Origin of the sequence: Streptomyces sp. NPDC005784 (assembly GCF_042871525.1) — a bacterium.
In the GTDB taxonomy this organism is placed as follows: domain Bacteria; phylum Actinomycetota; class Actinomycetes; order Streptomycetales; family Streptomycetaceae; genus Streptomyces.
In genome coordinates, this window is the sequence record NZ_JBIAIQ010000001.1 from 584,852 (window position 1) to 673,673 (window position 88,822).

Sequence of the window (88,822 nt, forward strand, 5' to 3'; positions counted from 1 at the left end):
GTCTGATCCCCACGCACCCACGAAGGGGCGCCCGCCGACTCGGTGGGCGCCCTTCCGCGTGTTCCGCGGTGCCGTGAAGGCCGTTCTGCCCGGTCCGTCGCGTTGCCAGTGGGGTGTGTCAGCCTTGATCCATGCAGAGCGACGAGTCCCTCGCAGCCAGTGCACGGAGAGCGTCGCCGCGGGATACGGACTGAGCCTGCTCTACGGCGGGTTCGACGGGTCGGCCGAGACCACGGCGGCCGTCGGACGCGAGTTCGTCTCGGCGCTCGGCGTGGCCGGGCCGTCCACACACTGGGACGGCTCCGCCGACACCACGATCCGCGTCACGGCGCTGACTTGGCACAAGCGCCTGGTCGGACAGGGGTCCACACCGTCGGCTTCACGCCAAGGAAGTGTCCGGCCCTCGCAAGGAGTCTGCTGCCGGGCTCCTGTTTCTGCTTCAATAGGGTCATGGCCAGCTTCCAGAAGTGCATCGCGACGGGTCGCCATGACCTCGAGCCCTTCTGGCCCTCTCGTCAGCACCACGACTTCGACCGGGTGTGTTGTCGCGCGATGAACGCGCCGGCCCTCTAAAGCCGTACACCCCCGGCCTTCGGCCAGCGCGCACGACGTACGTCCTCGACGGCCCCGACCACGAACTCGCGGTCGTCGACTCTCCTGACGAACTTCTCGCGCGAAAGAGCTGACCTCTCATGGCGACCACTCGTTCCTTCTCCTCCGTCGCGACGGCCCCCACCCCTTCGACCGCTCCGGGACGGCACCGACTGCGTGCCGTCGACCGGGACGAGGATTGGGGCCTCCCCCGCTCGAACGAAGCTGAGAGCTTGGGGACCGACGTCTCCGGCTTCCTGCCGCCGGGTGCCACCTGGCTGCCCGCTCCCCAGCACGCACTGCCTGTCCTGCCGGGGCAGCCGCCGATGATCGGCTACCTGGTCCTCGTACCGGCGGACCAGCAGCCCCCGTTCCCGCTCGCCGTGGCGGACCGGGCCCTGCCCCCGGCCGCCGACGAGGGCACCGCCGGCCACGGCGGCGCCCACCCGCTGGTGCGCATCGACACCGTGCAACGCACCGCCGAGGTCGACGGGCGGGTGCTGGACCTCACCTACCTGGAGTTCGAGCTGCTCGCGCATCTGGTCCGCCATCCGCACCGGGTGCACACCCGCGACCAGTTGGTCTCCACGGTGTGGGGCTACGGGCACGTCGGCGACGGACGGACCGTCGACGTCCATGTCGCCCGGCTGCGCCGAAAGCTCGGCACCCAGCACCGGCAGGCGATCCAGACGGTGCGCCGCGTGGGGTACAAGTACACTCCGCCGAGCGGCCGTTGACGCCTCCGATCGGACGTTCACACATCTCCTGACGGGAGTCCAGCCGCGTCCGGCCGGGTATCCGCCCTTCTCCGGCCGGGCGTTCGCTTACCTCCGGCCGGGCGTTCGCTTACCTACGGCCGGAGTTGATCCGTCCCACGAACCATCTCCGGCCGGGAGTCGACCCGCCCCGCGAATCTTCTGTCAGCAGATTCGCGTGCCACCGGGTGGGCAGGCCGTGCAGAGTCGTCCGTATGACTCGGAGACTTCTGATGCTGGGCGGTACGGAGTTCGTGGGGCGCGCCGTCGTGGAGGCGGCGCTCGACCGGGGATGGGAGGTCACCGTCTTCCACCGCGGACGGCACGAACCCCCGGCCGGGGTGCGGTCGTTGCTGGGTGACCGCACGGTGCCGGACGGGCTCGCGGCGCTCGCCGACGCCACGGGCACGTGGGATGCCGTCGTCGACACCTGGTCGGCGGCGCCGCGGGCCGTCCGGGACGCGGCCCGTCTGCTGGCCGGGCGGGTGTCCCGCCATGTGTATGTGTCGAGCTGCTCGGTGTACGCGTGGCCCCGGCCGGCCGGGTACACCGAGGACGCCCCGCTGGTGGAGGGGGCGTCGGCCGGCGCGGCCGCGACCGACTACTCCCGGGACAAGCGGGGCGGGGAGCTGGCCGCCGTCGAAGCCTTCGGCTCGGAGTGTTCGCTGCTCGTGCGGTCCGGGCTGATCCTCGGGCCGTACGAGAACATCGGGCGGCTGCCGTGGTGGCTGAACCGGATCGCGGCGGGCGGTCCGGTGCTCGCTCCCGGGCCGCGCGATCTGCCGCTCCAGTACGTCGACGTCCGCGATCTCGCGGAGTGGACGCTCGGGGCGGTGGAGGCAGAACTCGACGGGGCGTACAACCTGGCCGGCCCGCCGGGGCACAGCACGATGGGGGCGCTGCTCGACGCGTGCGCGGAGGCGACCGGGGCGCGGGCCGAGCTCCGCTGGACGGACCCCGAGGTCGTGCTCGGCGCCGGTATCGAGCCGTGGACGCAGTTGCCGGTGTGGGTGCCGCCCGGGAGCGAACTTCATGCCTCTATGTACTCGGGGGACGTCTCCCGGGCGGTGCGGACGGGCCTGCGGTGCCGGCCCGTCCAGGAGACCGTCGCCGACACCTGGAGCTGGCTCAGGTCGCTCGGCGGACCGGCACCCGTGCGCGCCGACCGGCCGACAGTGGGACTGGATCCCGCGGTGGAGGCGAAGGTCCTCGGAATCTGAGCTCCCGGGAATTCCGGGTCCCGGACGTTCCGGCTGGCGCTCCGGTGGCGTCGGCACACGCACCAGGGGATTTCGGTTCACTGACCGGCCCCGTCGGTCGGCGGACGTCCTCCTGTTGTCCGCCGACCGGGTCCGGATGCTTCCGGCGTACGGCTTCGAGATCGCCGCGACCGTCGGAAGCGCTCTCGAACTTGGCCGTTTCGTCGGCGAGTTGGAGCCGGACGTGAGAACAGGTCGACGTACAGCGACAGCGCATTCGGACCGGGCACTTACTGAATATCAGTCAAAAAAGCGTTCTCAAACCTGAATTGCGAGATCAACTCTCGTGAATTCGCGGGCTTCTGAGACCATTGTGCCCGAATTGGCCTCAGGAACCTCCAAGTTTTTTTCGAGACCCCTGAACACCTCACACACCTCCTGCGTATGGAATGGAGCCGCTTCACTCCTGTCGGGCGCCTCGCTGCCCCGCAAGGAAGTCAGAGGAGTTCCATGGGACGCAACATCAGAAAACGCCGTTCGCCGCTCGTCGTTCGCGCCGTTGCCGCGTCGGCAGCGCTCGCGATCGGTGGGGGTGGGCTGGTCTGGGCGAATTTCTACGCCTCGGCGCACGAGAGCAACAACTCGGCCCACAACACCACCAAGGCCGCCGCCGCGCAGGTGGCGACCATCACCTGTCCGGATGTCGGTCAGAAGCTGACCAGCGTTCCGAACCAGGCGCGGGGCGAGGTCGACGGAGAGCTGGCGACACTCGACCAGCAGATCACCGCCGCCTATCAGCGGCTCGCCACCACTCGTGACGCGCAGACGAGAGACGCGAGCTTCGTCCAGAACTCCATCCTCGGACCGCTGAAGAACAACCGGTCGGTGATCATCGACCGGATCAAGCTGGAGATCAACCGCGTCGGCGGGAAGGCTCCGGGCTGGCTCGACGGTCTCTCCAGCTGCACGGGACAGCCCGCTGACCAGACGAACGCCGGCGGGCAGAACAACGGCGGTGCGGCGGCCAGTCCGTCCGCGAGCGCCAGCGCGAGTGCCGGTGCGGGAGCCGGTGCGGGTGCCGGTGCGGGTGCCGGTGCGTCCGCGAGTGCCGGCGCCAGTGCCCCTGCCGGTGGTGCGCAGGCGGGCGGCGGGCAGGCCGGAAACGGTCCGGTCGCGGCCGACTTCGTGGACATCACGAAGGTCCAGCCGAACGTCGCGCGCAAGGCCCAGATCGGTGCGGCCGGTTCGTCCGGTGTGTTCACGACCTCCTGCGGTGTCAACGCGAACAAGAAGTTCAACACGGACAACGTGATCGTGGCGCCCGGTGTCACCAACGGTGCGCACCACCTGCACGACTACGTCGGCAACCAGTCGAACGACGCCTTCGCCACCAACGACACGTTCGCGGCGGCCCAGACGTCCTGCGCCAACCAGGGCGACAAGTCGACGTACTACTGGCCGGTCGTGCGTATCCAGAACGGTACGCAGGACTTCGACCAGAACAACCTGGGTGGCGGCAAGGAACTCAACGTCGGCCAGATCCAGCAGGTGCGGCAGGCGCAGATCAAGTTCGTCGGCAGTCCGACCGCCAAGGTCGTCGCGATGCCGAAGTTCCTGCGCGTCATCACCGGTGACGCGAAGACCACGACCAACGGTCTCGCCAACGCCAACGCCCACTGGAGCTGCACCGGCTTCGAGAACAAGGTGCAGCTCACGCAGCAGTACCCGATCTGCCCGCGCGGCAGCACCGTGGTCCGCACCTTCGCCTTCCAGAGCTGCTGGGACGGGGTGAACGCCGACAGCGCGAACCACCGTACGCACGTGGCCTTCGCCGACGCCCAGGGCAACTGCGCCAACGGGTTCAAGGCGATCCCGCAGCTGACGATGCGCCTCGTCTACGGTTTCCGGGCTCCGACCCTCACCAACGGGCAGATCAAGAACGCCTTCGCGGTGGATGGATTCCCGGAGCAGCTGCACAAGCCGGCCACCGACCACGACGACTTCATCAACGTCTTCGACGACGCCCTGATGACGAAGATGGTCACCTGCATCAACAACGGCCAGCGTTGTAGGTAGCCCCCATGAGGAAGCCGGTGGCGGGATCTTCCCGTCACCGGCTTTCTTTTGTGCCCTCATCGTGTGCTCTTGTGTCCTCACCTGCGTGGCCCGCGCGGTCGGTCCCGCGGCCCCTCTCGGTCAGCCGCTGTGTTCGTGACCGGCGTGCGAGGCGTGGGAGGCCCCTTCTTCGAGTGTTCCGCCGAGCCGGCCGCGCAGCGTCGTGACCATCTTCTGGTCCCCGACGGCGACCCACTTGGCACCCACGAGGTACGAACCGCCGTAGTCCTTGGCCCCGTTGAGCCACTCGCGCTGGCCGCGGTCGGTGGCGAAGGTCGCCAGGATGAACTTGCCGGTACTGATCTTGCAGACGCCCTGGCGGATCTCGTCCGCGTCGGTCTGGATGCTCGGCTTGCACTTCACCTCGGCCGCCAGGTCCTCCAGGCTGCCGGTCGCCGTGGGCGGGACGGTCTCCTTCGCCGCCGCACCCTTGCCGTCCGATCCGCCGCCGCAGCCGGTCAGTGCCAGCAGGACGGCCACGGCCGCCCCGGCCAGAAGCTTCTCGCGTGTCAACCTCATACGTTCCTCCGGTACCTGTCGGCGCTCACGCCGAGAAGAGCCCCGGCGAGGGCTCTGCCCTTCGATACGGCTCCGGGCCGCCCCGTGCTCAATCGGCCGTCGTCACGGGTGGGGAACCCGGTACCGCCGGAGGTACGGCTGTGCGAGGGTGGCACCCGTGAACGAAGACTGGGAAGAGCGTACGCAGGCCGCCTGGGCCGGCTTCGACGACTACGAGGAAGAGCGGGCGGCGGACTTCCGGGCGGTGATCGACACCCTGGTCGGCGAACTGCCCGCGGACAGCCCCCTCGGCCCCTTCGAGCGGGCCTGCGCCTGGGACTCGACGGGCCACTCCGACAAGGCCGTGCCCCTGTACCGGGAGGCGCTGGCGCGCGGTCTGAGCGGATACAAGGGCCGGCGCGCGAAGATCCAGCTCTCCAGTTCGCTGCGGAACATCGGACAGGCGGACGAGGGCGTCAAGCTCCTCACCCGCGAACTGGACGGACCTTCCGACGAGCTGGACGACGCGGTGCGGGCCTGTCTGGCGCTCTGTCTCGCCGACCTCGGCCGTGAACGCGAGGGCCTGGCCCTGGTGATCGGCGCCCTGGCCCCCCATCTGCCGCGCTACCAGCGGTCGATGGCGAACTACGCGCGCCTGCTCGTGAAGCCCGGGGAATCCGGGGGCTGAGCCCTGGGCGGGGCCGGTGACCATCCGCCGATTCGCTCGTTTTGCTGAACGTGCAGTCACAGGATGTAGCCCCGCGCCCCGCACCCTCCTCCGGAACTGTCGTCGACGTCGAACAGGCCGAGGCCGCGCTCGTCGAGCACTACCCGCGGCTGGTCCGGCTCGCCTATCTGATGCTTCCGCCGAGCCTCGGCCGCAATCGCAGGGTGCTGACCGCGCACGCCCTCACCCAGCGCGCGCTGCCGCGGGGCCGGGCGTCGGGCGACGCGTCGGTGATCCCGACCCAGCAGAGCGGCGGCGGCCGCGACGGCGACCCGGGCTACGCCTTCGTACGCCTCCAGGTGGTGCGTACGGCACTGGAGGCGGGACTGCCGCTGAAGCGGCGGGCGTGGCCCAAGCGGTCCCAGCTGCCGCCCCTCCTCCCCCACGTGTGGGGCCTGCGGCTCTTCCCGCGCTCGGGTGGCGCCGACGAACTCGCCCTGGACCAGCGGCTGTCCGCGCTCTCGGGCCCGGCCCGTGCCGCGTATGTGCTGCGTGGTCTGGAGAAACTGCCCGACGCGCATCTGCGCAAGGTGCTGGCGGCCGCGGGTGCCGAGAACCCGGCCGCGGCGCTGAAGGAGGCCGCGGGCGTCGAGGCCCGCGACGCCCTGCTCGACTCCCCCGAGTTCGACCCCTGTTCGCTGCACGCCCGGCCCACCGACCTGATGCGGCGCAGGCGGCACGTGAAGGCCGGGCTCGCCGCCACCGCCGCCGTGATCGTGTGCGGCGCGCTGGTCGGACTGCCCGGCGGCGGCTGGGGCCCGGACGGCGCCGCGGCCCCCTCGTACGCGCAGAACGCGGCCGCCGAGGCCGCCCTCGACCCGGCCCGGCTGGAGCGGGTGCCGGCCACGGCCTGGGAGTCCTCCGCGCGCACCGACTTCTCCGTGTGGCCCGCGCGCGGCAACCTCGTCAAGGACACCGCGCTGCTGCGTCGCGCGCTCGCCGTCTGGGCCCGGCCCGGCGAGTCCGTACAGGTCCGGGGGACGCCCGGCACGCAGTCCGGAGCCCCGCCCGGACCGCCCCAGCTGCTGTACGCGGGCGATGTCGACCAGGCCCACGTGGTGCTCCTCCACGACGGTCTGCGGATCGTGCGCTACGCCGAGCCGAGGGACGGCACGGGCGGCGCGGCCCTCGACTTCGCGCGGGTCGACGGGGCGAGCGGGGCCGAGGCGAGCGCGGTGGTGCTGGGCCGGACCGACGGCAACGTCCGCTATCTGACCGCCCCGTGGGTGACCAAGGCCGTCGAGCGCGACCTCCTGAAGCCCTCCGCCGGGGTGACGGACCTCACCCTGTCCGCGGACGGCGCCACCTCCCCGCTGGCGGGACCGCCGCAGACCGGCAAGTGCACGTCGTGGAACGTGCTCCAGATCAAGGACGGTTCGGGCACCCATCTGCTGACCGACCTCGGCGAGCTGATCCCGGCCCACCTCACCGCGGGTCGGCCCGCCGCACCCCAGGAGGCGGCGGGCGCTCAGAACCTGCGGAAGTGGGCGCCGCTCGCCTGCTCGCTGGCTTCCGTGCGCTCGCAGGGCGTGCGGTCCGTGAACGTCTGGCCGTACGCGCTGCAGCCGCTGCCCGACGGGAGCGGATCGGCGGCGTGGGTGTGCACACGGGCCGACACCTGGCGGGGCGACGGCACCCGGGTGCTGGCCCAGTTCCGCACCCCCGGCGGGGCGTACGGGGCCGTCGTCGCGAAGGCCGAGAACTCCCCGGCGTGCGGCTCCCGCGATCCGCACGTACTGGCGGGCGTCCTGTGGAAGTCGGGCACGGGAGCCTGGTACCTCCTCGCGGCCGGCAGCAAGGACACGGTGTCGGTCGACGCGACGGGCGGAGTGCGCGGGTCTGCGGCGGGGCCCCTGCTCACCGTACGGACGAAGCAGGGGGCACAGGCCGAGCTGAAGGGCACCCTGCCGGACGGCCGGGGGATCACCGGGCTGCGCTGAGTCCCGTCCACGCGTTGCCGACACGCATCACCCCCACGCATCGCCGACACGCATCGCCGACGATTCGATGCTGATGTGCGTTTCGCGGACGAAGGGTGAGCGAATCGTGCCGGACACGTGAACACCCTCGGCCGGACCGGCCCGTTCCGGGCCGGATCCGATCGGTAAGGTGTTCGCATGACAACCGGGGTACGCCGCAGGATGGGTGTCGAGGAGCGACGGCAGCAGCTGATCGGCGTCGCCCTCGACCTGTTCAGCCGACGCTCGCCCGACGAGGTCTCCATCGACGAGATAGCCTCGACGGCGGGCATCTCGCGACCGCTGGTGTACCACTATTTTCCGGGCAAACTCAGCCTGTACGAAGCGGCGTTGCAGCGCGCCGCCGACGATCTCGCGGGCCGGTTCGTGGAGTCCCCCGAGGGGCCGCTGGGGGCGCGGCTGCTGCGGGTGATGCGCCGGTTCTTCGACTTCGTGGACGACCACGGGCCCGGTTTCGCCGCGTTGATGCGGGGCGGCCCGGCCGTCGGCTCGTCGACCACCAACGCCCTCGTCGACGCCGTACGGCAGGCGGCGTATCTCCAGATCCTGTCGCATCTCGACGTCGAGAACCCGCCCGCCCGGCTGGAGCTGGTGATCCGCTCCTGGATCTCGCTCGTCGAGTCGACCGCGCTGATCTGGCTGGACGGGCGGCGGATTCCACGCGGTGAGCTGGAGGTGCAGCTCGTGCACGACTTCGCGGCCCTGGCGGCGGTGAGCGCCGCCTACGCCCCGGAGGTCGCCGAGCTGCTGCGCAGGCGTCTCAGGGACGAGCCGGGCGACGGACCGTTCACCGACCTCGTCGTCCGGCTGCTCGCGCTCGCCGCGCCGCCGGAGGCGTAGGAACGGTCGCGGGGTACCGCCCCGCGCGGATTGGACGCCCCGGACCCGGCCGGGAGCCTCGGGGCTACGCCTCCAACTCGGTGGAACTACGCCTCGAACTTACGGTACGACGGGTCGAGGTCGCGTACCTCGGCCGAGGCGTGCAGCTCCACCCCTTCGGCCTGCCGCACATGGGTCTTCAGCAGCTCCAGTACGGCCTCGGTCAGCTTCACCTTGACCGCCTCGGTCCGCCCGGCGAGCAGACCGAGGGTGACATGGACGACGGCGTGCCCGCCCGTGTCCGCGCCGACGACGGTGTCCTCGGTCCGGCGGAACTGCGTCTTGCACGCGCCGATCTTCGCGGCCGCCGTCTCGACCACCTCCGCGTGCAGGGCCAGGGCGAACCCCTGCCGGTCGAAGGCGTCTTCGAGCGGCGCGGAGTAGTCGACGATGATCTGCGGCATGAGCACTCCTGGTCCGGGGACAGTCGTGATCACCCTAGCCGCAGCGCCGGGGACCGGAACGACCCCGTGCCCGGCGCGCGGACGCCGGTGAGGGCGGCTCCGGATCCCGGCTCGAACTCCCGGTCTCCGGCTCCGCCCTCATCGAGCTAGCCCGCTGTCACGGTGTCCGGGTGAACACCGCCACCGTCCGGCCCGGGACGGCGAAGGTGCCCGTTCCCTCGGCGTAGGACGAGGACTTGACGACCGGGTCCGTGCCCGCCGCCTGCACCGGGTGCAGCGTGTATCCCGTCCCGGCCAGGGAGCCGACGGTCTGCTCCTGCTTGTCGGGGGTCGCGTTGAAGACGATCACGAGGTCGCCGAGGCGCACGGTGATCACCCCGGGGGTCTCGTCCTTCCCGGACAGCGGGAAGGAGAGCTTCGACTGCACCTGATCGGCCGTGGAGAGCGAGAAGACCTTCTCGGTCGAACGGATCCGCTGCAGGTCCTGGAAGGCGGCCGAAGTGCCGTCGATCTGGGCGCAGCCCACCTTGACGGAGGTCAACAGCGGGGTGGCGTAAGGCCACTTGGAGGCGTTGTCGGCGGCCGGCGGCAGCCCGCGCCCGAAGCCGTTGCCGTCCTGGCAGTTCCAGTGGACGGCGTTGAACCAGTCACCGCTGTCGAAGGAGTTGCGGTCCAGGGACTTGGAGCGCAGCAGGTCGGAGCCGGCCTGGGAGAGGGACGGACCCTGCGAGAGGGTGGCCGTCGCCATCGCCAGGACCTGCATCCGGGCCCGGTCGGCGGCGCTCGTCGTCGCGGGCAGCTTGTACGTCAGCGCGTCGTACAGCGACTCGTTGTCGTGCGCGTCGGCGTAGGCGAGCGCGTCGCCGGGCGCGGCCGCGTAGCCCGCGGGCTGGCCGTTGTAGTCGATCTCGGAGCCCTTGACCTCCTGGCCGGCGGAGTCGGTGAAGTGGAACGCGGACAGGTTGCCGGTCAGGCCGACCTTGATGAGGTCCTGGTAGTGCAGCAGGCGGGCCTTCTGCTCGGCCGGAGTGCCGTTCGCGGTCGAGGAGTTGGGGTCGGTGTAAAGGCCCGAGGCGAAGCCCTGGACGCCGGGGTCGGAGTCGAAGGGGCTGCCGCCGCGTACGGCGTCACGGGCGCGGTCGGAGAAGGTCGCGATCCCCGTCCCCGCCATGTTCTTCTGGGTGGCCTGGACGAACCGGGCGTCGTCGGCGACCTCGCCGAAGTTCCAGCCCTCGCCGTAGAGAATGATCTTCTTGCCGTCGACGCCGTCCTTCGCGGGGGTGAGCCCGTCGAGGGCCTTCCTGACCGCGAGGATGTTGGCCTTGGGCTGGTGTCCCATGAGGTCGAAGCGGAAGCCGTCGACCTTGTACTCCTTGGCCCACGTGACGATCGAGTCGACCACCAGCTTGCCCATCATGGCGTTCTCGGTCGCCGTGTTGGAGCAGCAGGTGGAGTTGGCGACGCTGCCGTCGGCGAGGAGCCGCTGGTAGTAGCCGGGGACGACCTTGTCGAGGACGCTGGTTTCGGCCTGGCCGCTCGCCGCGGTGTGGTTGTAGACGACGTCCATGACGACCCGCAGGCCGTCCTCGTTCAGGGACTTGACCATCCTGCGGAACTCGACCGTGCGGCCGGTGCCGTCCGGGTCGGTGGCGTAGGACCCCTCGGGGACCGTGTAGTGGTACGGGTCGTAGCCCCAGTTGTAGGCGTCCTTGGCGGCGGTCTTCGCCACGCACTCCTGCTGCTTCTGGGAGTCGGCGGCGTAGGAGGCGAGATCGCAGTCGGTGCTCTGCTGGTCGGCCTTCTTCTCGGGGATGGTGGCGATGTCGAACGCGGGCAGCAGGTGCACGTACGAGGTGCCGGACGCGGCCAGCTTCCTCAGGTGCTTCGAGCCGTCGCTGTTCTTGTCGGTGAAGGCGAGGTAGGTGCCCTTGTCCTTCGCGGGGACGGTCTTGTCCGCCACCGAGAAGTCCCGGATGTGCAGTTCCTGGATCTGCGCGTCGTTCAGGGGGACGGCCTTGGGCTTCTTGAGCGCCGACCAGCCGGACGGGGCGAGGGACTTGGCGTCGAGGTCGACGACCAGGCTGCGCTCCGAGTCGGTGGTCAGGGCCACCGAGTACGGGTCGGTCACCTTGTTGGTGACGATCTTGCGGACGGTCGGCGCCCACACCTTCACGACATAGCGGTAGGGCTTGCCCGTCCAGGACTTCTTGCCCGTGACGGACCAGACACCGGTGGCGTCGTCGCGCTTCATGGCGACGGTGGAGCCGGCGAGGTCGAGGCTCACGGACTGCGCCGTCGGGGCCCACACCGACAGGGTGGGAACGCCGTGGTGGAAGACCGGCCCGAGGTGCGCCTTCGCCGCGGGGTACAGGTCGTCGAGGACGCCGGCGATCTGCACGCCGGTCGCCGCCAGCACGGCGCCGTTCGCGGCCCGCTGCGAGGCGACGAGCTGGCCGCCGAGCGCCGAGCGCACCCGGTCGCGGTCACGCGGGTCGACGGACCAGGCGGTGTACGCCTTCAGGTACGGGAACTTCGCCTTCTGGGCGTCGGTGAGCGTGGTTTTGGACAGCCGCAGCCAGCGCTCGTCGTCGCTGGTCAGCCCACCGTCCTTGACGGCGATCGAGCCGTCGTGGGAGGAGAGGAGCTGGGTGGACACGGCGGCGTCGGAGCCGTTCCAGGCGACCGTGTTCCGGTCGATCCAGACCGCCTTGGAGGTGGTCAGGTCGAGCGCGGCCGCGCTGCCCGCGGGCTGCGGCAGCAGGTACTTCTCCTGGCCGTTCAGCAGCCACACCTCGTGGCCGTTGGCCGTGAGGTCCAGCGACTGGTCGGTGGGCAGGTCCTTGTCGTCGCCCTTGTGGAGGATGTAGCTGAGGCTGGTCGCGCCCTCGGCGAGCGGCACCTCGTAGACGGCGCCGTAGGCGTCGGTCCGTACCGGCTCCAGGGGCTTCGTCCAGTCCGTGGGCGTCGCGGCCCCGGTCCACACGTGCAGACCCCAGCCGGCGTAGTCGCCGTCGGCGCGGTGGTAGTGGATGACGGCCTTGGTCCTGTCCTGGGCGGGCAGGTCGGGCTGCTCGGTGAGGACGGTGTCCTTGCCCTGCTCGACCCAGACCTCGCCCGTCTTGGTGACGTCGATCGTGCGGTCGCTCGCGACGTCCTTGTTGCCGTCCTTGTCGATGACCAGGAAGCCCACGCTGGAGGCTCCGGGCTTCAGCTTCACGTAGGCGAAGGCGCCGTAGGCGTCCCGGCCGACGAAGTCGTGGCCGGCCGGCCAGGTGGTGGCCTCGCCGTCGGCGAGGTCGCCCCAGGCGTAGAGGCGCCAGTCGGTGTAGTCGCCGTCGGTTCGCTTGTAGTGGACGACCGCGTAGTCGCGCGAGGAGGCCGTCGGGACCTCCGCGGCGGGCGCGCTGCCGGTGGTGGACTCGGCCGTCGCGCTCGCCGTGTGTCCGGCCGAGTCGATGACGACGGCCTTGTAGCGCAGGGCGGTTCCGGCCGGTACGTCCTTGCCGATGGCCTGGGTGACCTTGTACGGGGCGTGGTCGGCGGAGCCGAGCGTGCGCCAGCTGCCGTTGCCGGTCTGGGCGGCGAAGACGACCCGGTCGAGCTGTCCGCCCTCGACGTCCGCCGACAGTTCGACGGTGCCGGTGGCGCCCGCGGCGGGGGCCTTCAGCGTGAGCGTCGGCTTGGCGGCGGGGGCGTCGAGCCGGCCCGCGGCCTTGAGGACGATCGCCGACCCGGCCGGGACGGTGACGGTGACCTTCTTGTCCGCGTCACTCTTCGCCGAGGCGGATGTTCCGTATACGGCGCGGAAGTCCATGTTCGCCGAGCCCGTCGCGAACGTGGCCGACTTCGCGTCGTCGGCGTTGTTCACGGCGACGACGTACTCGGTGCCGGTCTTCGCGTCCGTGCGGGAGAAGGCGTACACACCGGCGCCGTCCGCGGCGTACCGCTCCGTCTGGACTCCGTCGGTGAGGGCCGGGTTGTCCTTGCGCAGCTTGGAGAGAGCGCTGATCTCGTCGTAGAGCGGTGCGCTCGTGTCGTACGCGTCGCTCGCGTGCGTACGGTCGGTGCCGATCTCGTCGTCGTCGAGGTAGTCCGCGACCTTGGAGGCGAACATCGTCTGGCGGGCGTCCTTGTCACCGCCGGAGCCGGTGAAGCCCTGCTCGTCGCCGTAGTAGACGACGGGGTTGCCGCGGCTGAGGAACATCAGCTCGTTGGCCAGCTTGTCCTTCTTCAGCAGCTGGGCATCGGTCGCCTTGGGGTTGTCCTGGTTCAGGAAGTACCCGATGCGGCCCATGTCGTGGTTGCCGAGGAAGGTGACCTGCTCGTAGGCGTTGGCCTTGTCGGTCGTGTACTTGTAGTCGTCCGCGAACAGGGACGCCAGCTTCTGCGCGCTGCCGCCCTGCGAGGCGTACGAGCGGGCCGCGTCCTGGAAGGGGAAGTCGAGGGTGGCGTCGAGGCGGCCCTGGGTGACGTACGGCGAGGTGATCGACGTGTCGGCGGAGTAGACCTCGCCGAACATGAAGAAGTTCTTGCGCCCGTGCCTGGCCGCGTACGCGTCGAGGGCGGTCGCCCACTGCGTCCAGAACTCCATGTTCACGTGCTTCACGGTGTCGATCCGGAAGCCGTCGATACCGAAGTCCTCGACCCACTTCTCGTAGATCTTCTCCATACCGCTGACCACCTCGGGACGCTCGGTCCACAGGTCGTCGAGCCCGGAGAAGTCTCCGTACGTGGTGGACTCACCGGCGTAGGTGGAGTCGCCGCGGTTGGAGTACATCGTCGTGTCGTTGAGCCACGACGGGACCTTGGCGTTCTTCTTCGCGGCGGGAACCGTCGGCGTACGGGGGAAGGAGCCGGTGCCCACGGAGGGGAACGCGTGGCTGCCGTCGGCGTAGTCCGCGTCGTCGAACGGCTTCCCGTCCTTGGTGAGATACGGGAAGGCGCCCTTGGAGAGGTAGTTGTAGGACTGCTCCTTGTAGTCGACGACATCGGCCGTGTGGTTGGTGATGACGTCGAAGAAGACCTTCATGCCCTTGGCGTGGGCCTTGGAGATCAGGGTCGACAGGTCCTTGTTGGTGCCGAAGTGCGGGTCGACCTTGGTGAAGTCCGTGATCCAGTAGCCGTGGTAGCCGGCCGAGGCGTCCTTGCCGGTGCCCTGGACGGGCTGGTTCTTGAAGATCGGCGCCATCCAGATGGCGGTGGTGCCGAGGCCCTTGATGTAGTCGAGCCGCTTCGTCAGGCCCTTGAGGTCACCGCCCTGGTAGAAGCCCTTGTCGGTCGGGTCGTATCCGGTCGAAAGGCGGGAACCGGTCAGTCCGCCCTCGTCGTTGGACGTGTCGCCGTTGGCGAACCGGTCCGGCATCACGAAGTAGAACTGGTCACGGGTGGAGTCGTGTCGCGACGGCTCGGCGGCGAGCTTCGCGTCCGACGGCGGTGCGGGCGGGGTCTGGGCCCGCGCCACGAGGGGTTGCGCAAGCGATACGGCCAGTGCGGCGGCGAGGACGGCTGCGCGCAGCCTGGGGCGGCCGATGCGGCGCGCCGCCCCTCTCGGTATCAGGTCCACAGCTGTGAACTCCTAGCGATTACGGCGTACTCGGGTCCGACCCCGCGCAGCGTTTCGGCCACGATGCCGAACGCCCGCGTGACCGTATCGCTCACGCAAGGTTTACAGCAAGAGTCTTGCAACGTGCGGAAAGACTTTTCAGCAGCTGGACTTGCCCGCGTAGATGGCAAGCGCCGTGTTGGCGCCCAGCGTCGCTGTGAACTGGCCTGAACTGTTCACTGTGATGCTCGTGTTGTTCTGGACGTTGCAGTAGGTTCCCGCGGCGAGGGAGGTGCTGTACGTCCGGCTCAGCGAGGAGGTCTCGTGGTTGATGGCCACGAAGCCCTTGCTGCCGCGGCCGAAGGCGATGGCGTCACCGCCGTTGTCCCACCAGTTGCTGAGGGCCTGCCCGCGGGTGGTGTTGCGGAAGGCGACCATCGACTTGATCTCCGGCCAGGCGTGCTGGCACTTCCAGCCGTCCTGCCAACAGGCGTTGACGGTACCGCCGTTGGGCGGTCCGGCGTCCGCGTCGGACCACTCGTAGCCGGAGTTGATGTCGGGGGCGCCGTAGGGGTACGCGAGCATGAAGACGTTGGCGAGGGTGTAGTTCGCCCCGTCCTTGTAGTTGAGCGTCGAGCCGTTGCGCTCGGTGTCGTGGTTGTCGACGAAGACGGCCGCGACCGAGCTGCTCATGTAGCCCCAGCCCTCGCCGTAGTTCTTCAGATAGGCGAGGTTCTCGTTGTTGAAGACCCGCTTGAGGTCGTAGGCGTAGCGGAACTCCTGGACGTCACCGTTGCCGGTGTACTCGGTGGGCTGGACGGCTTCGCCCGAGCCGTAGATGACCTCCTGCTTCCAGTAGACGGACGGATTGCTCAGCCGGGACTTGATGTTGGCGAGGTCGGCCGCCGGGATGTGCTTGGCGGCGTCGATGCGGAACCCGTCGACGCCGTAGCCGAGCAGGGTGTTCATGTAGCCGGCGATGGCCGACCGGACGTACTCCTCGCCGGTGTCCAGGTCGGCGAGACCGACGAGTTCGCAGTTCTGGACGTTGGCGCGGTTGGTGTAGTCGCTGATGGTGGCCGTGCAGTCGTCCATGTCGGCGGACGAGTACAGGCCCGGGTAGTTGTACTTCGTGTACGAAGAGCCGCCCGTGCCGGTGCCGGATCCGGCCGACATGTGGTTGACGACCGTGTCCGTCACGACCTTCACACCGGCCGCGTGGCAGGTGGTGACCATGTTCTTGAAGGCGGTGGCGTCGCCGAGCCGGCCGGCGATCTTGTAGCTCACGGGCTGGTACGAGGTCCACCACTGCGAGCCCTGTATGTGCTCGGCGGGCGGGGACACCTGGACGTAGCCGTATCCGGCGGGGCCCAGCGTGTTGGTGCATTCCTTGGCGACCGAGTCGAATTTCCACTCGAACAGGACGGCGGTGACGTCCTTGGTGCCGGGCGGCGAGGCCGCCGCCGAACCGGGGGGAACGGTCACCGAGACCGCCAGGCCCGCCACGAGGGCGAACGAGGCGGCAAGCGTTTTCCTTGCCATGTGTGTGTACTCCTGCACTTCGTCGTGCGGGTGGGGGGATCGGAACGTACCGCTTGCAATCAAGTTTCAGCAAGATGTCGAAAGAACTTCCAACTCCCTTATTGACGCGCCCCCTTCGGCGGTCCCACGCTCCACACGGGTCAGCTCTCCGCGCCCCGCGGACGTGCCGACCGGATCCCGAGAGGAGCCGCACCCCCGATGGCCCTACGACGAAGAAGGGTTTCCCGGCTGCTGGTGACCGTCGCGCTGGCGCTCGGCGGACTGGCCGCGCTGCCCGCCCAGCAGTCAGCGGCGGCGACGGACACCGGTGTCGCCAACGGTGATGTGATCGCCAACCTGTGGGAGTGGAACTGGAAATCGGTCGCGTCCGAGTGCAGAGACGTCCTCGACCCGGCCGGCTACGGAGCCGTCCAGGTGGCCCCGCCCGCCGAGTCCCTGAAGCAGTCCAACTACTACTGGTGGGACGTCTATCAGCCCTACGCCTACAACCTGAACAGCCGCTTCGGCACCGCGGCGGGCTTCAAGGCCATGGTCGACACGTGTCACGCGGCCGGCATCAAGGTCTACACCGACGCGGTGATCAACCACACCGCCGCACAGACCGGCACCGGCTACAACGGCACGGTCGTCACCAACAAGTACGACACCCCGGACTACGACCCGGCCGACAGCGACGACTGCACCACCACGATCACCGACTGGACCAACCGCTACCAGGTCCAGCACTGCGAACTGCTCGGCCTGCCCGACCTGGACACCGCCGAGAGCAACGTCCGCTCGAAGATCACCGGTTTCCTCAACGCGCAGATCGACCTGGGCGTCGACGGCTTCCGGATCGACGCGGCCAAGCACATCGAGGCCGCCGACCTGAGCGCCATCGTCGCCGGACTGCACACCACGACCTCGGGCTCGGCGCCGTACATCACCCAGGAGGTCTATCCCGGCACCCCTCCTTCGACCGACGAGTACTACGGCACCGGTGACGTCCTCGACTTCACCTTCGCCTCGCAGATCAAGGCCCAGTTCCAGGGCGACATCGCCAACCTGTCGAGCTTCGGGAGCAGTTGGGGCCTCGCCGCCGAGGCGAACTCCAACACCTTCGTCACCAACCACGACACCGAGCGCAACGGCTACTCCCTCAGCTACAAGGACGGCGCCACCGCCGTGCTCGCCAACGTCTTCCAGCTGGCGCGCGGTTACGGCAGGCCGTCCGTCTACGCCGGCTGGACCTTCAGCCAGAGCGACCAGGCCCCGCCGAACTCGGGCGGCGGCTTCGTCACCGACACCGACTGCGCCTCCGGCTGGTACTGCCTGGACCGCGACACCGCGGTCTCCGGCATGATCGGCTGGCACAACGCGGCCGCCGGGTACTCCGTGGCCAACTGGCAGTCCCCCGCGTCCAATGTGATCGGCTTCGGCCGGGGCGGCGCCGGGTTCGTGGCCATCAACAACAGCTCGGGCGCCAACACGTACACGTACACGACCGGTCTCGCGGACGGCACCTATCCGAACGTGATCGACGGCGGTGCCACCTCGGTCACGGTCACCGGCGGCAAGGCCTCCCTGACCGTGCCCGCCAAGGGCGCCGTCGCGTTCTACGACCCGGCCTACGTCTGCACCGTCGACTGCGGTGGCGGCGGCACCGATCCGGGCACCGGCACGGTCACGGCGACCTTCGGCGAGTACGCGTCGACCAGCTCCGGAACGAACGTGTACGTGGTCGGTTCGGTGGCCGCGCTGGGCAGCTGGAACACGGCGAGCGCGGTGAAGCTGTCCTCGTCCGGCTATCCGGTCTGGAAGACGGACGTCTCGGTGCCGGCGAACAGCACGATCGCGTACAAGTACATCAAGAAGGACTCCTCGGGGAACGTCACCTGGGAGTCCAACGCCAACCGGACACTCACCACCGGCACGGCGGCCGTCGCGGCCGACAACTCCTGGAACGTGGCCGACGCCGACGCGACGGACCTGACCTTCGGAGTGACCGCGACCACCGTCTATGGCACCAATGTGTACGTCGTCGGATCGGTCCCGTCGCTCGGCTCCTGGAACACCGCCGACGCGATCCCGCTCTCCTCGGCGTCGTACCCGTACTGGGGCCGGCCGGTGATCGTGCCCAAGTCGACGTCGTTCACGTACAAGTACATCAAGAAGGACGCGTCGGGCACGGTGACCTGGGAGTCCGGGGACAACCGCGGCTACACCACCGGCTCGGGCGCCGGGTACGCCGTGAACGACACCTGGAAATAGCCGTCCTACGCGAGAGCGGTGCTCCGGCCGTCAGGTCCCGGAGCACCGCTCACGCACGGGTCGGGCCGACCATCGGGTGAGGAGTGCTCCGGTGGTCAGGACCGGAGCACCACTCACGCGTAGGCCGGGACGCCCGGCAGGCGAGCGGTGCTCCGGTGGTCAGGACCGCAGCACCGCTCACACGTGTGTCAGACCGCCCACCACACGGTCGTGTCGGCGGGCAGCTTCGCCTCGCCGTCCCGCGACAGGGTCACCTCGCCGCTGGCGACGAGCACCCGGCCGTACGCCGGGACGGTCACGGCCTCGCTGCCGGTGTTCGCCGTGCAGACGAACTCGCCGCGCTGGAAGGCGAGAACGCCCTCCGGTGCCGTCAGCCAGCTGACGGTGTCGCCCGCGCCGAGGTCGGCGCGCTCACGCCGGACCGCGAGCGCCTCGCGGTACAGCTCCAGGGTGGAGCCCTCCGCACCGGTCTGCGCCTCGACGCTCAGCTCGGCCCACTCGGCGGGCTGCGGCAGCCAGCTGCCCCCGTCGCCGAAGCCGTATGACGAGCCGGCGCGGGTCCACGGGATCGGCACCCGGCAGCCGTCGCGGAACCCGTCCTGTCCGGCGCCCCGGAAGTAGGCCGGGTCCTGGCGCACCTCGTCCGGCAGGTCGACGACGTCGGGCAGGCCGAGCTCCTCGCCCTGGTAGACGTAGGCCGAGCCGGGCAGGGCCAGCATCAGCAGGCTCGCCGCGCGGGCCCGGCGCAGACCGAGCGCCCGGTCACCCGCGGTGCGGATCTGGGTGCCGAGGCCGGGCTCGTTGGCGAACCGGGTGGCGTGCCGGGTCACGTCGTGGTTGGACAGCACCCAGGTGGAGGGGGCGCCGACCGGCCGCATCGCGTCGAGCGTGCGGTCGATCACCGAGCGCAGCTCGGCCGCGTCCCAGTGGGTGCCCAGGTACTGGAAGTTGAAGGCCTGGTGCAGCTCGTCGGGGCGCACGTAGTTCGCGGTGCGCTCGATCGTGGGCGTCCACGCCTCGGCGACGAAGATGCGCTCGCCGGAATACTCGTCGAGGATCGTGCGCCACTGCCGGTAGATGTCGTGCACGCCGTCCTGGTCGAAGAACGGCATGACATCGTTGCCCAGCAGTTTCAGCTGGTCGTGGTCGCCGAGGTCCGGCAGGCCCTCCGCCTTGACCATGCCGTGCGCGACGTCGATACGGAACCCGTCGACGCCCATGTCCAGCCAGAACCGCAGGATCGAGCGGAACTCGTCGCCCACGGCCGGGTGTTCCCAGTTGAAGTCGGGCTGCTCGGGCGCGAAGAGGTGCAGGTACCACTCGCCGGCGGTGCCGTCCGGCTCGGTGACGCGGGTCCAGGCCGGGCCGCCGAAGATGGACTCCCAGTCGTTGGGCGGCAGTTCGCCGTTCTCGCCCTTGCCCGGCTTGAAGTGGTAGCGGTCGCGCAGTGAGGAGCCGGGGCCCTCGCGCAGCGCGCGCTTGAACCACTCGTGCTGGTCCGAGGAGTGGTTGGGCACCAGGTCGACGATGATCCGCAGGCCGAGACCGTGGGCGTCACGGATCAGGGCGTCGGCGTCCAGCAGGTTGCCGAACATGGGGTCGACGGCCCGGTAGTCCGCCACGTCGTAGCCGGCGTCGGCCTGCGGCGAGGCGTAGAAGGGGCTGAGCCACACGGCGTCCACGCCGAGGTCGCGCAGGTACGGGAGTCGGGAACGTACGCCCTCCAGGTCACCCATGCCGTCGCCGTTGCTGTCGGCGAAGCTGCGCGGATAGACCTGGTAGATCACCGCGTCGCGCCACCAGTCGCGATGCGCGGCGACGGTGGCGAGAACGGAGTTCGGGGCCTGGTCGGCGGAGTGCTGGCTCATGGCGTCCTTGATGCGATGAGGGTCCCCGTGTCCGAGTGCGGTCGGGCGTGGGGAGGAATTCGGCTGTGGGGGCAGACCCCTGCTCACGCGAGGCCGGGAGCACGGGGCGAGAGGCTTCGGGGCGAGAGGTGTCGGGGTAAGAGGATGAGGCGGCCGCGGTACCGGCGGGGTCGGATGGGCACCGCGGCCGCCACCCGCGCGCGTGGAGCGCGCGGGAGTCTTCGGGCGTTCTGGGGGCGTCTTCGCGGATCAGCCCTTCGTGCCGCCCGCGGTGAGTCCGGTCACCAGGTTCTTCTGCACCAGGTAGAAGAAGAGGGACACGGGTATCGCGACCAGCACGGCCGTCGCGGCCGCCAGGTTGCGCTGCGCGTCGTGCTCGCTGACGAAGGTCTGGAGTCCGACGGCGAAGGTGTACTTCGAGTCGTTCAGCATGAACGTCGAGGCGAAGGCGACCTCACCGAACGCGGTGATGAAGTTGTAGAACGCAGCCACCGCGAGGCCCGGCTTGGCGAGCGGCAGGATCAGCCGGAAGAAGGTGCCGAAGGGGCTCAGCCCGTCGACGCGTCCGGCCTCGTCGATCTCGAACGGAATGGTGTCGAAGTAACCCTTGAGCAGCCAGGCGCTGTAGGGCACCGCCGTCGAGCAGTAGACGATGATCAGGCCGAGGTAGGAGTCGATGAGCTGCAGGTCCGAGAGGATCTGGTACATCGGCACGATCAGCACGGCGATCGGGAACATCTGGGTGACCAGCAGGACCCACATGAACTTCTTGTAGCCGGGGAAGCGCATGCGCGAGACGGCGTAGCCGGTGGTGGCCGCGATCATCACGCCGATGACCGTGGTGCCGAGGGACACGATGAGCGAACTCTTCATCCACTCGAAGAAGTTCGTGTGCTGGAGCACGAACGAGTAGTTGCTGAACGTCATCGTGTTCCAGATGCGTCCGGGGTGCAGATAGTCGTCCTGGTCCGGGCCGAGGGACAGGAAGACGAGCCAGGCGATCGGGAACAGCGCGGCCAGGCTCGCGACGATCAGGATGCCGTGGGAGACGAGCTTGCCGGCGAGGCTGCGCTCACCGCGCCTGCGCGCCGGACGCGGCGCCTCCTCGTGCACGGAAGCCTGGTCGGCCGGAGGCGTCTGAAGTGTGGTGGTGCTCATGGAGACTCCTGCCTCAGATCGCGAGCTGCTGGTCATTGCGGTTCAGCCAGCGGCGGTAGAAGGAGGTGAAGACGATCAGGATGGCCAGCAGCAGCATGCCGTAGGCCGCCGACTGCGCGAAGTCGCGCGGCTGCTGTCCGAAGCCGAGGTAGTAGGCCCAGGTGACGAGGATCTGCGCGTCCGGCGCGGTGTTGCCGAACAGGATGAAGATCACGGCGAACTGGTTGAAGGTCCAGATGATGCCGAGGAGCACGACGGTGGAGCTGACCGACCGCAGACCCGGCAGGGTCACGAAGCGGAACTGCTGCCAGGCGTTCGCGCCGTCCATCTCGGCGGCCTCGTACAGCGTGCCGTCGATGGACTGCAGTCCGCCGAGCAGCGAGACCATCATGAACGGCACACCGCACCAGGTGTTGACCATGATCGCGGAGAAGCGCTGCCAGAAGGTGTCCTCCAGCCACGCCGGCGACGGCAGGTGCACGGCGTGGAGCATGGAGTTGATGATGCCGCCGTCGGCGAGCATGAAGCGCCAGCCGAAGACGGTGACGAAGGTCGGCACGGCCCACGGCAGCACCAGGATCAGCCGGTAGAAGGTACGGCCGCGCAGCTTCTGGTTGAGCAGCAGCGCGAGACCCAGGCCGATGCAGTAGTGCAGGGCGACACACAGGACGGTCCAGGCGATGGTCCAGATGAAGTGCGACCAGAAGCGGTCGTACGACGTCGGACCCCACAGGATGTCCTTGTAGTTGTCCAGGCCGATGAACTTGTAGGTGGCGTCGATGTGGTTGACGCCGATCGTGCGGGCCGAGTTGAGGCTGTTGGCGTCCGTGAACGTCAGGTAGAGGCCCCGTACCAGGGGATAGAGCACCAATCCGCCGAGTACGACGACGACCGGGGCGATCATCGCGTACGCATACCAGTACTTCTGGTACGAGTGCTTGAGACGCTGCATCCGGCCGGGACGCGGTGCTCGGTCACCGCGGCGCTTGCCGGTCGCACGGTCGATGGCGACTGTCATGGTTCGACACCTTCTGCAAGATCAGGAGTTGGGCGCACACAGCCGGTGGCCGCCGGTTCCGTTCCCCCTGTCGGGGGTCCCCCCGGCCCGACCGAGGTCGGGCCGGGGAAGGATCCGGCGGCCACACGGGCTCACTTGCTGAAGTCCGGCACCAGCTTGGCGATCGCCAGCTCGACGTTGCTCAGACCCTTGTCCAGGGACTCCTTGCCACCAGCGATCTTGGGCAGCTCGGTGTCCAGCGGGCCCCACAGGGAGCTGTACTCGGGCAGCGCCGGGCGCGGCTGGGCGGCGGAGAGGACCGTGCCGTAGCCGGCGATGCCCGGGTCGGCCTTGACGGCGTCGGTGTAGGCGTCGTCGCGCGTCGGCAGCGTGGAGTTCTTCAGCGCGATGGCGGCCTGAGACTTAGCCGACGTCATGAAGTTGACGAACTTCAGCGAGGCCGCCTGGTGGGCCTTGTCCGAGCCGGCGTAGACCGAGAGGTTGTGGCCGCCGGTCGGGGCGCCCGCCTTGCCGGTGGAGCCGGCCGGGACGGTGGCGATACCGAGGTTCGACTTGTCGGAGAACGCCGAACCCTTGTAGAAGTTCGTGATCTCCCAGGGACCCTGGACGATCGCGGCGACCTTGCCGTTGACGAACGCGTCCTGGATGTGGGCGTAGGCGTCGGCGGTGGTGTCCGCCTTGTGCAGGCCCTTGCCGGAGAACAGGCCCAGCCAGGTGCCGTACGCCTTCTTCGCGGCGGCCGAGTTGACCGTGATCTTCTTGGCGGCGGCGTCGACGGTGTCGGTGCCCTCGCCGTAGAGGAAGTTCATCGCGTAGTAGGCCTGGGTGGAGCCCCAGTAGCCGTCGACGCCGGTCTTGGCCTTGAGGGTGGCCGCGTCCTTCTTGAGGTCACTCCACGTCTTGGGCGCCTCGGTGATGCCGGCCTTCTTGAACAGCGCCTTGTTGTAGACGAGCGCAAGGGTGTCGGTGACCAGCGGCACGCCGTAGGTCTTGCCGTCGAACTTGGCCTGCTCGATCAGGTTGGGCTTGAACTTGGCCTGGTCAGCGAGGGCGGCGGTGCCGTCCAGCGGCAGGAAGTAGCCCTTCTTGGCGAAGGCGGGGGTCCAGCCGACCTCGGAGCGCAGGATGTCCGGGGCGCCGGAGGCACCGGCGGCCGTGTCGAACTTGTTCTGCGCCTGGTCGAAGGGCACGTTGACGTACTTGACCTTGATGTTCTTGTTGGCGGCCTCGAACTCCTTGGCCAAGGCCTGGTACGTCGGCGCCTCATTGGTGGCGTTGGACGTGTCCCACCACGTGATGGTGACCGGCCCGCTGGCCTTGTCGCTGCTGTCACTGCCGCTACCGCTGCCGCCGCAGGCCGTCGCCGCGAGGGCGAAAGACGCCACCAGCGCACTGGCCGCTATGCCACGCCGCATGAGTTCTCCTTGAGGGTGAAAGCCCGAGTAGGTGGGGAATCGGTCCCGCCCGATCCCCTCGCCGACTTGCCGACTGCGCCGTTGCGTCCGCTGGGCGACGTGAACGTAACAGCGTTGTAAGCAGCGCGAAAGACCTTGCAGCAAAAAAGTGCAAGAACTGCCGACAGTTACGGGCCCGTGACCTCGTGGCGACCGTCCCGAAACCCTGCTACCAGGCCGATCAGCACACATCCGGGCCTCTGTGCAAGACTCTGCAAGCTCTTGCCACGGGTGTCGCATACGGGGATTATCAGCCCGTCAGCGCCTTGCAGGAGCCACCCCTTTCCGCGCGGCGCACGCACGGGACACCGAGCCGACCAGAACACGAGGGAGCGCGATGACGCAGCAGCCCGGAGCGGGCCGATCAACCGCCCGCACACGGCGTCTGGTTGGTGGGCAGGGTGAGATGCGACCGGTACAGTCCAATCCTGTGACCACACGGCTTGCCGACATCGCAGCCCAGGCGGGGGTCAGTGAGGCGACTGTCAGTCGCGTCCTGAACGGGAAGCCGGGCGTCGCCGCGACCACCCGCCAGTCCGTCCTGGCCGCGCTCGACGTACTGGGCTACGAACGCCCGGTGCGCCTGCGGCAGCGCAGCGAGGGCCTGGTGGGCCTCATAACCCCCGAGCTGGAGAACCCGATATTCCCTGCCCTCGCGCAGGTCATCGGGCAGGCCCTGACGCGCCAGGGCTACACCCCCGTCCTCGCGACCCAGACTCCGGGCGGCTCCACCGAGGACGAGCTGACCGAGATGCTGGTCGACCGCGGGGTCGCCGGCATCATCTTCGTCTCTGGTCTGCACGCCGACACCTCGGCCGACATGCAGCGGTACGAGCAACTGCGGGGCCGGGGTGTCCCGTTCGTCCTGGTCGACGGCTTTTCGCCGAAGGTGCAGGCACCGTTCATCTCGCCGGACGACCGCGCGGCGATGGCCCTCGCGGTCACCCACCTTGCCTCGCTCGGGCACACCAACATCGGGCTCGCCCTCGGCCCCAAGCGGTTCGTGCCGGTGCAGCGCAAGATCGAGGGCTTCGTCCGCACGATGCAGGAGCAGCTGGGCCTGATCCCCGCCGACGTCGAGGAGCGGCTGGTCCAGCACTCTCTGTATACGCTGGAGGGCGGCCAGGCCGCCGCGAGCGCGCTCATGGACCGTGGCTGCACGGCGATCGTCTGCGCCAGCGACATGATGGCGCTCGGCGCGATACGGGCAGCGCGTCAGCGCGGCCTGGAGGTCCCCAAGGACATCTCGGTCGTGGGATTCGACGATTCGCCGCTGATCGCCTTCACCGACCCGCCGCTCACGACGGTCCGCAAGCCGGTGCCCGCGATGGGGCAGGCCGCGGTGCGCACGCTGCTGGAGGAGATCGGCGGGACGCCCGCGCCGCACAGCGAATTCGTATTCATGCCGGAATTGGTGGTGCGCGGTTCGACCGCTTCTGCGCCCGGGGACCGGAATCGTCCCTGAGTAGGAGGGTAAGGGGGGCTCTCGGCCTCCCCAGGGCGTAGAACGTGCGGCCAGGAACCGACCGAGGGATGATCGGTGAGTTGAGGCTTTTCTGGCAGACTCTGTGCCTATGGGTGAAACACCGTGACGACACTGGAAGGCCGGGACCAGGCCACTCCACAACCCGTCGCGGAGGAGAAGGCGGGGAACAAAGTCCTGCGTCGAATGCGGGCCCCGCGTCGCCCCCGCCTCTGGTTCGAAGTCCTGATCATCGCCATGAGTTACTGGACGTATTCGCTGATCCGGAACGCCGTGCCGGAGCAGAGACGCGAAGCGCTGCGCAACGCGGACTGGATCTGGCGGTCGGAGCACCATCTCGGTCTCGCCGTCGAGGAGTCCGTCAACCACGCGGTGAACTCCGTCGGCTGGCTGATCATCGGGATGAACTACTACTACGCGACCCTGCACTTCGTGGTGACGCTGAGTGTTCTGGTCTGGCTGTACCGCTGTCATCCCGGCCGCTACGCGGCGGCCCGTCTCGCGCTCTTCGCCACCACGGCGGTGGCTCTCGTCGGCTACTACCTCTACCCGCTCGCGCCACCCCGCCTGATGACCGGCAGCACCTTCGTCGACACGGTCACGGTCCACGAGACCTGGGGCTCGATGGCCTCCGGCGACCTCAAGCACATGTCCAACCAGTACGCCGCGATGCCGTCGATGCACATCGGCTGGTCCCTGTGGTGCGGGCTGACCGTGTTCGCGCTGGCCTCGACCCCCTGGGCCCGCATCCTCGGCGTCCTCTACCCGGCGGCAACCCTCGTGGTCATCGTCGCCACCGCCAACCACTTCTGGCTGGACGCGGTGGGCGGCATGCTCTGCCTCGCCTTCGGCTTCCTGGTGGCCCGCCTGTGGTACGGAGCGCTGCCGTACGCGCTGCCGCAGTGGGTACCGGGGACGCGCGGGACACCGGTCCTGCCCGTGAAGGCCTGAACGACGCGACGTTCGAAGGTCTGAAGGACGCCCTGTTTCGTCACGTTCAGTGACCGTCAAGGCGTCCCACGGCACCTCGCAGGGACCCTTGCCGAGCCGGCCGACGGCACGCGCCCCGGCACGCACCCGGCGCACGCCCCGGCGCGCGGCTCAGGCGCCGTAGAACAGTTCGTCCACCACGGCCCGGGCCCGCCGGGTGGTGCGCCGGTAGTCGTCGAGCATGTCTCCGACGTGGCCCGGGTCGTACCCCAGATAACGGCCCACGGCGGCGAGCTCGCGCCCGTCCGAGGGGAAGGTGTCGCCGGCCCTGCCCCGTACGAGCATCACGGCGTTCCGCACCCGGGTGGCCAGCACCCACGCCTCGTCCAGCGTCGCCGCGTCCTCCGTGGACAGCAGCTCCGCCGCGCACGCGGCGGCCAGCGCCTCCCGGGTCCGGGTCGTCCGCAGGCCCGGCTCGACCCAGCCGTGCTGGAGCTGGATCAGCTGAACCGTCCACTCCACGTCGGAGAGACCGCCGCGCCCGAGCTTGGTGTGCAGGGTGGGGTCGGCGCCCCGCGGCATCCGCTCCGACTCCATCCGGGCCTTCAGCCGCCGGATCTCCCGTACGGCCTCCTCGCCCAGCCCCTCCGCCGGATACCGCAGAGGGTCGACCAGCTCGATGAACCGGCCTCCGAGGTCGGGGTCCCCCGCCACGACCTCGGCGCGCAGCAGCGCCTGCGACTCCCACACCAGCGACCAGCGCCGGTAGTACGCCTCGTACGACTTCAGCGTCCGTACCAGCGGCCCGGACTTCCCCTCGGGGCGCAGATCCGCGTCGATCAGCAGCGGCGGATCCGCGCTGGGGAGCTGCAGCAGCCGCCGCATCTCGGACACCACGGAGTTCGCCGCCCGCGCCGCCTCCTGATCGTCCACACCCTCCCGGGGCTCGTGAACAAAGAGCACGTCCGCGTCGGAGCCGTAGCCGAGCTCGTGGCCCCCGAAGCGGCCCATCCCGATCACCGCGAACCGTGTGGGCAGCGTGTCGCCCCAGCCGTCCCGGACCACGGCCCGCAGGGTTCCCGCGATCGTCGCCGCCGTCAGATCCGACACCGCCGCGCCGACGAGGTCGACCAGCGCCCCCTGGTCGGCGACGGCCGGTGTCTCCTCGGTTCCGTACGAGGCGACGATGTCGGTCGCGGCGGTACGGAACAGCTCCCGGCGCCGCACGCCGCGGGCGGCGGTCACGGCCTGTTCGCTGCCCTCGGCCCGCCGCACCGCGGCGAGGATCTCCTGCTCCAGGTGGGCACGGCCGCGCGGTTCGAGGCCGCCGCTCTCCCCGTCGCCGAGCAGCGCGACCGCCTCCGGCGCGCGCATCAGCAGGTCGGGGGCGAGCCGGCCCGCCGAGAGCACCCGCGCGAGGTTCTCGGCGGCGGCGCCCTCGTCCCTCAACAGCCGCAGATACCAAGGGGTCTTGCCGAGCGCGTCCGACACCTTCCGGAAGTTGAGCAGGCCTGCGTCGGGGTTGGCGGAGTCCGCGAACCACCCCAACAGCACCGGAAGCAGCGTCCGTTGGATGGCGGCCTTGCGGCTGACGCCGGACGCCAGTGCCTCCAGATGGCGCCGTGCGCCGGCCGGATCGGCGTACCCGAGCGCGACGAGCCGTTCCCGGGCCGCGTCCGGGCTCAACCGGGTCTCGCCCGGAGCCAGTTGGGCGACGGCGTCGAGCAGCGGCCGGTAGAAGAGCTTCTCGTGGAGCCGCCGCACCATGGACGCGTGCCGCTTCCACTCCCGGTTCAGCTCCTTGACCGGGTCGACGCGCAGCCCGAGCGACCGCCCGATCCGCCGCAGATCGGCCTCGTCCTCCGGCACCAGATGCGTGCGCCGCAGCCGGAAGAGCTGGATGCGGTGCTCCATCGACCGCAGGAAGCGGTAGGCGTCGTCGAGCTGCAGGGCGTCGGCGCGGCCCACGTACCCGCCCGCGGCGAGCGCCTTCAGGGCGTCCAGGGTCGTACCGCTGCGCAAGGACGTGTCGGTCCGGCCGTGCACCAACTGCAGGAGCTGTACGGCGAATTCGACGTCCCGGAGCCCTCCGGGACCGAGCTTCAGCTCCCGCTCGATCTCGGCGGCCGGAATGTTCTCCACGACCCGGCGCCGCATCTTCTGCACATCGGCGACGAAGTTCTCCCGCTCGGCGGCGTGCCACACCAGCGGAGCCAGGGTGGCGACGTACTCCTCGCCCAGCTCCAGGTCCCCGGCCACCGGGCGGGCCTTGAGCAGTGCCTGGAACTCCCAGGTCTTGGCCCACCGCTGGTAGTAGGCGAGATGACTGCTGAGCGTCCGCACCAGGGGGCCGTTGCGGCCCTCGGGGCGCAGGTTGGCGTCGACCGGCCAGATGCTGCCCTCGACGGTCGTCTCGGAGCAGATCCGCATCATGTGCGAGGCGAGCCGGGTGGCCGCCTGCACGGCCTTCCTCTCGTCGGCCCCTTCGACGCCCTCCCCCACGAAGATCACGTCGACGTCGGACACGTAGTTCAGCTCGTGTCCCCCGCACTTGCCCATCGCGACGACCGCGAGCCGGCACAGCGCGGCGTCGTCGGGCGCGGCGGCCTCGGCTATGGCGAGCGCGGCGCGCAGGGTCGCGGTGGCGAGGTCGGCGAGTTCGGCGGCGGTCTGGGCGAGGTCGGTGGTGCCGCACACGTCGCGCGCGGCTATGGAGAGCAGGCAGCGGCGGTAGGCGACGCGCAGCGAGACGGGGTCCGTCGCGTCCGCCAGCCCCCGTTCGAACTCCTGGACCCCGGGATGCAGGTCCCGCGCCTCGTAGGTGACGAGGGCCTGCCAGTCGTGCGGGTGCCGGGCGAGGTGGTCGCCGAGCGCGGCGGAGGCGCCGAGCACGCCGAGCAGCCGGTCCCGCAGCGGTTTGGCCGCGATCAGCGTATCGAGGAGCTCCCGCTGGGCGGGGTGCCCGTCCTGTGCCTCGACGATCCGGACGAGGCCGAGCAGGGCGAGGTCCGGGTCGGCCGTGGCGCCCAGCGCGTCCAGGAGGACCGGGTCGGACCGTATGGGTGCCAGCTCGGGCCCCTGCAGGAGCCGTTCGGCCGCCGACGGATCGGTGAAGCCGTGCCGCAGCAGCCGCGTGAAGGTACTGCTTCTGCGCCCCGGCGCCGTCATCCCGGCCTCCTGTCGATCGATGCCGTACACCCGGTCCGGTCCCGCACACCTGGGCCGATGGTCCGATCAAGGTCGTACGCGCCCGAGCCTAACCCGGGTCCGCCCGGTCGCGCCCCGTGCCGACGGCCGTGCGAGGCGGTACAAAGGACGGGGAGGCAGTAGTTCATCGGCTCTTCATCCCGCCGGTTGAGGGATGTGAGCGAGGGGAATGTTGGCGTGTGCATGCTCTGTCCGCACCGCCACCGTCGTCTTCCCCCCACCGGAGGTCTGAAGTGTCCGGCAGAAACGTGTACACCCGCAGTCGAGCCGTCGTGGCATCCGCCCTCGCCTTCACCGCGGCAGCGGTCGGGCTGTGGAGCGGGTTCGCCGGTTCGGCCCCCGCGCACGCCGCGGCCGCGGTCCCGACCCCGGACCACGTCGTGGTCGTGGTCTTCGAGAACCACGCGTACAGCCAGGTGATCGGCTCCTCCAGCGCCCCGTACATAAACTCGCTCAAGACCGGCGGGGCCAACCTCTCCCAGTCGTACGCCGAGACGCACCCGAGCCAGCCCAACTATTTCGCCCTGTTCTCCGGCGCCACCCAGGGCATCACGGACGACAGCTGCTACACGCCCGGCTTCTCCTCCGCCCCGAACCTCGCCTCCGAGCTGATCGCCGCGGGCAAGACCTGGGGCAGCTACAACGAGACGCTGCCCAGCCAGGGTTCGACGACGTGCAGCAGCGGGAACTACGCCCGCAAGCACAACCCCTGGTTCGGCTTCAGCAACGTACCGACGTCCAGCGCCAAGACGTTCGCCCAGTTCCCGACGGACTACACGACGCTTCCGCAGGTCTCCTTCGTCGTCCCGAACCTGTGCAGCGACATGCACGACTGCTCGGTGTCCACCGGTGACACCTGGCTGAACACCAACCTGAGCGCCTACGCCACCTGGGCCAAGACCCACAACAGCCTGCTCGTCGTCACCTTCGACGAGGACAACCGGCTCGCCGGCAACAAGATCCCGACGGTGCTGTACGGCCAGCAGGTGACCCCGGGGTCCTCGTCCTCGACCACCTACAACCACTACGACCTGCTGCGCACGCTGGAGGACATGCACGGCCTCACGCACGCCGGCAACGCGGCCTCCGCCAAGGACATCACGGGCATCTGGACGTCCTGACATGTACGTAGCGGACAGCCGCGCCGGTACACCGGAGACTCCGGCGGCGTCCGCGGAAAGCGCCGCCCGGCCACAAGCCGGGCGGCGCCTCGCCGCGGTCGCGCCCACGGTGCTGGCGCTCGGCACGGTCAGCCTGATCACCGACGTCTCCTCGGAGATGGTGACAGCGGTCCTGCCCCTGTACCTGGTGGCGGGCCTCGGCCTGTCCCCCCTCGGCTTCGGACTCCTCGACGGGATCTACAACGGCTTCTCGGCGCTGGTCCGCCTGGTCGGGGGACATCTCGCCGACCGGGGCGGCGGCCGTCACAAGTGGGTGGCGGGTGCCGGGTACGCCCTGTCGGCCGCCTGCAAACCGCTGCTCCTGGTGGCACAGACCCTGACCCCCATCGGCCTGGTCCTCGCCGCCGACCGCACCGGCAAGGGTCTGCGCACGGCCCCGCGCGACGCCCTGATCTCCCTGTCGAGCACCCCGGAGACCCGCGGCCGCGCCTTCGGCGTCCATCGCGCGATGGACACGGCGGGCGCCCTGCTGGGCCCGCTGGCCGCCTTTTTGATCCTCCGGGCGACCGTCGACGGCTACGACGCGGTGTTCATGGTGAGCTTCTGCGTCGCCGTCGTGGGCGTCCTGGTCCTGGTCCTGTTCGTGCCGGGTGGTCCGGCCGCGCGGGGCCCCCGGGGCCCCCGGGGCTCCCAGGGGCCGCGTACGACGGCCGAAGACGCCGACGTGCCCGCCGAGCCCGCCGAGCCCGTCGACCCCGCCGCGCCGCGCCCCACCCTGCGCGCCGCCCTCGCCCTCCTGCGCCGCCCCGGGCTGCGCGGTATCGCGCTCTGCGCACTCCTGCTCGGCCTCGCCACGGTCAGCGACTCATTCATGTTCCTGCTGCTCCAGCGCAGGCTCGGGGTGCCGGACCGCTGGTTCGCGCTGCTGCCCGTCGGCACGGCCGCCGCGTTCCTGCTGCTGGCCGTCCCGCTCGGCCGGCTCGCGGACCGGGCCGGCCGCTGGCGGGTGTTCCTGGCCGGCCACGGCGCGCTGCTCCTCGCGTACGCCCTGCTGCTCACGTCCTGGCACGGCACGGCTCTGCCGTTCGCCGTCCTGTTCCTGCACGGCGGCTTCTACGCGGCGACCGACGGCGTGCTCATGGCCGCGGCCTCGGACAGCGTGCCCAAGGAACTGCGGTCGTCCGGGCTCGCGCTGGTCCAGACGGGGCAGGCGCTCGCCCGGTTCGTCTGCTCGCTCGCCTTCGGCGCGGCCTGGACGGCGTGGGGCGACCGTACGGCACTCACGGCGTCGGCCGTGGCACTCGCCCTGTGCGCCCTCTTCTCGATGAGCCTGCGCCCCGTCCGCCGCACCCCCTCAGAAGGCCCCGCATGACACTGCGAACCCGCATCCTGGTCCTGGTCTGCGCCCTGGTCGTCCTGGCGGGCGTCGCGACGGCCTCCGTGCTGCACGCCTCGGCCCGCGCGGAGCGCCGGAACCAGGCCCAGCCGGGCGGCCCGCGGATCACCGCGGGGCCCGTCTCCCTGACCGACTCCCGGCGGCTGGTGTTCCGCAACATGGCGTGGGGCCCGCACCGCGACGAGCTGACGTCCGTCCCGGCGTCCGACCCGTCGGGCCCGCGCACGGCGTCCAGGGTCAAGTGCCTGCGCTTCTACGCCGCTTCCGGCACCGGGGTGTGCCTTCAGGCGGTGCACGGCACGGTCCAGGACACCTACCGGGCGGTGATCCTCGACGCCGGTCTGCGCGTGAGGGCCCGCTACGACGTGCCCGGCATCCCGTCCCGCGCCCGCGTCTCGCCGAGCGGACGGTACGCGGCCTGGACGGCGTTCGTCGGCGGCGACTCCTACGCGGGCACGAACTTCTCCACCCGGGCGGCGATCGTCGACACCCGCACGGGGAAGCTGACGTCGTCCCTGGAGGAGTACCGCGTGGTGAAGGACGGCAGGACCTACCACGCGGCCGACGTCAACTTCTGGGGCGTGACGTTCGCGGCCGACGACCGCACGTTCTACGCGACCATGGCCACGCACGGCACGACCCACCTGGTCCGCGGCGACCTGGTCACCCACGCCGTCACCACCCTGCGCACGAACGTCGAATGCCCGTCCCTCTCCCCCGACGGCACCCGTATCGCGTTCAAGAAACGCGTCAAGGGCCTTCCCAAGGACGCCCCTTGGCATCTGTACGTCCTCGATCTGCGCACCGGGCACGAGACCCCGCTCGCCGAACCCCGCAGCGTCGACGACCAGGTGGTCTGGCGCGACGACCACACCCTCGTCTACGCCCTCCCCGGCGACTACGGAGCCGACCTCTGGACCCTCCCGCCCGACGGCACGGGAAAGCCGCGGCGCGTCAGCACCGCGGCGGTGTCTCCCGCGTACGTGCGCTAGGGACGCGCCTCCCGGGACGGCCGGACCCCGCCCGTCGAGGTGCCGGCCGACGCGAAGCCGGTGCTGCCCGTGATGCCGGAGCCGTCGGTGACTGTCGCTGAACCCGTCGCCGGAACCTCGTCGTTGACCGATGTGCGTGCCGCGACGGCCCACGCGGAAGTCGTCGCGGCACGGGTCCGAACTGTGCTCCTGACCTCGGCATACCCGAGGTGACGATCAAGGCATCTTGCTCTATGCTGCGGCTTGCACATCCGGGGGGCGGCTGGTCGTCATGACGACCAGCACCGTGACACGTGCGCATCACCCACGCCATCTCAACTCGAGCTTCAGCATGCCGCCAGGCGTGCGCGACTGCTGCCCGAGGCTGCCCGCAAGGGACCGGATCGGCGCGTTTCCCCGGGTCCCACGGTCATCGGAAGGCAGAGAACGTCATGGCAGAACGTCAGTACCTCGGTCAGGGCTCCACCACCTCGGCGGAGAAGTTCTGGTACATCCTGGGTTGCATCTACTTCGGTGCGGCCTACATGCAGAAGGTCCCGGTCAAGAAGGCGCTGAGCGAGTACGGGCTGGTCGAGATGACCGGTGCCGAGAAGTTCTGGTACGTCATCCAGTGCATATTCTTCGGCGCCGGCTACTTCGCGAAGGTCACCATCAAGAAGGCGCTGTCCGAGGTGCCGAGCGTCGGCGGAGTCCCCACCGTCTGACGACACCAAGGCTGAACGCAGGCAGCGGGCCCGGACCACGACGAGTGGTCCGGGCCCGCTGCCCGTCCCGGACCGGCAGCGACGACCGGCCCGGAGGCGGCCCAGGGGCGGTGAGACGCGTCGGGGCCGACGGTCCGCGACCGTCGACCCCGTCCACCGGATCGAGCAGGAACCCTGCCCTGACCCGCCCTACAACACCGGCAGACTCTTCCGCAGCTCGAAGGCGGTGACCTCGGAGCGGTACTCCTCCCACTCCGCCTTCTTGTTGCGCAGGAACTTGTGCGACGCCGAACGGGCCTCGAACGATCCACGCTGCTATGGCGATGACCTGCGATTGAGCGGCCACCCACGGTCGTTGTTGGTCACTGTGGGCCGCCCTCCGACGGCCCACAGACGGCCCAGCCTTCAAGACGGATACGAGCAGACCGTCGACTACCGAACCACCGCCTTGTAAGGGCGGCCGTGCCCGGCAGAGGAGTTCCCCAGGTCGCTCCGGCTGTCGCGGCAGCCAAGATGAATGGTGCATCTCGACTGCGGCGAACCGTCGTTGACCGTGGCTGACCGCACGATGTGGCACGGCTGTGGCACGGAGACTGGTTCGTCTCGAAGTAACTCGGATCAGCGCTTGCCCTCGGGCCAGTGCGCCTTTCACATCCCGCGATGGTCCGCACTCGTCCGCGCTTTGCGCTGCTGCGATTCTGCATTGCCGACAGTTGAAATTCAGACGAGAAGCAGTCTTTGCTCGATCCGACCATTTGTCCGATAGACGCCTGTTGATTGTTGGGGGTTGATGATGCGATCGTCTTCATGAAGAAAATCATGACGCTCGCTGCCGCCGTCACATTCGGCGCTTCGCTCATGGCAGGGACATCCAGCGCTGCTCCGATGCCTGTAGTACCGCACCCGTGGGACCAGCGGGTCAAGTGTCAGACGGACGATCCGGAGGGCAGGCACATCGTCACCCGCTACGGCAACTCGGAGCTGGGCTGGTATCACTTCACGGGTCGTCACAACATCAAGAAGTGCTCCACCCTGTACGCGGCCCTGCACGGCCGAGTGGACCGGAACGATCACCACGGTCACCTTGAGTACGACGCTGTCGAGATCGAGACGGGGCCGAGGCCGAGGCAGGTGAAGATCACCGTTGTCGTGCAGTACACGCAGAAGACCCCGGACGGCCACTACAATGCCGGTCGCGGTCAGAAAATCGGCGTCATCACGGCGTACTGCCACAATCAGCGGGGAAACAAATGTCCGGCATGGGCCAGGCTGTGAACTCTCCTGAACCAGACATCGAGCAGGCGGCCACGTCCCGTCTACTCGATCTCGTTCGCTCCTTCATCACGATGCATGTGTCGTGGAAGCCGCTCTTCATCGGGGCGGTCATCACGGGTGACGACGGTATGCGCCTCTATTTCCGTTCACCTGAGCGGGATCGTACGTACGGTGTGGACGTGCTGATCAGCCATACAGGGCCCGGCCTGCTCGGTGCCATGGTTTCCCCCGCGTTCCTCGCAAACGAACATCTACATAAACCTTCCGACGATCCGCATTGCGATGTGATCGTGGACCTCACTGACTACTGACGGACGCATGCCGGTCCCGTATGCGGTTCAACGTCAACAACCCGGGGATGGAGTTTCGGCACCGAACCGATCGCACCATCAGGAACGGCCTGCTAGGTAACCCAAAAACCGCTAGTAGTCGATACGTGGTGTGGCGAGCGGGGGGGCTCCCATCCCGTCCGCCTTCAGCCCAGGCAGAGCCGAGCAGACGTGGTTCCTGGCGTCCAGGTCGTTCGTACAGTGGCGCGCTCCACGGCCAGATCAAGAAGATGAAGCGGCCTCCCCAAGACCCATCTGGCAGGTGTGGCTCAGCGGCCCCGAGCTGCCGAGAAAGATCAAGGCCCAGGCATCCGGATTCACACCGGCTGACCTGGGCCTTGTTCGTGCCCTGAGACTGGTGGGCGCGGACGGTTTCGAACCGCCGACATCCGCCTTGTAAGTTCGATGCAGGCTCGACAACACCTGCCGAAACCTGGATCTCGTGCCTGCACCCTGTCCAATCCGGACCGTGCGAACCCGTCACCGTCCGACGACGTTGATGTCAGCCGTGGATGTCAGCCACCGCCGATCAGGCGCGACTTCGGAGGCCGTTGCGACTTCCGGCGTGGCGCTGATCAGAGACGAACGATGCTCCTTCGCTCAGGTGCCAATCCACGAATATGCGGCAGCTTGGCCGGCCCGTGCGTTATCGCCTGAGCCGTCCCGGGCAGCCGCGGAGCCATTGGCGACGTCAAATGGAGACGTCAGAGGTAACTGACGCGCCGTTCCCGAGAAGGAGCTCGAGCAGAGCAGCGTCGTGGGGGCGTAGCCAGTAGGACTCGGTGCCGAGATCCACAGCTACGGTGTACCCCATTCGGGCCTGTGCGCCATTCTGCTGCTGGCGCTCCCGACGTGCGGCTACCGGGCCCTGAAGGTTAATCGGCTGGTCAGTACTGCCCTTCCCGCGCTTGCGCCAGGCCAGACAGACCTCGCCGTCCGAGGACTGGTGCAGGAGCACGTGGCCGAGGGTCTGACTGCCGTCGCGCAGGCCAAGCGAGAGCATGCCGAGACGCACTCCTTGCCGAAGCCTCGCGGCGTCGGCCTCGACCGTGCGGGAGGCTCCCAGCCCGAGGCGAGCGGTCAGTTTTGCGGCCCAGCCGCGGTACAGGGCGCAGGTCGCTTGCGCCCCCTTCGGGGCCATGAGGAAGGAAACCGGAAGTAGCGCCCAAATCAACGGCTGAAGAACAAAAAAGAAGATCACGAAGCCCAGCAGACCGAGTGGTGCCCCTCCCAACGTCAGGCCGCCGAAAAACAGGCCGAAGCCGACAGCAAACAGGATCAAGAGGTGTATTTGAGTACGGACGTTCACGGTTCCCACCAGTGTGCTTACTGTTCCAATTAGGCGAACCGGCAGGCTACCTGATGATCAGAACTCGTTGACCATGGAGAACGTAGTAGTTCTCAGGCCGGCCTCGGGCGGAGTGCGGACACACGTGAGGCGTGACCACAACGCCGGAGCCCTCAGCTTGGGAAGCTGCGGTACTCAAAGGCGTGTTCCGAGCGCTGACCTGGCCGAACGCCTGGCGTCTGGCTCCCACGGGCCCGGTTGCCTTCACCGTGAGTCCCCGCGGTTTCCCACTCCTTCTGGTGCGGTTGTGGTGCGCGGCGTCGCCAGCGGGTAGGTCTCGTCTCGGCATGACTGCGCGGGAACACTGGCTGAGTGGGTCAGAGACGCTGCTTGGCCGCGCGCACCAAGTGGCTGATGGCATCACGGGTGTGGTCTCTGCGCTCGTCGAGTTCGCTTCGGCTATCGGTCTTGTAGAGGCCCGTCATGGCAGTGAGTACGGCTTCCGCGGACTGGCTCAGAGCCTCGTCATCTGTGAGCATCTGAACCCGGAACAAGGCCTCTTGGGCGCTTGATCGGAGGTCGTACGCGCGTATTCGAACCTCGTCTGCATCCTCGGGCGGCGGCTGCTCGTGGATGCAGAACCACAGGTGCACCAGACATCGCCGGTAGTTGACCAGGGCGCCGGCGTAGGCCGAGTAGGCATCGAGCCGCTCCTGTCGGAGTCTCTCGCGGCGTGTGAACTCGTGGCCCTTCTCGACGGTGCGCCGCTGAAATGCAAGGGTGATCCCTGAGCCAAGCAAGGTGCCCAGGACGGCTATGGCGCTGGCGCTGATGGCTTCCACACCACAAGCTGATCACGTGTCGCCTACGGTGGGGGGCCGTTGGCCCAAGTCAGGCACTGCCAACACGCTTTCCAACTGTGGTGGCGGTCTTGGGCGCCTCGGACGGGGTCGTTCACCTGCGTTCATGGCCGGTCGGTCGCGGGAGCAGCGACGGGCTACGGTCTCGTCTGAACGGCCGTGAACGGCGCTGAATGAGACGGAAACTGAGACGGCGGGCGGGGCTGAGCTCGCTAGCATCGTTGCTGTTGAAGGGGGGAGCCATGGCGTTGGTTCGCAAGGGGTCACGACGGATCGTTGTCGACGGCACGGCCTACCGCTGGCGGCTGCGAGGCAGGCCGACTTACTTCCAAGGTCTGGCCTGGTCGCCGTGCACGTTCGCGGTCGAGCATGCGGCCACCCCAGGCACGACGCTCGTGGTCACCACCAACCAGCCGCATCCGAGCAACTGGATCGGTCGCGAAGCTGAGCCTGTACTGCCGTCCGGTGTTGTAGCGGCTATTAAGCTCGCCTGGCGTGAGGGTTGGGCTCCGACGGCTCCGGGCTCCGCGTTCCACCTCGACCAGTCCGCCGGCTTCACAGCCTCGTTCTGAGCGGAGAGCACCGCTTTAGGAGCCTGGTGGTCAGGGTCATCGAGGGTGTGCAGGTCAAGTCAGGTTTGAGGAGTCCCCAGCTCAGCAGGTCATGTCGACTGCGATGAACCGTCGTTGACCGTGGCTGACCGCCCGATGTGGCACGGCTGTGGCACGGGCGTGAACGACAACGGCCCGTGCGGCTTGCCCTCCGGGCCTAACTGCTCAAGATCCGAGACCGGCGGGCCATCCCGTACCGGGCTGTCCGTCCCGGCTGGCACACTGCCACCATGGACACCACGCCCGAGCAAATAAGCTCCCGGACAGCCGCCGCATGGACGGTCGCGCTCGCGGTCCTCGGAGGATTCACCGGCTTCGCCTGGGGCGGACCGTTCCTCTCCGTCACCTGCGGCCTTTCCGTGGGAGGCGGCGCCGCCGTGGGCACGGCCCTGTCCCGCCGTCGCATCGTCGCAACCATTCGGGAAGGCCAGGGGAAGGCCGCCGCGCTCGGGTACGCCGACGGCATCGCGGACATGATGGTGCTGGGGATATCCGCATACAGGGCCTCCGTCTTTCCGCTGTCCGGCCCCGACGCAGTAGACGCCGCCGAGCGCATGGCGCGCCGCAAGGCCGCCTACCAACTCACGGCCGCCGACGGGCTTCCCCATCACATTCGTGAGGCCGCGGCCGCCGCTCTCGGAGCGATTGACGAGGGGCGTGACCGCGACACCCAGTCCGCCATCGAGGACCTTATGAAGGCCGTCCAGGAGCAGAGCCGCGGCACCTGACTGAGGGGCCCTGCGCTTCTAGGACAACGGTGTTGAGTGTTCTCCTTATGCCGCTGCGCGCAACTCCTCGCGTAAGTGGCACGACGGCCCCAAACGACCTAAAACGACAGACGCCCAGATCGCCGCTTTCACACCGTCTGACCTGGGCCTTGTTCGTGTCCTGAGACTGGTGGGCGCCGACGGTTTCGAACCGCCGACATCCGCCTTGTAAGTTCGGTCCGTTTCTGTTCTGGCTGCTGCCGTCGCTTGATGCGGCGGTCGGACAGGGACGCTGGTGTACGTCCCTGTCCGGCGTCGTTGATGTCAGCCTTGGATGTCAGAAGCCTCCTGATCCGTAGTCCTACCGAGATCGGTCATTGAGACGGAGCGCGCACAACTCGGATGACTTCGAGCGCCGGGAGGCGTTAGCGTGCGCCGGTGATCAGCAGCGAGGGTGTACGTCTGGGTGCGGAGGCCGCACGTCGTCTGGCAGAGACGGGCCTCTACGAGTTCGAGCCGGGTCTGACAGGCGCTGAGTTCGAGCGCATCGAGCACCAGTACGGCTTCGAGTTCGCGGACGATCACCGAGCATTCCTTGCGGCTGGCCTTCCGATCAACGTCCCTCCCGAGGACGGGCAGACCTGGTCCAGGCCCTGGCCGGAGTGGCGCGGCGGCGATTTGGACAGCTTGCGCCGACAGCTCGCCTGGCCGGTCGAGGGTGTTCTGCTCTCCGTTGAACACAACGGGTTCTGGCATGAGAGCTGGGGTGAGCGTCCAGCCAACGGGACGGCAGCGCTGAAAGCGGCGCGGCGTCATCTGCTGGAAGTGCCGGTGCTGGTGCCCGTATACGCCCACCGGTACGTGCCCGCCGGTCGGGTGAGCTTCGGGCATCCGGTGCTCTCCATGTGGCAGACCGACATCATCTATTACGGGCTGGACCTGGTTGACTACATACACCAGGAGTTCGACGAGGCGCGGGGCGATGTCGATGAGAGCTGGGGCCCGCGAGCAACGGTTCCCTTCTGGCAGGACCTTCTCTGACCTGACTCCGCGGGGTACGCGAGCAGTTGCGGGAACCCTCAGCTTGGGAAGCTTGGGTTCTTTCCGGGCAGTTGTTGGGCTGACCTGCAGCGGAGCGCTTACGGCAGTCAACCGACCGACGACCTGGTCCCCGCCATTCCCCGTGGTTCCCCGCACGATCTGGCACGGTTCTGGTACGACCTCTTCGTCCCGAACTCTCGGCTGGTCGATCATTGAGGTCCGGAAGGCTGGCCAGTCGGCCGTTGAGGACCGCTGACAGTTGGCTGCGGTTGTGAAGGTAGCTGTACTTTGCTGCTGTGCTGCAACGGTTTCAGAGGGCCCTTGAGGCACCTGCTTCTCTGCTGGACAGAGGGACATCAAGGTCCCCACCTTCAGCAGAGGACCTCTGCTTGAGAAGCTGATCATGGCGGCGCCCAGTTCCTGATGCTGGACTGGAAGACCTTCCCCGCATGGTCGACAATAAGAAGACCAGTGCCGTGTTGCTATTGACGCTTTCAATGACAGGCAGGTCGACGCGTCATGGAAATTTGGACAGATCTGGGCTTCACTCAAAGCCCCTACAATACCAATTCCCTTCCCCCTACGGCAATCGGGGAAAGGCTACTGGTGGGGCGAGAAGGTCACGTACGTCGCCTTATTAATCGACTGTCTTCATCGTCAAGCCACGTGACGATCGAAGGCGAGGCTGGCGTTGGAAAGACTAGCTTGATGACAGTAGCAAGCTACCGAATGAAGAGGAATAGCGACAAAGCTCGCATTCCTATTATGCTTCCAGTCGATGAAAAGTTCCAGATCGCCACAAAAGGTGGCACGGATCTACTGGAGGCTAAAGTCTATCGAGCAATTGCGGAGTCATTTATTCGATATTACGATGACTTGCGGTCCTGGGGGTATCGCGCCCCGAAAGTGAAAGAGGTTGACAAGTGGATGAATTCACCTATCATAAAGTCGATCTCCGGGGGAATTAACCTCCCCGGCTTTGGCTTTTCTGGAGGGAGGGGTGAGTCTTCGAATGCTGCGTTCGCTGAATCCGGCCTGGCCAACACCGTTCGCACTTGGGTGAGGCAGTGCTTCGACCCACCTGGATGTGGATACTTCGTCTGCGTCTTGGATAACCTAGAACTTCTTATCAACTCGAATTCGGCGCGGCAGGTACTTGAGGAAATTCGGGATACGGTCTTCGCCGAGCCGGGCCTAAGGTGGATAATCTGCGGGGCCCAGGGCGTGGTGCGCACGGCGGTTGCATCCCCACGACTCCAAGGTCGTTTGTGTCAACCTATAAAAGTTGAACCTTTGTCCATGGATGACGCGATAAGAGCCCTTGAGGTCCGGATCGATGAGTTTTCATTGAGGGGATCGCCTCCAGTTGGGCCGATCGGTTTTCAGTACCTTTACGAGGTTCTGAGGTGCAATCTCAGAGATACTCTCCAGGCTTGCGAAGATTTCAGCTTCTGGCTGCACGACGAAGGAATAATCGATGCAGGAGACAGGGAGCATCTTGAGCTCTTGCAGTCTTGGCTGGCACAACTTTCGGACGAATACAGTGCAAAGGAAAGAGTTTCTTTGGCGAGTTGGGGACTCTTGGATGGCATGGCCGACAATGGCGGAAATTGCCAGTTCGAAGATTTCGCGCTATTCGGATTCGGGAGTCGCGACGAAATAAGGCGATATGCGAAAGAACTTGAGGTCAACAACCTGGCGCAGGTTTCGTCAGATGATACAAGCGCATTCATAGCCTCCGCGGGGTGGCTTGCCCGATTCTCAAGATCTGGGTATGGAACTCTTCACAGCTGAACGCGCAGAGGCAGGGGCGCTCCCACAAGTCTGGGCCGCTCAAAATTTCCCGCAGGCGAGCAATCCACTGGCAGCGTACTTGATCAAACAGGGTTGCTTCTTCTTGCCCTGGGTCTTGCCGGGGATCTTGGTGACCTGCTTCTCTCCAGCTCAGGGACGGTGGGCTCGTGCGCCTGGTCGTCATCGTTGGTCGTCATTGGCCGCTGTTGAGCAGCCTCGGACGGCCCAGAGACGGCCCGGCTTTGGCGCGCTCGCCTGACGGCCGGCACCCCCGATGAGCCCAAACCTGCAGCAGACCCGATAGCTCAGGTTTTGCTCAGAAAGGACGTGAAGGCCGGTGGTTCGCCAGGAGCGCTGACATGATCTCGACAGCTGCCTGCCGGACAGTGAGCGCAAGGTCATCATCCACACGTCGCATTGCGTCGACTGAGCTGTCTCGGAGAGCTGATATGTCTTGCCGAACCCGTGCGCTGATGGGCATCGCGTGCGCCGCGGTACTCCTGTCCGTCGCCGCGTGCACGACGGATCATTCGGACGCCGGGCAACCCACGCGGCCCCAAAGCTCCGCGACGCCAGCCCCGGCAACGGTCGGCACAGTGCCCGGCACCGCGCAGCCCTCCCGGCTGAAGCCGCCGGAGTTGGACTCTGGGGCATCACTCGCCGGCCGCCAGAAGGTGACCACAGGGAACGCCAGCATTCCCTACAGCAAGGGCAGGAAAGGTGGCGCTCTCACCATCGCGGCGAGCTGCCAGGGCGAGGGGAAGATCACGGTGGCGGTGCGGCCAGTGGACGTCTCCTTCCCCCTGGAGTGCAACGCTGAACAGGTCAGCACCGTCTCCAATGAGGTGGCCCTGTCCGGGGTGGAGCGCAGCGGAGTCGTGTCCGTCGAGGCGTCCTCAACCGTGCGTTGGTCGTTGACCGTAGGCCGTGGCGCACCAACAGAAGCAGACCCGCCGGGTGCTGGCTGAGTTTGGCCACCGTGCCTGTGAAGGTCGGCGGAGTCTCAATGGCTCAGGCAAGCCAACAGGTCGCGGCTGACGGGCCCGTGATGGCACTGACCCTCTAGATGCGAACTATGGGCGGGGCGGTCACTGAGGTCTGTCAGGCACGTCAGTCGGCTGCTTGGGCCTGGTGACGGTCGTTCGGAGGCGTGGAGGTTGCTGTACTTCGCTGCTGTACGGCACCCCTAGATGGTCCGCCTGGACGGGACAGCATCGACGACTGGCGCTTGCGCGATCATGGGCACATGGAATCGTGGACGATCAAACACTTCTCCCAGGCCAACCCGGAGGGAACCGGGCAGGATGACGTACCTGCGCTCCTCCGTAGAGTCGCAGACTCCATTGAAGACCTTGGCTTGGTCGAGGTTCAGGATCTCGTCATGCATACGGAGATCACCGCGGACGGCTATCGGCCAAGTCTTACGGTCTACTACCACGACGCCGAAGGCTGATGCGGGCTGCACACGGACGCTTTGCGCTTGGTCCGCTTCCTTATCAGGTCAATCACCGGGGACCGTCGACGTCGGTCAACCGCTCCTACCCCTCGGGAGATCGTGATCTGAGGTCCGACGTTGACCGCTGCTGTTCGCACTTGTTGGTGTCAGGCGCTGGTGTCAACCGCCGTACGCGGTCTTGACAAGTACGGCTATCTCGCCGATCACCGGTTTTCAGAATGGCGGGTCATCTGAGTAGCCGTCTTCGGGACCTGAGATCCGCGAGTCGGGTAGGGGGCCGGGCTCCACACCCCAGGTCACGAGGCACCGCTTAGCAAGGTATCGGTATCCCCGGTACTCGCTGGCGCTTAGCGTGCTGCGTACCAGCGGCACGAACTCTGGGATGTGTACGGCCAGCTCAGGCGCGACGAGAGTCATCGCGGCTGCGTGCACCGCAGCTTCCCGGATCAGAAGGTGCGCATCGAAAAGGTACGGTCGCGCCGCCTCGTAGATCAGCGGGAGGATGGCACGCACCGCGGCGACGTCATCCGGTTCTCCCGGGCCGTCTTCGTCGTAGGTCGCGTCGAAGGCGAGGTCACCTAGCCATTGCAGGAGCGCCGCGCGCATAGGCCGGCGGCGCTCCTCGTGGAAGTAAACCCCCAAGGTCATTGTTCGGGAGTGGCCGAGGACGGCGATAACGAAGCGAGCGGCCGGGGCGGTGGCGCCATAGATGCTGTTCCCGTGGGTAACGAGCTGGCCGAGGTCGCGTAGGGCGGTCCGCTGAACATCCTCGTCGTCATCCAGTAGCCCTGCCAGAACGACGGGGGTCGCCGGGGCTGTGTTAGGGCAACAGTGGTCGACGCTGCTCCAGTCCGTCTCCAGGAGGAGTGCCCAGGGATCGATTGCCTCGCTGCCGTCGTTGATTGTCACGGCCCAAGTGTCGCCTGCGTGCCTCCCTCCTTCACCCACCACTCACCCCAGCTCCCATCCCGTCTGCCGTCGGCCCACACACCGTGGAGCGGGCGTGGTTCATGGCGTCCAGGTGGAGCGCGCCACTGTACGAACGACCTGGACGCCATGGGCCGCGTCTGCTCGGCTCTGCCTGGGTCGATGGCAGACGGGATGGGAGCACCCCACGCACGCCACTGTCCGCCGGCACTCGCGAACGGCGCCCCCGCCATCTCGGAGCCTGAGCGCCCCCGCCGGAGGCTGTTCTGAGCGTGGCCGCTCGCTACGGTGATCGACTCATGACCCGGCGTCGGCCTCGTGGGCGCGCGTCGGCGCAGCGCGGGCAGAGCGGGCCGAAGGCAGGAGCGGCGCCCGCGGCGGAGCCGGGAGCGCGCCCGGCGGAGCGGAGCGCAGCCGGCTTGATGCAGCAGGGAAAGTAGGACCGCACTCGGACTGCAACGGCTTCCAAGAACGTCGCTGCGGCCGACGGGCCCCGAAGCCGGGTCCGCGATCCGCACACCCTCAACGTGCTCAGGGCGGGGTTCGCCAACGCCGATGTCAGCCGCTGATGTCAGCGGGAGCCCGGCCCACGGCCAGTAGGTGCGAACTGGCAGCAAGCAACTCCGGGTACGGCTCTGCCATGCGCGCCGCCTCCAGCGCGGAGGCAATCAACTCATCCGTGGGCCCCCCGCCCGGCTGTTGCTCGGTCGCTTTAACGAGCGACCATGCGGGCCCCTCGATCCCGAAGACCTGTACGTCCGTCAGCCCGGAAGCCACCAGCTCCGCCACAAGCTCTTCAGCGCGATGGAAGTAGGACAGGGTGAACCCTCGGACACCGTCATAGACGGACGTCTCAAGGATCTTGGAGACGGAGTCACGAATTCGTTCGGTGTGCAGGTGGGCGTATGTGACGTGCTCAAAGAGCGAGGCGTAACGGTTGATTGCAGCCGCCGCAACCAATCCGCCCGGCTTCACCACGCGGCGGGCTTCCGCCAGGGCCCTGCGCCGATCACCGGGGTCGGGCAGGTGGTACAGCGGCCCAAGGAGCTGCACCACGTCGAAACTGTCATCCGACTCACACAGATCGCGCGCGTCCCCCACGACCGCGGAGCACACGGCCGCTGCGCTCTCGACATGACGGGGCACGGGATCCACGAGCGTGACGTCGTAGCCGTCCTTCACAAGCCATTCAGCGTGAACCCCGGTTCCCCCTCCCACGTCGAGCACGCGCGCCGGCGCGGGGGGCAAGAAACGTCGGAGAAGCTCTTGAGTCCGGACCAACTCCATACGTCCGTCTGCCGAGCTACGCAGGCGGCTGTCCTCGTTCACTGTCTCGCCGTAGAACCGCATCACAGAGGGTGCCAATTCGAGATTCGACATGGTCGCAGTATCGTGTGTACCGGTGGACCAGTCCAGCATGCGGAGTAGAGGAAGCCATGGCCGTCCTGAAGTACGAAGAGATCGCCGAGTCTCTGCGCGCCCGCATCGCCGCTGGTGAGTTCGCCCCTGGTGCCACCATCCCATCCGGCCGCGACCTGGCCGAGCAGTGGGACGTGTCACGGGCCACCGCCATCAAGGCCGTGGACGTGCTGCGCAACGACGGCGTGGTGGTGGCCAAGCAGGGCACCGGTTTCGTCGTCACGGAGACGCCCGTGGCGCGCCCTGCCGGCGCCCGCCGCGCTGGGTCGGCGCGCATCTTGGGCGGGATGCCGTTCCTTCGCGTCGGTGCGCCCGACTGGGCGGAGCCTCCCGCCCGCGTCGCCGTCGCGCTTGGGATTGCCCCCGGAGTGCTGGCACTCCGACGCATCCGCGTCCTCCAGCTCCCGGACGGAACCCCGAATAGCTGCGTGGAGGCGTGGTTCCCTCCGGAGATCGCGGAGGCAGCGCCTCGCCTCGCCGACACTGCCCCCATCGCCGAGGGCACGACACGCTACGTCCGTCGGCAGACCGGGCGGTTCCCGGTCGAGGGAGTGGACATCACCACCGTGCGCCTCGCCACGAACGCGGAGGCGGACCGCCTGGGCGTAGCAGCCGCCACCCCGGTCGCCGTGCTGCTCCATACGGCACACGACGAGGAAGGTCGTCCGCTGGTCTGCGAGGAAGGTGTTACTCCCTCCTCGCTCTTCGAGCAGGTGGACACCTACGCCATGTAGGCACCCGCAAACCAAGCTGGACCGGTCCGCCGGTCCAGCTTTTTTGATGCCTCGTCACGTCGATTGACCTGCGCAGACTCCACCCATCGCCATCCAACTCCATTTTCATCGCTTGACTGGACCGGTCCACCGGTCCAGTCTGTTGATGCGGCGCCACTCCTCCTCAGTGAGGAGCGGCGCCGGATAGGGCGGCCACGCTGCAAGACCGCCCGCTAAGGCCAGGCAGAACAGGGTTTCGGCCCGTACTGGCGAGGTGGCCCGGTGACCGCGAGCAACGGCCGGAGTGTGGGGACGCAGGTCCCCCTTGCAGTGCTTCTCCCTCTTCCACGCAGACCTGATCTGCCCGACCAGCAGGAGTTTTGATGCGTCAACGAAAGCGTGGGGCGCCGCCGAGACGGACCGGCCGACAGACGCCAGTAGACGCTTCCCGGTCCTTGTTCTCCCTGGCTTCGCAGCGCTGACGCTGCGGCCGGCTGCCTCTCCCACCCGTCCGACCCACACCACGTGCGCTGGTCGTACGGACGGGAGCGCGGGCAGTCGCGAGAGCGCTTCACCCCCATCAGTCGAGAGGACTGACTGTTCATGGACCGCATGAAGAAGGCCGCTGCCGAGCACCGACGCATTGCCGCTGTCCAGCGTGAGCGCGGTCGTGACGCTGCGGCGGACCGGCACGAGGCCCGTGCGGACGCTCTGGAGTCCGGCCGGGTCACCGACCGCACCGACGACGTGATCGGCCTCTTCCGCGCGGCGTTCCGCCGCTGACCTCACAACCCACCATCCACAACGGCGCGCGGTCCCCGGGTGGCCCCCCGGGGACCGCTTCGGGCCGTACACCTTGCAGGGAGAACACGACCCAATGAACCCCATCGTCACTGTTCAGGAAGCTGTTACCGCATTCGCCGACTTCATGGAGCCGACGGACGCGGAGCTGGACGCGATCGAGCGGGAGATGCCCGTCATCACTGCGGAGATCGACCTGTTGGACGCGCAGATCATCACCCTTGACCGCACCCCGACGGAGCTGGACGCGCGGCGTATCCGCCGGGCCCACCGCCGGGTGCTGGCCGCCCGCCGCGACCTGGCCAACCGCACCGCCACCACCGGCACGGCGGGCGGTGCGGCGTGAAGGCCAAGACCGTTCTGCCCGCCGTGGCGATGACGGCGGTGTCCATGGTCCTCACCCTGGCTGTGGTCATGATGTGGCTCGGTGAGGCGATGCCGTGGCCCGTCGCGCTCGTCGTCGGTCTCGGGATCGACGGCGGGTGGCTGGCCACCCTCGCCTACGAACGCCGCCTCGCCGCGCAGGGTGACCACAACCGCGCCGTCACCGGCGTCGGCTGGTCCTTCGGACTCATCGCGGCCGGCGTCCTCGTAGCCCACGCGCTCACCGCCGAAGCATCCCCCGGCGCGTGGCTGGCCGTCGCGTGGCTGCCGATCGCGGCCAAGGCACTGTGGCTGGTGCACGGGCTGTGGGAGGCCACCGCGCTCACACCCAACGCCCTCGGAGTGATCCGAGGCATCCAGCAGGAAGCCCGCGACGAGGCGGCCGTGGCCCGCGCCCGACTGCGGGCCGAAGCGGTCACGGAGGAGACCCGGCTGACGGCCGTGACGCAGGCCGGTGCCCGCGTCGCCCGCGTCCAGGCCAGGACCGCACAGACCCTCTCCCGGGCCTGGTCGACGCTGGAAGCGGCGCGGGAGGGCGAGGACACCGGACGGGCGCTGAGCAGCGTGACGCACCGCGTCACACCCGACGTCACACCCCGGTGGCAACTGCCCGTCTGGGGACCCACCGACCCCGTAGCCGCGTTCACGCTGGCGCCCGCCCTCACCGACTCGGAGCTTGACGCGCTGGTCGACGAGATCCGGCACAGCGAGACGCCGGCCCTGTCCTACCGGGAGATGGCCGTACGGTTCCGCACCGCCGGCCACTCCGCCTCCGAGGTCCGCCTCCGCGCGGCGTGGAAGCGGGTCGCCTGATGTCGGCCGCGTGGGCCGACTGCTTCGACCCGACCGGCACCCGCTACGGCGTGCCCACCTACCCCTGGCGCCTCGCCCCCGATGGGCTCGCCACCCGTCGGCAGTTACGGGCGCAGGGCCTGCGCCCCGGGGGCCAGCCGATCGCCGCGCAGACGATGCGGGTCAACCGGCGTGCGGGCGGGGTGCGGGTCGCCTACCTGTACCGCCTCGACCTGGCCCTCCCGGTGCGGCCGATGACGTCGCGGAAGTGGGGCGCGCTCGCGCTGGCGATGCTCGCCCGCCGCACCTGCCCCAACTGCCGGATCACCTACGGCTACTGCATGCCCCGCTCGCTTGGCATGTGCGTGCTGTGCGCCTACCCCGCCGACCAGCGCACCGCCTGAACTCTCCACACCCACCCTGGAGTTCTCCTGTGACCAGCACCAACGCTGCTCCGATGCTCACGTATGCGTGGCACGCGTGGGTGAGCGTGCCCGGCGAGGGCCGCGCGTTCGCCCACGGCACCGTCACCGTCCCTGTCTCCTTCTGCTGGGACCACGTCACCCGCGAAGTCGCCGCCTGGCTCGGCTCGCAGGGCAGCACCGGCCGGCTCGCCGACATCCACCTCATCCTCGCCCCACACGCCGGACGAAGGGACTGACCATGTCCAAGCCCGACACCCGCCGCCTGGACCGCGCGATCCGCGAGACGAACCGCAAGCTCGACGCCGTCCGCCGCGGCGAACTGTGGCCGCTCACCAGCTCCGAGCGACGCGCGATGCTCGCCGCCCTCGCCGGCGGCTCCTATCGGGTCATGCGCGGCAAGAGCACCAGCCGCGCGGAGACCCGGATCGACTCCGTCTCCACCTCCGCCGAGACCCGGCTGATCGCGGAGATGACCGCGTTGCAGATCGAGCGGCAGCGCATCGTCACCGAAGCCGCCCGCGCCAAGGCCGCCAAGAAGTCCTCCGGCTGGTGGTGAGCGTGGCGCCGGCCAAGTCTCGTTGTCCCGCCGCTCACCCCGAAGACCCCACCCCCTGCGCCGGACCGGTCGCGGTGACCGTGCTCGACATCGAGGGCGCCGGGGCCAACGGGTGCGAGCACCACGGCGCCCGACTGCTCGCCTCCCTGGACGGCGGTCGCATCTACGCCCTGCCCGACGCCCCGGACGGCGCCGCCCTGCGCACCTTCACCGCCGCCGACAGCATCCGCCCCTTCTGCTGGCTCGACGGCCCGCGCACCGGCCCGTCCCAGCTCAGCCACGCCGAGTACCGCGCCCGCCACCACTGACCAGCGCAACCCCCGCCAGCGCCACCGCCGGGCGGGGGTCCCTCTCCCCTTTCGCTTTCACCCCGGACACGGGGCAGTCAGGAGTGTCTCCAACCATGAGCGACAACACCGTTCACCTGCACAAGAACACCGAACCGCCGACCGAACCCGGCGGCACCGTGACCACGCTGACCGTGGTCCCCGACCCGGCACCCACCGCACCCGTGCCGCTGTGGGTCCGCTCCGGACGTGCCGTCACGCACGTCGTCACGCACGAGACCACCAGGACCACGGCCCGCGCCGTCGCCCGACACACGCTGTACGTCGCCGGCGGCGCGCGGATCGCGGCGAAGCGGACGTGGGACGGACGGACCGCCTCCCGCTACGAGCGGATGTTCCGCGCGGCCGAAGCCGCCGGGAACCATGAGATGGCCTCGGAGTGGGAGGAGCGCGGGCAGCACTTCCGCGAGGCCCGCCACCGCCGCCGCATGGACCTGCTCCACTCACCCGTAGACGCCGCCAAGGGCGTCGCGGTCGGCGCCGGCATGGGCATCGGATCGCTGATCGCCCTCGGCATCGTGATGGCGATTGCGACGAAGGACGTCACGCACGTCGTCACGCCGTTGATGGCCACGGTCGAGTTCATCAACCTGCTGATCACCATCGTTCAGGTGGTGTGGGGGCCGGCCCTCGCGATCGGCCCGTTCCTGGCCCTGCTCGCCTTATGGGCCGTGGGCAGCAAGCAGCACGCCGCACCCGCATGGGCCCTGCCCGACAACGTCCGCAACAGCGAGGGCGAGCCCATCACCCCCTCAATCGTCGTCAAGGCACTGCGCGACCTCGGCGTGCCCGCGCTCCGCAACGCAATCAAGGACATGGGCGACGCCGGCGCGAGCATGCTCGGTCCGATCCGGATCGCCGGATGCGGCGTGGAAGTCGACGTCACCCTCCCCTCCGGAGTGGCGACCAACGAGGTACAGAACCGCCGGCGCAAGCTCGCGGAGAACCTGACCCGGCACGAACACGAGGTGTTCATCACCATCCCGGAAGCGGCCCGCACCGTCCGCCTGTGGATCGCGGACTCCGGAGCGCTCGACGAGCCGATCGGCCCGTCTCCGCTGGTCACGGACACCACGGTGACCGCGAACTACAAGACCGGGAAGGCCCCCTGGGGTCAGGATCTGCGCGGTGACGCGGCGGAGCTGAGTCTCTATCAGCGCCACCTCCTGATCACCGGTCGCTCGAACCAAGGTAAGACCGCCGCGCTGCGTGCGCTGGTGCTGTGGCTGGCGCTGGATCGGTCGGTCCAGTTCTGGATCGCCGACCTCAAGGGCGTGGGCGACTGGTCGATGTTCAACGGCATCGCCGACGTGCTGATCGAGGGCCCGTCCGATGGCCATGTGATCCAGGCGACCGAGATGGTCGAGGACGCGGTGCGCGAGATGAACCGCCGGATCGAGGAGCGTCTCGCCAACCCGAACGTGAAGTTCAGGCCCCTGATCGTCATCGTGGACGAAGCACAGAAGTCGTTCATGTGCCCCGCGGTCGACGACCAGCGGCGTCCCTACGGCGGGTCCAAGGCCACCTCCCGGTACTTCATGGGCACCCGCACCATCCACAACCAGGGCCGGGCAGTCGACGTACTGCTGTGGCAGGGCACCCAGGACCCGACCGATCAGAACCTGCCCAAGCTGGTCCGCGAGGGCGCCCACACCCGAGCGTCCCTCGTGCTGGGCTCCGAGTCGCAGGCCAAGATGGCGCTCGGGGACAAGGCGGTCGAGGACGGCGCCGCCCCGCACCTGCTGCGTCAGGGGCTGGACAAGGGAACGCTCGTGGTGGCCTCCGACGGCATCGACATGCCCAAGGGGCAGTCGTCCATCACGGTCCGCACCCACTTCATCGACGACGAACCCGCCGTCGAGATCGCCGACCGGGCCCGCGCCCTGCGGGACGGGGTCACCACCCTGCGCGCCATCGAGCGCGGCGAGGACCGCGACCCGCTCGCGGACATCTTCACCGTCCTCGGGGACGCGGAACGCTCGCACACCCAGAACATCCTCAAGCGGCTCGCGATCTTCGACGAGGACGCCTACGGCGACTGGTCGTTCATCGACCTCAAGCGCGTGCTGGAGGCCGCCGGGGTCGAGCCGTACAAATCGCACGGCCGCATGGTCGTCCGCCGCGACGACGTCGCCCGCGCCCTCGCCGACCGCGACACCGACGGTTCCGCTTCCGCCTCCAACTAGCGGGGAGGCGCACCCTCCCGGCCCGGGGAGGCGGGGAGAACTCCCCAACCCCCTCCCCGGACCCCTCCCCCACATTGATCAGCGAAAACACCGTTTCGGGGAGGCGGGGAGGACCCGCAGGCCAGACCCCGAAACCCCCTCCACAGCCCACATCCAAGGGTGTGCCCCCGCCTCCCCAACCGTGCACCGGAAGGGATTCCGCATGTACCCCGAACACCCCGGATACCTGCCCGCAGAACGGGCCGTAACCGTTCATCAACTTCAGCCGCTCACCTCCTACGACCCGGGCCCCTCGATGGCGCTGGACCCGTACGGCGAGCGTCAGCCCGTGGTGTGGGTGCCCGACGCGTACGGGCGCATGGTCCCCATGCCTAAGCACCTCGCACCCGCCCCGGTCCTCGCCCCCGAGCCGCGCGACCTCACCCCGCTCCCGCTCCTGGACCCCGTCGCCCAGCGCTTCATGGGCGCCGGCATCGGAGGCGGCGCCCTCGCGGCCGGCATCGGCTACGGCGTGGGCGAGGTCATCAGCGCTGCCGCCGGAATCAGCGGCGGAGCCCTCGTCTGGGTCGCCGTCATCGTCCTCGCCCTGCGCGCCCCGGCCCGCGCCATCAGCGGCGCCAAGGGCAGCACGGTCAACGTCCGCAAAGCAGTGATCAAGCGCAGCCATTTCCACGGCTGAACCCCCAGAGAGGAAACCCGTGTTCGAGATCCGCGTCATCTGCGACGCAGCCGACACCGACCCCGTCGTCGCCGCGCTGGACCGCACCTTCACCACCGGCACCGTGAGTGTCTACCCCACCCGAGACGGCGACCGGAACCGCCTCTACGCCAGGGCCGAGCACCAGCCCGACACCGCCTCCAGCGCCATGCCGTGGACCCACGTGCGCACGGTGGTCGCGTGGCTGGACGCCACCAACGGCACCAACGCACACGAGATCGGCATGCGCCTGCTCAAGGTCACCGAAGAGGCCGGAGAAGTCGCCCAGGCGTACATCGGCATGCAGGGCCAGAACCCTCGCAAGGGCTTCACCCACAGCCCCGGCGACGTCGCCACCGAACTGTGCGACGTGATCCTCGCCGCCATGGTCGCCCTGCACGAATTCGACGACAACCCCGCCGCCCTGCTCAACGCGATCTCCGCCCACCGCCACAACCGTCTCGCCGAACTGATCGAGAACGAGCCCAGCACCACCCGCCACTAGCTACGCCAAGGGCGGCCCCCGCCTCTCGCCAAAGAATCCGGGGCCGCCCTTGCCAACCAGTCCGCAACAGACCTGTTGGAGGCATCCAGCATGACCCATGACGCCCGATCCGCGCTGCTGCGCGCGGCGCTGAACGCCGCCGCGCGCGGCTGGCCCGTCATCCCCCTGCACCCGCGCGGCAAGGTCCCCGCCCTGCACGGCGAACGCCGCTGCCCGCGTACCGGCGACTGTGCCGAGGGACACCGCACGTTCGAGCAACGCGCCACCACCGACCCCGCCCGCATCGAACGCTGCTGGGCCACAGGCCCGTTCAACGTCGGCATCGCCACCGGACCCGCCGGCCTGCTGGTCGTCGACCTCGACACCCTCAAGCCCAAAGACAAAGCGGGCACGCCTGACGGCGCGGCGAACTTCCGTGCGCTCTGCGAGCGCGCCGGGCAGGCCCTGCCCGCCACCCGCCGCATCCGGACCCCCAGCGGCGGAGAGCACCTGTACTTCACCGCCCCGTCCGGTGTCCGCTTCACCAACACCACCGGGACGCTCATCCCCAAGGTCGACACCCGCGCCTGGGGCGGACAGGTCGTCGCCCCCGGCAGCCAGACATCACACGGCCCGTACACGCTCCTGGACGACTCACCCGTGACAGACCTGCCCGCATGGCTCCAAAAAGCCCTGACAGCCCCTCGACGGCGCGTCACGGCCCCGGTGCTGCCCATGCTCACCCGCGACACCAGCCGGTACGCGACCGCAGTCCTGCAACGCGAAGTAGCGGCCGTGGCCACCACCGCCGAGGGCGGACGCCAGGCCGAACTCCTGCGCGCCGTACGGGCGGTGGGCCGGTTCGTGGCCTGGGGCGATCTCGACCGCACCACCGTGGAAGCGGCTTTTACCTGCGGGGGCGAGTCCGCGGGACTGTCGCCGGCCGAGTGCCGCGCCACCATCCGCAAGGCCCTGGACTACTCCATCCGCACCGCCTGGCCCCGGGAGACGGCATGAGCGCCCCCCAACCCCGCCCCCCAGGTAAAAGCACCACACCCACCCCCAACCCACCCCGCCCCGCCGAACCCGCGCCGCCCCCGACGGCCATGGGCGAACCGAAGGACGTCGCCGAAGGCGTCCTCACTGCCGTTCGCCCTGACCCGCAACCGGGCAACGGCCGCTTCCCCGTCGCGTGGCTCACCATCTGCACGCCGCGCGACGCCATCCCGACCGCCACCTCGAAGTGCCTGTGCGGCAGGGACCGCAGCGCGGTCGGCAGATCTCGCGTCCTGGCCCTGGTCGCCGAGCACACCGGCCACCGCGAGGAATGCCCGCTCCACACTCCCCAGGAAGGGAGGACGGCCGCATGACGAACCACCCGGACGCCGACCCCCAGACCGAGGAACTGCCACCGCCCTCCCACCCCATGGCCGTTGGCCGCCGCCTGCTGCCCGACTGGCAGACCGAGGACGGACAACTCGTCTACCGGCGCTGGCGCGCGTCCTGGATGTGCTGGAACGGCGCCTCCTGGCGCGAGATCGACGAAGCCCAGATCCGCAAAGCCATGTACGAGCGCCTTGAGTACGCCCTCTACATCGGGCTCAGCAAGAAGGGCGAGCCGGAACCGCATCCGTGGGCACCAACGAAACCGAAGATCAGCAACCTGCTCGACGCCCTCGGATCCATCACCCTGCTGCCCACCGACCTCGACGCCCCCGCATGGCTCGACGGCGCAGGCGCGAGCGAGCAGGGCGACGGGCCGATCGTGGCGTGTGAGAACGGTCTGCTGCGCATCCGCGACCGCGCACTGCTGCCGCACAGCCCCGGATTCTTCAACCTCGTCTCCGTCCCCTTCACCTATGACCCCACCGCCGTCGCACCGACGTGGGAACACTTCCTGGCACAGCTCTGGCCCCACGACCCCGACGCCATCCACGCCGTACAGGAATGGTTCGGCTACGTCCTGTCCGGCCGCACCGACCAGCAGAAGATCCTGCTCATGGTCGGCCCCACCCGTTCCGGCAAGGGCACCATCGCCCGCGTCCTCAAAGAACTGGTCGGCAAGGAGAACCTTGCCGGGCCCACCCTCGCCGGACTCGGCACGAACTTCGGCCTGTCCACGCTCGTCGGCAAGCCCCTCGCGGTCATCTCGGACGCCCGGCTGTCCGGCAACGACAACAGCCAGGTCGTGGAACGACTCCTGACGATCTCCGGCGAGGACACGATCGACGTCGATCGCAAGTACCGCGCCGTATGGACCGGCAAGCTGCCCACCCGGCTGATGATCCTGTCCAACGAACTCCCGCAGTTCGGCGACTCCTCCGGGGTCATCGCCAAACGGTTCGTGCTGCTCAACATGACGGTCTCGTGGCTGGGCAAGGAAGACCCGACCCTCATGGACAAGCTCGTCGCGGAGATGCCCGGCATCCTCAACTGGGCACTGGAAGGCCTCGCCCGCCTCCAGCGAACGGGCCGGATCACCGAACCCAAGTCCAGCCGCGAAGCGGTCACCACCATGCAGGACACCGCCTCACCCACCAGCGCGTTCGTCCGCGAACGCTGCACCACCGGACCCACCTGCAGCGTGCCCGTAGACACGCTGTGGACGATCTGGCGCGAGTGGGCCGAGGACAACGGCGTCCGCCCCGGAACCAAGCAGGTGTTCGGCCGCAACCTGCTCTCCGTGATCCCCCAACTCAACCGCACACGCCCCCGCGACGCCTACGGGCAACAGGTGGCCATCTACAGCGGGATCACGCTCAATCAGCGCGAACCACATCTGCCTGAGTCGTGACTCATCGCGACTCAGGGACCCACCAACCCGGTCTGAGTCGCGATGAGTCGCGACTCAGAGCAATGTGATTCCAACTGTGGAGGACGTCTGTGAGCCCGCTCCCCCTCCCTTCGGAGACTGATCCCCGCGCCATCCTCCGGGGTGGCCTTCCGGACCGGTACCTCGAGCCCGAGGACATCGCCGTGATCTTCGGCGTGCCCTTGGAGACCGTCTACCAGTGGCGCAAGAAGCGCACCGGACCGCCCGGATTCCGCATCGGCAAGCACCTCCGATACGACCCCGCCGACGTCCGCGCCTACGTCACCGAACGCAAAACCGCCGACCAGGCCGCCGCCTGACACCACATCGCTTCACCAGGGAGGGCCACACCGTGGCCCTCCCTTCCCCATGCCCAGAAGGGAACGCCGTCGCATGGCAGGACACATCCAAGACCGCTGGTTCAAGACCGCGACCAACGCCGCGGGCAGGACCGTCCGTGTGAAGAGTGAACGCCACGGGTCCGGCCTCCGCTACCGCGCCCGATACATCGGCCCCGACGGAACCGAGAAGTCGAAGAGCTTCCTCGACGGGCAGAAGCGTCTCGCCGAGAAGTGGTTGACGAAGATCGAAGCCGACATGGACAGCGGCCGGTACATCGACCCGAACGCTGGCCGGACCACCTTCCGGCAGTACGCCGAGAGGTGGCTTGCGGCTCAGACCACGGAAATGACCACACGTGAGTCCGTAGACGTGCAGCTCCGCCGCCACGCCATTCCCTACATGGGATCGCGCCCCCTCGGTTCGTTCAAGCCCGAGCACATCCGCGATTGGCTGAGCGAGTTGGAGCGCGCCGTACCCGCGTCCTCGTACCGCCGCGTCATCTACGCGAGCGTTTCGGCCGTCTTCACCGCAGCAGTGGACGACGACCACCTGCACCGGAACCCGTGCAAAGCCAGCACGGTGCGTGCTCCGGCCCCTAACCAGCGCCGGGTGGCTCCGTGGACAGCGGAGCGTACGTTCGCCGTGCGTGCGGCTCTGCCATGGCGATATCGGGCAGCGGTCGACCTCGGCGCCGGCTGCGGCCTGCGCCAGGGGGAAATCTTCGGGCTCCCCGCGGACGAAATCCGCTTTGACACCGGCTGGCTGCACATCGGCTACCAGGTCAAGGTCGCCAGTGGAAAGCTCGTCTTCGCCCCGCCCAAGCGCGACAAGGAGCGGGACGTACCGCTACCGAACCGGGTTGCTCACACGCTCAAGGCCCACATGGACGCACATCCGCCGGTGGAGGTCACCCTGCCGTGGCTTCGTCCGGACGGTGACCCCATGACGAAGCGTCTGCTGTTCCTGCGCACCGACGGGAACGGCGCTGTCAGGCGCACGGACTTCAACGTCCGCTACTGGAAGCCCGCGCTCGTCGCCGCCGGCGTCATCCCCGCCCCCGAACCAGGTGACCGCTTCCAGGCGGCACGAGAGCACGGGATGCACGCGCTGAGGCACTTCTACGCGTCCGTGCTCCTGGACGCCGGCGAGAACGTTAAGGCGTTGAGTACCTACCTGGGGCACACGGACCCTGGCTTCACGCTCCGGGTCTACACGCACCTGCTGCCGAGCAGCGAAGGCCGCGCCCGGCGGGCTGTAGACAGCCTGTACGACGGCACCGTTTCCGGGGCGGACGGCCCACAGACGGCCCAGGGGCAGTGAGGACAGCCGCGGGGCCCTCGGTCATCGACCGAGGGCCCCGCGTACTGCGTCACGAAAAGTGCCGCTGACCTGCGCTTACAGCACCGGCAGACTCTTCCGCAGCTCGAAGGCGGTGACCTCGGAGCGGTACTCCTCCCACTCCGCCTTCTTGTTGCGCAGGAAGAAGTCGAAGACGTGCTCGCCGAGGGTCTCGGCGACGAGTTCGCTGCGCTGCATGAGGGCCAGCGCCTCGCCGAGGTTCTGCGGGAGGGGCTCGATGCCCATGGCCCGGCGCTCGGCGTCGGAGAGGGCCCAGACGTCGTCGTCGGCGCCCGGCGGGAGCTCGTAACCCTCCTCGATGCCCTTCAGGCCGGCGGCCAGGAGCAGCGCGTACGCGAGGTACGGGTTCGCGCCCGAGTCGATCGAGCGGACCTCGACCCGCGCCGAGCCGGTCTTGCCGGGCTTGTACATCGGCACGCGGACGAGGGCCGAGCGGTTGTTGTGGCCCCAGCAGATGTACGAGGGGGCCTCGCCGCCGGCGCCCGCGGTGCGCTCCGAGCCGCCCCAGATGCGCTTGTAGGAGTTGACCCACTGGTTGGTGACGGCGGAGATCTCCGCAGCGTGCTTCAGCAGGCCGGCGATGAAGGAGCGGCCGACCTTGGAGAGCTGGTACTCCGAGCCGGACTCGTAGAACGCGTTGCGGTCGCCCTCGAAGAGGGAGAGGTGCGTGTGCATACCGCTGCCCGGGTACTCCGAGAACGGCTTCGGCATGAAGGTGGCGTGGACACCCTGCTCCAGCGCGACCTGCTTCATGATCAGCCGGAAGGTCATGATGTTGTCGGCCGTGGAGAGCGCGTCGGCGTAGCGCAGGTCGATCTCCTGCTGGCCGGGGGCGCCCTCGTGGTGGCTGAACTCGACCGAGATGCCCATCGACTCCAGCATCGTGATGGCCTGGCGCCGGAAGTCCTGGCCGACGTTCTGCGGGGTGTGGTCGAAGTAGCCGGAGTTGTCGGCGGGGGTGGGCCGCGAGCCGTCCAGCGGACGGTCCTTCAGCAGGAAGAACTCGATCTCGGGGTGGGTGTAGAAGGTGAAGCCCAGGTCCGAGGTCCTGGCGAGGGCGCGCTTGAGGACATAGCGCGGGTCCGCGAAGGACGGGGAGCCGTCCGGCATGAGGATGTCGCAGAACATCCGGGCCGTACCGGGGGCCTCGGCGCGCCAGGGCAGCACCTGGAAGGTGGACGGGTCCGGCTTGGCGATCATGTCCGACTCGTACACGCGGGCGAAGCCCTCGATGGCCGAGCCGTCGAAGCCGATGCCCTCGTCGAAGGCCTGTTCCAGCTCTGCCGGGGCCACTGCCACCGACTTGAGGAAGCCGAGTACGTCCGTGAACCACAGACGTACGAACCGGATGTCACGCTCCTCCAGCGTCCGGAGCACGAACTCCTGCTGCTTGTCCATCTTCCGCTTCCACCCATCCTTGCTGGTCAGGCCGCCTGCTCCCACGCCTCGAAGACGATCGGCGCACCTGAGCATCCCACCACAACACCATTTCATGCGCGTTGCGGACCATGATCGGCCGGGCGACCTCGGTCTGAACGCCTCGCGTACGGCAGGTGTCCTGCTCTGCCGCACATACTGCCTGCTCACACGCGCACCCGTAAGAGCCGACCGGCACTCTCTCGCCCCACGAGCTTTAATTTGCATCTCAGATGCAAGTTTTATTAGTGTGCGGGGCAGATAGGGGCGCAACCCACCGTTCCCGCCCTGGCTTTGAGGAGTCCTGATGCTGTCCGAACAATCCGCCTCCACCGTGCGCGCGACCCTCCCCGTCGTCGGCGCCGCCATCGGTGAGATCACCGAGCGTTTCTACGCCGGACTGTTCACCGCCCACCCCGAGCTGCTCCGCGACCTGTTCAACCGCGGCAACCAGGCCGCCGGCACCCAGCGTCAGGCCCTGGCGGGGTCCATCGCCGCCTTCGCCACCCATCTGGTCGAGCACCCCGACGAGCGGCCCGACGCGATGCTGAGCCGCATCGCCCACAAGCACGCCTCCCTGGGCGTCGCGCCCGAGCAGTACAAGGTCGTGCACGAGCACCTCTTCGCCGCGATCGTCGAGGTTCTCGGCGACGCGGTCACCGCGGAGGTCGCCGCCGCCTGGGACGAGGTCTACTGGCTCATGGCGAACGCCCTGATCGCCATCGAGAAGCGCCTGTACGACGAGAACGCGGACGACGGCGCCCTGCACCCCTGGGTGGTCACCGAGCGCGTCGAGGAGACCGCCGACGTCGCCACCTTCCGGATCCGCCCGGCCGACGGCAGAGCCCTGCCGGACTTCCGTGCGGGCCAGTACGTCTCCGTCGGCGTCGAACTCCCGGACGGCGCCCGCCAGATACGTCAGTACAGCCTCTCCAGCGCGCCCGGTTCCCCGGTACGCCAGATCAGCGTCAAGCGGGTGCGCGCGGACGAGAACGCCGGCGTGACGAGCCCCGAGGGCGAGGTCTCCAACCATCTGCACACGCACGTCCGCGAGGGCAGCGTCCTCGAGGTCTCCGCGCCGTACGGCGACCTGGTCCTCGACGACGCGGACGCCCCCCTCGTCCTCGCCTCCGCGGGCATCGGCGTCACCCCGATGATCGCCATGCTGGAGCAGCTGGCGATCAACGGCCACAAGGCTCCCGTCACGGTGGTGCACGCCGACCGCTCCCCCGCCGAGCACGCGCTGCGCGCCGACCACGAGGCGTTCGCGGGCAAGCTCGCCGACGCGGAGACCCATTTCTGGTACGAGCGGCCCGAGCCGGGCCACCCCGCCGAGCGGACCGGTCTGGTCGACCTCTCCGGAGTGACCGTGCGGCCCGGCACGCACGCCTACCTGTGCGGTCCGCTTCCCTTCATGCGCGCGGTACGGACCCAGCTCCTGGAGAAGGGCGTGCCCGCCGGCGACATCCACTACGAGGTGTTCGGACCGGACCTCTGGCTGGCCCAGTCCTAGGGCCGTCGGCGGGACACGCGGCAGCCGCGGGGTCCGGCACGCACCGGGCCCCGCTCCCCCTCTCCGAACCGGCAGCGGTGCGCGCAGGCGTCGCACCCGATCGCCGACGCCTGCTGACAGCCGTGTGCGCACGGTCACGACGCGGACGTCAGCGGGACGGCAGCGCAACGTCAGCATGACGTGAGCGGCGGACCCAAGACTGATGCATGTCAGCAGTTCAGGGACGGCGCGCCACATGACCCGGCGTTCGCCGCACACCTTCGGGGGATCCATAGTGAGCACCATCCGTAACCGCGCCATGCTTCTCGCCGCCACATCCACGGCCCTGCTCGCCGTGGGCCTCACCGCCTGCGGGTCCGACGGATCCGGTACGAAGGCCTCGGGCCCGGAGACCGGCGGCACCGCGCAGGGCGCCTCTCCGACGGCATCCGCGGTGAACGCCAACAGCACGACCGGCACCACGGGCGGTTCGTCCACTTCGAAGAGCTCGACCGGCTCGGGTTCCGGCTCGGGCTCGAAGTCGGGCTCGGGCTCCGGAACCGCCAAGGGCGGCGGCGGTGGCAACGCGACCAGCGACAGCTACGCCTACAAGCACCCCTGCTCGGGCGGGCAGGTCTCGGTGAACATGACCACCAGGGACGGCGCGTCCAGCCGGCGCGTGATCGCCGTACGCAACAACGGCGCGAGCTCCTGCGGGCTGAGCTACTTCCCGGGGGTCTACCTCGACCAGGCGAGCGCGCAGGGCGGCAAGATCGTGAAGCCGCTGATCCCGAGCGGGCTCGGCGGGGCCCCCGCCTACCCGGTGTACGCCGGGCAGACCGCCTACGCCGTCATCGACCTCGACCCGAGTGGGGCGACCACGGGCACCGTCTCCGGCATCGACGAGCTGAACGTCCTGGCCGACGGCGACCACATGCCCAACGCCGACACGCACAACTTCCCGCTCGGCTCGGGCGCGCTCGTGCTGAAGCCGAAGCTGGGCCTGTACCGCACCACGATCGCGGACGCCGTCAGCTCCATGAAAGCCGCGGACACCCAGTCCTGACCGGAGGTGCCGCCCGCAGTCCTGACCGAGGTGCCGCACGCGCCGCGCAGTCCCGGCCGTGCCCGCGCGGCGCGGTCTCCGCGGCGGGCGCGGTGTCGGCGGAAACGGGGCCGGAGCCAGGGCGCGGAGGCGGAACCGAAGTCGGGCGCGGTGTCGGCGGAAACGGAGCCGGGCGCGGAGCCGAAACCGGAGCCGGGCGCGACGCGGAGCCGGGCGCGGAGCCGGAGCCGGGCGCGGAGCCGGAGCCGGGCGCGGAGCCGGAGCCGGGCGCGGCCCGACCCGGCCGCCCGGCCGGGACGGAGCGGGGCGTGGAGACCCGTCAGGACGCGGGCAGGGCGCGCCGGGCCGGCTGGGCCGCTAAGGCCTGCGGGTGATGCCGAGCAGCACGGGCCCCGTCGGATCGGCGACGACGTCGGCGATGGTCAGCGGGTCCAGAGAGGCGTAGAAGGCCTCCTGGGCCCGCCGCAGTGCGCCCCGCAGTCGGCACGCGGAGATGAGCGGGCACGGCGTGGCCCCCTCGCATTCGACGACGTCGCCCTCGCCCTCGAAGGAGCGCACGATCGCGCCGACGGACTCCCCGCGCCCCTTCTCGGTGAGTGTGAGACCGCCTCCCCTGCCGCGCCGGGCATCGAGCAGCCCGAGGTGCTGGAGTTCGGCGACGACCTTGGCGGCGTGCGTGTAGGGGACCCGCATGTCGTCCGCGACCTCGCGCGTGGTGGGCGTCGAGTCGCCGACGACGGCCAGTCGCATCAGGACGCGAAGGGCCAGGTCGGTGGATCGCAACAACCGCATACCCGACAGCGTAGGTAATGCGCATCTTCGGTTCAAATTTTCTGGCCGTCCCCTGTCGGACACCCTTCGGCCGACCGCCGTCCGAGTGCATTCCGCCCCCGTCCGCCACCCGCTTCTTCGGCCAATCCCGCGCCCTCCCTGCCGACGCCCCACCGTTCCCGATTACGATCGGCGAACCCGACCGTCCCATCCCGATGAAGGACTCACCATGGGTTCCGCCAAGAACACCAGCACCGGAACGCGCAAGGCACGCATCGAGGAGCTGCGCCGTGCCGAGCGCGCCCGTGAACGGCGCAACCGGATCCTCGTGATTGCCGCCAGTACGGTCGTCGTCGCAGGTCTCGTCGTCGGTGGTGTCGTGCTCCTCCGGTCGCAGTCGGACAACGGCAAGAAGGACACGGCGAGCGACTCGAAGGCGGCGTCGGGGCATTTCGTCACGGGCGCGGACGGGGTGAAGACCTGGAAGGGCACGCTGGCGCGCAACCACGTCGCGAAGACCGTGACGTACCCGATGGAGCCGCCGGTCGGCGGTGACCACAACCAGGTCTGGATGAACTGCAACGGCGACGTCTACACCAAGGCGGTCAACAACATGAACGCCGTGCACTCCCTGGAGCACGGCGCGGTCTGGGTGACGTACAACAGCAAGGCGTCCGCCGCCGATGTGAAAGCGCTCGCGACGAAGGTCAAGAAGACCCCGTACACGCTGATGAGCCCGGTCGAGGACCAGAAGGACCCGATCATGCTGAGCGCCTGGGGCAAGCAGCGCACGGTGACCGGCGCGAGCGACAAGAACGTCGACGCGTTCTTCGCGGAGTTCGTGCAGGGCAAGCAGACGCCCGAGCCCGGCGCGGCCTGCACCAACGGTCTGTCCCAGTGAGGCACGTCGGATGGATCGCGGGCGTCGCGGCGACCGTGCTCGTCGCGGCCGGGGCGATCACGTACGCGGTCGCCGACGGCGACCACTCCGGGACGCGGGCTCCCGCCGCGGACTCGGCGGACGCGGGCTTCGCCCGGGACATGGCGGTGCACCACCAGCAGGCCGTCGAGATGTCGTACATCGTGCGGGACCGCACCAAGGACGTGGAGGTACGGCGTCTCGCGTACGACATCGCGCAGACGCAGGCCAATCAGCGCGGCATGCTGCTCGGCTGGCTCGACCTGTGGGAGCTGCCGAAGGTGTCCTCGGACGCGCCGATGACCTGGATGGGCATGGGTGACATGGCGTCCGGCGAGGACGGCTCGCTGATGCCGGGTATGGCCACCGACACCGAGATGAAGCGGCTCGGCACGCTCAACGGGAAGCAGGCCGAGGTCTTCTTCCTCCAGCTGATGACCGACCACCACAAGGGCGGTATCCACATGGCCGAGGGCTGTGTCGCCAAGTGCACCGTCGGCGTGGAGAAACGGCTCGCGCAGGGCATGGTCGACGCCCAGCAGTCGGAGATCAAAATGATGGCGGACATGCTGAAGGAGCGGGGCGCGAAGGCACGCGACTAGGACAAGCCCGGAGCCTGAGACTGCGTCCACCCGGCGGAACGGGTGTGCGGAACGGGTGTGCGGAACGGGTCCGGGGCAGCGCCCCGGACCCGTTCACCCCCTCCGCCGCATGGTCAACTGCGCCAGTCCGTACCGCACTTCAGGGCGACGTCGGTCGGGACGAGACGTTCCATCGAGCCGGGCCGGCCGTGGGTGACGGCGAGCTGGGCCTTGTCCAGGTAGCCGATGAAGAGCTGGGTGTGGGCGGGCATCGCCGCCGGGTCGTAGATGAAGACGACGGTGCCGTCGGCGCGCTGCTCCCGCTCGACGACCTTGTCGACCCCCGGTCCCGAGCCGTGCCTGTCGACCTGTGTGTGGTCGTCCGGGCCCTTGCAGAACACCCCGGTCTTCACGAGGACGGGGAATCCCGCCTCGCGCAGCGCCTTCTGGAGTCCCGCCGGGTTCTTGAAGTACTGCTCCTTGGTCCAGGTCACCGCGACCGTGCCGTCCGACCGCTTGGCGACGGTGAACGCGACGGCCTCGGTGTTCCCGCCCGTGGGCGGCGCGGTGGACGGGTGGCCGTAACCCGGCGCGCCGAGCGCGAGGCCCGCGGCCGCGGTGACGCCCACGGCCGCGACGGCCACGCGCCGGCGCCGCCGCCTGACCGAGCGGCCCTCGGCCACGATCCGCTCGACGGGCACCGCCATGGTGATGTCGTCGAGGGAGCCCCTCAGCGCGTCCAGGACGTCCCTGTCGTCGTCGGTTCCGTTCATGATCCTGCCTCCGGTGTGTCGAGGGTGACGAGATGGCCGCGGAGTGTCCCGACGGCCCTTGCCAGATGGGCGGTTACGGTTCCGGGAGCGATCCCGAGCGTCTTGGCCGTGGTCGCCGTGTCGAGGTCGAGGAAGACCCGCAGGGCGACGACCTCCCGCTGCCTGCGCGGCAGTTCGCGCAGTACGGCCAGCAGCGCTGGGTCGAGTCCGGCGCCGCCGGACTCCGCGGCCGCGGTGTCCCGGCCGTCGTGGTCGCCGAGCGCGACCTCGTGCCGGCGCCGACGCCACCACGAGATACGGGTGTTGAGCGCCGTCCGGACGATCCACGCGCGGGGGGCGGGATGGCCGCGGACCCGGGGCCAGGCCGCCCAGGCCCTGGCGAACGCCTCGGCCACCAGGTCCTCGGCCAGCTGACGGTCGCCCACCGCGGCGAGGACCGCCCGCAGGCAGACGTCCCGCCCGCTCCGGTAGAACTCTTCGAACTCCAGCTGCTTCACACCCCCAACACGCCCCGGGGACTCGATCCGCTTACAGAAGCCGGGCACCTCTTTACGGGCCCCGAAACGGGATAGAGGGAAAACCCTCGACTATGGGCAAGGGCCCTCTTCAAACCATCCCAAATGATCGCCAATCGCGGCCACTTGGTCTTTCCTTGGCTTTTTCATTCCCCTGGCATGAACCGTTCACCGAAAGAGTGACCCCCATCTGTGATCCATTCCTCACGCTCTGGCAGGGCGTGAGGCTCTCGCGTGGATCACCGACCAACCACTACATGCGACGAACCGCATCGCAGGGGGTTCTATGAGATCCAACCGCGCCACCGCGCGCGCCGGAGTGAGCTTGGCGGCGACACTGCCTCTGCTCGCCGGTGCGCTGGCGCTCGGCATACCCGCGGCCCACGCCACGGACGGCCCGAGCCGGGACACTCTCGCGGGCACCAGGCCCGCGTGGGCGACCGCCACGGCGGACAAGGGAGCGGCGTCCGACAGCTCCCAGCTCTCGGCCCGGGTGTACCTCGCCGGACGGGACGCCAAGGGTCTGGCCGCGTACGCCAGGTCCGTGTCCGACCCGCACTCGGCTTCGTACGGGAAATACCTCAGCGCCAAGAAGGCGCAGGCACGTTTCGGCGCCACCAAGGCCCAGGTCACCGCGGTGACCAACTGGCTCAAGTCGGCGGGCCTGACGGTCACCGGAACGACGCAGCACTACGTCTCGGTGACCGGCGACGTCGCCGCCGCCGAGAAGGCGTTCGGTACCCAGCTGCACAACTACACCAAGGGCAAGAAGACTTACCGGGCGCCGTCGAAGACGGCTTCCGCGCCTGCTGCCCTGAACGGCGCCGTCCTGACCGTCACCGGCCTGGACAACGCTCCGCACAAGGCGACGCACGCCGATCAACTGCCGCCTCCGGACGCGGTGTTCAAGAACTCCGGGCCGTTCTCCTCGTACTACGGCTCGAACACCGCGAGCACCCTGCCGGACGCGTACGGGAAGAAGATCCCGTACGCGATCCAGGGGTACACCGGCAAGCAGCTGCGCGCGGCGTACGGAGCGGGCAAGCGCACCGGCAAGAACGTGCGCGTCGCCATCACCGACGCGTTCGCCTCGCCGACCATCGCCTTCGACGCGGCGACCTACGCCGGGAAGCACGGCGACGCCGCGTACACCAGCGGTCAGCTCCGTCAGGTGCTGCCCGACAAGTACACGAAGACCGAGGAGTGCGGGGCGGCCGGCTGGTACGGCGAGGAGACCCTCGACGTCGAAGCCGTGCACGCGGTCGCGCCGGGCGCGAGCATCACGTACGTGGGTGCCGCGTCCTGCTACGACGACGATCTGCTCGCCTCGCTCAACAAGATCGTCGACGGGCACCTGGCCGACATCGTCTCCAACTCGTGGGGCGACATCGAGGCCAACCAGACCCCGGACCTGGCCGCCGCCTACGACCAGACCTTCCAGTTCGGCGCGGTCGAGGGCATCGGCTTCTACTTCTCCTCCGGTGACAACGGTGACGAGGTCGCCAACACCGGTACGAAGCAGGTCGACACCCCGGCCAACTCGGCGTGGGTGACGGCGGTCGGCGGTACCTCGCTGGCGGTCGGCAAGGGCGACAAGTACCTGTGGGAGACCGGCTGGGGCACCGAGAAGGCCGCGCTGTCCACGGACGGCAAGAGCTGGACCGGGTTCCCGGGCGCGTTCACCTCGGGTGCGGGCGGTGGCACCAGCAAGACCGTGGCGGAGCCCTTCTACCAGAAGGGTGTCGTCCCGAACGCGCTGGCCAAGGCCAACAACGCCGCGGGTAACCGGGTCGTCCCGGACATCTCGGCGATCGCCGACCCCAACACCGGTTTCAAGGTCGGCCAGACGCAGACCTTCCCGGACGGGACCGAGCAGTACAGCGAGTACCGCATCGGCGGCACCTCGCTGGCCGCTCCGGTGATCGCGGCGGTCCAGGCGCTCGCCCAGGAGGCGCGCGGCGGCAAGGCGATCGGTTTCGCCAACCCGTCGATCTACTCCAAGTTCGGCTCGAAGGCGTACCACGACGTCACGGACAACCCCACGGGCTCCGGACTCGCCGTGGCGCGCGTCGACTTCGCGAACGGCTTCGACGCCGCGGACGGTCAGGTCGTCTCCGTCCGCAGCCTCGGCAAGGACAGCTCGCTGTCCGCCGTGAAGGGCTACGACGACGTCACCGGTGTGGGTTCCCCCGCCCCGGGCTACGTCGACTCGTTCAGCCGCCGCTGACCGGCGTTTGACGGACGATGCGCCCGCCTCTCCAGTGGAGGCGGGCGCATCGCGCGTTCTCCGCCGTGGGAGGTGCGCCGCCACACACCCCGCGCCACCCCATCGCGTCGCTCTGACGATTACACTGGCCGGGTGCCTCCTCTGAACTTCCGGTCGCTCTATCAGCACGGCTTCGCACGCGTCGCCGCCTGCACGGGCCACACCGTCATCGCGGACCCCTACGCCAACGCCGAGGCGGTCCTGCGCCAGGCGCGCCGGTGCGCGGGGGAGGGTGTCGCCGTCGCCGTCTTCCCGGAGATGGGGTTGTGCGGCTACTCGATCGAGGACCTGCTGCTCCAGGACGCGCTGCTCGACCAGGTCGAGGAGGCGCTCCGGACGGTGGTGACGGGGTCGGCGGAACTCCTGCCGGTCCTGGTCGTGGGCGCCCCGCTGCGCCACCGCAACCGGGTCTACAACTGCGCGGTCGTCGTACACCGCGGCCGGATCCTCGGTGTCGTACCCAAGTCGTACCCGCCGAACTACCGGGAGTTCTACGAACGCCGGCAGATCGCCGCGGGCGACGACGAGCGCGGCGGCACGATCCGGTTGGGCGGCGAGTCCGTGCCGTTCGGCGTGGACCTTTTGTTCGCCGCCGACGACGCCCCGGGCCTCGTGCTGCACACGGAGATCTGCGAGGACATGTGGGTGCCGGTGCCACCGAGCGCGGAGGCGGCCCTGGCGGGCGCCACCGTCCTCGCCAACCTCTCCGGCAGTCCGATCACCGTCGGCCGGGCCGAGGACCGCAAGCTGATGTGCCGTTCGGCGTCCTCACGCGGTATCGCCGCCTACGTCTACGCGGCGGCCGGGCTGGGCGAGTCGACCACCGACCTGTCCTGGGACGGCCAGACCATGATCTACGAGAACGGGACGCTGCTGGCCGAGTCCGACCGCTTCCCGCTCGACGACCAGTTCGCCGTGGCGGACGTCGACCTCGACCTGCTGCGGCAGGAGCGGAGCCGGACGGGCAGTTTCGACGACAACCGGCGCACCCACGCCGCCCGCACCGCCGATTTCCGGACCCTGTCGTTCCGACTCGACCCGCCGTCCGGTGACCTCGGTCTGCGGCGCCGCATCGAGCGCTTCCCGTTCGTGCCGGCGGACCCCGACCGGCTGGCCCAGGACTGTTACGAGGCCTACAACATCCAGGTCGCGGGGCTCCAGCAGCGGCTCGCGGCGATCGGTGGCCCGAAGGTGGTCATCGGGGTGTCCGGCGGTCTCGACTCCACGCACGCGCTGATCGTCGCCGCCCGCGCGATGGACCGGGCGGGCCGCCCGCGCAGCGACATCCTCGCCTTCACCCTGCCCGGCTTCGCGACCAGCGACCACACCAAGGGCAACGCGCACGAGTTGATGCGCTCCCTCGGCGTCACCGCGGCCGAGCTGGACATCACGCCGACCGCCCGGCTGATGCTGGACGAGATGGGCCACCCCTTCGCCTCCGGCGAGCCCGTGTACGACGTCACCTTCGAGAACGTGCAGGCCGGGCTGCGCACCGACTACCTGTTCCGGCTCGCCAACCAGCGTGGCGGCATCGTGCTCGGGACCGGTGACCTGTCGGAGCTGGCGCTCGGCTGGTCCACGTACGGCGTGGGCGACCAAATGAGTCACTACAACGTCAACTCGGGGGTGCCGAAGACGCTGATCCAGCATCTGATCCGCTGGGTCATCGGCAGCCACCAGTTCGGCGAGGACACCGACCGGACGCTCGCCGCGATCCTCGACACGGAGATCAGTCCGGAGCTCGTACCGGGCGAGGAGATGCAGTCCACCGAGTCGAAGATCGGCCCGTACGCCCTGCACGACTTCACCCTCTTCCACGTGCTGCGCTACGGCTTCAGGCCGTCGAAGATCGCTTTCCTGGCCTGGCACGCGTGGCACGACCCGGACGCGGGCGCCTGGCCGCCGGGCTTCCCCGAGGCCGAGCGGGTCGCGTACGACCTGCCGGAGATCCGGCGCTGGCTGGACGTGTTCTGCCGCCGCTTCTTCGGGTTCGCGCAGTTCAAGCGCTCGGCCATGCCGAACGGGCCGAAGGTCTCGGCCGGCGGTTCGCTCTCGCCGCGCGGCGACTGGCGCGCGCCGTCCGACAGTTCGGCCCGCGTCTGGCTGCGCGACCTGGCCCGCTTCGACCTCCCGGAGACCGAGGCCTGACCTCCCGCGGGGGACGGCCGGCATTCCCGGAGAGGCTGACTTCCCCGTGGACGGCCAACTTCCCCGGGAACGGTTGACCTCCCCGGGAACGGCCGACTTCCCCGTGGACGGCTGACTTCCCCGGGAACGGTTGACCCCTGGGGACGCCGGACTTCCCCGCAGACGCCGACTTCCCCCGGCACGGCTGCCCGTCCCCGGGCACATCCACGGCTGACCTTCCCCAGGAACGGCTGACCTTCCCCTGGAACGGCTGACCTCACGGGTGCGGCCCCTCGGCCGGTGCTACGTGCTACCGGCCGCGCGGGGTAAGCCGGTGCGGCAGCCCGGCCGGGCCACGGCGCCGCCCGGGGACACCGCCGTCGGGCGACGCCGTCACGCGTCCTCACCGGTGCGCGTGTTCCGCGGGCGCGGGCAGGTGGGTGGCGACGAGGCGGCCGGGTGCCCCCGCGACCGCCGCCGCGCGGCGGCGGTCGACCGAGTACGCCGCTCCGGCGACCGCCAGGCCGAGTACGGCGAGGGCGGCTCCGGCGAGCGCCGGGGAGGTGGCGCCGAAGCCCGCCGCCAGGGCGAGCCCGCCGATCCACGCGCCGCCCGCGTTGGCGAGGTTGAACGCGGCCTGGTTGGCGGAGGACGCGAGGGAGGGCGCGGCGGCGGCCTTCTCCATGACCATCAGCTGGAGGGGCGAGCCGGTGACGAAGGCGGCCGTGCCGAGCAGCACCACCGCCACCGCCGCGCTCCACTCCGTACGCATCAGCAAGGGGAAGGCGGCCAGCACGACCACCAGCGAGGCCAGCCCGCCGAACAGGGTGCGGCGCATCGCGTGGTCCGCGAGCCGGCCGCCGAGCAGGTTGCCCGCGGTCGCGCCGACGCCGAAGAGCGCCAGCAGCAGCGTGACGTCGCCCTCGGCGTAGCCGGCTGCGTCCGTGAGCATCGGCGTGATGTAGCTGTACGCGGAGAACAGGGCCCCGAAGCCCGCGACCGTCGTGCCGAGGGCGAGCCAGACGGGCAGCGGGCGCAGGGCGGCGAGTTCGCCGCGCAGCCCGCCGGCGGGGGTGTGCGCGGGGGTGTTCGGGATCAGCAGGAAGAGCGATGCGATGGCGGCCACGCCGATCACGCTCACCCCGAGGAAGGTGGCCCGCCAGCCCAGGTGCTGCCCCACGAGGGTGGCCGCCGGGACACCGGCGATGTTCGCGACGGTCAGGCCGAGGAACATCAGCGACACGGAGCGGGCCTTGCGCTCGGGGGCGACCAGGCCGGTGGCGACGACGGCGCCGACGCCGAAGAAGGCGCCGTGCGGCAGACCGCTCAGGAAGCGGGCGGCGAGCAGCCAGTTCTGGTCGGGGGCGAGGGCGGAGAGCGCATTGCCCGCGACGAAGAGGCCCATCAGGGCGATGAGTACCTTGCGGCGGGACATCCGGGCGGTGGCCGCGGCGAGCAGCGGGGCGCCGATGACGACGCCGAGCGCGTACGCGGAGACCAGGTGTCCCGCGGCCGGGATGGATATGTGCAGGTCGTCGGCGACGTCGGGCAGCAGGCCCATCATGGCGAACTCGGTGGTGCCGATGCCGAAGGCGCCCACGGCGAGGGCGAGCAGGGCCAGAGGCATGAGAGGCCTTTCGAAGGAGCGGGGACGAGCGGGGCTCCGTACGGGCGCGGGCGGCATGCGGGAACCCGCGCGGGCACGGAAGCGCCCGCGCACGGCGATGTGCGCGGGTCGCGGATCACGGGTCGAACCCATGTTAAGTTCAGCAGGTGAACAAAGTCTGCCGGGCCCAGTATTCCAGGAGATGAAGACGCGATTTCACGGGGTTAAGACTGCGCTTCCCCGGGGTCAAGACGCGTTTGCGTCCATCTTGACGCGGGCCGCGATCGGGAGGTGGTCGCTGCCGGTCGCGGGCAGGGTCCACGAGGTCACCGGCTCGATGCCCTTGACCATGATCTGGTCGATCCGGGCCATCGGGAACGACGCCGGCCAGCTGAACCCGAAGCCGTTGCCCACCGCGCCCTGCGTGGAACGCATCTGCGCGGTGACCGCGTTCAGCGCCCGGTCGTTCATCGTGCCGTTGAGGTCACCGAGCAGGACGACCTGCTTCAGGGGCTCGCCGGCGATCGCCTCGCCCAGCGCGTTCGCGCTCTTGTCGCGCTGCCGGGCGGTGAACCCGGCCTTCATCTTCACCCGCACCGAGGGCATGTGGGCCACGTACACCGCGACCCGGCCGGCCGGCGCCGCCACGGTCGCCCGCATGGCCCGCGTCCAGCCCAGCTTGATGTCCACCGGCCGGACGGCACTGAGCGGGTACTTGCTCCACAGCCCGACGGTGCCCTGCACCGAGTGGTACTTGTACGTCGGGGCGAGCGCCCTCTCGTACACGGGCACCGCCGAGGCCGTCAGCTCCTCCAGCGCGAGCACGTCGGCGCCGGAGGCGGCCACGTCACGGGCGGTGCCGGACGGGTCCGGGTTGTCGGCGTTGACGTTGTGGGTGGCGACGGTCAGATCGCCGCCGCCGCCGGTCTTGTCGGTGAGCAGTCCACCGAAGAGGTTCAGCCACACCACACCCGTCAGCAGCACGGCGATCAGGGCGCTGGCGGACTTCCGCACGAAGGCGAGGACCAGCAGGACCGGGATGAACACCCCGAGCCACGGCAGGAACGTCTCTGTGAGGCTTCCGAGGTTGCCGATCCGGTTCGGGATCCGCCCGTGCGTCAGCATCACCAGGGCGAGCAGCAGCGCGAGGGCGGCGAGGATCAGCCCGCGCCGCCAGATGCCGCGGTCACCGCGCCAGCCGTCGAGCAGGCGCCGAAGCCGGGATTCTCTGCGTTCCGGCCCCTGGCCGTCGCTGCCCGTCTCCGTCATATACGCCTGCGCCATACCGTCGCCTCACAAACTGCCGTGCGCACCGTCTGCCCCTCGACTACGACCCTAGGGGATGTCCGGTGTCGTTCTCGCCGTCCATGACGGCCGTACAGGCAAGGGGACGTTCAACTTCACGTCCGGAGTTCCGCATCCTGGCACGCGATGCGCCCTCTGTGACGAAACGCGCACATTCGCCCCGTCAGAAACAGGTCGTGTCACGGCCGGACGGGGCGCAGGCCCTCCAGAAGCGTATCGACGATCTGTTCGGCGAGGCCCTCGGGAAGTTCGGTGTCCGGGCGCATGACGGAGCGGACGAGCATCGGGCCGACGAACATGTCGTTGAGCAGCTCGACGTCGACGTCGTCGCGGAGTTCGCCGTTCTCCTGGCCGCGGCGCAGCACCTCGTAGCCCATTTGGCGTCTCGGGGCCATGACCGTGGCGTCGTACGCGGCCCACAGTCTGGGGCTGCTCTTCATCTGCGCGTAGACGTTGTGCAGGATCGCCGACGAGCGGCTGACCAGGCCGCGTCGGCGCAGCGACTCCAGCAGGACGACGAGGTCGTCGCGCATGGAGACGCCGGGGAGTTCGGGGTCCGCGGGCTCGGCGCCGCGCAGCACGTCGACGAAGAGTTCTTCCTTGCCGCTCCAGCGGCGGTAGATCGTCGCCTTGCCGACGCCGGCGGTGCGCGCGAGGCGCTCGATGGAGATGTCCGCGAGCGGGACCCCGTCCTCGAGGAGCTTCATCACGCCCTCGACGATGGCGCGCTCCGCCGCCTCGCTGCGGGGGCGTCCGCGGCCGGGGCACCCCTGCCTGTCTCGGCTGTCCGCGAGGCTCACGTCGAACTCCGTTCCCGTCGTTGACCAGGTGTCATTCTCCCCCGTTCACAGCGACGGCGGGCACCCGGTGAGGGGTGCCCACGGTCGCGTATGCCGATGTCAGTCCTGTCCGAGGTCGGCCGTCACCAACTCGGCCTCGTCCTTGCCCTCCTGCGGGGCCACCGGACGGCCCGGCAGGAACAGCGCGACGACCACCGCGCCTATGACCGCGACACCCGCGCCGCACAGGGCGGTGACGTGCATGGCGTGCAGGAACGCGTCGTTCGCCGGGGTGATGAGGGCCTTGCCCTGCGGGCCGAGCTTGGCGGCGACACCGAGGGTGGCCTCGATGGACTCGCCCGCGGTGTGCCGCAGCGGGGCCGGGACGAGGTCGAGCTTGCCCTCGATGCCGTTGCGGTAGGCGGTGGAGAGCACGGAACCGAGGACCGCGATACCGAGGGCACCGCCGACCTGACGGAAGGTGTTGCTCAGCGCGGAGGCGGAACCGGCCTTCTCGCGCGGCAGCGCCTGCATGATGACGACGCTCGTCGGGGTCATGATGTGCGCCATGCCGGTGCCCATCAGGAAGAAGATGACTTCGAGGATCCAGATCGGGGTGTCCGCCTCCAGCGTGGCGAACGCGGCCAGCGTCGCGGCGATGATCACCAGGCCCGCCGTGCAGGTGGCGCGGTTGCCGAAGCGGTCCACGACCAGCCGGGCGCGCGGGGCGAAGATGATCTGGGCCACGGCCAGCGGGAGCATCAACAGGCCGGTCTGCAGCGGCGAGTAGCCGCGCACGCTCTGGGTGTAGAAGACGGAGAAGAAGGTCACGCCCATCAGCGCGAAGAAGACCAGCGCGATGGCCGAGATCGCCGCCGAGAAGACCTTGTTCTTGAAGTAGGTGACGTCGATGGACGGGTGGTCGCTGCGCATCTCGAACACCACGAAGGCGATGAGGACGGCGAGACCGGCGCCGATGGTCGCGAGGACCTGCGGGTCGGTGAAGTCGGCGAGCTGGCCGCCCTTGATGATGCCGTAGACGAGCAGGACGAGGCCGATGATGGAGAGGACCACACCGACCGGGTCCAGGCGGCCCGGGTTCGGGTCACGGGAGTCGGGGACCAGCCAGATCATCAGGCCGATCGCGAGGATCACGATCGGCACGTTGATCAGGAAGACCGAGCCCCACCAGAAGTGGTCGAGCAGGATGCCGCCGGTGATCGGGCCGATCGCGATGGCGAGGCCGACGCCGCCGGCCCAGATGCCGATGGCCTTGGGCTGCTCGTCGCGCTCGAAGACGTTCATCAGGACGGCGAGGGTGGCGGGCATCACGAAGGCGGCGCCGAGGCCCATCAGCGCGCGGAACACGATGAGCTGGACCGGCGAGCCGGATTCGGCGGCCAGCGCGGACCCGATGCCGAAGACGGCGAGTCCGGCGAGCAGCACCTTCTTGCGGCCGAGCCGGTCACCGAGGAGGCCCGCGGTGAACAGGAGCCCGGCGAAGACGAGGGTGTAGGCGTTGATGGCCCACTCCAGCTCACCCTGGGTGGCGCCGAGCCCGGTGGGCGCCGGGGTCGAGATCGTCTTGATCGCGACGTTCAGGATGGAGTTGTCGAGTACCACGATCAGCAGGCTCAGCATGAGCGCGCCGAGGATCGCCCAGCGGCGCCGGTGCACCGCCTCGGGTACCCGGCGGTCGAGCGGAGGAGCGGAAGTTGTCATGGCGACCACCCTAAAGGTGATTCGATACGACACCGTCTCGTATCGGAAAGCCTTTACGCAGAACTTACGAAGGGACCTAGGTCTCCGGTAGGAGGCGCCCGGCTGGACGGGTCGGCCGAAGCCGGTGGGCGTGGTGTGAACGACATCGAGTCCGGTGGGCCCGGTCTAGCCGCGCGTAGCACGAGGTGCCACCATGGAGGTGATCCGGGGACGCCGTCAGGGTGCCTCGAGATGACAGAAGGAGCCGTTGCGATGACGCAGCTCTCTGCTGCCCAGAAGCAGCCTGCGGAGGGTGCCCTCAAGGCCACCGACAGCAGCAAGGCGCTGTACGGGGGCAAGATCACCCGCCGCATCACGGTGCGCGACATCACCGCCGCCAAGGAGCGCGGCGAGAAGTGGCCCATGCTCACGGCCTACGACGCGATGACCGCGTCCGTCTTCGACGAGGCCGGCATCCCGGTCATGCTCGTCGGCGACTCGGCGGGCAACTGCCACCTGGGGTACGAGACGACCGTCCCCGTCACCATGGACGAGATGACCATGCTGTCCGCCGCGGTCGTACGGGGCACCAGTCGCGCCCTGATCGTCGGCGACCTGCCCTTCGGGTCCTACCAGGAGGGTCCGGTGCAGGCCCTGCGCTCGGCGACCCGCCTGGTCAAGGAGGCCGGGGTGGGCGCGGTGAAGCTGGAGGGCGGCGAGCGCTCGCACCGTCAGATCGAGCTGCTGGTGGAGTCCGGCATCCCGGTGATGGCGCACATCGGCCTGACCCCGCAGTCCGTGAACGCCATGGGCTATCGCGTCCAGGGCCGGGGCGAGGAGGCCGCGCAGCAGCTGCTGCGGGACGCCAAGGCGGTCCAGGACGCGGGCGCCTTCGCCGTCGTCCTCGAACTGGTCCCGGCGGATCTCGCCGCCGAGGTCACGCGCACCCTGCACATCCCGACCGTCGGCATCGGCGCCGGCCCCGAGACCGACGCGCAGGTCCTGGTGTGGACCGACATGCTCGGCCTGACCGGCGGCAAGATGCCGAAGTTCGTCAAGCAGTACGCCGACCTCCGCCGCGTCATGGGCGACGCGGCGAAGGCGTTCGCCGAGGACGTGGTCGGCGGGACGTTCCCGCTGGAGGAGCACTCCGTCCACTAGGCGCCGCGTCCACCGAGGCCCCCGGGACCTCGGCGCCGTCGCGGCCACCAGGGCGTCGGCGCCATCGCGGCCCCTGAGCCACGACAACCCCGAACCACTGCGGCACCAGAGACAACCCGCCGATCTTCCCCCGTCGGCGGGTTGTCGCCTTTCCCCGCCCTTTCCGCGTCCCTTCCGCGTCCCTTCCGCATCCTTTCCGCGTCTTGTCGGCGCCCTGTCGGCCGACTGTCGGCGACCTATCGGTAGCGGTCGGGGCCTGTAGGCATCCTGTCGGTCGTTTGTCGGTGACGGCTGGCACCTTGATGGACATGACGCGAATCGACAACACGCCCCGACAAGCTGCGACCGGCCGCAGTGCCGTCACCGTACGGGGGCTGGTCAAGCACTACGGCGAGACCAAGGCACTGGACGGTGTCGACCTGGAAGTGCGCGAGGGCACCGTCCTTGGAGTACTGGGCCCCAACGGCGCCGGCAAGACCACCCTCGTCCGCTGCCTGTCCACCCTCATCACCCCCGACGCCGGACAGGCCACGGTCGCCGGTTACGACGTGCTGAAGCAGCCCCGGCAGCTGCGCCGGGTGATAGGCCTCACCGGCCAGTACGCCTCGGTCGACGAGAAGCTCCCCGGCTGGGAGAACCTCTACATGATCGGGCGGCTGCTCGACCTGCCCCGCAAGGACGCCCGTCGGCGCGCCGACGAGCTCCTGGAGCGCTTCTCCCTCACCGAGGCCGCCAAGCGCCCGGCGTCGACGTACTCCGGTGGTATGCGCCGCCGGCTCGACCTCGCCGCCTCGATGATCGGCAGCCCGACCGTGCTGTTCCTGGACGAGCCGACGACCGGCCTCGACCCGCGCACCCGCAACGAGGTGTGGCAGGAGGTCAAGCGCATGGTCGCCGACGGCGTCACCGTGCTGCTCACCACCCAGTACATGGAGGAGGCCGAGCAACTGGCCTCCGAGCTGACGGTCATCGACCGCGGCAAGGTCATCGCCAGCGGCCGGATCGACGAGCTGAAGGCACGCGTCGGCGGCCGGACGCTGCGGATCCGCCCGGTGGACCCGCTGCAACTGCGGCCGCTGGCCACCATGTTCGACGAGCTGGGGCTCACCGGCCTCGCCACCACGATCGTGGACAGCGAGACCGGCAGCGCGCTCGTCCCGATCCTCAGCGACGAGCAACTCACCGCCGTGGTCGGCGCGGTCACCGCGCGCGGCATCACGATCGCCTCCATCTCCACCGAACTGCCCAGTCTGGACGAGGTGTTCCTCTCCCTCACCGGCCACAAGGCCAGTGCCCCGCAGGACGCCACGCCCACCAACTCCCGCGAGGAGGTCGCCGTATGAGCGCCGCCACCGTCACCCCGCCCGACGTCGTCTCCGACGCGCCGATCCCGCTGCGCTCCCATCTGCGGCACACCGGCGCGCTGATCCGCCGCAACCTGCTGTGGATCCGCCAGGACCCGGAGTCGATGTTCGACGCCATCCTGTTCCCGGTCATCTTCACGCTGCTGTTCGTCTACGTCTTCGGCGGCTCCATCGGGCAGTCGCTCGGTGGCGGGCAGCAGGCGTACGTGCAGTACGTCGTGCCCGGCCTGATGGCCATGATGGGCATGAACATGGCCCAGGGAGTGGGCACCGGCTTCAACACCGACTTCAACTCCGGTGTCATGGACCGGTTCCGGTCCCTGCCGATCGGGCGCGGCTCGGTGCTGTTCGCCAAGATCGCGGTGGAAGTGATGCGGATGCTCATCGCGACCGCGGTCCTCATGGTCGTCGGCGTCCTGGTCGGCTTCGACATCACCAACTGGCCCGGCCTGTTCGCCTCCGTGGGTCTGTCGGCACTGTTCGGCTCGGCCCTGATGTGGGTGTTCCTCACCCTCGGCGTGATCATGAAGAGCGCGCAGTCCGTGCAGGCGATGGGCTTCCTGGTGCTGATGCCGCTCCAGTTCGGATCGTCGATCTTCGCGCCGACCAAGTCGATGCCGGGCTGGCTGCAGAACTTCACCGCGTACAACCCGCTCTCCGCCCTGGCGGACGCCGCGCGCGGGCTGATGGTGGGCGGCCCGGTCGCGCACGGCCTGTGGGTGACGCTGGGCTGGTCGTTCGCCCTGACCGTGGTGATGGCACCCGTCGCCATTCACAAGTTCCGTACCAAGAGCTGACGTTCGGCCCGGGTCCCACGCACCGGGACCATCGGGCGCCGGTTCGCGTCCGCGCCTCAGATGAGGGCGGCGGCCTCCTCCACGGAGAGGCCGCCGCCCTCCGCGTATGCCGCCTCGTACACCCCGTCGTCGAGCAGGGCCCGCACGCCCGTCTCGGCCCGTGCGCGCACCTCCACCTCCATGGGACCGGCGAAGTGGCCCGGCGGCAGCAGAGCGTCCGCGGCGCCCAGCAGCCGGGCCGCGTCCCGGGCCCGACGGCCGCCGTCCAGACCGCTGAGGGCGATGGCGGCCGTGGTCAGATGGGCGGAGGGCATGTGCGGCGCGATCATCCGCGACAGCCGGTCGGTTGACCGTTCCATCGCGAGGCGCGCCTTGTCCAGGGCACTTTCGCTGCGCCCGTCGATCGCGTCCAGCCAGGCTTCGATGCCGAGCATGAAGCCGTCGAAGAGGACGAAGGATCCGGCCCCGAAGTCCTCACGGAGCAGCCGTATCTGCTCGCGCGCCTCGGCGACCCGGCCACTGCGGCCGAGCCAGGTCGCGAGCAGGAGGTGGGCCGCCGGCAGGGCCTCGTTGTGGGCACCGTGTCCGTTCGCCAGGACATCGCGCATCATCCCCTCGCCGCGCTCGGGTTCCCCCAACTCCAGGTACATGCTGCCGAGCCGGACGTTGAGCACCGCCGTCTGGGCGCGCGCGCCCAGCCGCTCGGCGTACTTCGACGCCTCCGCGTAGTCCGCGGCGGCGGCCCGGTAGTCGCCCTTGCGTTCATGTGCCTCGCCGCGGGCGGAGAGCGACTCGGCGGCGCCCCACGCGTCACCGATACGCCCGAAGAGTTCCAGTGCCTCGTCGGCGTCCACGGTGGCGTCGCCCGCCATGTCGGCGCGGTTGGCGAGGATGTTGGCGCGCATCTGGAGGGCGGTGGCCAACTCCCAGTCGTAGCCGAGTTCGCGGCAGGTGCTGACCGTCTTGTTGATCACCTCGGTGAAGCGTTCCATCGTGCCGGTGAGCAGCACGGCGTAGAACCAGAGGTATCCGGGCGTACGGCAGGTCTGCGGCATGCCGGGCTCGTAGGTCGCGCCGATGGTGCGGAGCTTCTCCTGTGCCTCCGGGGTCTGCCAGGCTCCCATGTCCATGTCCATATAGGCGAGATGGACGAGGTGGACACCGCGCCGGGCCTCTTCGAGGACCTCCTCGCGCATCGGCGGCGGGAAGTCCGTGCAGCGCTCGTACAGCGGGGCGGCCGGGCGCACTGGCGGTGCGAAGGGGTCGGGGCCGAGGGCCATCACCTCATGGGACCAGTTGCGTGCGTCGACGCGCTGGTCGCGGATCTGCCAGTACCAGGCCAGCGAGAGCACCATGCACAGCGCCTCCTGCTCGTCGCGCTCGGTGACCGCGTGCCGCAGGGCGGTGCGCAGGTTCTCGTACTCGCGCTCGATGAGGTCGATCCCGGAACGCTGTTCGGGACCGCGCAGGAGGGGGTCGGTGGTGCGGGCGAGTTCGCGGTAGTACATGAGGTGGGCGCGCTCGGTGGCGCGGCGGGCGCCGGACTCGTCGAGGCGTTCCCCCGCGTACTCGGCGACGGTCTCCAGGAGCCGGTAGCGCATCTGCGTCTCCCCTTCGCCCGAAGGGGCCGCGACGACAAGGGACTTGTCGACGAGCGAGCCGAGGACGTCCAGCGCGGCCGGGCCGCAGACGGCCTCCGCGGCGGCGAGGTCGCAGCCGCCCGCGAAGACGGACAGCCGCCGCAGGGCGTCCCGTTCGGCCTCGTCGAGCAGGTCCCAGGACCAGTCGACGACGGCGCGCAGGGTCTGCTGCCGGGGCAGCACGGTGCGACTGCCCGAGGTGAGCAGCCGGAACCGGTCGTCGAGCCGGTCGGCGATCTGGCGCGGGGTGAGCATCCGCAGCCGGGCTGCGGCCAGTTCGATGGCGAGCGGAAGGCCGTCGAGGCGCCGGCAGATCTCCGCGGCGGCCTCATGGTCGTCCTCCACACGGAAGCCGGGCCGGGCGGCGGCTCCCCGGTCGGCGAGCAGCCGCAGCGCGACGGGCTCCGGAAGCGGATCCACCGGGCGCAGCAACTCCCCCGGTACGCCGAGGGGTTCACGGCTGGTGGCGAGCACGGTCAGTCCCGGACAGCGCTCCAGCAGTGCTTCGGCGAGGTGCGCGGCGGCGTCGACGACATGCTCGCAGTTGTCGAGGACGATCAGCATGCTGCGCTTGGCGCAGTGTTCGGCGAGCCGGGTGAGCGCGTCGTCGTGCCGGTCGGCCACGGCCCGCATCTCCTCGGCACCGGCTCCGCGCAGCACGGTCTCGCGGGCGCCGACGGCGGTCAGTACGGCCTCGGGCACGGCCTTCGGGTCGTCCACCGGGGCCAGTTCGGCCAGCCACACCCCGTCCCGCAGCGTGGGGGCCAGTGCCTCGGCCGCCTCCTGCGACAACCGCGTCTTGCCCGCCCCACCGGGCCCGAGCAGCGTCACGAGCCGGGCCCCCGCGAGATCGCCCCGGATGGCATCGATGTCCTTCTCCCGTCCCACGAAGGACGTGAGCCGGGCACGGAGGTTGCCGGGCGGCGGTGACGCGGGGCGGGTACGGGAGGCGGACGCCGCTCGCGGGGCGCGGGCGGCCTTGCCCTCGGCGGGGGCGGGGACGTCGTCCGAGGCGGCGTGACCGGCGGCCGGGGCCAGGTGCTCCGCGCCCGGGCTCGCGCCGGCGGCTGCGGCTGCGGCTGAGGTGCTTGAGGTGCCGGGGCGGGTGCCGGTGCCGACGCCGGTGTCGTCGGTCGAGGTTGCGGGGTCCGCGGCCGGGGCGAGGGAGCCGTCGACGGAGGCGGGGACCGCGGCAGGGGGCGTTCCGGCGCCGGAACGCACACCCGCCCGGCCGCGGGCTCCGGACCCGTCCCGGGGTCCGGCCAGCAGTTCCGCGTGCAGGGAACGCAGTTCAGGACCCGGGTCCGAGCCCAGGCGGTCGGCGAGCAGCTCGCGTACGGATTCGTAGGCGGCGAGCGCTTCGGCGAGCCGGCCCGCGTCGCGCAGCGCGCGCAGCCGCAGGACGTGCAGCGGTTCGTCGAGCGGGTGCAGATCGCAGAGGGCGGTGAGCTCGGGCAGGGCCTGTTCGGCGTGGCCGAGGGCGAGGGACGCGGCGAGGCGGGCGCGCCGGACGTCGAGACGGCGGGTCTCCCAACGGGCCGACTCGGCGGCGCGGTCCGGGAGATCGGCGAGAGCCGGGCCGTGCCACAGGGCGAGCGCGTCCTCCAGGACGGCGGCCGCCTTGGCGGGGTCGCCGTCGGCGAGGGCACGGGTGCCCTCGCCCGCGAGCCGCTCGAAACGGTGCAGGTCGACGTCGTCGGACGCCGCCGCCAGCCGGTAACCGCCCTCGACCGACTCCACCGCGTCAGCGCCGAGCGCCCTGCGCAGCCGCCCGACCAGTGCCTGCAGCGCGCCGGGCGCGTCCGCGGGCGGGTCGCCGTCCCACACCTCGTCGACCAGCACGGCCGCGGAAACGGTCCGTCCGGGCCGCAGCGCGAGGACGGTCAGCAGGGCACGCAGCCGCGCCCCGCCGACCGGGACGGGCGTGCCGTCGGAGCGGAGTGCCTGGGTGGTACCGAGAATGCGATAGCGCACGGGGTCCATTGTCTCTGGTGACGTCAGGTGCGGGGGCCGGGTGGGCCGAGTTCGGCGAGAACTCCGGCCCCGCCCTCACCGGACCACTCGGGGCTGTCCACCGCCTCCGACGACCGCGACGCGGGCGCCGGTTCCCAGGTATACGCGAGCCGGGGGCGGCCTTCGCGAAGTCCTGGTGCACCAGGTGGATCGTACGGACCGTACCGGCCGGCGCCGCCGGTCCCCGCGGGACTGCCTCCTTCGTTGCATCCCCCTACCCTCCACGGAACCAATGCCCGATGGCGAGACGTTTTCGGCGTGAGCCCGGTACGGTCGGGCAGGCCCGAGCACACGTGTACCGACCCAGCCAGTCCAGGGAGCCCCATGACCACCGCCGCGACCCGCCGCAGCGACCGGAGGATCAGCCCCGTATTCGTCGGGATCGTGGCCGTCATGGCGGTGACCGGCTGGGCGACCTGGAACGGATTCGCCGAGCAGCCCGGTGTGGGCGTGTTCCTCTTCGTGACGGCGGCCTGGGTCGTCTCGCTCTGTCTCCACGAGTACGCGCACGCCCGCACCGCCCTGCACAGCGGAGACATCTCGATCGGCGCCAAGGGCTATCTGACCCTGAACCCGCTGAAGTACACGCACGCCCTGCTGAGCATCGTGCTCCCCGTGATCTTCGTGATCATGGGCGGGATCGGTCTGCCGGGTGGCGCGGTCTTCATCGAGCGGAACCGCATCCAGGGCCGCTGGAAGCACAGCCTGATCTCGGCGGCCGGCCCGCTGACGAACGTCCTGTTCGCCGTCGTGTGCACCGCGCCGTTCTGGCTGCACGCCCTCGACGGCGTCCCGGCGGCCTTCCGCTACGCGCTGGCGTTCCTCGCGCTGCTCCAGGTCACGGCCGCGATCCTGAACTTCCTGCCGGTCCCGGGCCTGGACGGCTACGGCGTGATCGAGCCCTGGCTGTCGTACGGCGTCAAGCGCCAGGTGGAGCCGTTCGCGCCGTTCGGTCTGCTCGCCGTGTTCGCGGTGCTGTGGATCCCGTCGGTGAACCGGGAGTTCTTCGACATGGTCGACGCCATCCTGCGGGGCCTGGGCATCGGCCCGGGTGAGGCCGACTGCGGACAGTGGCTCTACCGCTTCTGGCAGGCGAACAACGACATCTGCCTGAAGTCCTGACCGGCCCGACTTCTTGACCAGTCCGACGTTCTGACCAGCCCGACTTCCCGACCGGCCCGACGTCCCGGCCGGCTGCTACGCCCTGCCCCGCCGCGCGTAGTACCAGGTCATGTTCGACGACAGGCCCGCCAGCAGCACCCACACGACGCCCAGCCAGCTTCCCTGGACGAACGAGACGACGGCCGCGGCCACGGAGAGGACACAGACGGCGAGGGCGTAGAGAGCGAGGCGGGGCATGGGGTCGGCTCCTGTCGGGGGGACACTGCTTCGTACCAGTGTCCCCCACGCGTCCTATACGTCCGTCACCCGCAGGCCCGCGTGTGCCTTGTAGCGGCGGTTCACCGAGATCAGGTTGGCGACCAGGGCCTCGACCTGATGGGCGTTGCGCAGCCGGCCGGAGAACACGCCCCGCATACCGGGGATGCGGCCCGCGAGGGCCTGGACGATCTCGACGTCGGCCCGGTCCTCGCCGAGGACCATCACATCGGTGTCGATCTCCTCGATCTCCGGGTCCGCGAGCAGCACGGCGGAGAGGTGGTGGAAGGCCGCGGTGACCCGGGAGCCGGGCAGCAGGGCGGCGGCCTGTTCGGCCGCGCTGCCCTCCTCCGGCTTCAGCGCGTACGCGCCCTGCTTGTCGAAGCCGAGCGGGTTGACGCAGTCGACGACCAGCTTTCCGGCCAGTTCCTCGCGCAGCGATTCGAGGGTCTTGCCGTGGCCCTCCCACGGCACGGCGACGATCACGATGTCGCTGCGCCGCGCGGTCTCCGCGTTGTCGGCTCCCTCCACACCGTTGCCGAGCTCCTCGGCCGCGCTCCGCGCGCGGTCGGCGGCGCGCGAGCCGATGATCACCTTCTGTCCCGCCCTGGCGAGGCGGTAGGCGAGGCCCTTGCCCTGCGGACCGGTGCCACCGAGCACGCCGACGACGAGCCCCGACACGTCGGGCAGGTCCCAGGGGTCCTTGGCGGGGGCCTTCTGTGCACTGTCAGTAGAGGTCATGGGCCGACTTTACGTGCGCGGGTCGCGGCCACGCGCCTCAGGTGGCCGAGCCCGTCGGGTGAGTACGGTCACCCGAGCGCGGTCACCGGAATGCGCCGGAAGGTGATCGTCTCGTAGGCGCCGAAGTCGCCCGTCTCGTAGAGGAGTCCGACGGTCGTGGTGTCGACGCGGACGAGATCGGAGTACGCGGCGGGCAGCCCGTCCACCGTGTACACGGACCGCCAGGTGGTGCCGCCGTCGGCCGAGGCGCGGACCGTCATCAGGGCGCGGAACACCGGGTCCGCGGGCCCGGCGTACAGGAGCAGGTCCGGGTCGCGGAGCTGGAGAAGGCTGCCCTGGACGACGGGGGTGACCAGGCCGGCCTGCGGGCGGAACGGCTTGACGAGGGTCCTGCCGCCGTCGAGGGAGTGGGCGTCGGCACGGTTGCCCGGCGACGGGGAGTCGTTGCGGGCGTTGAAGTAGACGCGGCCGTCGGGGAGTTCGGCGGCGGTGGTCTCGTTGACGTTGACGTAGCCGTTGGTGTTCTCGTCGCGGTAGCCGAGGTACCAGGTCGCGCCGCGGTCGTCGCTGAGCAGACAGTGGCCGCTGTTGTACTTCGCCTCGGTGCCGTTGTCCGTACCCGTGGGCGGCAGGGTGTGGTTGCCGGGGACCACCACCCGGCCGGAGCCGAGCTGGAGGGCATGCCCGGGTGTGGTGGCGTACCACCGCCAGCCCGCCTTCTTCACCTGCGCGGTGATCTCCTTCGGCGCCGACCAGGTGAGCCCGTCGTCGTCGCTGTGCTGCACCCACACGCGCCGCCCGTCGGCCGCCTTCACCTTGCCGCGCAGCAGGGCGTCCTCGGACGCGGTCGCCGCGCTGCGCACGTGTACGAGCAGGACGCGGCCGGTGTCGAGGGTGACGGGCGCGGGGTTGCCGGCGAGGTCGGCCCCGTTGTTCGCGACGACCTGGAGCGGGCCCCAGGTCCGGCCGCCGTCCGCGGACCGCTTGAGCACGATGTCGATGTGGCCGTGGTCGTTCGCGGAACCGACCCTGCCCTCGCAGAAGGCCAGCAGTGTACCGGTCCGGGTGGCGACGACGGCGGGGATCCGGAAGCTGGCGTAGCCCTCGCGCCCGGCCCGGAAGGGAACGCTGACCCCGGCGCTCGTGCCCGTGCCCGTGTCCGCGCCCGTGCCCGTGTCCGCGCCCGTGTCCGTGTCCGCGCCCGTGTCCGTGTCCGCGCCCGTGTCCGCGCCCGTGCCTGTCTCCGTGCCGGTGCTGGGCTCTGCGCTCGACTGTGTCATGGCCGGGCTCCCTGCTGCGGTTGCTCGTGTGGTCAGTGGTGTGGACTTCTGCCCAACTTGGGCGAATTCGTGGTGAACTCCGGGTCACGAGTGGCTGGTTGCGGCAGGATGCGGCCATGGATGCCGTACGGGTCGCGTTGCTGCGCGAAGTGCTTGCCGGGACCGAATGGCTGGGGGCGACACGGCGGTTCGGGGGAACGCTACGAGGGTCCGTGGTGTCGTACGGCGGCGGGTTGCTGCTGGTGGGGTCGGAGGAGTACGAGCCCTGGCACCTCGCGGCGCACCTGGTGGACGAGGCGGCCTGGTCCGGGACGCCGGAGCTGTCGCCGACCCTGGTGCGGCACGGGGCGCGGGAGTCGGATCCGGCTCACCTGGCGGTGGGGCTCGGGCGGATCGAGGCGGCCCGGCGCGGGGAGACGCTGCTCGTGGTGGCGCCCGACGCGCCCGGGGCCGCACTGCTGGAGCGGGTGCACGACGCCCGGCGGGCCGGGGCGACGGTACTGGCCCTGTCCCGGGGGGACGGCGAACTGCCGGCGCTGGCCCACGAGTCGCTCGCGGTGCCGCCGGATCCCGAGCTCGACCTCGACACCGTTCAGCATCTGGTCAGCGCGGCGGCCGGAGAGAACGCGCTGCCCTCCCCCCGGGGCCGCCACCGCTTCCGCGACCGCCTGTCCCGCATCGCGGACCAACTGACGGCCCCACCGTCGTACCGGTGGTAGCAGGGGCGTCGTACCAGTGGTGGCAGGGGGCAGCCTCCCGCCGGTGCCAGTAGGGGCGCCCCACACCCACCACCGGTGGGCCGGACTGGCCGGAACCGGCTGCCGGTGCGGGCGCCGGGGCCGTAAACCAGTTGCCCCTCGTGCTCGCCCCGCCGAGCATGGCCCGTCGTGAGTGATGACGTTCCCACCTCCCGTCGGCGTGCCCTGCTGCCCGATCTCGCGCCCTGGCGGACCTCCGCCGACTTCCGGCGGCTGTGGGTGGCGGGGCTCGTCACCAACTTCGGGAGCTTCCTGACGTTCGTCGCCCTGCCGGTGCAGATGAAGGTGCTCACCGGGTCGGCGGCGGCGGTCGGCGCGATCGGGGCCGTGGAGCTGATCCCGATCGTGGTCTTCGGGCTGTACGGCGGGGCGCTCGCCGACGCCCTGGACAAAAGGAAGCTGATCCTCTGGACGGAGACCGGGCAGGGCCTGCTGTGCGCCGCCCTGCTCGGCAACGCGGCGCTGCCGCATCCCGCGGTGTGGCCCCTGTACGTGGTCGCCGCGCTCTCCGCCGCGCTCGGCTCGGTCCAGCGCCCCGCGATGGACTCGCTCACTCCGCGGATCGTGGCGCACGAACACCTGACGGCCGCGGGCGCGCTCAACTCGCTGCGCTGGACGGTGGGCGGCGTCGCCGGCCCGGCGCTGGCGGGTGTGGTCGTGGCGTACGCCGGACTGGGCTGGGCCTACGCCGTCGACCTGGTGACGTTCGCCGTGTCGGTGGCCATGATGATCGGGATCGCCGCGTCGCCCGCCTCGCACGAGGCGGCGAAACCGTCGCTGCGGTCCATCGCCGAGGGCGCGCGCTACGCCTGGAGCCGCAAGGAACTCCTGGGTACCTACGCGATCGACCTCGCGGCGATGTTCTTCGCGATGCCGCTCGCGGTGCTGCCGTTCCTCGCGGACGATCTGCACGCCGCCTGGTCGCTGGGGCTGATGTACGCGACCATCCCCGCCGGCTCGCTGCTCGTCAGCCTCACCAGCGGGTGGACCTCGCGCGTGCACCGGCACGGGCGGATGGTGGCGCTCGCGGCGGCCTGCTGGGGGCTCGCGGTGGCCTGCGCCGGCCTGGTGCACGACGTCTGGCTGGTGCTGCTCCTCCTCGTCCTCGCGGGCGCCTGCGACATGATCAGCGGCATCTTCCGTGCCGCCATCTGGAACCGGACGATCCCGGACGAGCTGCGCGGACGACTCGCCGGGATCGAACTGCTGTCGTACTCCATCGGCCCCCAGCTGGGCCAGGTGCGCTCCGGCGGCATGGCCGCGCTCACGAGCGTACGGGCGTCGGTCTGGGCCGGCGGCGCGCTCTGCGTCGGAGCGGTGGGGCTGCTCGCCGTCGGTCTCCCGAAGCTGATGTCGTACGACGACCGCACGAACGAGCACGCGCTGCGGATGCGCTCCGCGCGAGCCGGGGACTTCCCGCCCGCGCCCCCGGTGACCACGTCCTGACGCGGGGCCCGTGCCGTCCCACGCCGGGACTCGGGCCGGGCGCCCCCGCCCGCCATCGCCCGGAGCACCGTGCCACAGACGTCCCCGAGGACGGTGCCGCGTCCGTCACAGGACCGGCACCCGAGTCACCTCCGGCGCACCCTGTCCCGGTCACCCACGGCGCCCGGCGTCGCGGCCGACCCCGGGGTCCTGCGCCTCACTCGTCCTCGGTGCCCGGTGCCTTGCCCGAGGCGTCGTGCCATTTCGGGTCCGTCTCCCACTCGAGGTTCCGCTCCCGCGCGATGTCCATCGCGTGTTCGGCCTCCTCGCGGGTGGCGTACGGGCCGAAGCGGTCCTTGGCCGGGCACTCGGGGCCCTCCTCGACCTTCTTGTGCTCCAGGCAGTAGTACCACTCGCCGGGCTTGCCGACCGTCCGCTTCTTGAACAGGGCCATCACCAGCTCCTTTCGCCAGGGACATGTTCCCCCATGCCCGCTGGTTAGACTCGCTGCCATGTCTGGCCAGTCGCTGCTCGTACCAGGGGAGCTTTCTCCCACCCGCCCCGTGCCGGGAAACATCAGGCGTCCCGAGTACGTGGGAAAGCCCGCCCCCACGCCGTACACCGGACCGGAGGTGCAGACACCGGAGACGATCGAGGCGATGCGGATCGCCGGGCGGATCGCCGCGCGGGCGATGGCCGAGGCCGCGAAGCTCATCGCGCCGGGCGTGACGACCGATGAGCTGGACCGGGTCGCGCACGCGTACATGTGCGACCACGGCGCCTACCCGTCGACCCTCGGCTACCGCGGCTTCCCCAAGTCGCTGTGCACCTCGGTCAACGAGGTCATCTGCCACGGCATCCCCGACTCCACGGTCCTGCGCGACGGCGACATCATCAACCTCGACGTCACGGCGTACATCGGCGGTGTGCACGGCGACAACAACGCGACCTACCTGGTCGGCGCCGTCGACGAGGAGTCGAGGCTCCTCGTGGAGCGGACCCGCGAGTCCCTCGACCGCGCGATCAAGGCGGTCAGGCCGGGGCGCCAGATCAACATCATCGGGCGTGTCATCGAGTCGTACGCGAAGCGCTTCGGGTACGGGGTCGTCCGGGACTTCACCGGGCACGGGATCAACTCGTCGTTCCACTCCGGGCTGATCGTCCCGCACTACGACAACCCGAACGCGACCACCGTCATCCAGCCCGGGATGACCTTCACCATCGAGCCCATGCTCACGCTCGGCACGCACGAGTACGACATGTGGGACGACGGGTGGACCGTCGTGACGAAGGACCGCAAGCGCACGGCGCAGTTCGAGCACACCCTCGTCGTCACCGAGAGCGGCGCGGAGATCCTCACCCTGCCGTAGCCGTCCGGAGTTCCCGAGCCCTCTGAACCCTCTGAGCCCGCCCTGTCCACAGGGCGGGTTTCTTCATTTGACATCCTCCCCCTCTTAAAAGAGGGGGATTCCAACCCAGAGGGGTTGAGGTTCACGGGCGCTCGGACGGCCGGTGGCCGTTGTCGCCCCTCC

77 protein-coding genes and 2 pseudogenes (1 of these 79 only partly in view) are annotated in these 88,822 nt (G+C 69.5%); 52 read left to right on the forward strand and 27 right to left on the reverse strand.

Annotated elements, in window-relative coordinates; translation table 11 throughout:
- The 5 genes and pseudogenes from glnII to ACFYR3_RS02575 all read left to right on the forward strand — a co-directional run.
- On the forward strand, positions 1–6 hold the 3' portion of the coding sequence (glnII, locus tag ACFYR3_RS02555; protein WP_355845317.1) for a glutamine synthetase. It extends 1,023 nt beyond the left edge of the window; the window shows 6 of its 1,029 coding nt (coding positions 1,024–1,029); its start codon lies off the left edge, out of view; it ends in the stop codon at positions 4–6.
- 109 nt (positions 7–115) lie between these two features.
- Positions 116–340: pseudogene (locus ACFYR3_RS02560) on the forward strand (DUF6891 domain-containing protein); the annotation flags it as partial.
- Positions 341–692: 352 nt separating this feature from the next.
- Positions 693–1,328, forward strand: a complete 636-nt coding sequence (locus ACFYR3_RS02565) for a winged helix-turn-helix domain-containing protein (RefSeq protein WP_355845315.1) — start codon at positions 693–695, stop codon at positions 1,326–1,328.
- A gap of 233 nt (positions 1,329–1,561) precedes the next feature.
- Positions 1,562–2,566, forward strand: a complete 1,005-nt coding sequence (locus ACFYR3_RS02570; protein WP_389281144.1) for an SDR family oxidoreductase — start codon at positions 1,562–1,564, stop codon at positions 2,564–2,566.
- A 489-nt stretch (positions 2,567–3,055) separates the two neighbouring features.
- Positions 3,056–4,621, forward strand: coding sequence for a DUF1996 domain-containing protein (locus ACFYR3_RS02575; RefSeq protein ID WP_389281146.1), 1,566 nt, complete (start codon positions 3,056–3,058; stop codon positions 4,619–4,621).
- 120 nt (positions 4,622–4,741) lie between these two features.
- Here ACFYR3_RS02575 and ACFYR3_RS02580 read toward each other — a convergent pair whose 3' ends face one another.
- Entirely contained in the window at positions 4,742–5,179 is a 438-nt protein-coding gene (locus ACFYR3_RS02580; protein WP_355845306.1) for a hypothetical protein, read from the reverse strand.
- A gap of 157 nt (positions 5,180–5,336) precedes the next feature.
- Between ACFYR3_RS02580 and ACFYR3_RS02585 the strand changes: the two genes are divergently transcribed.
- The 3 genes from ACFYR3_RS02585 to ACFYR3_RS02595 all read left to right on the forward strand — a co-directional run bounded on the left by ACFYR3_RS02585 (position 5,337) and on the right by ACFYR3_RS02595 (position 8,704).
- Complete coding sequence (locus ACFYR3_RS02585; protein WP_389281148.1) at positions 5,337–5,846, forward strand: tetratricopeptide repeat protein; 510 nt, start codon at positions 5,337–5,339, stop codon at positions 5,844–5,846.
- A 50-nt stretch (positions 5,847–5,896) separates the two neighbouring features.
- On the forward strand, positions 5,897–7,825 hold the full coding sequence (locus ACFYR3_RS02590; RefSeq protein WP_389281150.1) for a hypothetical protein: 1,929 nt from the start codon (positions 5,897–5,899) through the stop codon (positions 7,823–7,825).
- A gap of 177 nt (positions 7,826–8,002) precedes the next feature.
- Positions 8,003–8,704 carry a TetR/AcrR family transcriptional regulator gene (locus ACFYR3_RS02595; RefSeq protein ID WP_389281152.1) on the forward strand — a complete coding sequence of 234 codons (702 nt, stop codon included), beginning with the start codon at positions 8,003–8,005 and terminating at the stop codon, positions 8,702–8,704.
- An 86-nt stretch (positions 8,705–8,790) separates the two neighbouring features.
- On the opposite strand, the gene ACFYR3_RS02600 is transcribed toward ACFYR3_RS02595, so the two are convergent.
- From ACFYR3_RS02600 to ACFYR3_RS02610, 3 genes are all read right to left on the reverse strand, one after another.
- Positions 8,791–9,147, reverse strand: a complete 357-nt coding sequence (locus tag ACFYR3_RS02600; RefSeq protein WP_355845295.1) for a 5-carboxymethyl-2-hydroxymuconate Delta-isomerase — start codon at positions 9,145–9,147, stop codon at positions 8,791–8,793.
- Positions 9,148–9,304: 157 nt separating this feature from the next.
- Positions 9,305–14,710 (reverse strand): pullulanase-type alpha-1,6-glucosidase, encoded by a 5,406-nt coding sequence (gene pulA / locus ACFYR3_RS02605; protein WP_389281154.1) that lies wholly within the window; start codon positions 14,708–14,710, stop codon positions 9,305–9,307.
- A 138-nt stretch (positions 14,711–14,848) separates the two neighbouring features.
- Positions 14,849–16,231 (reverse strand): alpha-amylase family protein, encoded by a 1,383-nt coding sequence (locus ACFYR3_RS02610; protein WP_389281156.1) that lies wholly within the window; start codon positions 16,229–16,231, stop codon positions 14,849–14,851.
- Positions 16,232–16,429: 198 nt separating this feature from the next.
- Here ACFYR3_RS02610 and ACFYR3_RS02615 point away from each other — a divergent pair, with 198 nt between their 5' ends.
- On the forward strand, positions 16,430–18,481 hold the full coding sequence (locus ACFYR3_RS02615; RefSeq protein WP_389281158.1) for a carbohydrate-binding module family 20 domain-containing protein: 2,052 nt from the start codon (positions 16,430–16,432) through the stop codon (positions 18,479–18,481).
- Positions 18,482–18,669: 188 nt separating this feature from the next.
- Here the strand turns inward: ACFYR3_RS02615 and ACFYR3_RS02620 are convergent, their stop codons facing one another.
- From ACFYR3_RS02620 to ACFYR3_RS02635, 4 genes are all read right to left on the reverse strand, one after another.
- Positions 18,670–20,349: a glycoside hydrolase family 13 protein gene (locus tag ACFYR3_RS02620; protein WP_355845283.1), complete on the reverse strand. Its 1,680-nt coding sequence runs from the start codon at positions 20,347–20,349 to the stop codon at positions 18,670–18,672.
- Positions 20,350–20,598: 249 nt separating this feature from the next.
- A complete protein-coding gene (locus tag ACFYR3_RS02625) occupies positions 20,599–21,507 on the reverse strand; it encodes a carbohydrate ABC transporter permease (RefSeq protein WP_355845280.1) in 909 nt (302 codons plus the stop codon).
- Positions 21,508–21,520: 13 nt separating this feature from the next.
- Complete coding sequence (locus tag ACFYR3_RS02630) at positions 21,521–22,525, reverse strand: sugar ABC transporter permease (RefSeq protein ID WP_355845277.1); 1,005 nt, start codon at positions 22,523–22,525, stop codon at positions 21,521–21,523.
- A gap of 131 nt (positions 22,526–22,656) precedes the next feature.
- On the reverse strand, positions 22,657–23,940 hold the full coding sequence (locus tag ACFYR3_RS02635) for an extracellular solute-binding protein (RefSeq protein ID WP_355845274.1): 1,284 nt from the start codon (positions 23,938–23,940) through the stop codon (positions 22,657–22,659).
- Positions 23,941–24,409: 469 nt separating this feature from the next.
- Between ACFYR3_RS02635 and ACFYR3_RS02640 the strand changes: the two genes are divergently transcribed.
- Positions 24,410–25,444 (forward strand): LacI family DNA-binding transcriptional regulator, encoded by a 1,035-nt coding sequence (locus ACFYR3_RS02640; RefSeq protein WP_355845271.1) that lies wholly within the window; start codon positions 24,410–24,412, stop codon positions 25,442–25,444.
- Positions 25,445–25,567: 123 nt separating this feature from the next.
- Positions 25,568–26,413 carry a phosphatase PAP2 family protein gene (locus ACFYR3_RS02645; RefSeq protein WP_355845268.1) on the forward strand — a complete coding sequence of 282 codons (846 nt, stop codon included), beginning with the start codon at positions 25,568–25,570 and terminating at the stop codon, positions 26,411–26,413.
- A gap of 150 nt (positions 26,414–26,563) precedes the next feature.
- Here the strand turns inward: ACFYR3_RS02645 and ACFYR3_RS02650 are convergent, their stop codons facing one another.
- Positions 26,564–29,560, reverse strand: a complete 2,997-nt coding sequence (locus tag ACFYR3_RS02650) for a bifunctional [glutamine synthetase] adenylyltransferase/[glutamine synthetase]-adenylyl-L-tyrosine phosphorylase (RefSeq protein ID WP_356783569.1) — start codon at positions 29,558–29,560, stop codon at positions 26,564–26,566.
- A 272-nt stretch (positions 29,561–29,832) separates the two neighbouring features.
- Here ACFYR3_RS02650 and ACFYR3_RS02655 point away from each other — a divergent pair, with 272 nt between their 5' ends.
- From ACFYR3_RS02655 to ACFYR3_RS02670, 4 genes are all read left to right on the forward strand, one after another.
- Complete coding sequence (locus ACFYR3_RS02655) at positions 29,833–30,720, forward strand: alkaline phosphatase family protein (protein ID WP_355845262.1); 888 nt, start codon at positions 29,833–29,835, stop codon at positions 30,718–30,720.
- A 1-nt stretch (position 30,721) separates the two neighbouring features.
- A complete protein-coding gene (locus tag ACFYR3_RS02660; RefSeq protein ID WP_389281162.1) occupies positions 30,722–32,092 on the forward strand; it encodes an MFS transporter in 1,371 nt (456 codons plus the stop codon).
- Positions 32,089–33,108 (forward strand): TolB family protein, encoded by a 1,020-nt coding sequence (locus ACFYR3_RS02665; protein WP_389281164.1) that lies wholly within the window; start codon positions 32,089–32,091, stop codon positions 33,106–33,108. Before ACFYR3_RS02660 ends, ACFYR3_RS02665 begins: the two co-directional genes overlap by 4 nt.
- Before the next feature lie 431 nt (positions 33,109–33,539).
- The gene (locus ACFYR3_RS02670; protein WP_355845253.1) at positions 33,540–33,812 is read left to right on the forward strand and encodes a hypothetical protein; all 273 of its coding nucleotides are present in this window, start codon (positions 33,540–33,542) and stop codon (positions 33,810–33,812) included.
- A 189-nt stretch (positions 33,813–34,001) separates the two neighbouring features.
- Here the strand turns inward: ACFYR3_RS02670 and ACFYR3_RS02675 are convergent.
- Positions 34,002–34,088, reverse strand: a pseudogene (locus tag ACFYR3_RS02675) (glutamine synthetase); the annotation flags it as partial.
- 531 nt (positions 34,089–34,619) lie between these two features.
- Here ACFYR3_RS02675 and ACFYR3_RS02680 point away from each other — a divergent pair.
- Both ACFYR3_RS02680 and ACFYR3_RS02685 read left to right on the forward strand, forming a co-directional pair.
- Positions 34,620–35,087 (forward strand): hypothetical protein, encoded by a 468-nt coding sequence (locus ACFYR3_RS02680; RefSeq protein ID WP_355845250.1) that lies wholly within the window; start codon positions 34,620–34,622, stop codon positions 35,085–35,087.
- Positions 35,063–35,398, forward strand: a complete 336-nt coding sequence (locus tag ACFYR3_RS02685; protein ID WP_351543046.1) for a hypothetical protein — start codon at positions 35,063–35,065, stop codon at positions 35,396–35,398. The genes ACFYR3_RS02680 and ACFYR3_RS02685 overlap by 25 nt, the downstream gene beginning before the upstream one ends.
- A 709-nt stretch (positions 35,399–36,107) precedes the next feature.
- On the opposite strand, the gene ACFYR3_RS02690 is transcribed toward ACFYR3_RS02685, so the two are convergent.
- Positions 36,108–36,698 (reverse strand): hypothetical protein, encoded by a 591-nt coding sequence (locus tag ACFYR3_RS02690; protein WP_355845247.1) that lies wholly within the window; start codon positions 36,696–36,698, stop codon positions 36,108–36,110.
- Positions 36,699–37,081: 383 nt separating this feature from the next.
- Positions 37,082–37,546, reverse strand: a complete 465-nt coding sequence (locus tag ACFYR3_RS02695; protein WP_389281167.1) for a hypothetical protein — start codon at positions 37,544–37,546, stop codon at positions 37,082–37,084.
- 260 nt (positions 37,547–37,806) lie between these two features.
- On the opposite strand from ACFYR3_RS02695, the gene ACFYR3_RS02700 reads away from it, so the two are divergent.
- The 6 genes from ACFYR3_RS02700 (at position 37,807) to ACFYR3_RS02725 (ending at position 43,170) form a co-directional block, all read left to right on the forward strand.
- Positions 37,807–38,136 carry a hypothetical protein gene (locus tag ACFYR3_RS02700; RefSeq protein WP_355845241.1) on the forward strand — a complete coding sequence of 110 codons (330 nt, stop codon included), beginning with the start codon at positions 37,807–37,809 and terminating at the stop codon, positions 38,134–38,136.
- Between the two features lie 269 nt (positions 38,137–38,405).
- A complete protein-coding gene (locus tag ACFYR3_RS02705; RefSeq protein ID WP_355845238.1) occupies positions 38,406–38,903 on the forward strand; it encodes a hypothetical protein in 498 nt (165 codons plus the stop codon).
- Positions 38,904–39,320: 417 nt separating this feature from the next.
- Positions 39,321–39,923: a hypothetical protein gene (locus ACFYR3_RS02710; protein WP_355845235.1), complete on the forward strand. Its 603-nt coding sequence runs from the start codon at positions 39,321–39,323 to the stop codon at positions 39,921–39,923.
- Between the two features lie 666 nt (positions 39,924–40,589).
- Positions 40,590–41,717 carry a hypothetical protein gene (locus ACFYR3_RS02715; protein ID WP_355845232.1) on the forward strand — a complete coding sequence of 376 codons (1,128 nt, stop codon included), beginning with the start codon at positions 40,590–40,592 and terminating at the stop codon, positions 41,715–41,717.
- Positions 41,718–42,313: 596 nt separating this feature from the next.
- Entirely contained in the window at positions 42,314–42,685 is a 372-nt protein-coding gene (locus ACFYR3_RS02720) for a hypothetical protein (protein WP_389281170.1), read from the forward strand.
- Between the two features lie 278 nt (positions 42,686–42,963).
- Entirely contained in the window at positions 42,964–43,170 is a 207-nt protein-coding gene (locus tag ACFYR3_RS02725) for a hypothetical protein (RefSeq protein WP_389281172.1), read from the forward strand.
- A gap of 216 nt (positions 43,171–43,386) precedes the next feature.
- Here ACFYR3_RS02725 and ACFYR3_RS02730 read toward each other — a convergent pair whose 3' ends face one another.
- The gene (locus tag ACFYR3_RS02730) at positions 43,387–44,082 is read right to left on the reverse strand and encodes a hypothetical protein (protein WP_355845226.1); all 696 of its coding nucleotides are present in this window, start codon (positions 44,080–44,082) and stop codon (positions 43,387–43,389) included.
- A 576-nt stretch (positions 44,083–44,658) separates the two neighbouring features.
- Complete coding sequence (locus ACFYR3_RS02735) at positions 44,659–45,480, reverse strand: methyltransferase domain-containing protein (protein WP_355845223.1); 822 nt, start codon at positions 45,478–45,480, stop codon at positions 44,659–44,661.
- A 56-nt stretch (positions 45,481–45,536) separates the two neighbouring features.
- Between ACFYR3_RS02735 and ACFYR3_RS02740 the strand changes: the two genes are divergently transcribed.
- The 16 genes from ACFYR3_RS02740 to ACFYR3_RS02815 all read left to right on the forward strand — a co-directional run bounded on the left by ACFYR3_RS02740 (position 45,537) and on the right by ACFYR3_RS02815 (position 57,378).
- Positions 45,537–46,253, forward strand: a complete 717-nt coding sequence (locus ACFYR3_RS02740) for a GntR family transcriptional regulator (RefSeq protein ID WP_355845220.1) — start codon at positions 45,537–45,539, stop codon at positions 46,251–46,253.
- A gap of 582 nt (positions 46,254–46,835) precedes the next feature.
- Positions 46,836–47,015, forward strand: a complete 180-nt coding sequence (locus ACFYR3_RS02745) for a hypothetical protein (protein WP_389281175.1) — start codon at positions 46,836–46,838, stop codon at positions 47,013–47,015.
- Between the two features lie 94 nt (positions 47,016–47,109).
- Positions 47,110–47,379 (forward strand): DUF6284 family protein, encoded by a 270-nt coding sequence (locus ACFYR3_RS02750; RefSeq protein ID WP_355845215.1) that lies wholly within the window; start codon positions 47,110–47,112, stop codon positions 47,377–47,379.
- Positions 47,376–48,230, forward strand: coding sequence for a protein spdB (locus ACFYR3_RS02755; RefSeq protein WP_355845212.1), 855 nt, complete (start codon positions 47,376–47,378; stop codon positions 48,228–48,230). The genes ACFYR3_RS02750 and ACFYR3_RS02755 overlap by 4 nt, the downstream gene beginning before the upstream one ends.
- Positions 48,230–48,613 carry an RRQRL motif-containing zinc-binding protein gene (locus tag ACFYR3_RS02760; RefSeq protein ID WP_355845209.1) on the forward strand — a complete coding sequence of 128 codons (384 nt, stop codon included), beginning with the start codon at positions 48,230–48,232 and terminating at the stop codon, positions 48,611–48,613. The genes ACFYR3_RS02755 and ACFYR3_RS02760 overlap by 1 nt, the downstream gene beginning before the upstream one ends.
- A 29-nt stretch (positions 48,614–48,642) precedes the next feature.
- Complete coding sequence (locus tag ACFYR3_RS02765; protein WP_355845206.1) at positions 48,643–48,870, forward strand: hypothetical protein; 228 nt, start codon at positions 48,643–48,645, stop codon at positions 48,868–48,870.
- 2 nt (positions 48,871–48,872) lie between these two features.
- Positions 48,873–49,190 (forward strand): hypothetical protein, encoded by a 318-nt coding sequence (locus ACFYR3_RS02770; protein WP_355845203.1) that lies wholly within the window; start codon positions 48,873–48,875, stop codon positions 49,188–49,190.
- On the forward strand, positions 49,187–49,498 hold the full coding sequence (locus tag ACFYR3_RS02775; protein WP_389281178.1) for a hypothetical protein: 312 nt from the start codon (positions 49,187–49,189) through the stop codon (positions 49,496–49,498). Before ACFYR3_RS02770 ends, ACFYR3_RS02775 begins: the two co-directional genes overlap by 4 nt.
- Before the next feature lie 95 nt (positions 49,499–49,593).
- A complete protein-coding gene (locus tag ACFYR3_RS02780; protein ID WP_355845197.1) occupies positions 49,594–51,723 on the forward strand; it encodes an FtsK/SpoIIIE domain-containing protein in 2,130 nt (709 codons plus the stop codon).
- A gap of 202 nt (positions 51,724–51,925) precedes the next feature.
- Positions 51,926–52,402: a hypothetical protein gene (locus tag ACFYR3_RS02785; protein ID WP_355845194.1), complete on the forward strand. Its 477-nt coding sequence runs from the start codon at positions 51,926–51,928 to the stop codon at positions 52,400–52,402.
- 19 nt (positions 52,403–52,421) lie between these two features.
- Positions 52,422–52,925, forward strand: a complete 504-nt coding sequence (locus ACFYR3_RS02790; protein ID WP_355845191.1) for a MazG-like family protein — start codon at positions 52,422–52,424, stop codon at positions 52,923–52,925.
- A 90-nt stretch (positions 52,926–53,015) separates the two neighbouring features.
- Positions 53,016–53,921, forward strand: a complete 906-nt coding sequence (locus ACFYR3_RS02795) for a bifunctional DNA primase/polymerase (RefSeq protein WP_389281181.1) — start codon at positions 53,016–53,018, stop codon at positions 53,919–53,921.
- The gene (locus ACFYR3_RS02800; RefSeq protein WP_389281183.1) at positions 53,918–54,274 is read left to right on the forward strand and encodes a hypothetical protein; all 357 of its coding nucleotides are present in this window, start codon (positions 53,918–53,920) and stop codon (positions 54,272–54,274) included. Before ACFYR3_RS02795 ends, ACFYR3_RS02800 begins: the two co-directional genes overlap by 4 nt.
- Entirely contained in the window at positions 54,271–55,698 is a 1,428-nt protein-coding gene (locus ACFYR3_RS02805; RefSeq protein WP_389281185.1) for a phage/plasmid primase, P4 family, read from the forward strand. The genes ACFYR3_RS02800 and ACFYR3_RS02805 overlap by 4 nt, the downstream gene beginning before the upstream one ends.
- Before the next feature lie 89 nt (positions 55,699–55,787).
- Complete coding sequence (locus tag ACFYR3_RS02810; protein WP_355845179.1) at positions 55,788–56,036, forward strand: helix-turn-helix domain-containing protein; 249 nt, start codon at positions 55,788–55,790, stop codon at positions 56,034–56,036.
- A 73-nt stretch (positions 56,037–56,109) separates the two neighbouring features.
- A complete protein-coding gene (locus tag ACFYR3_RS02815) occupies positions 56,110–57,378 on the forward strand; it encodes a site-specific integrase (protein WP_355845176.1) in 1,269 nt (422 codons plus the stop codon).
- Between the two features lie 75 nt (positions 57,379–57,453).
- Here the strand turns inward: ACFYR3_RS02815 and glnA are convergent, their stop codons facing one another.
- Positions 57,454–58,815: a type I glutamate--ammonia ligase gene (gene glnA / locus ACFYR3_RS02820; RefSeq protein ID WP_355845173.1), complete on the reverse strand. Its 1,362-nt coding sequence runs from the start codon at positions 58,813–58,815 to the stop codon at positions 57,454–57,456.
- 325 nt (positions 58,816–59,140) lie between these two features.
- On the opposite strand from glnA, the gene ACFYR3_RS02825 reads away from it, so the two are divergent.
- Positions 59,141–60,346: a globin domain-containing protein gene (locus ACFYR3_RS02825; RefSeq protein ID WP_389281188.1), complete on the forward strand. Its 1,206-nt coding sequence runs from the start codon at positions 59,141–59,143 to the stop codon at positions 60,344–60,346.
- Positions 60,347–60,581: 235 nt separating this feature from the next.
- The gene (locus ACFYR3_RS02830; protein WP_389281190.1) at positions 60,582–61,391 is read left to right on the forward strand and encodes a DUF4232 domain-containing protein; all 810 of its coding nucleotides are present in this window, start codon (positions 60,582–60,584) and stop codon (positions 61,389–61,391) included.
- A 357-nt stretch (positions 61,392–61,748) separates the two neighbouring features.
- Here ACFYR3_RS02830 and ACFYR3_RS02835 read toward each other — a convergent pair whose 3' ends face one another.
- Positions 61,749–62,183: an RrF2 family transcriptional regulator gene (locus ACFYR3_RS02835; RefSeq protein WP_389281192.1), complete on the reverse strand. Its 435-nt coding sequence runs from the start codon at positions 62,181–62,183 to the stop codon at positions 61,749–61,751.
- 208 nt (positions 62,184–62,391) lie between these two features.
- On the opposite strand from ACFYR3_RS02835, the gene ACFYR3_RS02840 reads away from it, so the two are divergent.
- Both ACFYR3_RS02840 and ACFYR3_RS02845 read left to right on the forward strand, forming a co-directional pair.
- Positions 62,392–63,063 carry a DUF3105 domain-containing protein gene (locus ACFYR3_RS02840; RefSeq protein ID WP_355845161.1) on the forward strand — a complete coding sequence of 224 codons (672 nt, stop codon included), beginning with the start codon at positions 62,392–62,394 and terminating at the stop codon, positions 63,061–63,063.
- On the forward strand, positions 63,060–63,683 hold the full coding sequence (locus tag ACFYR3_RS02845; RefSeq protein ID WP_355845158.1) for a DUF305 domain-containing protein: 624 nt from the start codon (positions 63,060–63,062) through the stop codon (positions 63,681–63,683). Before ACFYR3_RS02840 ends, ACFYR3_RS02845 begins: the two co-directional genes overlap by 4 nt.
- 113 nt (positions 63,684–63,796) lie before the next feature.
- Here the strand turns inward: ACFYR3_RS02845 and ACFYR3_RS02850 are convergent, their stop codons facing one another.
- On the reverse strand, positions 63,797–64,435 hold the full coding sequence (locus ACFYR3_RS02850) for a hypothetical protein (RefSeq protein WP_389281195.1): 639 nt from the start codon (positions 64,433–64,435) through the stop codon (positions 63,797–63,799).
- Positions 64,432–64,932, reverse strand: coding sequence for a sigma-70 family RNA polymerase sigma factor (locus tag ACFYR3_RS02855; protein WP_355845153.1), 501 nt, complete (start codon positions 64,930–64,932; stop codon positions 64,432–64,434). The genes ACFYR3_RS02850 and ACFYR3_RS02855 overlap by 4 nt, the downstream gene beginning before the upstream one ends.
- Positions 64,933–65,236: 304 nt before the next feature.
- Here ACFYR3_RS02855 and ACFYR3_RS02860 point away from each other — a divergent pair, with 304 nt between their 5' ends.
- Positions 65,237–67,177 carry a S53 family peptidase gene (locus ACFYR3_RS02860; protein WP_355845150.1) on the forward strand — a complete coding sequence of 647 codons (1,941 nt, stop codon included), beginning with the start codon at positions 65,237–65,239 and terminating at the stop codon, positions 67,175–67,177.
- 141 nt (positions 67,178–67,318) lie between these two features.
- Positions 67,319–69,364 carry an NAD(+) synthase gene (locus ACFYR3_RS02865; protein WP_389281230.1) on the forward strand — a complete coding sequence of 682 codons (2,046 nt, stop codon included), beginning with the start codon at positions 67,319–67,321 and terminating at the stop codon, positions 69,362–69,364.
- A 382-nt stretch (positions 69,365–69,746) separates the two neighbouring features.
- On the opposite strand, the gene ACFYR3_RS02870 is transcribed toward ACFYR3_RS02865, so the two are convergent.
- The 4 genes from ACFYR3_RS02870 to ACFYR3_RS02885 all read right to left on the reverse strand — a co-directional run bounded on the left by ACFYR3_RS02870 (position 69,747) and on the right by ACFYR3_RS02885 (position 74,755).
- Positions 69,747–70,970 (reverse strand): MFS transporter, encoded by a 1,224-nt coding sequence (locus tag ACFYR3_RS02870; protein WP_355845144.1) that lies wholly within the window; start codon positions 70,968–70,970, stop codon positions 69,747–69,749.
- A 225-nt stretch (positions 70,971–71,195) separates the two neighbouring features.
- A complete protein-coding gene (locus ACFYR3_RS02875) occupies positions 71,196–72,233 on the reverse strand; it encodes an endonuclease/exonuclease/phosphatase family protein (protein WP_355845141.1) in 1,038 nt (345 codons plus the stop codon).
- Positions 72,234–72,433: 200 nt separating this feature from the next.
- Positions 72,434–73,054: a TetR/AcrR family transcriptional regulator gene (locus tag ACFYR3_RS02880; RefSeq protein ID WP_389281198.1), complete on the reverse strand. Its 621-nt coding sequence runs from the start codon at positions 73,052–73,054 to the stop codon at positions 72,434–72,436.
- A gap of 99 nt (positions 73,055–73,153) precedes the next feature.
- On the reverse strand, positions 73,154–74,755 hold the full coding sequence (locus ACFYR3_RS02885; protein ID WP_355845135.1) for an MFS transporter: 1,602 nt from the start codon (positions 74,753–74,755) through the stop codon (positions 73,154–73,156).
- 252 nt (positions 74,756–75,007) lie between these two features.
- Here ACFYR3_RS02885 and panB point away from each other — a divergent pair, with 252 nt between their 5' ends.
- From panB to ACFYR3_RS02900, 3 genes are all read left to right on the forward strand, one after another.
- Complete coding sequence (panB, locus tag ACFYR3_RS02890; RefSeq protein ID WP_355845132.1) at positions 75,008–75,895, forward strand: 3-methyl-2-oxobutanoate hydroxymethyltransferase; 888 nt, start codon at positions 75,008–75,010, stop codon at positions 75,893–75,895.
- A 308-nt stretch (positions 75,896–76,203) separates the two neighbouring features.
- A complete protein-coding gene (locus ACFYR3_RS02895; RefSeq protein WP_355845129.1) occupies positions 76,204–77,238 on the forward strand; it encodes an ATP-binding cassette domain-containing protein in 1,035 nt (344 codons plus the stop codon).
- Positions 77,235–78,056 (forward strand): ABC transporter permease, encoded by an 822-nt coding sequence (locus ACFYR3_RS02900; protein WP_261709340.1) that lies wholly within the window; start codon positions 77,235–77,237, stop codon positions 78,054–78,056. Before ACFYR3_RS02895 ends, ACFYR3_RS02900 begins: the two co-directional genes overlap by 4 nt.
- 56 nt (positions 78,057–78,112) lie before the next feature.
- On the opposite strand, the gene ACFYR3_RS02905 is transcribed toward ACFYR3_RS02900, so the two are convergent.
- The gene (locus ACFYR3_RS02905; protein WP_389281202.1) at positions 78,113–81,679 is read right to left on the reverse strand and encodes a BTAD domain-containing putative transcriptional regulator; all 3,567 of its coding nucleotides are present in this window, start codon (positions 81,677–81,679) and stop codon (positions 78,113–78,115) included.
- Between the two features lie 354 nt (positions 81,680–82,033).
- Here ACFYR3_RS02905 and ACFYR3_RS02910 point away from each other — a divergent pair, with 354 nt between their 5' ends.
- Positions 82,034–82,831, forward strand: a complete 798-nt coding sequence (locus tag ACFYR3_RS02910; protein ID WP_355845123.1) for a site-2 protease family protein — start codon at positions 82,034–82,036, stop codon at positions 82,829–82,831.
- Positions 82,832–82,906: 75 nt separating this feature from the next.
- On the opposite strand, the gene ACFYR3_RS02915 is transcribed toward ACFYR3_RS02910, so the two are convergent.
- The 3 genes from ACFYR3_RS02915 to ACFYR3_RS02925 form a co-directional block, all read right to left on the reverse strand.
- Positions 82,907–83,068 (reverse strand): hypothetical protein, encoded by a 162-nt coding sequence (locus ACFYR3_RS02915; protein WP_167347425.1) that lies wholly within the window; start codon positions 83,066–83,068, stop codon positions 82,907–82,909.
- Positions 83,069–83,122: 54 nt separating this feature from the next.
- Positions 83,123–83,827 carry an NADPH-dependent F420 reductase gene (npdG, locus tag ACFYR3_RS02920; protein ID WP_355845120.1) on the reverse strand — a complete coding sequence of 235 codons (705 nt, stop codon included), beginning with the start codon at positions 83,825–83,827 and terminating at the stop codon, positions 83,123–83,125.
- A 68-nt stretch (positions 83,828–83,895) separates the two neighbouring features.
- Positions 83,896–85,107 carry an exo-alpha-sialidase gene (locus ACFYR3_RS02925; protein ID WP_389281204.1) on the reverse strand — a complete coding sequence of 404 codons (1,212 nt, stop codon included), beginning with the start codon at positions 85,105–85,107 and terminating at the stop codon, positions 83,896–83,898.
- Positions 85,108–85,223: 116 nt separating this feature from the next.
- Between ACFYR3_RS02925 and ACFYR3_RS02930 the strand changes: the two genes are divergently transcribed.
- Together ACFYR3_RS02930 and ACFYR3_RS02935 are read left to right on the forward strand one after the other, a co-directional pair.
- Positions 85,224–85,826 carry a hypothetical protein gene (locus tag ACFYR3_RS02930; RefSeq protein WP_355845114.1) on the forward strand — a complete coding sequence of 201 codons (603 nt, stop codon included), beginning with the start codon at positions 85,224–85,226 and terminating at the stop codon, positions 85,824–85,826.
- 168 nt (positions 85,827–85,994) lie between these two features.
- On the forward strand, positions 85,995–87,311 hold the full coding sequence (locus tag ACFYR3_RS02935) for an MFS transporter (RefSeq protein WP_355845111.1): 1,317 nt from the start codon (positions 85,995–85,997) through the stop codon (positions 87,309–87,311).
- A 196-nt stretch (positions 87,312–87,507) separates the two neighbouring features.
- Here ACFYR3_RS02935 and ACFYR3_RS02940 read toward each other — a convergent pair whose 3' ends face one another.
- Positions 87,508–87,744 (reverse strand): hypothetical protein, encoded by a 237-nt coding sequence (locus ACFYR3_RS02940; RefSeq protein ID WP_355845108.1) that lies wholly within the window; start codon positions 87,742–87,744, stop codon positions 87,508–87,510.
- A gap of 58 nt (positions 87,745–87,802) precedes the next feature.
- Here ACFYR3_RS02940 and map point away from each other — a divergent pair, with 58 nt between their 5' ends.
- Positions 87,803–88,660 carry a type I methionyl aminopeptidase gene (gene map, locus ACFYR3_RS02945; protein WP_355845105.1) on the forward strand — a complete coding sequence of 286 codons (858 nt, stop codon included), beginning with the start codon at positions 87,803–87,805 and terminating at the stop codon, positions 88,658–88,660.
- Positions 88,661–88,822: the final 162 nt, after the last annotated feature.

Bases quoted from the DNA above. Each gene is read 5' to 3' on its own strand.
- ACFYR3_RS02815 (WP_355845176.1), top strand. From the start codon at position 56,110: ATGGCAGGACACATCCAAGACCGCTGGTTCAAGACCGCGACCAACGCC.
- ACFYR3_RS02635 (WP_355845274.1), bottom strand. From the start codon at position 23,940: ATGCGGCGTGGCATAGCGGCCAGTGCGCTGGTGGCGTCTTTCGCCCTC.
- npdG (WP_355845120.1), bottom strand. From the start codon at position 83,827: ATGACCTCTACTGACAGTGCACAGAAGGCCCCCGCCAAGGACCCCTGG.
- ACFYR3_RS02595 (WP_389281152.1), top strand. From the start codon at position 8,003: ATGACAACCGGGGTACGCCGCAGGATGGGTGTCGAGGAGCGACGGCAG.
- ACFYR3_RS02745 (WP_389281175.1), top strand. From the start codon at position 46,836: ATGGACCGCATGAAGAAGGCCGCTGCCGAGCACCGACGCATTGCCGCT.
- ACFYR3_RS02840 (WP_355845161.1), top strand. From the start codon at position 62,392: ATGGGTTCCGCCAAGAACACCAGCACCGGAACGCGCAAGGCACGCATC.
- ACFYR3_RS02915 (WP_167347425.1), bottom strand. From the start codon at position 83,068: ATGCCCCGCCTCGCTCTCTACGCCCTCGCCGTCTGTGTCCTCTCCGTG.
- ACFYR3_RS02860 (WP_355845150.1), top strand. From the start codon at position 65,237: ATGAGATCCAACCGCGCCACCGCGCGCGCCGGAGTGAGCTTGGCGGCG.
- ACFYR3_RS02940 (WP_355845108.1), bottom strand. From the start codon at position 87,744: ATGGCCCTGTTCAAGAAGCGGACGGTCGGCAAGCCCGGCGAGTGGTAC.
- ACFYR3_RS02830 (WP_389281190.1), top strand. From the start codon at position 60,582: ATGACCCGGCGTTCGCCGCACACCTTCGGGGGATCCATAGTGAGCACC.
- map (WP_355845105.1), top strand. From the start codon at position 87,803: ATGTCTGGCCAGTCGCTGCTCGTACCAGGGGAGCTTTCTCCCACCCGC.
- ACFYR3_RS02785 (WP_355845194.1), top strand. From the start codon at position 51,926: ATGTACCCCGAACACCCCGGATACCTGCCCGCAGAACGGGCCGTAACC.
- ACFYR3_RS02580 (WP_355845306.1), bottom strand. From the start codon at position 5,179: ATGAGGTTGACACGCGAGAAGCTTCTGGCCGGGGCGGCCGTGGCCGTC.
- ACFYR3_RS02670 (WP_355845253.1), top strand. From the start codon at position 33,540: ATGGCAGAACGTCAGTACCTCGGTCAGGGCTCCACCACCTCGGCGGAG.
- ACFYR3_RS02770 (WP_355845203.1), top strand. From the start codon at position 48,873: ATGTCCAAGCCCGACACCCGCCGCCTGGACCGCGCGATCCGCGAGACG.
- ACFYR3_RS02760 (WP_355845209.1), top strand. From the start codon at position 48,230: ATGTCGGCCGCGTGGGCCGACTGCTTCGACCCGACCGGCACCCGCTAC.
- glnA (WP_355845173.1), bottom strand. From the start codon at position 58,815: ATGGACAAGCAGCAGGAGTTCGTGCTCCGGACGCTGGAGGAGCGTGAC.
- ACFYR3_RS02780 (WP_355845197.1), top strand. From the start codon at position 49,594: ATGAGCGACAACACCGTTCACCTGCACAAGAACACCGAACCGCCGACC.
- ACFYR3_RS02665 (WP_389281164.1), top strand. From the start codon at position 32,089: ATGACACTGCGAACCCGCATCCTGGTCCTGGTCTGCGCCCTGGTCGTC.
- ACFYR3_RS02705 (WP_355845238.1), top strand. From the start codon at position 38,406: ATGGACACCACGCCCGAGCAAATAAGCTCCCGGACAGCCGCCGCATGG.
- ACFYR3_RS02805 (WP_389281185.1), top strand. From the start codon at position 54,271: ATGACGAACCACCCGGACGCCGACCCCCAGACCGAGGAACTGCCACCG.
- ACFYR3_RS02700 (WP_355845241.1), top strand. From the start codon at position 37,807: ATGGCGTTGGTTCGCAAGGGGTCACGACGGATCGTTGTCGACGGCACG.
- ACFYR3_RS02800 (WP_389281183.1), top strand. From the start codon at position 53,918: ATGAGCGCCCCCCAACCCCGCCCCCCAGGTAAAAGCACCACACCCACC.
- ACFYR3_RS02610 (WP_389281156.1), bottom strand. From the start codon at position 16,231: ATGGCAAGGAAAACGCTTGCCGCCTCGTTCGCCCTCGTGGCGGGCCTG.
- ACFYR3_RS02660 (WP_389281162.1), top strand. From the start codon at position 30,722: ATGTACGTAGCGGACAGCCGCGCCGGTACACCGGAGACTCCGGCGGCG.
- ACFYR3_RS02615 (WP_389281158.1), top strand. From the start codon at position 16,430: ATGGCCCTACGACGAAGAAGGGTTTCCCGGCTGCTGGTGACCGTCGCG.
- ACFYR3_RS02570 (WP_389281144.1), top strand. From the start codon at position 1,562: ATGACTCGGAGACTTCTGATGCTGGGCGGTACGGAGTTCGTGGGGCGC.
- ACFYR3_RS02895 (WP_355845129.1), top strand. From the start codon at position 76,204: ATGACGCGAATCGACAACACGCCCCGACAAGCTGCGACCGGCCGCAGT.
- ACFYR3_RS02625 (WP_355845280.1), bottom strand. From the start codon at position 21,507: ATGAGCACCACCACACTTCAGACGCCTCCGGCCGACCAGGCTTCCGTG.
- ACFYR3_RS02875 (WP_355845141.1), bottom strand. From the start codon at position 72,233: ATGGCGCAGGCGTATATGACGGAGACGGGCAGCGACGGCCAGGGGCCG.
- ACFYR3_RS02630 (WP_355845277.1), bottom strand. From the start codon at position 22,525: ATGACAGTCGCCATCGACCGTGCGACCGGCAAGCGCCGCGGTGACCGA.
- panB (WP_355845132.1), top strand. From the start codon at position 75,008: ATGACGCAGCTCTCTGCTGCCCAGAAGCAGCCTGCGGAGGGTGCCCTC.
- ACFYR3_RS02600 (WP_355845295.1), bottom strand. From the start codon at position 9,147: ATGCCGCAGATCATCGTCGACTACTCCGCGCCGCTCGAAGACGCCTTC.
- ACFYR3_RS02575 (WP_389281146.1), top strand. From the start codon at position 3,056: ATGGGACGCAACATCAGAAAACGCCGTTCGCCGCTCGTCGTTCGCGCC.
- ACFYR3_RS02750 (WP_355845215.1), top strand. From the start codon at position 47,110: ATGAACCCCATCGTCACTGTTCAGGAAGCTGTTACCGCATTCGCCGAC.
- ACFYR3_RS02835 (WP_389281192.1), bottom strand. From the start codon at position 62,183: ATGCGGTTGTTGCGATCCACCGACCTGGCCCTTCGCGTCCTGATGCGA.
- ACFYR3_RS02885 (WP_355845135.1), bottom strand. From the start codon at position 74,755: ATGACAACTTCCGCTCCTCCGCTCGACCGCCGGGTACCCGAGGCGGTG.
- ACFYR3_RS02930 (WP_355845114.1), top strand. From the start codon at position 85,224: ATGGATGCCGTACGGGTCGCGTTGCTGCGCGAAGTGCTTGCCGGGACC.
- ACFYR3_RS02565 (WP_355845315.1), top strand. From the start codon at position 693: ATGGCGACCACTCGTTCCTTCTCCTCCGTCGCGACGGCCCCCACCCCT.
- ACFYR3_RS02685 (WP_351543046.1), top strand. From the start codon at position 35,063: ATGTCCGGCATGGGCCAGGCTGTGAACTCTCCTGAACCAGACATCGAG.
- ACFYR3_RS02725 (WP_389281172.1), top strand. From the start codon at position 42,964: ATGGAATCGTGGACGATCAAACACTTCTCCCAGGCCAACCCGGAGGGA.
- ACFYR3_RS02825 (WP_389281188.1), top strand. From the start codon at position 59,141: ATGCTGTCCGAACAATCCGCCTCCACCGTGCGCGCGACCCTCCCCGTC.
- ACFYR3_RS02870 (WP_355845144.1), bottom strand. From the start codon at position 70,970: ATGCCTCTGGCCCTGCTCGCCCTCGCCGTGGGCGCCTTCGGCATCGGC.
- ACFYR3_RS02900 (WP_261709340.1), top strand. From the start codon at position 77,235: ATGAGCGCCGCCACCGTCACCCCGCCCGACGTCGTCTCCGACGCGCCG.
- ACFYR3_RS02620 (WP_355845283.1), bottom strand. From the start codon at position 20,349: ATGAGCCAGCACTCCGCCGACCAGGCCCCGAACTCCGTTCTCGCCACC.
- ACFYR3_RS02740 (WP_355845220.1), top strand. From the start codon at position 45,537: ATGGCCGTCCTGAAGTACGAAGAGATCGCCGAGTCTCTGCGCGCCCGC.
- ACFYR3_RS02905 (WP_389281202.1), bottom strand. From the start codon at position 81,679: ATGGACCCCGTGCGCTATCGCATTCTCGGTACCACCCAGGCACTCCGC.
- ACFYR3_RS02680 (WP_355845250.1), top strand. From the start codon at position 34,620: ATGAAGAAAATCATGACGCTCGCTGCCGCCGTCACATTCGGCGCTTCG.
- ACFYR3_RS02735 (WP_355845223.1), bottom strand. From the start codon at position 45,480: ATGTCGAATCTCGAATTGGCACCCTCTGTGATGCGGTTCTACGGCGAG.
- ACFYR3_RS02925 (WP_389281204.1), bottom strand. From the start codon at position 85,107: ATGACACAGTCGAGCGCAGAGCCCAGCACCGGCACGGAGACAGGCACG.
- ACFYR3_RS02910 (WP_355845123.1), top strand. From the start codon at position 82,034: ATGACCACCGCCGCGACCCGCCGCAGCGACCGGAGGATCAGCCCCGTA.
- ACFYR3_RS02850 (WP_389281195.1), bottom strand. From the start codon at position 64,435: ATGAACGGAACCGACGACGACAGGGACGTCCTGGACGCGCTGAGGGGC.
- ACFYR3_RS02795 (WP_389281181.1), top strand. From the start codon at position 53,016: ATGACCCATGACGCCCGATCCGCGCTGCTGCGCGCGGCGCTGAACGCC.
- ACFYR3_RS02650 (WP_356783569.1), bottom strand. From the start codon at position 29,560: ATGACGGCGCCGGGGCGCAGAAGCAGTACCTTCACGCGGCTGCTGCGG.